Below are 115343 nucleotides of genomic sequence, written 5' to 3'. Positions count from 1 at the left end.
TAACCATGGTCGACTGTTTGGCTCTATTTCTTTGTGCTGTCTGGTAGAGCATGAGTGCGTTTCTGATTTGTCCCTGACGCTGGCGATTGCCAGAGAAGTCGGCAACTCTTTGCTGACTGATAGCCTGCTGGCCGAATCTAACCGCCATCTGAATCAGATGTACGGACTGCTGGAAAGCATGGATGATGGCGTGATGGCGTGGAACGAGCAGGGCGTTCTGCAATTTCTTAATGCCCGTGCCGCTTTGCTTTTACATCTGGATGCACAGGCCAGCCAGGGTAAAAACATTAATGACTTGCTCAATCTGCCCATGCTGCTGCGCCGGGCGATAAAACATGCCCGCGGCCTGAATCACGTCGAAGTCACCTTTGAAAGTCAGCATCAGTTTGTTGATGCCGTCATTACCCTGAAGCCGATTGTTGAAGAGCAGGGCAACAGCTTTATTCTGCTGCTGCACCCGGTCGAACAAATGCGCCAACTGATGACCAGCCAGCTCGGAAAAGTCAGCCACACCTTTGAACAGATGTCGACGGATGACCCGGAAACCCGTCGGCTGATCCATTTTGGTCGCCAGGCGGCGAGAGGGAGTTTCCCTATTCTGTTGTGTGGTGAAGAGGGAGTGGGTAAAGAGCTATTGAGCCAGGCTATTCACAATGAAAGTGAGCGTGCCAGCGGGCCGTATATCGCCGTGAACTGCCAACTGTATGCCAACAGCGTGCTGGGGCAGGATTTTATGGGCAGTGCGCCAACCGATGATGAAAACGGTCGGCTGAGCCGCCTTGAACTGGCGAACGGCGGTACGCTGTTTCTGGAAAAAATTGAGTATCTGGCACCAGAGTTGCAATCCGCGTTGTTGCAGGTTATCAAGCAGGGCGTATTGACCCGCCTTGATGCCCGCCGCCTGATCCCGGTAGATGTCAAAGTGATTGCTACTACCACGGTTGATCTCGCCAACCTGGTGGAGCAAAACCGCTTTAGCCGCCAACTGTATTACGCGTTACACTCCTTTGAAATTGTTATTCCACCGCTGCGGGCACGGCGTAACAGCATTCCGGCGCTGATTCATACACGCTTAAATAGCCTGAAAAAACGCTTTTCATCCAGCCTGAAGCTGGACGATGACGCGCTGGCGCAACTGGTGGCCTACTCGTGGCCGGGCAATGATTTTGAACTCAACAGCATTATCGAAAATATCGCCATTAGTAGCGACAATGGCCATATTCGCCTGAGTAATCTGCCGGATTATCTGTTTGCCGAACGTCCGGGTCTGGAAGCAGCATCTTCACTGCTGCCAGCCAGCCTGACGTTTACCGCCATCGAAAAAGAGGCGATTATCCATGCCGCCCGCGTCACCAGCGGACGTGTGCAGGAAATGTCGCAACTGTTGAATATTGGCCGCACCACCTTGTGGCGCAAGATGAAGCAGTACGACATCGATGCCAGCCAGTTTAAGCGCAAACATCTGGAGTAGTTTCTTCGATTCTGGCCATCGAAAACAGCGCATCTGACAGACGATTGATGTAAAGCTTAAGCTCATCACGCAGCGTCAACGTTCTGCCCATGGTGATGAGGAGTCGCTCCAGCCGACGCGCCAGCGTGCGCGCAACGTGTAGCTGTGCCGATGCGAGGTTTTTCCCCGGAATAACAAACTCTTTTAGCGGACCGCTTTGCGTCATATTGCGATCAATAAGCTGCTCCAGCGCCTGAATATCCTCGGGACTAATCGTCTGCGTTAAGCGAGCAAGACCCTTCTCATCGCTGGCAAGTTCCGCGCCGAGCACAAACAGCGTCTTCTGGATGGTATGTAAATCCTGGCGAAGCTCTGTCAGGCGCGTGCTGGCGTAGCAGACGCCAAGCTGGGAAATCAGTTCGTCCACGGTGCCATAGGCATTCACGCGGATATCGTCTTTGTCGATACGGCTGCCGCCAAACAGCGCGGTTGTGCCCTTATCACCAGTGCGGGTATAGATACGGTACATTTATGTTATCTCGCTGAAAGGAAGCACTTTGACCAGTTGACCGGCATTGGCACCAAGCGTGCGGATCTGCGCCATTCCGGCGGCGATATGACCACGGATCAGCGCCCGATCCTCGGGCAACTGGGCGTGGGTTATAGCAATATCACCCGTGGCGTTAAGACCAAGACCGACACGCAGCGTGGAGCTTTTGGCCGCAAGTTTGCTCAATGCCAGTGCGCAGTCATGCTCGTCGCAACAGATTGCCCGGCAAGGGACGCCTTGCTCTTCCAGTCCCCAGCACAGCTCATCAAGCACGCGAGTATCCTGCCAGCGTGAGTGATAAAACAGATGTACGCCCGGTGATGAAAGTGACATTGCGCCCCCTGTACTATCAGAATGCCTGACGGAAGATCTCGGCAATTTCTTTCTCGTTCCCTTTGCGCGGGTTAGAGAAGGCGTTGCCGTCCTTCAGCGCCATTTCCGCCATGTACGGGAAATCGGCTTCTTTGACACCCAGATCGCGCAGATGCTGCGGAATGCCGATGTCAGCAGAGAGACGAGCAATGGCGTGAATGGCCAGCTCAGCGGCATCCATGGTTGACAGCCCGTCGGTGTTCTCGCCCATAAACTCAGCGATATCGGCAAATTTTTCCGGGTTAGCGATGAGGTTATAACGGGCTACGTGTGGCAGCAATACCGCATTTGCCACGCCGTGCGGCATGTCGTACAGACCACCGAGCTGGTGTGCCATCGCATGAACATAGCCGAGATTGGCGTTGTTGAAGGCCATACCCGCCAGCAGCGAAGCATAGGCCATATTTTCACGGGCTTTCAGGTTGCTGCCCAGCGCCACAGCCTGACGTAAATTACGCGCGATCAGGCGGATCGCCTGGATAGCGGCGGCATCGGTGACCGGGTTGGCATCTTTGGAAATATAGGCTTCCACGGCGTGGGTCAGGGCGTCCATCCCGGTGGCGGCGGTCAGCGGGGCGGGTTTACCGAGCATCAGCAGCGGGTCATTAATGGAAACCGACGGCAGGTTACGCCAGCTGACGATCACGAATTTCACTTTGGTTTTGGTATTGGTCAGCACGCAGTGGCGGGTGACTTCGCTGGCCGTACCGGCAGTGGTATTCACCGCGACAATCGGCGGCAGCGGGTTGGTCAGGGTTTCAATCCCGGCATAGCTGTAGAGATCGCCTTCGTGCGTGGCTGCGATACCGATACCTTTACCGCAGTCATGCGGGCTACCGCCGCCGACAGTAACGATGATATCGCACTGCTCTTTACGAAAGACCTCCAGACCGTCGCGCACGTTGGTATCTTTAGGGTTCGGCTCTACGCCGTCAAATACGACCACCTCAATCCCGGCTTCACGCAGATGTGCCAGCGTTTTATCTACCGCACCGTCTTTTATCGCCCGCAGACCTTTATCGGTGACCAGCAGCGCTTTTTTACCGCCTAATAGTTTGCAACGTTCGCCGACAACGGAAATAGCATTGGGGCCAAAGAAGTTCACATTTGGCACTAGGTAATCAAACATACGATAGCTCATAATATACCTTCTTAGATTTAAATTATAATTCAGAGAAACAATTCAGTGCGGTTTCTGCTAATAATCTGTCTTGTTCCACGGTGCCGCCGCTAACGCCGACGGCACCAATTAATTGACCGTCAAATACAACAGGTAAACCGCCACCAAAAATAACGATTCGCTGTTGATTGGTGAGCTGTAAACCATATAGAGAAGCACCTGGTTGTACTGCATCGGTAATTTCATGGGTGCCCTGCCGCAGACAGCAGGCGGTCCAGGCTTTATTGAGAGAAATATCACAACTGGTGACAAACGCCTCGTCCATGCGCTGCATCAGTAGCGTGTTTCCGCCGTGGTCGACCACGGAAAAGACCACCGGAACGTTGATTTCAATCGCTTTTGCCTCGACGGCAGTCGCCATTTTCTTTGCGGCCGCCAGCGTAATGGTGGCGATTTGTTGGCTCTTATTCACAGTATCTCCTGACAAGGTTGTAGGGCTGAGGTCGCAAAAAATATCGCGCTACAGCTATTTTTTCTCATTGGGTTTTCTGTATTTTCTCGCGACGCGTTATTAAGTCAATAGTGTGGATTTTTCTAAAATATTAATTTAATTCCCTGCGTTCGGCATTTGTTGATAATGATCATTTAAGCGCGTCACAATTCTTTATGGATATTCCTGTTGACCGTTTCAATATGAAACGCTGACATTTAAATATGTATCAAATTGGAACGTAATTAATTTTATTTTTTTATCGGCCTGCTCATTTAAAGTTCGGCTATTGCTGATAAAGGCGATTGCTGGGGGGATAGAGCACCAGCGATACAGCCTGGCGTCCCTATTCTTTATCTTTTGAGTCTATAAACTATGAGAAGATCAAAACGATTCGAAGTTCTTGCGAAGCGCCCTGTAAATCAGGATGGGCTTATTGGCGAATGGCCGGAAGAAGGTCTGATCGCCATGGAAAGTCCCTACGATCCAGCCTCTTCTGTGAAGGTGGAAAAGGGTCGTATCGTTGAACTGGACGGCAAGCGCCGCGCCGAGTTCGACATGATTGACCGCTTTATTGCCGACTACGCGATAAACGTGGCTGAAACCGAGCGTGCCATGCAGCTCGACGCACTGGAGATCGCCAGAATGCTGGTGGATATCCACGTCAGTCGCGAAGAGATCATTGCCATTACCACCGCTATTACCCCGGCGAAAGCGGTGGAGGTGATGGCGAAAATGAACGTGGTAGAGATGATGATGGCGCTGCAAAAAATGCGCGCCCGACGCACCCCCTCTAACCAGTGCCACGTGACCAACCTGAAAGATAATCCGGTGCAGATTGCCGCCGATGCCGCTGAAGCGGGGATTCGTGGTTTTTCCGAGCAGGAAACGACGGTCGGGATTGCCCGCTATGCGCCGTTTAACGCCCTTGCGCTGTTGGTCGGTTCTCAGTGTGGTCGCCCTGGCGTACTGACACAATGTTCTGTTGAAGAGGCTACTGAGCTGGAGCTGGGAATGCGTGGGTTAACCAGCTACGCCGAAACGGTGTCGGTCTACGGAACGGAATCGGTATTCACTGACGGCGACGATACGCCATGGTCAAAAGCGTTTCTCGCCTCGGCCTATGCGTCCCGCGGCCTGAAGATGCGCTACACCTCCGGTACCGGTTCGGAAGCCTTGATGGGCTATTCCGAAAGTAAATCGATGCTGTATCTGGAGTCGCGCTGCATTTTTATCACCAAAGGCGCGGGTGTACAGGGGCTGCAAAACGGCGCGGTTAGCTGTATCGGGATGACGGGCGCAGTGCCGTCGGGGATCCGCGCGGTACTGGCTGAAAACCTGATTGCGTCGATGCTCGACCTTGAAGTGGCCTCGGCTAATGACCAGACCTTCTCACACTCCGATATTCGCCGTACCGCCCGCACCCTGATGCAGATGCTGCCCGGCACCGACTTTATCTTCTCTGGCTATAGCGCCGTCCCCAATTACGACAACATGTTTGCCGGTTCTAACTTCGATGCTGAAGACTTCGATGATTACAACATACTGCAACGTGACCTGATGGTTGACGGCGGCCTGCGCCCGGTAACCGAAGAAGAAACCATCGCTATCCGTAACAAGGCGGCGCGGGCTATCCAGGCGGTATTCCGCGAACTGGGCCTGCCGACTATCAGTGATGAGGAAGTGGAGGCTGCCACCTACGCTCACGGCAGCAAAGACATGCCTGCGCGCAATGTGGTGGAAGATCTGGCGGCAGTGGAAGAGATGATGAAGCGCAACATTACCGGGCTGGATATCGTCGGGGCGCTAAGCGGTAGCGGATTTGAAGATATCGCCAGCAATATTCTCAATATGTTGAGACAGCGCGTGACCGGTGATTACCTGCAAACATCGGCCATTCTGGATCGTCAGTTCGACGTGGTCAGCGCCGTGAATGACATCAATGATTATCAGGGACCCGGCACCGGCTATCGCATCAGTGCCGAACGCTGGGCAGAAATTAAAAATATTGCGGGCGTGGTTCAGCCCAGCTCGATTGAATAAGGCGGTACACCGTGGAATGCACAACTGAACGTAAGCCCGTTTTTACCTTGCAGGTCAGTGAAGGCGAGGCGGCAAAAGCAGACGATCGCGCTGATGAAGTGGTGATTGGCGTCGGGCCGGCCTTTGGCAAGCACCAGCATAAAACCCTGATTGATATGCCGCACAACGCGATTCTGAAAGAGCTGGTGGCAGGGATTGAAGAAGAGGGGCTGCATGCGCGAGTGGTGAGAATTCTGCGCACCTCTGATGTCTCTTTTATGGCGTGGGATGCGGCGAACCTCAGTGGCTCCGGCATCGGGATTGGTATTCAGTCAAAGGGAACCACAGTTATTCATCAGCGTGATTTACTGCCCCTGAGTAACCTTGAACTCTTCTCTCAGGCCCCGCTGCTGACGCTGGAAACCTATCGCCAGATTGGAAAGAACGCTGCGCGCTATGCACGCAAAGAGTCGCCCTCGCCGGTTCCGGTGGTCAATGACCAGATGGTGCGCCCCAAATTTATGGCCAAAGCCGCGCTGTTTCACATTAAAGAAACCAAGCATGTGGTGCAGGATGCTGCGCCTGTCACGCTGCATATTGCATTAGTAAGGGAATGACAATGAACGACAACATCATGACCGCGCAGGATTATCCTTTAGCTACCCGCTGCCCGGAGAAAATCCTGACCCCCACCGGGAAACCGCTAACCGATATCACCCTTGAGAATGTGCTGGCGGGACATGTAGGGCCGCAGGATGTGCGTATTTCTCAGCAAACGCTGGAGTATCAGGCGCAGATTGCCGAACAGATGCAACGTCACGCCGTGGCGCGCAACTTCCGCCGCGCGGCCGAACTGATTGCCATCCCGGATACCCGCATTCTGGAAATCTACAACGCGCTACGTCCGTTTCGCTCTTCATTCGCGGAGCTACAGGCGATCGCTGATGAGCTGGAACATACCTGGCACGCGACGGTGAACGCCGGATTTGTGCGTGAGTCGGCAGAGGTGTATCAGCAGAGAAACAAGCTGCGTAAAGGCAGCCAGTGACGGAGGGAATATGCCGTTAATCGCAGGGATTGATATCGGCAACGCCACCACGGAAGTGGCGTTGGCGCAGCATGACCGGTTTATCGCCAGCGGGATTGTCGCGACCACGGGCATGAAAGGAACGCGGGACAATATTGCCGGGGTGGTCGCTTCCCTGCAGCAGGCGCTGGAAAAAACGCCATGGTCGCTTAAAGATGTGGCGAAAATCTGTATCAATGAAGCCGCTCCGGTGATTGGCGATGTGGCGATGGAAACCATCACGGAAACCATCATTACCGAATCAACGATGATAGGGCATAACCCACAAACGCCCGGCGGCGTTGGCGTGGGAATGGGAACCACCATTGCTGTGGAGAAGCTGGCGGCATTGAGTGAGGATCGATTTGCTCAGGGCTGGATCCCATTGGTGGGTGAGGCAATGGATTTTCTCGAGGCAGTTTGGCTCATCAATGAGGCACTGGATCGCGGAATCAACGTGGTGGCGGCGATCCTGAAAAAAGATGATGGCGTGTTGGTGAATAATCGCCTGCGTCGGCCAATGCCGGTGGTTGATGAAGTCACCCTGCTGGAGAAGGTGCCGGAAGGCGTGCTGGCGGCGGTGGAAGTGGCGGCCGCGGGACAGGTGGTGCGGGTGCTGTCGAATCCTTACGGTATCGCTACCTTCTTTGCCCTGACGCCGGAGGAAACACAAACCATCGTCCCTATTGCCAGAGCGCTGATTGGTAACCGCTCCGCCGTGGTGCTGAAAACCCCGCAGGGCGATGTGCAATCAAGAGTGATCCCGGCGGGTAAGATCTTTATCCGTGGTGAAAAGCGTGGCGGTGAAGCCGACGTAGCGCAAGGTGCGCAGGCCATTATGCAGGCGATGAACGCCTGCGCGCCCGTGCGAGATATTGGTGGGGAAGCTGGTACGCACGCAGGCGGCATGCTGGAGCGAGTGCGTAAGGTGATGGCCTCGCTGACTGGGCATGATATGAACGCGGTGCATATTCAGGATCTGTTGGCGGTTGATACGTTTATTCCGCGCAAGGTGCAGGGCGGCATCGCCGGGGAGTGTTCGATGGAAAATGCTGTCGGCATTGCGGCGATGGTGAAATCCGATCGTTTACAAATGCAGGCTATTGCCAGCGAGTTGAGCGCGCGATTAAACACCTCCGTTGAAGTAGGAGGGGTAGAGGCCAATATGGCCGTGACAGGTGCGTTAACGACGCCTGGATGTGCTGCACCGCTGGCGATCCTCGATTTAGGCGCAGGTTCCACTGATGCAGCCATCATCAATAGCGAAGGGACAGTAAAGGCGGTACATCTGGCCGGTGCGGGTAATATGGTCAGCCTGTTGATTCAGACGGAGCTGGGTCTGAGCGATCCGTTTCTGGCCGAGGAAATAAAAAAATACCCGCTGGCGAAAGTAGAGAGCCTGTTCAGTATTCGTCATGAGAACGGTGCGGTGGAGTTTTTCCGCGAACCGCTCAGCCCATCAGTATTCGCCAAAGTGGTGTATCTGAAAGGTGGCGAGCTGATCCCGGTAGATAACCAGACTTCGCTGGAAAAAATTCGTCTGGTGCGACGTCAGGCCAAAGAGAAGGTTTTTGTGACCAACTGCCTGCGTGCATTGCGCCAGGTGTCTCCCGGCGGATCCATTCGCGATATCTCTTTCGTGGTGCTGGTGGGCGGTTCCTCGTTGGATTTCGAAATCCCACAGATGATTACCGACGCGCTGGCACATTACGGGGTTGTCGCCGGACAGGGCAACATTCGTGGTACCGAAGGGCCGCGTAATGCGGTGGCGACCGGGCTGGTTTTGGCCGGAATGGCGAATTAATTGTGCAGAAAACAGCCGCCGCAAGCGTTTAGCTGCGGGGTAAATCAAATAAAGGCAACGTTCTCTTTGATATCCCGGCGGAGTTGGGTACATAGTATAAATGTGTCTCTCACGTGGTTAATTTTAAGGATAAGAGCATGCCAACAGCAATTGAGAAAGCATTGGATTTTATTGGTGGTATGAACACTTCGGCGTCAGTACCCCATTCAATGGATGAAAGTACCGCTAAGGGAATCCTAAAGTATTTGCATGACTTAGGTGTGCCAGCGAGTCCGGAAGTTGTAATGGCACGGGGTGAGCAGGAGGGATGGAATCCTGAGTTCACGAAAAAAGTAGCCGGATGGGCAGAAAAAGTCGCCTCCGGTAACCGTATCCTTATCAAGAATCCAGAGTATTTTTCGACCTATATGCAGGAGCAGCTCAAAGAACTCGTGTGAGCTGACTATCGAATAAAACGCTAACGGACGTTTCCATCCTCGGGATGGCAGCGTCCAAAAGCGCTGCCACAATTCTGATTAATCCCGATTACCATCCTGGTGCGTTTAAAACGCGTGGCTAACTCTGTATCTTAAAAATAACCACGTTTTTATTATCTGGTTAACCTCTGACGATCTCCATTTCATAAAATACGCCATTTCGTTTTGTCCCTCTGGGCACAATAAAAATATGAACATAATCAGGTCAGCGGTGCCTGCGGAATTGTTGTGATCGCAGCGCAACCTACTCTGGGCGGCGTCTGCTCACCAACACGAAGTGTGTTTTTATACTTTCCCGACTGGAATCATCGTTTTTTCATGAATGTGTCACTATAGCTAAAAGCCTCAATGACGAATATCTCATTATTCAGCCATTCGTTACCCCAGGAATATATCTATGTCTGCTAAAACGCTGTATGAAAAATTAGTTGAATCGCATACCGTTCGGGAACTTGATAACGAAGGGCATGTTTTACTTTATATCGATCGTTCGATACTCAATGAATATACCAGTCCACAAGCATTTAGCGGGTTAAGGGAACAGGGACGGCCGGTGCGGCATCCGGAAGCCTTTCTGCTGAATGTTGATCATGTTAATCCCACCCGGCCGCAGCGCGATATGCTGATGACGGATCCCGGCGGTCAGTTACAGGTTGATTATTTTCGGGAAAATGCCGCTGATTTTGGTATCACGTTATTTGATGTGCTGGACCCACGGCAAGGGATAGAACATGTCGTTGCCCACGAGCAAGGGCTGGTCATGCCCGGAATGGTGATTGCGGCTGGCGACAGCCATACCACCACTTACGGTGCGTTTGGCGCTCTGGGATTTGGTATCGGTACGTCGGAAATCGAACACCTGCTGGCGACTCAGACGCTGGTCTATCGCAAGCTGAAAACCCTGCGTGTCAGCGTTAAGGGTGAATTGCCTTTTGGTTGTTCTGCAAAAGATATCGTTCTTGAATTACTCGAACGTACTGGCGCAGATGGTGCGACAGGATATGCCATCGAATTCGACGGTGAAACAATCAGTGCCCTGAGTGTTGAGGGGCGAATGACGCTTTGCAATATGGCCGTGGAGGCAGGAGCTCGCGGTGCGATTATTGCGCCGGATGAAAAGGTTTTTGACTATATCCACGGGAAGCCGCAAATGCCCGCAGGTGAACTCTGGCAACAGGCATTGCAGGAGTGGTCGCAGTTAAGTAGTGATGCTGATGCGGTTTTTGATAAGACCGTGACGATCGACTGTCTCGATCTTGAACCTAAAGTGACCTGGGGGATCAGCCCGGATCAAACCTGTGCGATCACCGGCCATGTCCCATCCCCGGAACACGAAACGCATCCACTTAAACGCCTCGCGCTTGAGAAAGCTCTCCAGTATATGGATCTGCTGCCCGGTACGCCGGTGAGTGACCTTCGTATTTCGCACGCTTTTATTGGCTCATGCACGAATGGCCGTATTGAAGATCTGCGGGCCGTCGCGAAAGTCGTGGCAGGACGCAAAATTGCCAGCCATGTGCGCGGGATTATTGTGTCCGGTTCAACGCAGGTCCGGTGCCAGGCGGAAGACGAGGGGCTGGCGAAAATCTTTATTGATGCTGGTTTTGAATGGCGTCAGTCGGGTTGCTCAATGTGCCTTGCGATGAACGAGGACGTACTGGCAGCAGGCGATCGCTGCGCATCGGGTACGAACCGTAATTTCCCTGGGCGGCAAGGCGCAGGGGCAAGAACGCATTTAATGAGCCCGGCGATGGTCGCGGCAGCAGCGGTAGCAGGGCATCTGGTCGATGTTCGGACATTACTTCAGGCGGGGGAATGAGATGGATACGTTTAAGCAAATTAGCGGGCGAATTGCGCCAATGCTGGAACCGAATATCGACACCGATGTGATTATGCCTAAACAGTTCCTGAAAGGGATCGATCGTCAGGGGTTGAATAAAGGGGTGTTTTTCGATCGCCGTTTCCTGGGCAATGGTCAGCCTAATCCCGATTTTATTCTCAATATGCCGGGCTGGCAGGACGCGACGTTTTTGCTGGTCGGCCCCAACTTTGGCTGCGGATCGAGCCGCGAACATGCCGTTTGGGGATTAAAACAGTTGGGCATCCGGGCGCTGTTAGGTTCCACTTTCGCCGGGATTTTTGATGACAACTGCCAGCGCAACGGGATCCTGACAATCTCTTTGGATGACGCGTCTCTGGCTCGTCTGGCACAGTTAGCTGCGAAGGCTGACAGCAATCTGATCACGGTTTCTCTTGAACGCTGCGAGATTGTGACAGCAGATGAAACACTTCCTTTTGTCATTAGTGAACTCAAACGAGAGATGTTGGCCGCTGGCGAAGATGCGATTGCCTGGACACTGCAATATCTGCCAGAGATCGTAAATTTTGAGGCGCAGCATTACGCGCGGCGCCCATGGTTAAAGTGTCCGGCATCCGCACGTGGCTAAGAAAAGAGATGGCGATGAAACGGGGGCAATGTCGGGCAAGCAAAGAAGGCAGGAGACAGTGATGAGTACAGTTATTGAATGCGGCGCTTCTCCGTTCATTCCTGGGTTTGCATTAAAGGATGTACGGCTGCCAAATGGTTTAACAATCCGGGTCGCCATCGGAGGAAACGGTTCACCGTTAGTGCTCTTACATGGCCATCCGCAGAACCACATCACATGGCGTAAAGTCGCGCCGGAATTGGTGAAAAGCCACACGGTGATTTTGCCGGATTTACGGGGCTATGGAGACAGCGACAAACCGGCGAGTGACCCGGCGCATCGTACCTATTCAAAGCGTATGATGGCGCAGGATATTGTCATGCTGATGGAGATTCTGGGTTATCCGCGGTTCGCTTTTGTCGGGCATGACCGTGGAGGACGGGTGGGACATCGGCTGGCCCTTGATTATCCTGACAGTGTGACGTGTTGCACGTTCATCGACATAGCCCCGACAGCCACAATGTACGCGTTAACCAATAAGGCGTTTGCCACGCGCTATTTTTGGTGGTTTTTCCTGATCCAACCTTTTCCATTACCGGAAACAATGATCGCGCACGATCCGGCATTTTTTCTGCGCAAGCATATTGCCGGTCAGTTAAAAACTGCGGGGGCGACATCAGAAGATGCGTTCAATGAATACCTGCGCTGTTACCAGAATCCAGAGATGATCCATGCGGTCTGCGAAGATTATCGTGCCGCAGCATCGATTGATCTTGAAGACGATGCTGCGGATGCGTCTGCGCGTATTGAGTGTCCATTACTGTTGCTGTGGGGGGCTCAGGGCACGGTAGGGCAGTTGTATGATGTGGTGGATACCTGGAGAGAAAAAGCGACGCACGTGCAGGGAGAAGCTTTGCCTTGCGGGCATTCTCCGCAGGAGGAGATCCCAGAGATCTTCACGCAGAAACTGCAGTCATTTTTGCGATCGGTGTTATAACATTGTCATTTTCCGTCATCTCGCTGCGATGTTATGAAAACGACGCCTGTAGGTAAAAAGCATCGCCAGCCCCTTGAGGGCTGGCCTTCTGTTGAAGATCTTTTCGTTTTTGTCACCGTTGCCCGCAACGGTGGATTTGCCCGGGCAGCGCTGGAGCTAGGGCTATCCCCCTCCTATATCAGCAAACGCATCGCTATCCTTGAAAAATGCCTCAACGTCCGGCTTTTTTTCCGTAATAACAGAGTGATGCGTCTCACACCGGAAGGCGAAAATGCGCTGGATGGGGCGATGCAGGTCGTCAGTGAAATGGATGGCTTTGTCAGTCGTCTGGATAATCAACGAGGCGTGCTGGCAGGTAATATCACCCTCAACTGCTCATTTGGTTTTGGGCAACAATATGTCGCAGAGGCGCTGTCGTCATTTATGATCGCCTACCCTGATATCACGGTAAAACTCACGCTAACGGATCGTGAAGTGGATCTTGTGGAGGAGGGCGTCGATATTGAGATTCGCGTTGGGGATGACATCAATGAATGGTATATCGCACGGCAGTTGGCCACTAATCGCCGGATCCTTTGTGCTTCCCCTGAGTATCTCGAACGCCACGGTAAACCAGAGTCTGTTAGTGCACTTGTGCAACATGATTGCCTGATGATTCAGGAAAAAAACTCGGCATTTGGCAACTGGATATTAACGGATGGCAGGCAGCAGACACATTGCCGACTAAACGGTTTTCATTCTTCCAACAGCGGCAGCGTGGTGCTCATTTGGGCACTGAAAGGTCATGGCATTACATTGCGGTCGGAATGGGATGTTGCGCAGTATATTGCACGCGGTGAGCTGGTTCACGTGCTACCCCAGTGGTATCAGGAAGCGAATATCTGGGCCGTATATACCCGGCGTTCATCAAGCTCTGATCGTATCAAAACCTGCATCGATTTCCTCACTGAATATCTTGCACAATGCTTGCCTGGCGGCAAAGCACCGGACGTGTTGTGAGCAATAGGCGCCAACTGTAGTGGCGCCGGGTGCTCTTACTTACGTCTACTGTTGGGTGTTCTTTTTGCCAGCACCCAGTGGCTTTTAGGACTTTGCGTTGGTGGTGCGGTTTTGTTGTCTGCGATAGTGGCAAAGTTATCTTTTACCCCACCGCGTGGCCCGACCTCCACATAGATACCTCCGTTGTTACCGGAGTTCTCACCTGGTTTTAGAGTCATATTTTACCTCCTGATTTTTGGGTGACGATTATCGGAGGTTGAGGGGAGGATTAACATGGGCCAGATGGCATTGGCTGAAATGCATAAACACTGGGGGTAACTTATGGGAGGTATAATCGGTACTAAAAAGGACCTGCGATTTCTCGCAAGTCCTTGAAATTTGGTGGCCCCTGCTGGACTTGAACCAGCGACCAAGCGATTATGAGTCCCAAACCTGAAACTTTAAAAACAATAGTTTACTTTTATTTCAATGCGTTACATATTTGAATAATGCGGAATACGTAAGCATAGTAGATAGTTTTGCTGCCATTTTACTGCCAATTTTTATAGGCTTGTTAGCAATTTTATTGCATAACATTTTGATATATGTTAATTGTTTTTTTCGATTCCTTACTAAAAAACAACATACAGCACAGTTAAAATGAATAGTTTAAATGAAATAATTAAATCTCAAATTAACATCAAGATTGAATTTTTTGATGAAACCCATAAAAAATCACTTTGTAATAAAAGAAAATACCCATCCGATGTAGTGGAACGTATGAAAAAATTAGTATCAGATGGTCTTGTTGTGGATGGACATGATTTTTTAGAATATTATTTGTTTCACAACAAGCGTTATGGGATTGAAAAAGAAGATTTCATTGAAATGATTCCTTCTAAGTCAAATGAACTTAGAATGCATTTCGATATTAAAAATAATCAACTATTCAAATTAAGAAATATTGCTCTAGATAAAACGATAACTGAGCATATAGGTGAGTCAGTTGGTATGCTGGCAATCTCTCATTGTTTTAATATACAAAGTGCAGACTGGAGTTTTATACCGGAAAGTAATAAACAAAAAACCCTTGATTGCAGTCTTGCGATATCGGATACTGGATTGATTGAGTTAGAGGCAAAAGGCACATCTGCTGTTGATATAAATTTATCTGCCCCTAGTAATAGTATTTTTGAAAAAAAGAAAAACAAAAAATCTGCAAAAGGGAAATATTACTATGGTTCGATTACCACGATAGACACTTCTAATCTAACATGCTACCTTCTCGATCCGCCAGGTAATGATGGAAATTTTGATTTAAAACGTTTGAGAGTGACTAACCGACTTTCATATTACTATGAGATTCTTCGTGTCATAGCTCCATCATCAGAATTAATTGATATTTTGATGGATCGAATTGAGTCTATTCGTGAATTTAAATATGATTTAGAGTCCTTGGAGAAACTCAAGCCAAAAAATAGACCCCGCTTCAATTATGCCTCAGGCAATGAGCCGACATTTTTCTTTCGTTCGTACTACCATGATAGCAAGGAAATGAAAATTGGAGGCCGTTTTTTTTATCTCCAAGAGGGGTTGTCACTTTTCATTGGGGTGGAAAATAACCTATTAAATAAAATAGTTAATCAGAATGTCGATCATTTATTGTCTGTTGATGATGAATTGTCATCTATTGAAATTAACGAGTTAGTTAATAGAACTGCTATTCAAACAACCACTCGAGATGGACAACGAATTAAAGTAGAAGATAAGCTATTTTTCGGCTCTAGCCAATTAAAAATGAGTGGGAGAGTCTATATAAAGAATGGGCTCGCATTAGGTGTTATATCATATAAGTGAAAATATGAAGAAGTTGTTGTCAAAGGATTGAGGTATTTTGCTTCTGTTAAATGTTCTGGATCGAAATGAGCATACCTCATTGTGACCTTAATATCCGTGTGTCCTAAGATGCGCTGCAGAACAATAATGTTGCCCCCGCGCATCATAAAGTGGCTTGCAAACGTATGTCGTAATACGTGTGACAACTGCCCGTCAGGTAGTTCTATCCCCGCTCGCTTAATAGCCCCACGAAACGCAGAATAGCACCCCTTAAAGACTGGTTTCGAAGTTCTTACTTTTGGAAGTGTTTCGTAAAGTTCATCACTGATTGGAACGGCGCGGTTCTTCTTGCCCTTGGTTTTGATATAGGTGATTTTGCCGGGGCTGATTTTGTAAGTATCCCGCATAATCGTGCCATTCATATTTAGAGATCCTCCGACATAATCAATCTGCCAACGAAGGAGAACGCTATGCGTAAAGCCCGTTTTACTGAGCACCAAATCATCGCCGTGATTAAGTCGGTTGAAGCCGGACGAACCGTTAAAGATATCTGCCGGGAGTCCGGTATCTCTGAAGCCACCTACTACAACTGGAAGTCCAGATACGGTGGCATGGAGGCTTCTGATATTAAAAAGATCAAGGATCTTGAGGATGAGAACCGACGCCTCAAAAAGATGTTTGCCGACCTGAGTCTTGAGAACCGGGCGCTGAAAGAGGTTATCGAAAAAAGCTTTAAAACCAGCCTTTAAGCGTGAGCTGGTCACTCATCTGATAACGACATTCGGACTCAGTGTTCGCCAGGCCTGTCGGAGTCTGAACCTGAGCAGAACGGTTTACCATTACCGTCCGGATACCACGCGTGACGAACCCGTTATTGTCGCGTTGCAGGCAGTGGCAGAGCGATACCCACGGTACGGTTTCCCAAAACTTTTCCAGGTTCTACGGCGGTAGGGATACCCGTGGGATCACAAAAGGATCCATCGTATTTATTGTCTGCTGAAGCTGAATTTTCGCCGTAAAGGCAAACAACGGTTGCCGGTGCGTAATCCCTCGCCACTGGCCACACCGGAAGCGCTGAACCAGAGCTGGTCTGTCGATTTTATGCCTGATGCCTGATGCCTGATCTGTGGCCGTCATTTCGCACGTTCAATGTCGTTGATGACTTTAACCGTGAGGCGTTGTCGATTGAAATCGATCTGAATCTGCCAGCTCTGCGCGTGGTCCGTGTACTCGACAGGAGCGCGGCAAATCGCGGTTATCCGGTCATGCTACGCATGGATAATGGTCCGGAATTTATCTCACTTGCACTGGCTGAATGGGCAGAGCAACATGCAGTAAAACTGGAATTTATTCAGCCGGGTAAGCCGACGCAGAACGCTTTTATTGAGCGCTTTAACCGAACATACCGTACAGAAATACTCGATTTTTATCTTTTCAGAACGCTGAATGAAGTGCGGGAAATCACGGAAAGATGGGTGTCAGAATATAACTGTGAACGCCCTCATGAATCACTGAACAATATGACGCTAGAGGAGTACCGACAGCACCATTATTTAGCCGGGATCTCGAAAAATGCATGGAACTAAAACGGGTCTATTTACAGGATATGGGATACGATAGTTTTGTTTTTATCGAAAAGTTTTCGCTGGATACGCTTTAGGCTTGAGATGCTATAAAATGCGCACACGAATTTTTCCAAATTTAAATGTGCGCAATAAGTAGTTAAATCTTATCGTCAATAGAGATTAGAGAGTCTTTTAGCTGTTCGAAAAGTTTTTCATAAATTATTTCGTAGTCGCAGTTTTCCTCATCAATATTTAATCTTTTGTTTATGCTTTTTAGTTGTTCTGATTTACTTTGTTCTGATTGTAAGTGACATACCATTATTCTAAAGTCATATAGCACGAAGAATGGACACATTATTTTATCAGCATCATCCATCTTAAGGTATTCCTTTAACCATAATGAATAAAGTTTAAGACCCTTAAGATTCTTTATGTCAATTTTATTTTCTAGTTTTGATATGCTTGATTTGAAAAGTTCAACGTTCAGGGATTCAATGAAAATTCTATTGAGGGACTCTATTATTGGACTTATATGCTTATCTTCCCAATAAACTGGCTTATCTAAGTTGCTTATAATATTAGATATTTCACCCTCTAGTTTGTTCATTGGGTGGCCGTGCTTAAAGTTTGCTTTATCTGATATGTTTTTTCTTAGTTCGAAAACCTCATTCTCAATACTAGGGTCAGACCACTTGACATCTATTTGCGCGTTGTAAAACTCCGAATGTATAGAATGATCACTTTCAACGTTTTCTGATAGTAAGTAGTATTTTTCCTTTTCTGGAAGTTTGTCAATATCCCCTAGCCACATTATGACTTTCTTATTTTTGTTAATTCCAAAACTGATGATCCATTCATCATTTTTACTAGTTATGTTTCCGTACGTTGAGGAAAAGAGATCGAGTATGTAGTCCGGCGATTGTGAATATTTATTAAGGACTGAGATATCAAAGAAAACAGGAGTGAGGAATCCATCATTCCATTCTCTGTACAATCCCGGTATGAACTCATAATCAATAGAGGAATATGAAAAATTGAAACCTTCACAAAATTTATATCTTTTATCTTTTCTGTCTTCGCGTGGAGCAATATAAATAGTTCTCTCATCTCCATTCAAGGATTCTTTCACATGATAGTGGATGATCATTTTACTTTTAGTTGGGAAGTAAATGTCTCCACTCTCCTGTTCTTTCAATAAAGGCAATCCTGAGCATCTTACAGTCACATCAAGTAGTTCAGTCTTTATCTCTTCAAATGAAAGTTCAAGTGGTAAGCCATCATCTGTAAAATAAGATTGATAATCAAAGTTGCATAAACCTACAATCATGTAATCCCCCAAAAGAAATGTGATTATATTAAAAATGTAGCTAAAATCGCTATAAACCCTTATCGCAAATTTGCCACAGAATCGTTCTGTAAATCGCACGTGCTCAAAAAATGGCCAGAACGTCAGTCCGAAATCAACACCATAATGGAAACATGGAAATAGCTAAACAGCAACATACGCAAAAAAGGTAATTCATCGTTTTCTATCGCCAGTAGACTCATGCGCCCTTCTCAACAACAGCATCTACGAATGAATATTACTTGATACTTCGCACAAGTATCCTATAGGTATCCTAGAAATGAAAAAGGACTTACATTTTCACGTAAGTCCTTGAAATTTGGTGGCCCCTGCTGGACTTGAACCAGCGACCAAGCGATTATGAGTCGCCTGCTCTAACCACTGAGCTAAGGGGCCTTGGCGGTGGATTATAAAGTAACTCCGCGTTGCAATCCAGACATAAGCGTACGGATGCTGTTTTTATAAACAATGTATTTTCAGTCCGTTATACTTGTTCCTCTGATGTATTGTTCGGAGTAATTATGGTTAAGGACATACTGGCACCGGGGCTGCGGGTGGTGTTTTGCGGCATCAATCCGGGGTTATCTTCCGCAGGTACAGGATTCCCCTTTGCACACCCCGCTAATCGCTTCTGGAAGGTTATCCATCAGGCGGGGTTTACCGATCGCCAGCTTAAACCTGAAGAGGCACAGCATCTGCTGGACTTCCGCTGCGGCGTGACTAAGTTTGTCGACAGACCAACGGTGCAAGCCAATGAGGTAAAGCTACAAGAGATGCGTAGCGGCGGTCGTCTGCTTATTGAGAAAATAGAAGAGTATCAGCCAGCCGCGCTCGCTATCCTCGGGAAGCAGGCATTTGAGCAGGGGCTTAGCCAGCGTGGGGCGCAGTGGGGAAAACAGACGCTGACCATTGGCGCGACGCAAATATGGGTATTGCCGAATCCCAGCGGGTTAAGCCGGATCACGCTGGATAAACTGGTAGAGGCGTATCGGGAAGTGAATGTGGCGTTGAAGGCGCGCGGCCTGTAACTGCCGGAGCCTTAGGCTCCGGCGTCACTGTCAGAACTCGAAGCGTGCGCCCATGTTGTAGCGGCGTCCTTCCACGATGGAAGACTGGTTATAGGACGTTTTGTAGATTGGGTTCACGTCGAACAGGTTATAAACCCCCGCCATCAATGTGATGCTCTTGTTGAGATGGTAGCGTGCCCCTAAATCGACCAGCGCATAGGCGTCGGTTGACGTTGATTTGCCGATGTCAGGCGTATTGCTGCGCCAGCTGGCTTTGCTCCACAGTTCAAGATCGTTAAGTGCATTCCATGTCAGAGACAGGTTGGCCATGCTCGTCGGGAACTCGTTCAGTGCCTCTCCCTTGTACTGACCGCTCTTTTGCTCGCTGTGGGTATAGGTGTAGTTCGCGTTCGCTTTCAGCGCGGTAGTGACCTGCCAGTCGCCGTTCAGCTCCAGGCCATAGATTTCCGCGTCACTGACGTTGAAATACTGCGAGACTTCTTCCGCTTCATACCCGTTGTAAATGCACTTCTGCGTGGCCGTTGCGGTACAGATGGTGTAGTCGCTGATCTTGTCCTTGAATTTGGTGAAGAACACGGTTGCATCCAGTGCCAGTGTGTCCTGTTGCCAGTAGACGCCCAGCTCGGTGTTGACGCTCTGCTCAGGTTTCAGGTCATCGTTGCCGATCCCAATGAAAGAATACGGATACGAACCGTAGACGCTGGTGAAACCTTCATTGTTCTCACGCAGGTCCGGTTTTTTATAGCCCGCCGATACGCCGCCCTTCAGCGCCCAGCTTTCGTCAATCGTCCAGTTACCGTAGAGTTTTGGCGTGACGTGGTAGCCAAAGTAGCTGTCGTGATCGAGACGCGCCGAGGTGGTGAGGGTGAAGTCCGGAACCATCATCCAGGCATCTTCCGCGAAGATGGCCCAGCCGTCACGGGTGATCTTGCTGACAGGCGTTATGCCCGGCACTTCTTTGTTTTCGATGCCGAAAGTGTCGTCCAGCTCATTACGGGTGAAGTTGATCCCCAGCGTCAGCTTGTGGTCGCCCAGCGTAAAGGTGTTCGCGCTGTTGGCTTCATAGTTTTTCTGCTTAATGAACTGCGAACTCATGCCCGGCACACGATACTCGGTTTTAGCGTTTTCGTAGCTGATGAAGTTCTTCACTTCCAGCAGATCGTCGCCGTACCAGGCATGCTGCGCAAGTGAAGCGGCATCGCGGTCAAAGTCCCATTGCCAGGCTTTATCATTGTGTGATTTTACCTGATGCCCTTTGACGACGTTCAAATCCCACAGTTGGGTGTCGGTCGGCGACATGTTGATGGTGGCATCCAGATTGCCAGCCTGGTGCTTCACAAAGCGCTCATCGGAGATGCTGTCGTCATCACGGCGATCAAGATAATCCGCCGCTACGCTCACTCCGAGCTTGCTGGGGATAATTGGCCCCATCAGGAAGACATTGGTCTGGTTGGTGTTACCGTACTCGCTCTTCTCTTGCAGGAAGTAGTTATCTTCCAGCACACCTGTCCATTTATCGAGGTTGTAGCCTTTTTTGGTGATGACGTTGACCACGCCGCCGATGGAGTCAGAGCCATACAGTGAGGACATCGGTCCGCGAATCACCTCGATTCGCTCGATAGCAGCAAGCGGCGGTAAAAAGGCAGCCTCTGTCCCGATATGGTGTCCGTAAGGACGCGATTCGCGGGTGCCTTGTTTGATGCCGTTGACCATGTAGGAGGTATAGGTCGAGTCCATGCCGCGCATCTGCACATCGCCTGTGGCAAGGCTACCGTTGCCATTACCCACCAATACGCCGGGCATCTCGCGAAGGGCTTCGGTGACGTTCTGGTTAGAGCGGGTGTTCAGTTCTTTCTCGCCGACGACGGAGATGGTCGCCGGTGCCTCACGGCGTTCCTGTGCGAAACCGGTGGCGGTGACCACCAGTTGATCTTCATTATCTGGTGTGGTTTCTTCGGCGAAAACGGTCGCCGGGAGGCTGGCAAGGGCGAGCGAAATCGCCAGCGCGGTACGAGTCTGGTTAATCACAACGCATTCCTCAGAACTGGGTTAAATCGAGCTTGAGTACATAGTCAGCCTTGTTGGCTTTTTCATCCTGCTTCACGCTAACGAAGAGCGTTTTGCTGTCAGGAGAAAGCACCATGCTGTTTGGCATTGCTGCCGTTTTGATGGTGTGCTTCAGGCTGTAAGTGTTGGCATCGATAACGCTAATCTGACGGGCATTGCGATGGGTAACATACACTTCGTTGCGGGCAGGGTTATAGACCGCAGCGATGGAGTTTGGCGTGGGAACGCGGTGAACAATTTTACCGCTGCCCAGTTGGACTACCAGCACGTCGGCGGTGTTGGTATCGGCGATAAATCCGACGCCTTTGGCCGTGTTCAACGCGATGTTCAGGAAGTAATGCTTCGGCTCGGAGGGGTCAACCTTCACACGCGACAGAACCTGCGACGTTTTGCCATCCAGGGTAACCAGTTCGCCTTTGCCAGTGACGGCGTAAACTTTATCGCCAGCTTCATCAACGGCGAAACCGACCGGATCCATCCCTTTGAGGGCGTGTAATAGTTTCTGGTTATACGTGTCGACAACCCACAGCACACCTTTATTTTCACTGCCAATACCGGAGACATACAGACGGTGGTGCTTCTTGTCGAGCACCACTTCACGAACGTGGGCTTTATTTTCTTCGTCTGCAAGCTGAAGCATTTTCACTTCTTTATGGGTACGGGTATCCAGCAGGGTCAGTGAGCCATCCAGCGCATTACCTAGCCAGAGAATGTGGTTAGGTTCATCCAGTGAGACCGCAAAAGGACGGCGTTCGGTGGCGATCCGCTCATCGACTTTTAATGATTCAGTTGAAAACAGGAACACTTCACCGGCGGTTTTATCTTTGTCGAAAGAGGGGGCAGAGGCTGCATAGATAGCCTGTTGTCCGGCGTCATAAGCCAGTTCGTAAACGCCATGACCAAGCGTCTGAGAGGCGAACTGATCCTCAGTAAAGTCTTTTGCCAGGGCTGAACCGGCATAAAGTGCCAGTGAAATCGCAAGCGCGCAGAGGGACTGATTTTTTAATGTTTTTAAATTCATGTCATTTTTCTTTACAGTTGTTTACGAAAAGAAAAATGATAATGAAAATAAATATCATTTACAATTGCATGTATAGGCGATGCCCCCTACCAATTTTTGTACACTGCGGAAAATCCCAAAAAAAAGCTCCCCGGAGGGAGCTTCTTAATAACAGAAACGATTAATCGTCGAGGAAGCTACGCAGTACTTCTGAGCGGCTCGGGTGGCGCAGTTTACGCAGTGCTTTCGCTTCGATCTGACGGATACGTTCACGGGTAACGTCGAACTGTTTACCCACTTCTTCCAGCGTGTGGTCGGTGTTCATGTCGATACCGAAACGCATACGCAGAACTTTCGCTTCACGGGCGGTCAGGCCAGCCAGAACGTCGTGCGTTGCGGCACGCAGGCTCTCGGTGGTCGCAGAGTCCAGTGGCAGCTCGAGGGTGGTATCCTCGATGAAATCACCCAGATGCGAATCTTCATCGTCGCCGATCGGCGTTTCCATGGAGATAGGCTCTTTCGCGATCTTCAGCACTTTACGGATCTTGTCTTCTGGCATCAGCATGCGTTCAGCCAGTTCTTCCGGCGTCGGCTCGCGGCCCATCTCTTGCAGCATCTGACGGGAGATACGGTTGAGCTTGTTGATAGTCTCAATCATATGTACCGGGATACGGATGGTGCGCGCCTGATCCGCGATCGAACGGGTGATCGCCTGACGGATCCACCAGGTTGCATAGGTGGAGAACTTGTAACCACGACGGTATTCAAACTTATCAACCGCTTTCATCAGGCCGATGTTACCTTCCTGAATCAGATCCAGGAACTGCAGGCCACGGTTGGTGTATTTTTTAGCGATAGAGATAACCAGACGTAAGTTCGCTTCAACCATCTCTTTTTTCGCACGGCGGGCTTTCGCTTCACCGATGGACATGCGACGGTTGATATCTTTAACCTGCTCGATGGTCAGGCCGGTTTCTTCTTCAATCTGCTGCAGTTTCTGCAGGCCGCGGTGAACGTCATCTGCCACATCGTGCAGTTTTTCAGACCACGGCTTGTTCATCGCGATTGCCGCGTTGAACCAGGTTTCGCTGGTTTCGTTGCCAGTAAACAGGGTGATGAAGTTTTTCTTCGGCATTTTGCACTGCTCAACGCAGAGCTTCATGATCAGACGTTCCTGAGTACGCACGCGGTCCATCATGACGCGCATGCTGTTTACCAGGTAGTCGAACTGCTTCGGCACCAGACGGAACTGTTTGAACACTTCGGACAGCTTCTGAATTTCTTCCTGCGCGGCAGCATGGCTGCGGCCTTTCGCTTTGATGGTGTCGCGAGTGATTTCGTACTGAGTACGCAGTTCACCGAATTTTTCACGCGCTAACTCAGGGTCGATGCTGTTGTCGTCATCGCTGCTGTCGTCGTCGCCATCTTCTTCATCTTCGTCTTCATCGTCATCCATCTCTTCCTGAGAGAGTTCAGAACCGACGTGCGTCGCCGTTGGCGCCATGTCTTCTTCCGCGTTCGGATCGACAAAGCCGGTGATCAGATCGGAAAGACGTGCTTCTTCAGCTTCAACGCGATCGTACTGCTCAAGCAGGTAGGTGATAGCTTCCGGGTATTCGGCAACGGAGCATTGAACCTGGTTAATCCCGTCTTCGATGCGTTTAGCGATGTCGATTTCGCCTTCGCGGGTTAACAGTTCAACGGTACCCATTTCGCGCATGTACATGCGGACCGGGTCAGTTGTACGGCCGATTTCGGACTCAACGCTGGACAGAACCTGGGCAGCCGCTTCTTCCGCGTCTTCATCGGTGCTGTTGGAGGTTTCAGCAAGCAGCAGATCATCGGCATCAGGTGCTTCTTCCATCACCTGAATACCCATGTCATTGATCATTTGGATGATGTCTTCGATTTGATCTGAATCGACGATATCTTCCGGCAGATGGTCATTGACCTCGGCATAGGTCAGATAGCCTTGCTCCTTACCACGTTGGACAAGAAGCTTCAGCTGTGACTGCGGGTTTTGCTCCATAAGACGGTATCCACACTTAATTCGTTTGATTGGTGTTGGGCGGTAAAACCGCCAACGGCAAAACGAGGGCATACTTATATTTTGCCGCTGCCTCTCCGTGCGGCTGTCGGGGGCTTCCCGATCGATATTCGGCAGTTAAGCCGTTAAATACTTCATCCTTCACGTTGTCTCTGCGTTAGCTGAGTTCGTTTACTTGCTGCCTTGATACAACGCGAGTGATTTTGTCTTTCTCTTATTTCCTGGCCAGTTCCTGGTTCAGCGTCCAGAGTTCCCGGCGTTCTTCGCTGCTTAAACCGTGTGTGCGCTCACGAGCTATCAACTCTTCCTGGCGCAGTTCAAGCATCGAATCAAACATATGGTTGAGTGAGTCGGTGAAGGTTTTTTCCGCGATATCTTTATCTGCTATATCGTCCCACATCGACAGTTTTTCAAGGGTCGCAGCATCATTTGTGCCACGGTAGTGTTCTAAAAGTTGCCCGGTGGTCAGACCTGGCTGAGCCAGACAAGTGTTGACCAGTTCTCTGAATAAGCCAAGTCCAGGCAGCTTATTGCTATCCAGTGCGCCTAACGGTGGAACCAGCGGGGCAAGCTCCGGGTTCTGCACCAGCAACCCTATAAGTATACGCATGGTCGTACGTTTTAGCTGTGGAACAGGGCGGGAAGCCCCATTTTCTGCCAGTTTTGGCATTAAACGTTCAAGCTGGCTGTCATCCAGAATGCCGAGCTTGTTTCCCAACTCCTGTCGCAGGTAAATGCGCAACGTTTCGCCTGGTACCTGAGTAATCAGTGGTAATGCCAGCGTGCTGAGCTGTGCGCGTCCATCTGGGGTACTCAAATCCACCTGCGGCAACAGGCTGTTAAATAAAAACGCAGAGAGCGGCAGCGCCTGCTCCATCCGGGCTTCAAAGGCCTCTTTCCCTTCTTTGCGCACCAGCGTATCGGGATCTTCGCCGTCAGGTAAAAACATAAAGCGTAGCTGGCGTCCGTCTGTCATATAGGGCAGTGCGGTTTCCAGCGCGCGCCATGCTGCGTCGCGCCCGGCGCGGTCGCCGTCGTAACAGCAAATTACGTTGTTCGTCGCGCGGAACAACAGCTGAATGTGATCTGCGGTGGTGGATGTCCCAAGGGATGCCACGGCGTAGTTAATGCCGTATTGCGCCAGCGCCACCACATCCATATAGCCTTCTACCACTAACAGGCGCTGCGGATCGGCGTTATCCTGCTGGGCTTCATAAAGGCCATACAGCTGGCGACCTTTATGGAAAATATCGGTTTCCGGGGAGTTCAGATACTTCGGCAGGGCATCGCCCAGCACGCGTCCACCAAAACCAATGACCCGACCACGTTTGTCGCGGATGGGGAACATCACCCGTTCGCGAAAGCGATCGTAACTGCGTCCCTGATCGTTGGTAACCAACATCCCCGCATCGACCAGCGATTTGCGATTCTCAGCATTACCGCCAAACCGTTTCAGGACGTTGTCCCAGCCGGGGGGCGCAAAACCAATAGCAAAACGGGTGATAACGTCGCTACTTAATCCTCGCTTTTCCAGGTACTGGCGCGCAGGGGTAGCGGCGGGCTGCATCAAAGACTGTTGATAAAAAGTGTTCAGGCCGTCCATCAATTGATAAAGGCTTTGCCGTTGATGGCGCTCTATCTGACTGGGGCCACTGCCTGCTTCATAGGGCACTTCAAGGTTGTGCATTGCGGCCAGTTCTTCGACGGTTTCCACAAACTCGAGCTTGTCGTAGTTCATGAGAAAGTCGACGGCGTTGCCGTGCGCGCCACACCCAAAGCAGTGATAAAACTGTTTTTCACCGTTTACGGTGAAAGAGGGGGTTTTTTCGTTATGGAACGGACAGCACGCGTGATAATTTTTGCCCTGCTTTTTCAGCTTTACCCGCGCGTCGATGAGATCGACGATGTCGGTTCTTGCCAGCAGGTCATTGATAAATACGCGTGGAATTCGTCCAGCCATATGCCCCTTTTATACACTTCATCCTTCAGCCTGCCTCTGTGTTGGCTGCGCTCGCTCACCCCTGTCACTTACTTATGTAAGCTCCGGGGCTTCACTCACTTGCCGCCTTGATGCATACTGAATGATTTTGTGTATATGCCAATGCATAAACGAAAATAAGCCGCGCATTCCTTCCGGAAGCACGGCCTTACAACTACAACTCAGTCTGAATTGAGAGCTTTGGCTCTCAATAGATTAGTACAGACGAGTGCGGCGTGCGTTTTCGCGAGCCAGTTTCTTCGCGTGACGTTTCACAGCAGAAGCTTTAGCGCGCTTACGTTCGGTAGTCGGTTTTTCATAGAACTCACGACGACGAACTTCCGCCAGAACACCTGCTTTTTCGCATGAACGCTTGAAGCGACGCAGTGCTACGTCGAACGGCTCGTTTTCACGTACTTTAATTACCGGCATGTAACTCTCACCTTTAATAAATTCGGTTTGCCGCTGGCATCAACGCCAGCTTATTTCAAAATGGTGCGGAATTTTACTGCAATTGCTGCTGCTTTGTAAAGCACCGACGCGATTTTGAAAGGGACTTTTATAAGGACAAGGAGTATACACGAGCGGAACTCCTGGGGCGAACAAAGTTTTACATCAACCCGCATTGGTCCTACACTGCGCGGTAATAGAGCGAGGTAAAACAAGTCATGCGTGTACTGGGTATTGAAACATCCTGCGATGAAACCGGCATCGCCATTTACGACGATGAAAAAGGTCTTTTAGCCAACCAATTGTATAGTCAGGTGAAATTACACGCTGACTACGGCGGCGTAGTGCCAGAACTGGCCTCGCGCGATCACGTACGTAAAACCGTACCGCTGATCCAGGCCGCGCTGAAAGAGGCGGGACTGACAGCCAAAGAGATTGACGCGGTAGCCTATACCGCAGGTCCTGGTCTGGTTGGCGCGCTGCTGGTTGGCGCGACCGTAGGACGTTCGCTGGCGTTCGCCTGGGGCGTACCGGCAATTCCTGTGCACCATATGGAAGGGCATCTGCTGGCGCCGATGCTGGAAGAGAATCCCCCTGCTTTCCCGTTCGTCGCGCTGCTGGTTTCCGGCGGTCACACGCAGCTTATCAGCGTCAACGGTATCGGTCAGTATGAATTACTCGGCGAATCGATTGATGATGCTGCTGGCGAAGCGTTCGACAAAACCGCCAAGCTGCTGGGGCTGGATTACCCTGGCGGCCCAATGCTGTCAAAGCTGGCCTCGCAAGGCGTTGAAAAACGCTTTGTCTTCCCGCGCCCGATGACCGACCGTCCGGGGCTGGATTTCAGCTTCTCCGGGCTGAAAACCTTTGCCGCGAATACCATTCGTAATAACGAAAATGACGATCAAACGCGCGCAGATATCGCCCGAGCCTTTGAAGATGCGGTAGTTGATACGCTGATGATCAAGTGTAAACGTGCGCTGGATCAAACCGGTTTTAAACGTCTGGTGATGGCGGGGGGCGTGAGCGCTAACCGTACACTACGCGCAAAACTGGCCGAGATGATGCGAAAACGTCGTGGCGAAGTATTTTACGCGCGTCCGGAATTTTGTACCGACAACGGGGCGATGATCGCCTACGCGGGCATGGTGCGTTTTAAAGCAGGCGCAACGGCGGATCTTGGCGTAACCGTGCGCCCACGCTGGCCGCTGGCGGAATTACCGGCGGCGTGATTTTTTGCCCGGTGGCGCAATGTTACCGGGCAATACGCTATATCCGCAGCATTCCTTTCTCTTCCAGAAACGCGATAATTTTTTCCAGACCCTCTCCGGATTTTAAATTACTGAACGTCCACGGACGCTCGCCGCGCATACGCAGGGTATCGCGTTCCATCACCTCCAGCGAGGCGCCGACGTAAGGGGCCAGATCGGTTTTATTGATAACCAGAAAATCGGATTTAGTGATCCCCGGGCCTCCCTTACGCGGGATCTTCTCGCCTTCGGCAACGTCGATCACATAGATTGTCAGATCCGCTAATTCCGGACTGAAGGTGGCGCTTAGGTTATCGCCACCGCTTTCCACAAAAATCAGATCCAGATTGCCGAATTTCTCGCTCAGCGCCTCTACGGCAGCCAGATTCATCGACGCATCTTCGCGGATGGCGGTATGCGGGCAGCCGCCAGTTTCCACACCGACGATCCTGTCTGGCTCCAGGGCGCCCGCCTCGGTGAGAATACGCTGATCTTCTTTGGTGTAGATATCGTTAGTCACTACCGCCAGTTGATAGCTGCTGCGCATGGATTTGCATAACGCTTCCAGCAGCGCCGTTTTGCCGGAACCGACCGGGCCGCCAACGCCCACACGCAGGGGATGCTTGTAGTTACTCATTTTTTCTCCTCAGGAGCGGAATAATCGGGAATATTGCGTTTCATGCCGGGCAGACGCGATAGCGGCCAACGGCGTTGCGGAGCCGAGACTGGCGTCAGGCGTCGCCAGCGCCTGTGCCAGGCCCTGCGCATAGCGATCGCAGAGCGCAATAATCAAACGCTGGGCCGCCTGTTGTCCAAAAGGAACCAGCTTGACGCCAGCCATCACAGCGCTCTCAATCCAGCTGTAGCCGAGGCTTAACGCCAGTTCGGTCAGGGGAATTCTCCAGCGCACGCCCAGCCAGGCCATGCCGCAGAGTTGGCTGTCGGCGAAGAGGGGGCGCCACTCTCGCGAGCAATCCGCCTCCCAGTCGGTGACCAGCCGCGTAAACGCCGCGCCCCGGCTGCGTTCTTCATCCCGCAGTTCGCGGGTTTCGCGACAGGCCAACAGGTAAGTGGTCCAGCGGCGCGCGGCAGCGAGATCGTCCTGCTCGCAGGCGTGATACAGCCTCGCCAGCAGCGGTAGGTCGACGGTAAAAAAGTTCTGCTCCATCTGTTGAATTTGCCAGGCAGAGAAGTCATCGACGCTTTTCACCCAGCCGATTTCCACCGCCCACTCCAGACCCTGGGACCAGGTAAACGACCCCACCGGGAGAGCGCTGCTGGCGAGCTGCATCAGACGCAGCTGTTGGGTGTTATGCATCAGTGCGCATGGCCGTGATGATGCCCGTGTGATTCACTGGCATAAGCGCCTGCTTCCGGTTCAAACGGTAGTTGAGCGAACGTCACCTCGAGGTTGAACTGGCGCAGCATGGCGTCCAGCACGTGATCGTGGTGGTAGCGCAGCTCATCGGGCAGGATTTGCAGCGGAACGTGGCGATTACCGAGGTGGTAACAGGCTTTGGCGAGCAGGAAAGGATCGGCGCAGCGCACCACGGAAACCGACTCCGGCGCGGCGATCACTTCAATCACTTCGCTGCCATCGTCGGTGGTCAGCAGGTCGCCACCGCGCAGCAGCAAACCGCGCGGTAGCATTAGCCCGGCTTCGCGACCGTCGTTCAGCGCCACTCTGGCACGACTTTTTACCCGCATATCAATGGGTAGCGTGACGCTTGCGGTGACGCGGTGGGCGTGGTCCAGGCGTTGGGTCAGGTAGATCATCGTCACTCCTCAAAACAGAAAATAGCGTTGCGCCATCGGCAAAACGTTTGCCGGTTCGCTGGTAATCAGTTCGCCATCAATACGCACCTCGTAGGTCTGAGCATCGACGGTGATATTGGGTTGCAGGTTGTTGTGGATCATGTCGGCCTTTTTCACTGTTCTGCAGCCTTTGACCACGGCGATAGCGCTTTGCAGGTTGAGCTGCTGCACGATGTTTTGCGCGTCAGCGGCTTGCGAAATAAAGGTCAGCCGGGTGTGATGCCGCGCTGCGCCAAGTGCGCCGAACATCATGCGGTAATGCACCGGCTGCGGGGTGGGAATCGAGGCATTGATGTCGCCCATCGGCGCACAGACGATCATCCCGCCTTTAACGATCGTCGCCGGTTTTACGCCAAAGAATGCCGGTGACCACAGCACCAGATCGGCCAGTTTGCCAGGCTCAACGGAGCCGACTTCATGGGCGATACCGTGGGTTAGCGCCGGATTGATGGTGTATTTGGCGACGTAGCGTTTAATGCGCAGGTTGTCGTTGTCACCGGTTTCTTCTGCCAATGGGCCACGCTGAACCTTCATGCGGTGCGCCACCTGCCAGGTGCGCAGGATCACTTCGCCCACGCGCCCCATTGCCTGTGAATCGGACGAGGTCAGGGAAAAGGCGCCAATGTCATGCAGCACATCTTCGGCAGCGATCGTTTCCCGGCGAATGCGTGATTCGGCAAAGGCCACGTCTTCGGCGATATCCGGATCGAGATGGTGGCAAACCATCAGCATGTCGAGATGCTCGTCGATGGTGTTGATGGTATAGGGCAGCGTCGGGTTCGTAGAGGAGGGCAGGATATTCGGATGCGCGCAGGCGGTGATGATATCCGGTGCATGACCGCCGCCCGCGCCTTCGGTGTGAAAAGTATGAATGGTGCGATCGCCAATCGCCGCCAGCGTATCTTCCACGAAACCGGACTCATTGAGCGTGTCGCTGTGCAGCGCGACCTGGATGTCCATCTCGTCGGCCACGGTCAGTGCGCAGTCGATGGCGGCAGGCGTGGCGCCCCAGTCTTCATGGATTTTCAGGCCAATGGCGCCCGCGCTGATTTGCTCGCGCAAGGCGTCAGGATTTGAGCCGTTACCTTTGCCCAGTAAACCGATGTTAACCGGTAACGTGTCTGCCGCCTGCAGCATGCGAGCGATGTACCACGGACCCGGCGTACAGGTGGTGGCGTGCGTTCCCGCGGCCGGACCGGTGCCGCCGCCGATCATCGTCGTCACGCCGGAAACCAGCGCCTCTTGCGCCTGCTGTGGGCAGATCCAGTGAATATGCGTATCCACGCCGCCCGCGGTGACGATCTTGCCTTCCCCGGCGATGACTTCAGTTCCCACGCCTATCGGGATCGTAACGTTGGGCTGAATATCGGGATTACCTGCCTTGCCGATGGCGAAGATCCTGCCGGCTTTGATACCGATATCCGCTTTCACGATCCCCCAGTGATCGACGATCAGCGCGTTGGTTATTACCAGATCCACACATGCATCGGCGCGCATTTGCCCCTGGCCCATGCCGTCGCGGATCACTTTTCCGCCGCCGAATTTGACCTCTTCGCCGTAGGTGGTGAAGTCTTTTTCTACCTCGATCCACAGGTCGGTATCCGCCAGACGCACTTTATCGCCGGTGGTTGGGCCAAACATGTCGGCGTACGCCTGCCGGGAAGTTTCACTCATTATCTGCCTCCAGCGCGCCCATTACTTCGCTGCGAAAACCCACGATCCTTTGTGCGCCAGCAACGCGCACCAGTTCTACTTCGCGTTTTTGTCCTGGCTCAAAACGCACCGCTGTGCCCGCAGCAATGTTCAGACGAAAGCCGCGTGCGGCCAGCCTGTCAAAGCGCAGCGCCGGGTTCACTTCGAAAAAGTGATAGTGCGATCCCACCTGGATGGGCCTGTCGCCATGATTTTCCACCACGATCGTGCAGATCTCCCGCCCCTGATTAAGCGCGATATTGCCTTTTGCGATCTGATATTCACCTGGGATCATTGCCGCTCCTTAGACGATCGGGTTGTGGACGGTGACCAGCTTCGATCCGTCCGGAAATGTGGCTTCAACCTGAATATCCGGGATCATTTCCGGTACGCCTTCCATCACCTGATCGCGACGCAGCACGTGACGCCCGTCCTCCATCAGCGCGGCCACAGTTTGCCCGTCGCGCGCCCCTTCCATGATGAAAGCGCTAATCAGCGCCACCGATTCCGGGTAGTTCAGCTTCAGCCCGCGGGCCAGGCGACGTTCTGCCACCAGCGCGGCGGTAAACAGCAACAACTTGTCTTTTTCTCTGGGAGTCAGTTCCATAAGGATTCTCTTAGGTTTGCCAGATTCGCGGTAGCACAGGCGCTTTGTGTGTCAGCAACGGGCGTAGGAATTGCCAGATGTCACGCATAACGCGCTGTACAATCAGGTTGTCGTCGGCAAGAAAGCGGATTGTTAGCAGCGAGTCATTAAGCGTTGCCCCGGCGTAATCGCCAAGCGGTGTAAGCCGCTCGCGCGTGCCCTCCAGCATGTGTTCGCTGGCCGGATAACACAGCAACGTGCCGACCCAGGGATGATGCGCAACGCCACTCAGCTCTCCCTCCTGCAACTGCAAGCGTTCTATCAACAGCGGCTGGTCATCTCGCCACACTTCCAGACGGTTTTGCAGCACGCCGTGGCTGAAGGTCTCTTGCATAACCGGTCGCCCAAGACACAACAGATCCCAGGCCAGCAAACGACTCTCTGATGCGATGTGAAATACAGACTGAATAACAGCGTTGGCACCGGGAAAGAGGATTGTATCCTGCGGCAGCCACTCCAGCGTGGCGTGCGAGGCGAGGGTAAAGTGCTGGCGCAGCAACGCTTGTGGCCCTCGGCTGCGATAAAACTTGCCCGCGCCGGGCTGGGTGATTAACGCATGGCTGTTTTCGTCGAGTGTGACGGCAATATGAAGCTCATCTCCGCCAACGATCCCCGCAGGTGGATGCAGCAAATAGAGGTGACAGACCTCCTCTTCCGGGTAAAACGGACGCTGAACCGTCAATGGACCATGATGACGCGCCGAGGCGAGCACCGTTTTGTGCCCGGTGCGGGTAAAATGCAGATCCAGTTCGGCCTGCCAGCCCCGTGTGAGTGTCTCGTGCGCAACCGTGTCCAGAGCGTTTCCCTTATCAGCATGAGGGTGTTTGCATACAAAAAAGTATGCCTCAGCGCATCGGGAAAAGGGTCATATGAGAAGCTTATGGAAAAAGGGGCGACAATACGCCGCCCCAATGGGGTTTACAGTAACACGAGGGGCATCCAGACCAGACCGGTGATCACCAGTAGCACGAGGAAAATCAGGCCAAAAATAGCGCCGAGCCGCCAGTAATCCACCGTAGGCAAATAGCCGCTGCCGTAGTAGATAGGGCTGGGACCGGTGGCGTATGGGGTCAGAATGCTGCCCAGGCCAATGGCGGCGCCGACCATCAGGCAGAAGACCGGTAATGGGATTTCCGGCATCGCCAGCGCGGCGGCAATCATCATCGGCGCGAGGGCAGAGGTATACGCCGTGGCGCTGGCAAAGAAGTATCGCAGCAGGTAGAACACCACGATCAGCGCTACCATCACCATCACCGGCGAATAGCCACTCAGCCCGTTTGCCAGCAGCTTGCCGAACCAGGAGATAAAGCCGGTGTTGTTCAGTCCGGTGGCGAGCGTTATCAGCGAGGCCAGCCAGAAAAAGACGTTCCACGCGGCTTTATTACTGACGATGTCATCCCAGTTGATGATGCGCAAAACCAGCATCAACGCCACTACGCTGTATCCGACCATCGCCGCGTCAATAAAATCGCCGCCGAAAATCCACAACACCAGTGCGCCGACCATCAGCACCAGCATCTTTTTCTCGCGGGCGCAGAGTGGTCCCATCGCTTTTAGCTCTGTATCCGCCCAGCGTGGAACCTGATCGCCGGATTTCAGTACCGGTGGATACAACACATATGCCAGCCACGGCACGATCAGCACCAGCAAAATGCTCAGTGGCAGCATGCCTAAGAACCAGTCGCCCCAGCTCAGCGCCGTGTGGGACGCGCCTTTCATCAGGCCGATCAACAGCAGGTTCGGTGCCATCGCCGTTAAGAAAATAGCGCTGGTAACGCAGTCAGCGACAATGCCCATCCACATGATGTACGAGCCAATGGAGCGTGAACTGGCGCTATTGGGTTGTGAATTATACAGCGGCGGCAGGTTGCAGATAATCGGGTAGATTATTCCGGCTCCGCGCGCGGAGTTGGAAGGCGTGACGGGAGCGAGGATCAGCTCTGAGAACATCACCGCATAGCCGAGAAACAGCGTCCGGTGTCCCATCTTTTTCACCAGCATCAGCGCGATTCGCCGACCAAGGCCGGTTTTTTCATAGCCGGTACCAAACATAAAGGCCGCGAAGATCAGCCAGATAACCGAGTTTGAGAATCCAGATACCGCCCACGACAGCGATTTGGCGGTAAATTTAAAACCGTCCTGCGCGAGTTGCTCCGGGCTGAACAGCAGCCACGGTGAAAGGACGGCGATGATCGAAATTCCAATCATCGCCACCACTGCGCCCGGTACAGGTTCCAGAATAAGCCCGACAATCACACCGGTAAAGACGGCAAAATAGAGCCAGGTATGACTCTCAAGACCGGTGGGGACGGGCAGAACAGCAATAATGGCGATGACCACCAGCGGAGCCAGGTATCGCCACCAACCAGCTAAAGGTGCCATTGTTGTATCCCTGCGAAGAGGGAGAGGCGTTACGCCCCTCCGGGAGGGTTATTTGATGTAGTGCACGTGCTCGCAGATTTCATCGACGATAGGATCGCGACGTTCAGCGAACAGCTTTTTGTTTTCGGCAATCAGGTTATTGCCGTGGGTATCGATGGAAACGATCAGCGGGCCGAACTCTTTTACCCTGCATACCCACAGAGATTCCGGCATGCCGAGTTCAGTCCAGTGTACCTCTTCAATTTCTTCAACCTGAGTTGCCGCCACGACCGCACAGCCAGCCGGGAAGATGACGTGCAGCGCTTTGAACTGCTTGCAGCCTTCTTCCGTCAGCGGTCCCATGCCGCCTTTGCCGACCACCAGCTTGACGCCCGTCTGCTCGATAAAGTCTTTCTCAAACGCTTCCATACGCATGCTGGTGGTTGGGCCGACGGAGACCATCTCCCATTTTTCACCGTTCTTACGGACGATCGGGCCCGCATGGAAAATGGCTTTGCCGTTCAGGTCATAAGGAATCGGGCGCTTCAGTTCGATCAGGCGGCGGTGGCAAACGTCACGGCAGGTCACCAGCGTGCCGCTCAGGTAAATGACATCGCCAACGCGAATGTCTGCCAGATCTTCGGCTTTGATCGGGGTTGTGAGGATCTTTTTCATAACGCGCTCCGGGTGTGAGACAGGTTTTCGAAGGAGAGATCGGCATGAACCAACAGCGTGCCGCGACGATGCGCCCAGCAGCCGGTAGAGACGGCAACGCCGATAGTCGACGGGTGGCGCGCGGCGGATTCGATATGCACGCCCATCACTGAGCTATTCCCGGTCAACCCTTGCGGCCCGATGCCCAGACGGTTAAGCCCTTCTTCCAGGCGCAGTTCCAGTTCTGCCGCTTTTGGGTTTGGATGGCGTGATCCGATTGGGCGCAGCACCGCTTTACGCGAAAGCACGGCAGCGGTTTCTACGGAGGTGGCAATACCTACGCCCACCAGCACCGGCGGACAGGCGTTGACTGCCAGCGTGGAGATATTTTCGAAGACAAATTTCACCACGCCTTCGTAGCCTTCAGAAGGCATTAACACTTTCGAGCGCCCCGGCAGCGTACAGCCGCCGCCTGCCATGTAGACTTCGATTTCCGCGTCATCGTTATCAGGGATGATGTCCCAGGTGACCCACGGCACACCGGTGCCGGTATTTTTTCCGGTATTCACTTCGTCAAAAATCTCAACCGCGTTATGGCGCAGCGGCGCTTTTACCGTGGCATCTTCAACGGCCTGTTTCAGAATACTTTGCAGTTCGCCGAGGTGTGGAAAACGGGAACCGACCTTCACAAAAAACATGATTTCACCGGTGTCCTGACAGGCCGGACGATTCAGGTCGATAGCTTTCTGCATGTTGTCAAACATGGTGTGGTAGATGATTTTACCCATCTTTGATGTTTCGCCTTCACGCAGTTGCTTTAATTTATCCACAACATCGTCAGGCATGCGGGTAGAAATCATGGCGGTAAAGTCGGCGACAATGTTCGTCAGCGTAGTTATCGCTTGTTGGTTATTTTGATTGCTCATCTTATTAACTCCAGTTCTTTTATTTGTCTGGAAATAAATTCTCCGCCACAAACTACCACTAAAAATGTGGTTTTATATTATTTGGCACTGTGAATATCTAATTAACAGTTCGTGAATGATGTCCAGATAAGGCAATAAAAATTGCGCCAGGGCAGGGTTTAATACGTATGGGAGAATTACACTGCGGTTAACCACATTACGGATTACCGATCATGCTGAACACGTATCCCCTGGCGAAAGACCTGCAGGTGCTGGTTGAAATTGTTCATAGCGGCAGCTTTAGCGCCGCCGCCGCAACGCTGGGCCAGACGCCAGCGTTTGTGACGAAGCGCATTCAGATCCTTGAGTCCACACTAGGGGCTACGTTGCTAAGCCGCTCGGCGCGCGGCGTGGCGCTAACGGAGAGTGGTCAACGTTGCTATGAACACGCGCAGGCGATCCTCGCAGGTTATCAACATCTGGTCGATGACGTTACGCAACTCAAAACGCGTCCGGCAGGGATGATTCGTATCGGCTGTAGCTTTGGTTTTGGGCGTAGTTATATTGCACCGGCAATTACCGAATTGATGCACAGCTATCCTGAATTACAGGTACATTTTGAACTTTACGATCGGCAAATTGATTTGGCGCAGGATAATATCGATTTGGATATTCGTATCAATGATGAAATTCCTGATTATTATATTGCTCATTTGTTAACGAAAAATAAAAGGATATTATGCGCAGCCCCGGCGTATTTACAAAAATACGGTGAGCCGATGACGTTACAGGAATTAATTCGACATGATTGTCTGGTCACCAAAGAACGGGATATGACTCACGGGGTGTGGGAACTGGATAACGGCCAGGAGAAAAAGTCGGTTAAGGTGGCGGGACATCTTTCTTCTAACAGCGGTGAGATTGTGCTGCAGTGGGCGCTGCAGGGAAAAGGGATCATGCTGCGTTCTGAATGGGACGTACAACCGTTTCTGGCTAGCGGTGAACTGGTGCGGGTGCTACCGGACTATGCGCAAAGCGCCAATATCTGGGCGGTTTATCAGGAGCCGCTGTATCGCAGCGTGAAGCTTCGCGTGTGCGTGGAGTTTCTGGCGACGTGGTGTCAGAACCGATTAGGCAAACCGGTGGAGGGGTATCACATCCCCGAGGCCGGATAAGACGCCGACGCGTCGCTATCCGACAATAAAATCACTCGGGATCTTTTTCGCGTTTTTTCTTCAGCTTGGTCCAGATCTTCGGCTCCTGACGACGCCACAGACGCTGAATGTTGTCATGGTGACGAAGCAGAATTAAGCACGACAACATGGACACCGGGAAAGTGAACTGGGGATTGAACCACCAGACGTAAAAAGGGGCGATCAGCGCACTGACGATAGCGCCTAACGACGAATAGCCGCTTAACAGGACGGTTAGTAGCCAGGTTCCGGCCATCACGCCGGTTAAGTCCCAGCCAATCGGCGCAATTGCGCCAAAGGCGGTGGCAACGCCTTTTCCACCTTTAAAGCCGAAAAATACCGGCCAAATGTGTCCCAGACAGGCGGCGATTGCGATCAATCCCAGCCAGAAGGGGCTGACGCCTAGCGCATAGGCACCCCAGACGGGTAACATACCTTTCAGGACGTCGAAAATCAGTACCGCGACGGCGGCTCCCTTGCCACCGATGCGCAGCACGTTTGTCGCGCCTGGATTCCCAGAGCCGCTGTCGCGCGGGTCCGGCAATCCAGCAAGGCGGCATACCAGAATAGCACTGGAAATTGAGCCACAGAGGTACGCGAAGATAATCATTCCAGGCGCGATTGCACTCATAAGCTGTTCCGTTTTGAAAATGTCGTGTAAAACGCTACTTCTGTGGATAATACGCATATTTCGCCGGAAGTGGTATCCGGGTTAGCCAAAAAGCAGGCAGGTCGTGATGGATATTGTATTTATAGAGCAACTTTCTGTAATCACCACTATTGGTGTTTACGACTGGGAACAAACGATCGAACAACAGTTGGTGTTCGATATCGAAATGGCGTGGGATAACCGCAAAGCGGCGAAAAGCGATGATGTGGCTGATTGCCTGAGCTATGCTGATATTGCTCAAACGGTTGTTAACCATGTGGAAGGCGGGCGTTTTGCGCTGGTAGAACGTGTGGCGGAAGAGGTGGCGGATTTGCTACTTAACCGCTTTAATTCTCCGTGGGTGCGCATCAAGCTGAGCAAACCTGGTGCGGTGGCCCGTGCGGCAAACGTCGGGGTCGTTATTGAGCGTGGCAATAATCTGAAAGAAAATAATTAATTTAATAATTTCTAAATCAAACGGGTATAAAAGAGTCCTGACGTCGGCTCTTTTTTGCCGTGTTTTTTCTCTTTCGTTAGGGGTTTATTGATGAGTGATATGCACTCGCTGCTGGTGGCGGCAATTTTGGGTGTGGTCGAAGGGCTGACGGAGTTCCTACCCGTTTCCAGTACCGGCCATATGATAATTGTTGGCCACTTGTTAGGTTTTGAGGGCGATACCGCAAAAACGTTTGAAGTCGTGATCCAACTGGGTTCCATTCTGGCGGTAGTGGTGATGTTCTGGCGACGTCTGTTTGGTTTAATTGGCATTCACTTTGGCAAGGCCCCGCATGAAGGTACTGGTAAAGGTCGGCTGACGCTGGGGCATATCCTGTTGGGGATGATTCCAGCCGTTGTCCTGGGGCTGGTCTTCCACGACACCATCAAGTCACTGTTTAATCCGATCAACGTGATGTATGCGCTGGTGGTGGGGGGCGTGCTGCTGATTGTCGCAGAGTGCCTGAAACCGAAAGAGCCGCGCGCGCCGGGTCTGGATGATATGACATATCGCCAGGCGTTTATGATTGGCTGTTTTCAGTGTCTCGCGCTGTGGCCGGGTTTTTCTCGCTCAGGAGCGACGATTTCTGGCGGTATGCTGATGGGCGTGAGCCGTTACGCGGCCTCTGAATTCTCTTTCCTGCTGGCGGTGCCGATGATGATGGGCGCGACGGCGCTGGATCTCTACAAGAGCTGGTCGTTCCTTAGCGCATCAGATATCCCAATGTTTGCCGTCGGCTTTGTGACCGCGTTTATTGTGGCGCTGGTGGCGATCAAAACCTTCCTGCAGCTGATTAAGCGTATCTCGTTCATTCCGTTTGCGATTTACCGCTTTGTTGTGGCGGCTGCCGTCTATGTGGTTTTTTTCTGATCGCCACTAAATGCCGGATGGCGCTGCGCTTATCCGGCCTGCGGGCGCAATATGTAGGCCGGATAAGGCATTTATGCCGCCATTCGGCAACGCCAGTTTAATGGGCAGGTTTCGGGCACCGCTTCTCCTTCCAGTTGGCCACCGCCGCGATGCGGCGTCGGGTCAGTTCTTCACGAATTGCCTGACCTTTGAATCCCGCTTCCACGACATCTTTCGTGGGTACCGCCTGCGCAACCTGCCAGGCTTCGCGCAACAGCCTGCCTTGCGGGTAATCCGCCGCTTCAAAACCGGTTCGCCCACGCACGTCGGCCTCACTGGTCAGGGCGATTTGCTCCACGCGCTGCGGTTTGCGCCACGCATCGATGGAATCAAACAGCTTAACGATGGTTTTCGGTTGCAGGATCGGGAAGGTATGAATCAGGTCGTGGAACTCGGCTACCAGTTTGGCTAAGTCGCGGATGTCATTCGGCACGCGCAGGCGCTGACACAGTTGCTCGACCAGCTTAACGCCCGCCGGACCGTGGCCGTGGTGGCGCGGCCATAGCGCTTTAGGCGTTAATGCTTTACCGAGATCGTGACACAGCGTGGCGAAACGTACGTCGACCTCCGGACTTAACATGGCTGCCATCGACAGCGTCATCAGCGTGTGAATACCGGTATCAATTTCCGGATGCCACTGCGCGGGCGCGGGAACGCCGAACAGAGCATCTACTTCCGGGAACAGCACGCGCAGTGCGCCGCAGTCGCGCAGAACCTGAAAAAATACCTGTGGGTTGCGGGTGGTTAAGGCGCTTTCTGTCTCTTTCCACACGCGTTCTGGCGTCAGGTGTTCCAGCTCTCCAGCGGCGGCCATGTTGCGCATCAGCGTCATGGTTTCGTCAGCGATACGAAAGCCGAGGTGCGCATAGCGGGCAGCAAAGCGCGCCACGCGCAGCACGCGCAGCGGATCTTCGCTAAAGGCCGGGGAAACATGACGCAGCAGGCGGTTTTCCAGATCGTCGCGTCCGTTATACGGGTCGATAATCTCCCCGTTGTCATCGCGGGCCATTGCGTTGATGGTCAGGTCGCGCCGCTGAAGATCGGCTTCCAGCGTCACATCTGGCGCGGCATAACAGGTGAATCCGGTGTAACCTGAGCCCGATTTTCGTTCGGTGCGCGCCAGCGCATACTCTTCCCGGGAGTGTGGGTGGAGAAACACGGGGAAATCGCGGCCTACCTGCTGATAGCCCGCGTCAAGCATCTCCTGCGGCGTGGCACCGACAACGACCCAATCTTTATCTTTAATCGGTAGCCCTAATAACGCATCCCGAACAGCACCACCGACCAGATAAATCTTCACGCCACTTTCCTTTTGAAAAAAACATCCCTTAATCATATGTCAGTGTGGCGGAGAAGGCGATTCAGTTCATCCAGCGATCTTTGCGTTTACGGCTTGGGATCATGTGCGGCAGAACCAGACCGAGCAGCAGACCAAGACCCAGCACGCCGCCGCCATACATAAACCATTGCATGATGATAGTACGCTGTTTGTCATCAAGCTGAAGGTTGGCTGCGCTTACCTTCTTTTGCGCCACGATAAGCTCGTTCTTCAGCTTCTGGTTTTCTTCTTTCAACCCGTCGATCACGCTGTCGCTTTGCGATACTTTTTGCTGCATATCGGCGGTACGCTGATTCCATGTGGTATCGATATTATTGAGCTTATCGGTCAGTGTTTTAACCTGGTTTTCCAGATCGGGTACACGGGTACGCAGGCTTGGCGTACTGTTCAGCTCTTTCAGTGGGATCCAGGCGGTACGTCCGGTGCTGTCTTTCACCTGGGCGTAGTTGGTGTTGGCATCGGTCTGTAATAGCGTGACTTCCTCGCCGGCGTTAACCGTACCCACGAGGCGATAATTATCTCCCGGACCGCTGCGGACCCAGGTGTTCAGTTCGTCAGAGACATAGCGCTTCTCTTCGGCATGAGAGACTGCAGTGGCGCTAAGTGCGAGTAAAGTTAATCCAATCAGGCGTAATTTTGGCATCAGGCTGTCGTTATTGTCATAGAAAGTGGAACGATAGTAGTGGCATCAGTGTCTCTACGCAAAGCATTCGACATCAATCGGAATCATCTGTGTCCTTTTTGCCACCACCCGAAACTTTTACGCCCGTCAAATTGCTCGTTGCATGGCAATTTGGCGCAAAATACTATCTACTGACCATAAAGAACGAACTTAGTTCGCAGTCAGTTTTCTCAACTGTGACATAACCCATAAGTACAAGACCATGGCCCAGGAAATCGAATTAAAATTTATCGTTAATAGTGACGCTGTAGATGCGCTGCGTGAACGTCTGAATACGCTGGGGGGAGAGCATCATGCGCCCAGCCAGTTGCTGAATATTTACTACGAAACGCCGGATGCGTGGTTGCGTGGTCACGATATGGGGCTGCGTATTCGCGGTGAAAACGGTCATTACGAAATGACCATGAAAATTGCCGGACGCGTGACGGGCGGACTGCACCAGCGGCCGGAATATAACGTTGCACTAAACGCGCCTGAGCTGGATCTCACCTTGTTCCCAACGGAAGTCTGGCCCGATGGCGAGCTGCCCGCTGAACTTGCTTCTCAAGTGCAGCCGTTGTTCAGCACTGATTTTTACCGTGAGAAATGGTTGGTTGATGTTGATGGCAGCCGGATTGAAATGGCCCTCGATCTGGGGGAAGTGAAAGCGGGCGAGTTTGCAGAACCTATCTGTGAGCTTGAACTTGAACTGCTAAGCGGCGATACCCGTGCGGTACTGAAGCTGGCAAACCAGCTGGTTTCGCAAACCGGTTTACGCCAGGGCAGTTTGAGCAAAGCAGCGCGCGGTTATCATCTGGCTCAGGGGAATGCGCCGCGCGAACTCAAACCGACGCGGATTTTGAAGGTTCCGGCGAAGGCGAGCATTGAGCAGGGGCTGGAAGCGGCGCTGGAGCTGGCATTATCACAGTGGCTGTATCACGAAGAGCTGTGGGTACGCGGCGTGAAAGGGGCGAAAGCCGAGGTGCTGGCGGCAATGGGTCTGGTGCGTCACATTCTGATGTTGTTTGGCGGTAATGTGCCACGAAAAGCGAGCGCTCACTTACGTGAGTTGCTGACCCAATCGGAAGCGATCATTGCGTCGGACGTTTCTGCTATTTCGGCGGTTTACAGCACCCAAACGGCAATGGCCAAACTGGCGTTAACCGAATGGCTGGTGACCAAAGGGTGGCAGCCATTCCTGGATGCGAAGGCGCAGGGCAAAATTGCCGACTCCTTTAAGCGTTTCTCGGATACGCATCTCTCACGCCATGCCGCTGAACTGAAAACCACTTTCGCTCAGCCGTTGGGCGATAAGTACGTCGATCAGCTACCGCGCCTGACGCGCAACATTGATAGCATGCTGATGCTGGCGGGATACTACGACGAAAATGTTGCATCGGAATGGATCGCCAACTGGCAGGGCTTACGTCGGGCTATTGTGGCCAACCAATATATTGAAATTGAACACTTCCGCAACGAAGCGATCGCGCTGGAACCGTTCTGGCTGCACAGCGGAAAACGATAATCAGGGTTGAGGCCGGGATGCCTGATGGCGCTGCGCTTATCAGGCCTACGAGGCCATACCATGAGCCTCAATACGCAAAGGATGTCCCATACATGAAGCAGCTCTCTTCACCGTTACAGCAGTACTGGCCGACCGTTGTTGAGCGGCTGCCAGCAGCAATCTCTGAACCCTCGCTAAGCGTGCAGGCGAAGTCAGTGCTTACATTCAGTGATTTTGTCCGCGACAGCATGATTGCCCATCCCGAATGGCTGGTTGAGCTGGAAAGTGCGCCACCCCAGGCGGATGAATGGCAACACTATGCCGAGTGGTTGCAGCAAGCATTGGTTGACGTCGGCGATGAAAACACGCTGATGCGCGAGCTGCGCCTGTTTCGCCGCCGTATCATGGTGCGTATCGCCTGGGCGCAGACGCTGTCGCTGGTGACGGAAGAAAGTATTTTGCAGCAGTTAAGCCATCTGGCAGAAACGCTGATTGTCGCCGCACGCGACTGGTTGTATGACGCCTGCTGTCGTGAGTGGGGTACGCCGTGTAATCCTGAAGGTGTTGCGCAGCCGCTGCTGATTTTAGGTATGGGAAAACTCGGCGGCGGCGAGCTGAATTTCTCCTCCGATATCGACCTGATTTTTGCCTGGCCGGAGCACGGCAGCACGCAGGGCGGGCGTCGCGAGCTGGATAACGCGCAGTTCTTTACTCGCATGGGCCAGCGGCTCATCAAGGTACTGGATCAGCCCACAATGGATGGTTTTGTCTATCGGGTGGACATGCGTTTACGCCCGTTTGGCGACAGCGGCCCTCTGGTGCTGAGCTTCTCCGCGCTGGAGGATTATTACCAGGAGCAAGGGCGCGACTGGGAACGCTATGCGATGGTTAAAGCCCGCATTATGGGCGATGCCGACGGCACATACGTCAGCGAGCTTCGTGCCATGCTGCGGCCTTTTGTCTTCCGTCGCTATATTGATTTCAGCGTGATCCAGTCGCTGCGTAACATGAAAGGGATGATTGCGCGTGAAGTGCGCCGTCGTGGCCTGAAAGACAACATTAAGCTGGGGGCGGGCGGCATTCGTGAAATCGAATTTATCGTGCAGGTATTCCAGCTTATTCGCGGTGGGCGGGAGCCGTCGCTGCAATCCCGCTCGCTGTTACCCACGCTCAGTGCCATCAATGAATTACACCTGCTGTCTGATACCGACGCGGAACAACTGCGCGCAGCCTATCTCTATTTACGCCGCCTGGAAAACCTGCTGCAAAGCATCAATGATGAACAGACCCAAACGCTGCCGGGCGATGAACTGAATCGCGCGCGACTGGCGTGGGGGATGAACGTTGATGACTGGCAGCAATTAACCGATGTACTGGCCAATCATATGGACAACGTACGCCGGGTATTTAACGAGCTGATTGGCGATGACGAGGCCGAAACCCAGGAAGAGTCGCTCTCAGAACAGTGGCGCGAACTGTGGCAGGACGCATTACAGGAAGATGATACCACGCCGGTGCTGACGCATCTGGCAGATGACGATCGCCGGCGCGTGCTGTCTCTGATTGCCGATTTCCGCAAAGAGCTGGATAAACGCACCATTGGCCCGCGAGGACGTCAGGTGCTGGATCATTTAATGCCGCATCTGTTGAGCGATGTCTGTACGCGTGACGACGCCTCAATACCGCTGTCGCGCATCACACCGCTGCTGGTGGGCATTGTGACCCGCACGACCTATCTGGAGCTGCTGAGTGAATTCCCGGGAGCGCTTAAGCACCTGATTTCGCTCTGTGCCGCCTCGCCGATGATTGCCAGCCAGCTGGCGCGGTATCCGCTGTTGCTCGATGAACTGCTGGATCCGAACACCCTGTATCAACCCACCGCGACGGATGCCTACCGCGATGAGCTGCGCCAGTATTTGCTGCGCGTACCGGAAGATGACGAAGAACAGCAACTGGAGGCACTGCGCCAGTTTAAACAAACGCAGCTTTTGCGAATTGCGGCGGCTGATATTGCCGGTACGCTGCCAGTGATGAAAGTGAGCGATCACTTAACCTGGCTGGCGGAAGCGATTATCGATGCGGTAGTCCAGCAGGCGTGGACGCAGATGGTTGCTCGCTACGGGCAGCCAACGCATCTTGGTGAACGTGAGGGGCGCGGTTTTGCCGTCGTCGGCTATGGCAAACTGGGCGGCTGGGAACTGGGCTACAGTTCGGATCTCGATTTGATCTTCCTGCATGATTGTCCGATGGACGTGATGACGGACGGTGAACGTGAGATTGACGGGCGACAGTTCTATCTGCGTCTGTCGCAGCGCATTATGCACCTTTTCAGCACCCGCACCTCGTCCGGTATTTTGTACGAAGTGGATGCGCGGCTGCGTCCATCCGGCGCGGCGGGAATGCTGGTGACATCAACCGACGCTTTCGCCGATTACCAGCGCAACGAAGCCTGGACATGGGAGCATCAGGCGCTGGTGCGTGCTCGCGTGGTATACGGCGACCCGCAGTTGACCTCTCAGTTTGATACGATTCGTCGCGATATCATGACCCTCGTCCGTGATGGGAAAACCTTGCAGACCGACGTGCGTGAAATGCGTGAGAAAATGCGCGCCCATTTGGGCAATAAGCATCGGGATCGTTTTGATATTAAAGCGGATGAGGGTGGCATTACCGATATTGAGTTTATTACGCAATATCTGGTGCTGCGCTATGCGCATGAAAAACCGAAGCTGACGCGCTGGTCGGATAATGTGCGCATTCTGGAATTACTGGCGCAAAACGACATTATGGACGAGCAGGAAGCGCTGGCGCTTACCCGTGCTTATACGACGTTGCGTGATGAACTTCACCATCTTGCGTTGCAGGAACTTCCGGGCCATGTAGCGGCGGAACACTTCAGCGCTGAACGTACGCTGGTGCGTGACAGCTGGCAGAAGTGGCTGGTTGCCGAGTGAAGTGTGCTATTATCGCGCGCAAATTTTAAGACCCTCAGAGAATCTCTCAGGAGACAGGAATGAAAGTAACGCTGCCAGAGTTTGAACGTGCAGGAGTCATGGTTGTCGGTGATGTGATGCTGGATCGCTACTGGTACGGCCCTACCAGCCGTATTTCACCTGAAGCGCCGGTTCCGGTGGTGAAGGTCGATACCATCGAAGAACGTCCCGGTGGCGCAGCAAACGTGGCGATGAACATTGCCTCTCTGGGCGCAAATTCTCGTCTGGTGGGTTTGACTGGTATCGACGACGCGGCGCGTGCGCTGAGCAAAACGCTGGCGGATGTGAACGTAAAATGCGACTTCGTTTCCGTGCCGACGCATCCGACAATCACCAAACTACGCGTACTTTCCCGTAACCAGCAGTTGATTCGCCTGGATTTCGAAGAAGGTTTTGAAGGCGTAGATCCGCAACCGCTGCACGAGCGTATTAATCAGGCGCTGGGTTCTATCGGCGCTCTGGTGCTCTCTGACTACGCCAAAGGCGCGTTGGCAAGCGTGCAGCAAATGATTGCTCTGGCGCGTAAGGCTGGCGTGCCGGTGCTTATCGATCCGAAAGGGACCGATTTTGAACGTTACCGCGGCGCAACGCTGCTAACGCCGAACCTGTCTGAGTTTGAAGCGGTCGCCGGTAAATGCAAAAGCGAAGATGAACTGGTTGAGCGCGGCATGAAAGTGATTGCTGATTTCGACCTTTCCGCACTGCTGATTACCCGTTCAGAACAGGGGATGACGTTGCTGCAACCGGGCAAATCGCCACTGCATATGCCGACGCAGGCGCAGGAAGTGTATGACGTGACCGGTGCGGGCGATACGGTAATCGGTGTGCTGGCGGCGACGCTGGCGGCGGGTAATTCGCTGGAAGAGGCGTGCTATTTTGCTAACGCTGCAGCCGGTGTCGTGGTCGGTAAACTGGGAACCTCCACCGTTTCTCCGATTGAACTGGAAAACGCCGTGCGTGGTCGGGCTGATACTGGTTTTGGCGTGATGAGCGAATCTGAGCTGAAACAGGCCGTCGCCAGCGCCCGCAAGCGCGGTGAGAAAGTGGTGATGACTAACGGCGTGTTCGACATCCTGCATGCGGGCCATGTCTCCTATCTGGCAAATGCGCGCAAGCTGGGCGATCGCCTGATCGTGGCGGTAAACAGCGATGCGTCGACCAAACGTCTGAAAGGCGAAACGCGTCCGGTCAACCCGCTGGAACAGCGCATGATCGTGTTGGGCGCGCTGGAATCCGTCGACTGGGTGGTCTCTTTTGAAGAGGATACGCCGCAGCGTCTGATCGCTGGCATCCTGCCGGATCTGCTGGTCAAAGGCGGCGACTATAAGCCAGAAGATATTGCGGGCAGCAAAGAGGTATGGGCCAACGGCGGAGAAGTGTTGGTGCTGAACTTCGAAGATGGCTGCTCAACGACCAATATCATCAAGAAGATCCAGAAAGACAGCGATAAATAACAAATGCTGGAAACGGGTCAAACTTTTCGTTTCTGTGCGTTTCCCGCTGTTGACGCTGCTGTTTTTTCGACCTAAAGTAAAGGAATAAGGGTGAGAGGGGATTTCTCCCCCCTCTGATTGACTGTTAGTAAGCGTGGAAACTTAACAGTAACAGCACAACCAGTATGATGACTCGCTTCATCATAACCCTTTCCTTATTAAAGCCCCTTCCTTCTTCGAGAGGGGCTTTCTCGTTGCAGCCCTTGCTGACCAAGCGATTGTTAGTGAGCGACCTGACAGGCGCAAGGGCTTTCTCCCGCAGGTTTTTTATTGCTGGAGCATCCACGCAAAACGGCACGCCAGAATAAAAAATCCCCGGCTTTATGGGCCAGGGACGGGGGACATAAGGCAGAAGTCGTTATTCTTCTTTTATCGTTGTCTGATGGTTAACGTCGACTGTTGTCGTGGCGTTTAACGGAGTGGTAAGCGCATTTAGCGAACCGCCGGACAAACCAATTTCATTTAACAGTGAGTCAATCAGCGGCGCTTGTGTACGATAGGCAAGGGCGGCTGATAATGCCTGCTCAGCCAAATTTCCACCGCTTACGTTACCTGCGTTCACTTCACCGACGGCGCCACCACGATTCAGGCCATCAACCTGGATAATCTTGATTCCGTCGATAGACTTCATTGGCTCAACGGATTTCTCAATAACCGCTGGCAGAGACTGCAGCAGAGCCAGCTTAAATTTCAGGCTGGTCTGTTCGTCGGAAAGCACGTTGATGGCATCGTTGAGTGCACGCTGGGCTTCGGCTTCTGCGAGACCTTTTTTGCGCGTCGCTTCGGCCAGTTCAACAATTGCCGCCGCCTGCAATTCTGCGGCTTCTTTTTCGGCTTTTGCCCGCACGGTCAGTTCAACTGCCTGGGTTTCTGCATCCTGCGCCGCGGCGATCAGCGCGACCTGTTTGGCACGATCCGCTTCCGCGGTCTGGCGGGTGGTTTCTACGTTCTGCTGGGCGCGAACCGCTTCGGCCAGGGCATCGTTAGCTCGCGCTTCAGCCTGAGACTGTTGCTCGGACTTGGCAGCAATGGCGATGGACTTGGTTTGGTTGGCTATCTCCGTTGCCTGCTGCTGTTCGATCTCTTTGATACGAACTTCACGCTCGGCCTCGACTTTTCTGGATCGCACCGCCTGCTCGCGCTCGATTTCTGTTTCCTGAATCTGGCGTTCGGCAAGGATACGCGTCTGTTCAGCTTCACGATGACGTTCGGCTTCGAAGGCGGCGATTTTGGCGTTTTGCTCGGCCGTGCGGGTTTTCACCTGCTGCTCCTGCTCGAGCGTCATGAAGGCTTCCTGCTGTTCGATCTCCAGCTTGCGCGACAGCGCATCACGGTTTTTCTCACGTACCGCAACTTCAACGTCCTGTTCGACTTCGTTACGTTCGCGGCGACGGCGTTCTGTTTCCTGGGTCAGCTTGGTCAGACCCTCGGCATCAAAGGCGTTATTCGGGTTGAAATGGACTTTTTCGGTCTGGTTAAAGTTGGTGAGTGAAACGCTCTCCAGTTCCAGGCCGTTTTTGGACAGGTCTTCCGCGACGGTATTTTGTACGCCCTGAACGAAGTTTTCACGCGTATCCTGCAGTTCATGCATGGTCATCTGCGACGCAGTGGCACGCAGGGCATCGACAAACTTATCTTCTATTAGCACACGTAAATCCTCTGGTGACAGCGTCCGCTGCCCCAGGGTCTGTGCGGCGGTAGCAATCCCTTCAACAGACGGTTTTACACGCACGAAAAAGGCGACGACGACATCCACACGCATACGGTCTTTAGTGATGAGGCTGTCGACAGTCGAACGGCTCACCTCAAGTTTGAGGGTGTTCATGTTGATAGGAATAATTTCGTGGAAAATGGGCATGACAATTGCGCCACCGCTCATCACCACCTTTTGCCCGCCAAGTCCGGTACGTACAAACGCCTGTTCAGCTGACGCGCGGCGATACAGGCGGGCAAAGATAATCCCGATAATTAATAAGACGACCACAGCCACAATAGCGGTAAACATCCATGAAGGTAACATGCCAAAAACATCATCCATTGTGTTATTCCCTTAAAGTAAAAATTACAAAACATTTGGCCAGGGGTTTAGCTCGGCCAGGTAACGCGTTGCGGAGAGTCGGCAGATAATCAGCACCTTGTCTCCTTTTTTGAATTCTTTGCCTGCTTCAGGCTCTAGTAGCACATAGTGGGTCTGCCCGAACTTATCGGTAAATTTCCCTTCGCATGGGGTTCCGGCACTTGCGGAATGTCCGGTAATAATCGCCATGCTGCCGATAAACTCATCTTCTGCGAGAGCGGTGGTTTCATCCCGTGGTAGCCAGGGAGCAATGATTTTTCCGCTGTAATGCACGGCGAAGACGGCAAGAATAAAACTCAGCGGCGCGAGCAGCAGGTTGCTGAGCGGAGCTTGCCACAGTGTGACCGAACCATGTTGAAGAAGGATGCCGAAGAGTCCAAAGAAGCCAGCGAGTAAGCACAGCACGATCAGTGCGGGAATACGTCCGATATTCAAATAGTGCAGCGCTTGTCCAATATTGCCTGAAGTCAGGGCATCGTAGTGATCGAGATGCGCATCCAGTGCGCCCGAAAGGAAGTGCCCGAAAACAAGAGAGATGACTTCCAGTAAGCCAATCAGCAGGACAAATGAAATAGCAAACAGGTAGGGTCCGTTATAATCCGTGAATAAAACCAACTTTCTTCCTCCTGCGACCGCGTTCCCTGATAGTGTCAAAAGTAATGGTTTCACCTCTTACTTTTACATGACGTTACAATAACATGCGTCCTCCTGGTCTTGAATCTGAAAAGAGGCTCATCCCCCTCTTAGATTTCGTAGGAAACTGTGAGGCTGAAGGTTTTTTTGCGCACAATATGTGCAGAATATCTTCGCATCCAGGGAAATACTGAAATCAGAAAAAGCATATGGCCTTAGCAGATATTCAATAACTGGAGGGTATGCTCATGAACAGCAGTATGTATTCAATGAACAATTTCGATTTCCTGGCCCGAAGTTTTGCCAGGATGCAGGCTGAGGGCCATCCCGTTGATATCCAGGCGATAACTGGGAATATGGATGAAGAACACCGTAGCTGGTTTTGCAAACGCTATGCACTTTACTGCCAGCAGGCGACGGAGGCCAGGAAGCTGGAACTGGAACACTAACAGAGAAACGGGCCTTGCGGCCCGTTGTCGTTTTTACTCTTGCGGATCGACTGATGGGATCGCCGGGGCAGGCTTAACTTCTGCCGTTGTTTCACGCGATTCCAGCTCAGTCAGGCGTTGCTCAAGCAGCGCCAGCTTCTCACGAGTACGCAGCAAAACCTGAGTCTGTACATCAAACTCTTCACGGCTTACCAGATCCAGACGGGTCAGCTGTGACTGAAGCGTTTGACGAATTTTCTTCTCGACGTCTTCGCCAAACTCGCGGATCCCTTTCGGCATCGACTCATGAACCTGACGAGCAATCTGCTCAATTTTTTTCGGGTCAATCATTGTGGTTTCCCTGAACTGGTACGTGTTGCTGCATATTGTAGTGCGAACTGGCACAGGCATAAACCAGAATTGTGTGAAGCTAAGACGAGCAAAGGCGTTGATGAAGGTAATCAATAGCGTTATAGTTAACTCGCTTATTCTCAGGGCGGGGCGAAATTCCCCACCGGCGGTAAATCAACTGATGTTGAAAGCCCGCGAGCGCTTTTCGTGAATGCGAAAAGGTCAGCAGATCCGGTGTAATTCCGGGGCCGACGGTTAGAGTCCGGATGGGAGAGAGTAACGATCCAGTCGGGCATGGACCCGCTCACGTTATTTTTTTGCCGCTTTGACGGCACTCCTAAGACTGCCCTGATTCTGGTAACCATAAATTTAGTGAGGTTTTTTTACCATGAATCAGACGCTACTTTCCTCTTTTGGTACGCCTTTCGAACGTGTTGAACATGCGCTTGCTGCACTGCGTGAAGGACGCGGTGTGATGGTGCTTGACGATGAAGACCGTGAAAACGAAGGTGATATGATTTTCCCGGCAGAAACCATGACCGTTGAACAGATGGCGCTGACCATCCGTCACGGTAGCGGTATTGTTTGCCTGTGCATCACTGAAGACCGACGCAAACAGCTCGATCTGCCGATGATGGTGGAAAATAACACCAGCGCTTATGGTACGGGTTTTACCGTGACCATTGAAGCTGCAGAAGGTGTGACTACCGGTGTTTCCGCAGCAGACCGTGTCACTACAGTTCGCGCGGCGATTAAAGATGGCGCTAAACCTTCCGATCTGAACCGCCCGGGTCACGTTTTCCCGCTGCGTGCTCAGGCTGGTGGTGTGTTAACTCGCGGTGGCCACACCGAAGCCACCATCGATCTGGTGACGCTGGCTGGTTTTAAACCAGCTGGTGTGCTGTGCGAATTGACTAATGATGATGGTACTATGGCGCGTGCGCCACAGTGCATTGAGTTTGCCGGCAAGCACAATATGGCTGTAGTCACTATCGAAGATTTAGTGGCTTATCGTCAGGCGCACGAGCGCAAAGCCAGCTAATAGACTATTACCACGTTAGTTGTGGTAAGCATAAAAAACCGAAGCCGTCTTCCTGGCTTCGGTTTTTTTGTTTCTTGCTCCAATTATTTGGTTCTGGTCAGTTTTAAAGCCCAGGCTCCACTCATTATCACCAGCAGTAGTAAACATAAACCAAAGGCCAGCAAACAGGCCTGTGCCATGTTCATAAAATGCCACGGCGGGAGCAGATACCAGCCTTCAGACTGTTGGTATAGATCGATAAACCACTTTTGCGTACTGCTGAGCGCTACGCCATCGGGAACCACGGGGGCGTCATAGCCGCAATCTCCTGTGGGCTTAAACCACTCCGGAGCCCAGTTTGCCAGCGGCAAATTGAAAGGGAATATCGGATCGGTGGAACATCCCTGGACGCCAAACAGCGAGTCCGGATCCGGGTTATGTACAGCATAATGAATGCCGTTAAGTTTGATGGAGAACTTAATGCCCATGATGCTGCCATAAAATGCCGCGATGCAGCCAATAAGCTTCAGAGCAACATTTTTGGGATTTATTGCCGCGATCAATCCACCGAAAACCATCACAAACATGGCGAAGCGAATGTAGACACACTGCTCGCAGGGAGCCATATAGAGATAGATTTGAAAGAATGAGTGCGCCAGTATTATTAACCCGCCCATCGCGCACGCCATCAGTAGCCACAGAAAGCGCCGTTCCTGCCATCTCACCAGCGTATCAACCGGCGTGGTACGTAAGTCCCGCCAAAATCCTTTTATGAAAGCCATAGCCTGGTCCCTGTTTATTTTGTCGCCAGCTCTCTGACAAGCTCAGCCATGGAGTCAATGGATTTGATACTTTTGGTGTAGATCAGGTATTTACCATTAACGACGTAAGCCGGAACCCCCTGAATTTTGGCGACGTCGTATGCCGCTTTCCATTTCTCCAGCGTTTGCTGAACGGTGGGATCTTGCAGCGCGGCGTCAAAATCTGTCTGGCTCATGTCTGCAGCATCCAGACCTGTTTTAATGAATGCGGCCGGATCTTTACCATCTGACCAGCGCTCTTTCTTGTCGTGGTAAGCAGCGTAATAAGCGAATTTCGCTTTTTTGAACTGCGATTTGGCATCAAATAATGAAATCCCTGCGGCCTGATCTTTAGCAATCATTACTGCAAAAACTTCACTGGCCTGTTTACCATATTCCCCTTTGGTTTCCAGATGAAATGGTGTGAAGGTGACGAGATCGGCCACTTTTTCAGAAACCGGGCCAGTCACGGCTTTATCATATTTGTAACAGAACGGACAGGCGTAGCTAAATACTTTGATTAACGTTTTATCAGCATTCGGAATCGGTTGCTCTAAAACCATATAATCAGTGCCTTCTGTAAAAGCGGAGGCGGCAAACGACGTGGCAAGCGCTGCAGTTAATATCACGCTTTTAAATAATGAAGTAATCCATTTAGATGACATAATTAATCCTTAATCTAACGCGATTATTTAAATATGTGTTGTGGGCGGACCAGTAATGCACGGTAGTGAGTTTGGTTTGGCTTATCTGAAAGGACATCAATCTCAACTTTGACTTCTTTGGTCTTGTAGTCAATTTCATTGATTTTGCCAATGGTTGGTTGCCCAACGTCAAATAAATTAATTGAACCACCAAAGCCAAACATGGTGTCACGGTCTTTCTGATATTCGATAACCGAGGTGATGGGACTATAGAAGTCGTAACCGCGTTCTTTGCCGTATTCCCAGATTTGCTGAACGGTACCTTTTTTCTCGTCGATTTTATATTCGACGAAACGGGAATATTTCATCGTCGGCAATGCTGGTTGTTCGAGCCCACGACCATCGCCGTTGTCAAAGATGGTTAATGTCCCTTTGCTCGAGAGCCATGCGGTGTGCTGTGTATAAGTAAAATCGAAATCGGTGTTTTCGCACTTGCCGTTTTCGTCACATTTTAGCGCGTTGCCTTTACCATCAACCGGTTTTAACAGCTTGCTTGCCAGCGCCTTATTCCAGCCTTTCGACGGAGCGAGGATCCATTTCACCTGTTTATCGCGACCGATTTTAACGACGCCCTGATGGCGGGAAGAGATAATAATGGAGTCATCTTTGGCATCATAGGCAATGGAGTTAACGTGCGCCCAGTTACGACCTGCACCCACCCCGAGGGCGTCACCGTAAGGTGTATCTGGCTCCAGTTTCGCCTGTTGACCGGCATGAGCGAGGTCAACGTTGACGCATACCGCGCCTGCGTCCAGTGCACCCAGAAGCGCATCACGCATCGGATCGAGTATTTTTGTCAGATCCCACACGTCAACCACACGGCCGGACTTGTCTACTTCAATTATCTGATCACGGATGGTTTGCACATGGATGCCATCTTCTTTGCGATAATCGCGTTTGCCCACACGAAGCAGCACGGTGTCGTTGATTGTTTCGATCGATTCATGCGATGCGTCAAGGAATCCGCGCGGTAGCTTATGATCGGCCAGAATCTGCCCCATCATATCGAATTCGTACCAATGCTGACCCTGAACGGCTGTGAAGGTGCCGCGTGGCGTTTCCCGGATACCCATCAAGTAACCGCGCTTATTGATATCCATGTCATGGCCATCGTAGAAGGTATCTTGATCCAGCCACCAACGATATTCACCTTCCGTATCGACGATAAAGGTGAAGGGGGCAATGTCAAAGGGTAATGCCCCGCCCGCAGGACCCGCATCCAGGATGCCGGCATTTTTATCTTTTTCACCATGCCAGTGGAATTCCGCCCCTTGTGCCGTGAAGGTATGGGTATTCACCAGATAGAGACGGTCTTCAAAACCAGGCGCTACCTTAATCACTTTCGTTTGCTGTAAATCGGAAATTGAACGGTTATCCATGTAGTGATTAACGATGGCGGACGTTTGCACCACATAATCATCCTTCATGGCTTTGCCATTTTCTTTATATTCAACGGTGACCTTATTAGCAAACTTTTGATAAAGACCAAAAATAGGCACGCCGTCATAGGTTGCTAACGATTCTTTGCCAACAGTATAAGTAACAGGAACTCCTTTCTCGCCTTTGCCATGAACGGTGACTTTAACATCTGAGATAACGTGACTGTCTAATTCCACTAACGCGGTAAGCGGGGCGTTTCCATAAGGATCAACGACTATTGCGCCCAGTTTCCCTGCGGGTTGGGCGGGTTGAAAACCCGCGGCAAAAGAGTTTCCGACTGTTAATCCAAACGTCAGTGCCAGAGTGCCTGCGAGAAGCGTTTTTCGATATTGTATAAACATGGATATATCTCCTTATATTATCTATAAATATAATTATGCTGAATATATTATGTTTTCATGGTGTCGATAAAATATAAAATGGTGTTACTGATTCAACTATTATGGTGAATATATTAATATTGATAAAATGTATTATTTGCAGAAATTATTTTTTATTATTTCCGATAGTATGAGTGAGATATTCTGAGAACAATATTTATTATTGTGTAGTGTGATCTTGTCGACATTGTTTTATTTTCTATAGCGAGTTTGACTATTGGCTTAGCCGCTGGTTTATATGATCGAAATCATATATTTGTTTCTGGAATATGCCACTATAGGAGTATGTCAGAATAAGCTTGTGTAAAATTTTAACGTTAAATGTTTAATGATGTTAAATGTTAAGGGTAAAAGAATGTTTATTGCCTGGTATTGGATCGTATTAATTGCATTCGTTGCATTGGGTTATTATTGCCATATGAAGCGTTATTGCCGGGCATTCCGGCAAGACAGAGACGCATTGCTCGAGGCGCGAAACAAACTCTTCCGTCGTTCTGGTGAAGATAACAGCGTGATTAAGGAACAGGAATAGTCCTTCACGTTCTGCTATGGATGAGCGGATGCTGTAAATGAGCAGGGTGGCATCCGCCCTCTGGATTATCCGATTCCCATGGACTGGAGGATGACGAGGCTTAACCCCATCACCGACATTCCGAACAGGACCCCATAGCTGGGATTATTATTTGGGTCGATCTCTTTTGCCAGTGGCATCAATTCATCGACTGACAGCGCCACCATAATTCCGGCGACCGCGGCCATAATTGCCGCCATCACCACGGGCGAAATCAAACTGCCCAGAATTAACCATGCCAGTACCCCACCTAATATTTCCGCCATTCCCGAGATCCCGGCCCAGAATATAGCGGTACGTTTGGAGCCCGTGGCTGCATAGACCGGACCTGCAACGGCTAATCCTTCAGGAATATTGTGTAATGCGACGGCAAGCGCGATACCAAAGCCCAGTTCGAGGTTGCTGCTGGCGGTAACAAAAGTTGCAATCCCTTCCGGGAAGTTGTGCAGGCTGATACCCAGAGTTAATAAAATCGCAGTACGCTTAATGGAACCGGGTAACGGTTGTGTGGTTTTTTGGACTAAATCCTGAGGGTGAGCGTGCGGCAGCAAACGATCCAGGCCAAAGTAGCCCAGCAAACCAACGATAAACATCCCGTAACCCAGCACCGGCGACATTCCCTCTGCTGCCAGTGCGGCTGGCAACATTTCCATCAGGGAGATCAGCAACATGATACCTGCGGCAAAACCCAGAGAAAACGCGAGAACGCGGTTAGAGGGTTTTTGTCCCAGCACGCCGAGAAATGCACCGATAAATGTGGCGGCGCCTGCCAGTAAGGTCAGAAGTAAAGGTACTGACATCGACAAATAAAACTCCTTATCAATCTGCTGTTCGGGGCGGATCGTCAAAATAACTGATGATCTTCATCATGGTTATCTGAGTTCTTCATCAACCGAAAAAGCGTATTGTGGTGATATCAAAATGACTCCCTCAGTAAGGATATCATCATGTCTTCAACTCGTATGCCAGCATTGTTTTTGGGACACGGCAGCCCAATGAATGTTCTGGAAGATAACGTTTATACCCGTGCCTGGCAGCAACTGGGGGAAACGTTGCCGCGCCCGAAAGCGATTGTTGTGGTATCGGCACACTGGTTTACACGCGGTACTGGCGTAACCGCGATGGAAGCACCTAAAACTATCCACGATTTTGGTGGTTTCCCGCAGGCACTGTATGACACGCATTATCCGGCCCCGGGCTCGCCAGAACTGGCACAGCATCTGGTTGACTTGCTTGCTCCTGTGCCCGTCGCCTTAGACAAAGAAGCGTGGGGTTTTGACCACGGTTCATGGGGTGTGCTAATCAAGATGTACCCGAACGCAGATATCCCGATGGTGCAGTTGAGTGTCGATAGCACCAAACCTGCGGCGTGGCATTTTGAAATGGGCCGTAAGCTGGCAGCGTTGCGCGATGAAGGCATTATGCTGGTGGCCAGTGGCAACGTAGTGCATAACCTGCGTACAGCACGCTGGCATGGTGAGAATACACCATACCCGTGGGCGACCTCATTTAACGATTATGTTAAAGCCAACCTGACATGGCAGGGACCGGTTGAACAGCACCCGCTGGTTAACTATATGGATCATGAAGGCGGATCGCTGTCGAACCCAACGGCGGATCACTATCTGCCGCTGCTGTATGTCCTCGGCGCGTGGGATGGCAAAGAGCCGGTGACGATTCCTGTTGATGGGATTGAGATGGGTAGCCTGAGTATGTTGTCAGTACAGGTGGGATAAAAACGTAGGCCCGGTAAGCATTAGCGATACCGGGCACAACGAATTACTCGACAAAAATATGCGGATAGAAGCGCGAGAGATCCTGGGTGATCAACGCTCTGTCTTCGCGAATGCCGATCCCGGCAGGTTGATCGTTAATCAGCCAGCTGCCGATCAGCATATAGCTGTCGCCAAACTTCGGTAGCTGATGGAACTGCTGCACGATCATGCCTTCTTCACCGTATGGCCCTTCCACGGCTTCGATCGTTTTACCGTTCTCAATGATGGAAACGTTAGCGCCTTCACGCGAGAAGATCGGTTTCACGACAAACTTATCCATCTGCGGATAGTCGTCTTCGGCGAAGTACGCCGGCAGAAGATTCGGATGGTTCGGGAACATTTCCCACAGCAGCGGTAACAACGCTTTGTTGGAGATAATGCTTTTCCAGGCCGGTTCCAGCCAGCGGACGCCAGCGTCTTCCAGCTTGGTGGAGAACATTTCACGCAGCATAAACTCCCACGGATAGAGCTTGAACAGATTGGCGATCACCTGGTCCTGCAGGTCCGTGAACTGACCTTTTTCACCGAGCCCGATATCCTCGACATAGAGAAATTCAGTGGCAATTTCAGCCTCAGTCGCGCAATCCTGCAAATACTGGATCGTTCCACGATCTTCGACCGTATCGCGACAGCAGGTCAGGTGCAGCAACTGAAAACCGTACTGCTCGCGCAGCGCAGTGAAACGTTCGATCAGTTTTTCCTGCAGGCTGTTGAACTGATCGCTGCCTTCCGGCAGGTTGCCCGCATTAAGCTGATCTTCCAGCCAGATCCACTGGAAAAAGGCGGCTTCGTACAATGAGGTTGGCGTATCGGCGTTGTTTTCTAAAAGCTTAGGTTCACCGCTACCGTCCCACGCCAGATCGAGGCGGGAATAGAGCGACGGTTGCTGTGTCAGCCAGGACTGGCGGACAAAGCCCCAGGTATGCTTCGGAATACGAAACTTGGTCATCAGCTCATCGCTGTTAATGACCTTTTCCACCACTTTGAGGCACATCTGATGCAGCTCTGCGGTGACCTCTTCCAGCTTTTCGACCTGAGCAAGCGTCAGCTTATAGTACGCGTCTTCACACCAGTACGGCTCGCCGTACATGGTGTGAAAGTTGAAACCGTATTCGGTGGCCTTATCGCGCCAGTCCGGGCGCTCAACAATACTGACTCTTTCCATGACGATCAGCCACCCATTGAACGTGTGGTGGTGCCGCTTGCGCTACGCTGCATGGTGCTCTGTTTGGCGACTGACTCACCAAATCCGCCGCGGGTTACGGTAGAGGTGGTAGCAGGTTTCGGCGCCATGGCGGTTTTTGGTACGGTCATGGTGCGGCCCGGCGTTGCTGCGCCGTAGTTTTTGCCGCTGGCGTCAGTATATTTGCCGTATGCAGGGCTGGCCGGGTTTTTCGAGCTGAACAGCGGTTGCTGAGCGCCCATTCCGCCGCCCATCAGTCGGCCCATCATGTAGCCTGCCATCAGCGGCATCCAGAAGCTGCCGCTGCTTTGATTCTGCGCCTGAGCCTGGCCTTCACCGGTCGGTGCCATGCCCGCCTGCGCAGGTGCCTGCTGGCACTGGCCTTCGCCGAATTCAGCAATACAGTCTTCACGCGTGGCGTATTTTGGCGCGGTGCGTTCAGCTTCTTTCAGCGCGTTGTTAAACGCGGTGGTGCATTCGGCGCTTTTACCCGGATTCGCCGCAGAGCAGTCGTCCGCGTTCTGATAAAGCGAAACCGTTTCGTCACTCTTTTCACAGCCCGCGAGCATAAACACTGCGGTAACTGCCAGGGCGACAGGAGTCAGGTGGCGCGCGCTCCAGCTTTTGCGGAACGAGGCATGATGTATCGATTTTGTCCGTTTCATTTTTGTCTTCCAGGACCCAGTGGTAAACACAGTAAATAATGCTCAGGATAGAGGATGACTGGTCGAAATTGAAGCGGGAAGAGGCGAGAATGCGCAGGAAGGGGTAGATCTTTACGTTGCCTTACGTTCAGACGGGGCCGAAGCCCCGTCTACAGCATCAATTACGGAACGGGTTGTTGCCGTTACTGCTGCTGGTTGTACGTGCTGTTGCCGGTTTGACCGCTGGTGCCGCACTGTTGGCAGTATAACCATCTGCTGCGGCGTCTTGCTGGGTGTTTTCCGGCGCAACGGCGTCAGGCGCGGTGGAAATAGGTTTACCCAGCGTATTGTTCAACGCCACCAGATCCTGCTCGTTAAGCGTACCGAGCGCAGACTTGATGTTTAACTGGTTGATCAGATAGGTATAACGCGCATTTGCCAACTGCTGCTTAGCGTTGTACAGCGTGGTAGTAGCATCCAACACGTCCACAATGGTACGTGTACCTACAGAATAGCCGGCTTCCATCGCATCCAGGGAGCTTTGGGCAGAGACAACCGCTTGTTTGTACGCATTAATGCTACTGATAGACGCATTAATGTTGTTGAATGATGAACGAACGGTCTGTACTACGCTGCGGTGCGCGCTTTCCAGTTGCTCACTGGCGCCAACAAAGTTGTACTGCGCTTGTTTCACCTGCGAGTTAACCATCCCGCCCTGGTACAGCGGCAGCGAGAAGTTCAGACCAATTTTATTCTGGCCCTGGTTGCTGTCGTCATACTGAGAGGTGTTAGTTTTAGAACCACTGTAAGAGGTATCAGAAACACCAGTAGAGGCGGTTAAACCCAGCGTCGGCAGATGACCGTCCTGTGCCAGACGAATTTGCTCACGCGCCAGATCCTGGCTTAAACGTGCCTGCAATAACGTCAGATTGCGGTTTTCTGCTTCTTTCAGCAGCGAATTTACCGCCTGCGGTTTGTTGGTTTTAAAGCCATCAACATTCAGCGAAGCCAGTTCCGGGTAGTAATTGCCGGTGACCTGACGCAGCTGTTCAACGGCGTTGTCCAGGTTGTTACGCGCGGTAACTTCATTTGCCAACACGGTATCGTACTGTGAACGGGCGTTCTGTACGTCAGTGATGGCGACCAGGCCAACGTTAAAACGCTGGGTCGTCTGATCCAACTGACGATAAACGGCGTCTTTTTGTGCCTGGGTATAAGAGAGCACGTCAATCGCGTTCAATACGTTAAAATAAGCCGTGGCAGTATTCAGGATCAGCGTTTGCTGATCGGTCTGATACGTTACGTCCTGGATGCCCGCTGATTTTTCTTGCAGCGTCAGGGCACGCCATTTTGACATATCGAACAGAGTCTGAGTCAGGCTTAACGAAGCACTGGTCGCGTTGGAGTTGACGCCATTGGCATCACGAAAGCCATTGCTGTAGGTGTAATCGGCACCTAAGCCCAGTTGCGGCAGTAAAGGACTACGCGCTTCGTTAATTTTTTCGAATGCAGCATCGCGATCGGCGGCGGATTTACGCAATTCCGGGTTGCTCAGGCGTGCTTGCTGATAAACCTGCATCAGGTTTTCTGCCTGGCTCAGAGTACTGAACCCCGACAGGCTCAGGCCGATAAGGATGGGGAGCAATTTCTTCATTTGCATTCCTTGTTGTGAAGCAGTATTTAGCGCTGATCAAATTGTAAAAATAATTGCTGATTCTAGCAGAATCCGCCACTTCAAAAAGTTGGCGTTACGTGCCATACGGCGTTAATTTGCATCAATTTAACACAAGGGCGCTCAAACAGCAGTCAAACGACCTTGAAATTCACATTTTAATCACTATTGGTACCAGGACAGCACAATGCGTAAACCAGACAACTTGCCAATGACATTCACTAAAAATGATGTAGAAATTATTGCACGAGAAACACTATACCGCGGTTTTTTTTCACTGGATCTTTATCGCTTCCGTCATCGCCTGTTTAACGGTGATATGAGCGGTGAAGTGAAGCGTGAAATTTTTGAGCGCGGACACGCGGCAGTCTTGCTACCCTTTGACCCTGAGCGGGATGAAGTTGTGTTGGTCGAACAAATCCGCATCGCGGCCTATGACACCAGCGAAACGCCGTATCTACTGGAAATGGTAGCCGGAATGATTGAAGAAGGCGAAACCGTTGAAGATGTGGCTCGCCGTGAAGCAATGGAAGAAGCCGGACTGGACGTTAAACGTACGAAACCCGTGCTGAGTTATCTGGCAAGCCCTGGCGGCACCAGTGAGCGCCTGTCTATTTTGGTAGGTGAAGTGGACGCTTCGACCGCGAGCGGAATTCACGGTCTGGCGGATGAAAACGAAGATATTCGTGTTCATGTGGTGAGTCGGGAACAGGCTTATCAATGGGTAGAAGAGGGGATAATCGACAACGCGGCTTCTGTCATCGCCTTGCAATGGTTACAGCTGCACTATCAAGCGTTAAAAACTGAGTGGAAAAAATGAAGCGTTACACACCTGACTTCCCTGAAATGATGCGCCTGTGCGAAACCAATTTTTCGCAGTTGCGCCGCCTGTTGCCACGCAATGATGCAGCCGGTGAAACAGTGAGCTATCAGGTTGCAAACGCACAATATCGATTAACGATTGTGGAATCGACCCGATACACTACGCTTGTCGCGATCGAACAGACGGCACCAGCGGTTACCTACTGGAGCCTGCCGTCGCTGACCGTGCGCCTGTATCATGATGCGAGGGTGGCTGAAGTGTGTTCAAGTCAGCAGATCTTTCGCTTCAAAGCGCGGTATGATTATCCAAATAAAAAGTTGCATCAACGCGACGAAAAGCATCAAATTAATCAGTTTTTGGCCGACTGGTTACGGTACTGTTTAGCACATGGAGCGATGGCGATTCCGGTTTATTAGCGTCGTGAAACCTAAGGACACCATTTGGAAAGCCTGTTAACCCTTCCTTTGGCTGGTGAGGCCAGAGTCAGGATCTTACAAATTACAGACACTCACCTGTTTGCCGAAAAGCATGAAACCTTACTGGGTGTGAACACCTGGGATAGCTACCAGTGCGTACTGGATGCCATACATGCAGAGTCGCCAGAGTACGATCTGATCGTTGCGACTGGGGATTTGGCGCAGGATCAATCCGCTGCGGCCTATCAGCATTTTGCTGAGGGCATCGCAAGTTTTCGTGCGCCCTGCGTTTGGTTACCAGGTAATCACGACTTTCAGCCAGCGATGTACAGCGCGCTTCAGGATGCGGGTATTTCCCCCGCCAAACGCATCTTCATCGGTGAACAGTGGCAAATATTGTTGCTCGACAGCCAGGTGTTCGGCGTCCCTCACGGTGAGTTAAGCGAATTTCAGCTTGAATGGCTGGAGCGTAAACTTGCCGATGCGCCTGAACGTAATACTTTGCTGCTTCTACATCACCATCCTCTGCCTGCGGGCTGCAGTTGGCTCGATCAACACAGTCTGCGCAATGCGGCGGAGCTCGACAACGTGCTGGTGAACTATCCGCGCGTGAAGTATCTGCTGTGCGGGCATATTCATCAGGAGCTGGATCTCGACTGGAACGGCCGCCGCCTGCTGGCGACGCCATCGACCTGCGTGCAGTTTAAGCCGCATTGTTCCAACTTCACGTTAGATACCATCAGCCCCGGCTGGCGGACGCTGGAACTCTTTGCCGACGGTACGTTACAGACCCAGGTGTGTCGTCTACAGGGTAATCGGTTCCACCCTGATACCGCTTCAGAAGGCTACTGATGTCTACGCTTCTCTATCTTCATGGATTTAACAGTTCTCCTCGCTCGGCGAAGGCATGTCTGCTAAAAAACTGGCTGGCGGAGCACCATCCGCACGTTGAGATGATTGTACCGCAGTTACCTCCGTATCCAGCCCAGGCGGCAGAGATGCTGGAGTCAATTATCCTTGAGCATGGCGGCGAGTCGCTGGGGATTGTCGGCTCGTCATTAGGAGGCTATTACGCCACCTGGCTGTCGCAATGTTTTATGCTGCCAGCGGTGGTCGTGAACCCTGCCGTGCGGCCTTACGAACTGCTGGTCGACTATCTCGGTCAGAACGAGAACCCCTACACGGGGCAGCAATATGTGCTAGAGTCACGCCATATTTACGATCTTAAAGTCATGCAGATTGACCCGCTGGAAGCGCCGGATTTGATTTGGCTGCTTCAACAAACGGGCGATGAAGTGTTGGACTACCGCCAGGCGGTGGCGTATTACGCCTCCTGCCGTCAGACAGTTATTGAGGGCGGAAACCACGCATTCACGGGCTTCGAAGATTATTTCAACCCGATTGTCGATTTCCTTGGACTGCACAGTTTCTGACGATCAATTCGAATTGCTTATTTAAACCATGACGCAAACTTATAACGCTGATGCCATTGAGGTACTCACTGGGCTTGAGCCGGTACGCCGTCGCCCTGGGATGTACACCGATACGACCCGTCCGAACCATCTTGGACAGGAAGTGATTGATAACAGTGTGGATGAAGCACTGGCTGGCCACGCGAAACGCGTGGATGTGATTTTACATGCCGATCAATCGCTGGAAGTCATTGACGACGGACGCGGTATGCCAGTAGACATTCACCCTGAAGAGGGTGTTCCGGCGGTTGAGCTGATCCTCTGTCGTCTGCACGCGGGCGGCAAGTTCTCCAACAAGAACTACCAGTTCTCCGGGGGGCTGCACGGTGTGGGTATCTCTGTTGTTAACGCCCTGTCCAAACGTGTGGAAGTGAACGTACGCCGCGACGGGCAGGTGTACAACATCGCGTTTGAAAACGGTGACAAAGTGCAGGATCTGCAGGTGGTCGGTACTTGTGGTAAACGCAATACCGGTACCAGCGTACACTTCTGGCCGGATGAAACCTTCTTTGACAGCCCGCGTTTCTCTGTTTCTCGCTTAACGCACGTACTGAAAGCCAAAGCGGTGCTGTGTCCGGGCGTAGAGATCACCTTTAAAGATGAAGTTAACAACAGCGAGCAGCGCTGGTGCTACCAGGACGGCCTGAATGACTACCTGAGCGAAGCCGTAAACGGTCTGCCAACGCTGCCGGAAAAACCGTTTATCGGTAATTTCAGCGGTGAAACAGAAACCGTAGACTGGGCGCTGCTCTGGCTGCCGGAAGGCGGTGAATTACTGACTGAAAGTTATGTCAACCTGATCCCAACCATGCAGGGTGGTACGCATGTTAACGGCCTGCGTCAGGGACTGCTGGACGCGATGCGTGAATTCTGCGAGTACCGTAATATTCTGCCGCGCGGCGTGAAGCTGTCAGCAGAAGATATCTGGGATCGTTGCGCCTATGTGCTGTCGGTAAAAATGCAGGATCCACAGTTTGCCGGACAGACCAAAGAGCGTCTTTCTTCACGTCAGTGTGCGGCATTCGTTTCTGGCGTAGTGAAAGATGCCTTTAGCCTGTGGCTGAACCAGAACGTGCAGTCAGCCGAGCTGCTGGCGGAAATGGCGATTTCCAGCGCACAGCGTCGTTTGCGTGCGGCGAAAAAAGTGGTACGCAAAAAGCTGACCAGCGGTCCGGCGCTACCGGGGAAACTGGCGGACTGTACCGCACAGGATCTCAATCGCACCGAACTGTTCCTCGTCGAAGGTGACTCGGCGGGCGGATCGGCCAAGCAGGCGCGCGATCGTGAATTCCAGGCGATCATGCCGCTCAAAGGTAAGATCCTCAATACCTGGGAGGTCTCTTCTGATGAAGTGCTGGCCTCGCAGGAAGTGCATGATATTTCGGTAGCGATCGGCATCGATCCGGACAGTGATGATCTGAGCCAACTGCGCTATGGCAAGATCTGTATTCTGGCGGATGCGGACTCCGATGGTCTGCACATCGCTACGCTGCTGTGCGCGCTGTTTGTGAAACACTTCCGTACGCTGGTGAAACACGGTCACGTCTATGTGGCGCTGCCGCCGTTGTATCGTATCGATCTCGGCAAAGAGGTGTATTACGCACTAACAGAAGAAGAAAAAGCGGGCGTGCTGGAGCAGTTAAAGCGCAAGAAAGGCAAGCCGAACGTCCAGCGCTTTAAAGGTCTGGGTGAAATGAACCCGATGCAGTTACGTGAAACGACGCTGGACCCCAATACGCGTCGCCTGGTGCAGCTCATCATTGATGATGAGGACGATCAGCGTACGAATGCGGTGATGGATATGCTGCTGGCCAAGAAACGTTCAGAGGATCGTCGTAACTGGTTGCAAGAGAAAGGTGACCTGGCGGATCTCGAAGGCTAATTGCATGTAGAAAAGCCGGAGAGGGGCGTAAAATGCCTTATCCGGCTCTCATCTGACGAAGCGATTATATGCCGGATAGCAAAGCCTCATCCGGCAAATCGACAACCTTAAATACCCGACTCCAGAATACGGATATTCATGTCCAGCACGTCGCCTTTCACGGCTTCGCTGTAGGCTTTCATATGCGGGGTCTGCAAATGCGCTTCAAGGTGCGCAATGCTTTCCCACTGTTCAACCATCACGATTGAGTCTGGCGCTGTGGTCTGAAAACTCACACCTGCTGCATGATCGACCATTGGCGCATAGCCGTGGCAGCCTTCTTCTTTCAGTACGGTCGGAACGATTTTAGCAAACTGATCCAGTACCGCCTGGCGGTGATGTTGACCTGGACGTGTACGGATTTCTGCAATAACGGTAAGCATGGTTAACTCCTTCTAATTCCAGGTTACCAGTTAACCAAAAATCTCGGTCAGATGCTCGCGATATTCTGCGATATAACGCGGGACGTCCGGCATTTTAATCACGTCATTGGTGATAAAGGTCGGCAGCGCTTCCATTCCCAGGAACTGGTTTGCTTTATGGAACGGGAGATAGACGCCATCAACACCAACGCCATGGAAGAACTGGTCTTTTTCAGTGAAGGCTTCCATTGGCGCGTTCCAGGTCAGGGACAGCATGTATTTTTTGCCCTGAATCAGCCCGCCTGAGCCGTATTTTTTAGAGGCATCTGAACGTGTACGACCATCGCTGGCATACAGCGTACCGTGACCTTCGGTAAACACATCATCGATGTATTTTTTCACGGTCCACGGTGCACCCATCCACCAGCCCGGCATTTGCCAGATAACCACATCGGCCCAGACAAAATTCTGCACTTCTGTTTTTACGTCATAATCGCTGTCCGCGCGTACGACTTTAACATCATGCCCGAGGTCGCGCAGGATACCGTCCGCGACCTCGGTCAGGGTGTCGTTTAACTGACCGTTAGAGTGGCCGAATTTTTTCGCACCATTGATAATCAGAATGTTGCTCATTTTGTGTCCTCAAGGAAATACGTTTGAGGACGATTTTACCCCCACGGGTGGTGCGGTGAAATTAGCAAAATGTGCAAAGTCTTTTGCATTACTAGCAATAATGCGGTCTTTACCAGCTGATTTTGACCTCAAACCCGCCTTGCGGAGCATTACCAAACGAGGCAGACATCCCGTGTAAAGTCGCTATACGACGAACGATCGACAGGCCCAGACCACTACCGGTAACACTTTGTCCCGGCGGACGATAAAAGCGTTCACCGATGTGCGTCAGGATTTCCGGCGCAACGCCAGGCCCGTTATCTTTGACGCTGAAATTGCGGGTATTGAGCGTCACTTCCACAATGCTCCCCCGCGGGCTGTAGCGAATCGCATTATCCAGCAGATTACGGACCATCAGGCTGAGTAACAGCGGTTGTCCCGTGTGCGTGATGTGATGCGCGTTAATCTGCAACCGCACATCGATGTGCGCCTGCTGTGCCGGATGGTAGATATCCATCACCGCGGATTGCAGAAGCTCCTCCAGCGAGATTTCCGCCACATCCTGAAGATTGTCGAGGGAGTCGAGGCGCGAAAGCGTCAGGAGCTGATCAACCAGTCGGGTAGCGCGGTCAATTCCCGTCTGCATCTGCATTAACGCTTTTTGTCGTGCCTGCGGATCATCGTCGGACAACTGCGCGACTTCGGTCTGTACCTTCAGTGCCGTCAACGGACTGCGCAGTTCATGGGCGGCATCAGAGGTAAAGCGCCGTTCGCGAACCATCATCGAATGTGTGCGGATAAACAGTTGATTGAGCGAATCAACCAGTGGGCGAACCTCGCCAGGAATACCTTTCAGGCTCAGTGGTTCTTCAGATTCCGGATCCCGCACACGTAAAGCCTGCGCCAGCTTTTTTAGCGGCTTAAGTTCAAGGCTTAACAGGACAATCAGGATCAGCAGCATCAGCGGCAGGGCGACCAGCCACGGCACCAATTGGGCCGTCACGATCGCCAGGGCCATATCTTCGCGATATTCCCACTCCTGACCGACCACGATCCGGTACTTTTTATCCGCTGAAGTTAGCCAGATAAAGCGCCATTTATCGTTATCACCGTTCAGATAACCATCGTCAAACCCTTCCCGACGATAGCTATAGGGAATGTACTGACCATTGTCACCATCATGAAGAACCATTTTTCCATCCGGCGTGTAGACCGCAAAGGTCAGTACATCGTCGTCAATATGGCCATGTTTGAACTTTTTCGGTGTCTGCGCGATGCGCTCAGAAGCTTTTAGTTCATCAAGATCCAGCGTGACCAGCCGTTTGGCAAACAGCATCAGCTGCGTGTCAAACATCTCATCCACGTTATCGGTGGTTTGTTTCCAGGCGACAAAACTGGAAATCAACCAGGTTACCAAAACCAAAATGATAAATATAAGCGTAAGTCTGATGCGCAGACTCAGGCGTTGTGTGAGTTTCATGCGTCACCCAGGGTGTAGCCAATGCCATGTACCGTGCGGATAAAGTCGCTGCCGAGCTTACGGCGCAAGTGATGGACGTGGACCTCCACCGCATTACTGGAGACGTTTTCATCCCAGTTATACAGTTTTTCTTCAATCAGCTTGCGGGGCAGGACGCGCCCTTTGTTACGCATCAGCAGTTCCAGCAGCGCGAACTCTTTTGGCTTAAGCGATAACGGCTCACCCGCGAACGTGGCGACCAGCGCGCCGGGATTAAGCGAAACCTGACCATGGCGCAGTTCGCTGGTGGCCTGGCCGCTGGCGCGGCGTACCAATGCTTCCAGTCGGGCGGCAACTTCGATCAGCGCAAAGGGTTTACACAGATAGTCATCCGCGCCCAGGCGTAGACCTTCCACGCGTTCTGTCAGCGCGTCACGAGCGGTAAGAATCAGCACCGGCTCCTGCTTCCCGTTGGCTCGCCATTCGCGCAGGATATCGCGCCCGTCTATGCCTGGCAGCGTCAGGTCGAGGATCACCGCATCATAAGGGGCGCTGTACAGTGCTTCTTTCCCCTGGCGACCCTCGGTAAACCAGTCGATGCTGAAACCCATTTTACTCAGACCTGTTTTCAGGCCGTCGCCAATCAGCGTGTCATCTTCTACCAGTAAAATACGCATATGTTCTTCCCTGCGGTCGCTCTCATTACCGTCAAGTAAACCTGTGGCTACAGCCTCTGTACAGTAAAAAAAGTATCTTTTTTTGCCTTAAGAACTTGTTAAGGATTAACTTATTTAATAGTCGTAAACCAACATGAAAGGGAGACATGACGATGAAAAAATTAGCTGCAATGGTTGCCGTAATGGCACTGTGTTCCGCACCTGTTCTGGCAGCGCAGCAGGGCGGCTTCTCTGGACCGACGACGACAACACAAAGCCAAAATGGCGGCTTTGTTGGCCCAAACGGTAGCAGCACGACGGTAGAAAGCGCCAAATCGCTGCGTGATGACACCTGGGTTACCCTGCGCGGGAACATCGTTGAGCGTATTTCCGACGACCTGTATGTGTTTAAAGATGCAACCGGCACAGTGAACGTAGATATCGACCACAAACGCTGGAACGGCGTGACCGTCACGCCGCAGGATGTGGTTGAAATCCAGGGTGAAGTGGATAAAGACTGGAACTCCGTTGAAATCGACGTGAAACAGATTACCAAAGTTGCCAAATAATCCCCATCAGGGCCGCAGTCGCGGCCCTTTTCTTTGTGACTCAACACGCCAGATAGGGTAGTATCTGCGGCAATATTGCCCTTCAATAGACGGGTATAAGTTGAGGAACCACGATTAATGAGCGATATGGCAGAGCGCCTTGCGCTGCATGAATTCACGGAAAACGCCTATCTGAACTACTCCATGTACGTCATCATGGACAGGGCGTTACCGTTTATTGGTGATGGTCTGAAACCTGTTCAGCGTCGCATCGTTTACGCGATGTCCGAACTGGGGCTGAATGCCAGCGCCAAATTTAAAAAATCCGCCCGTACCGTCGGTGACGTATTGGGCAAATACCATCCGCACGGCGACAGCGCCTGCTATGAAGCGATGGTGCTGATGGCCCAGCCCTTCTCTTACCGTTACCCGCTGGTTGACGGGCAGGGGAACTGGGGGGCACCAGACGATCCGAAATCCTTCGCGGCGATGCGTTACACGGAATCCCGCCTGTCTAAATATGCGGAAGTCCTGCTGGGTGAACTCGGTCAGGGCACGTCGGACTGGGTGCCGAACTTCGACGGCACCATGCAGGAGCCGAAGATGCTGCCTGCGCGTCTGCCGAATATCCTGCTAAACGGCACGACCGGAATTGCCGTGGGTATGGCGACGGATATTCCACCGCATAACTTGCGTGAAGTGGCCAAAGCGGCAATTACGCTGATTGAGCAGCCGAAAACGACGCTGGATCAACTGCTGGATATCGTACAGGGGCCGGATTATCCGACCGAAGCAGAAATCATTACCTCGCGTGCGGAGATTCGTAAGATTTACGAAAACGGACGCGGTTCCGTACGTATGCGTGCGGTATGGACGAAAGAAGACGGCGCGGTGGTGATTTCCGCGCTGCCGCATCAGGTTTCCGGGGCTAAAGTGCTGGAGCAGATCGCCGCTCAGATGCGCAATAAAAAGCTGCCGATGGTCGATGACCTGCGCGACGAATCGGATCACGAAAACCCGACTCGTCTGGTGATTGTCCCGCGGTCGAATCGCGTAGATATGGAACAGGTGATGAACCATCTGTTTGCTACTACCGATCTGGAAAAAAGCTATCGCATTAACCTGAACATGATTGGCCTCGACGGTCGTCCGGCGGTGAAAAACCTGCTGGAGATCCTCACCGAGTGGCTGACGTTCCGCCGCGATACCGTGCGCCGTCGCCTGAACTATCGCCTGGAGAAAGTACTCAAACGCCTGCACATTCTTGAAGGTTTGCTGATAGCGTTCCTCAATATTGACGAAGTAATCGAAATTATTCGTCATGAAGATGAACCTAAACCCGAGCTGATGTCGCGGTTTGGTATTTCAGAAACTCAGGCGGAGGCCATTCTTGAGCTGAAATTACGCCACCTTGCCAAACTGGAAGAGATGAAAATCCGCGGTGAGCAGGACGAACTGGCGAAAGAGCGCGATCAACTGCAGGGCATTCTGGCCTCTGAACGCAAAATGAGTAACCTGCTGAAGAAAGAACTGCAGGCTGATGCGGATGCCTATGGTGACGATCGCCGTTCTCCACTGCGGGAGCGTGAAGAAGCGAAGGCGATGAGCGAGCATGACATGCTGCCGTCTGAGCCGGTGACCATTGTGCTGTCCCAGAGTGGCTGGGTGCGTAGCGCGAAAGGCCACGACATCGATGCGCCAGGTTTAAGCTACAAAGCGGGCGACAGCTTTAAGTCGGCTGTGAAGGGTAAGAGCAACCAACCGGTGGTGTTCGTTGACTCAACCGGGCGTAGTTATGCTATCGACCCAATTACGCTGCCGTCGGCGCGTGGTCAGGGTGAGCCGTTGACCGGGAAGCTCACGCTGCCACCGGGCGCGACGGTTGAGCATATGCTGATGGAAGGCGACGATCAGAAGCTGCTGATGGCATCTGATGCCGGTTACGGTTTTGTCTGCACCTTCAATGACCTGGTCGCGCGTAACCGTGCGGGCAAGGCATTGATTACGCTACCGGAAAACGCGCATGTTATGCCGCCGGTGGTGATTGAAGATGAAACCGATATGCTGCTGGCGATTACCCATGCGGGCCGCATGTTGATGTTCCCGGTGAGCGATTTGCCGCAGTTGTCGAAAGGCAAAGGGAACAAGATAATCAATATTCCTTCTGCGGAAGCTGCGAAAGGCGAAGATGGTCTGGCACAACTCTACGTGCTGCCGCCGCAAAGCACGCTGACTATCCACGTCGGGAAACGCAAAATTAAACTGCGCCCTGAAGAGCTACAGAAGGTAACCGGCGAGCGTGGTCGTCGCGGTACGCTCATGCGCGGTCTGCAACGCATCGACCGTGTTGAGATTGACTCGCCTCGACGCGCCAGTCACGGCGACAGTGAAGAATAACGCCAGCGTCTGGCTCTCCCTGTTTTCGCACAGGGAGAGCTTGTTTTAAAAATTCCCGTGAAACCGTTGTTTATTCGTGCGTTGCGATTAACAATACGCTTTTCCAGAGAGCCACTCTTAACAATGCCCTAACCTGATGCAGTGTTCGGAATCAGGTGACGTAGAATGCCAGGCTCTTAGGCCTTTAGAGGTTGTTATGCTATATATTTTTCGTTTAATTATTACTGTTATTTACTGCATTTTGGTCTGTATTTTCGGTTGCATATACTGTCTGTTCAGCCCAAGAAATCCAAAACACGTTGCGACGTTCGGCCATATGTTTGGTCGCCTGGCTCCCCTGTATGGCCTGAAGGTCGAGTGTCGCATGCCGCCTGACGCGAAGAACTATGGTAATGCTATCTATATTTGTAACCACCAGAATAACTATGACATGGTTACCGCAGCGAATATCGTTCAGCCACCGACGGTCACAGTAGGTAAAAAAAGCCTGTTGTGGATCCCTTTCTTCGGACAACTGTACTGGCTCACCGGTAATCTGTTGATCGACAGAAATAACCGCGCCAAAGCGCACAGCACCATTGCGGCGGTGGTGAACCACTTTAAAAAGCGTCGTATCTCTATCTGGATGTTCCCTGAAGGAACGCGTAGCCGCGGTCGCGGTCTGCTGCCGTTTAAAACAGGTGCGTTCCATGCGGCAATTGCTGCGGGTGTCCCGGTTATCCCTGTTTGCGTTTCAACGACCTCTAATAAGATCAAATTGAACCGACTCAATAATGGGCTGGCGATTGTAGAGATGCTGCCGCCGGTGGATATCAGTCATTTTGGTAAAGATCAGGTTCGTGAACTGGCAGCGCATTGCCGCACGCTGATGGAACAAAAAATCGCAGAACTCGATAAAGAAGTTGCTGAGCGGGAAGCTGCCGGTAAGGTTTGATTCGCTCATTTCGGGTTTGTTACAGGAAATGATTTCCTGCGTGTTAATCGCCAGTTTTTCATGGAGCTTATATGTCATTCAGTCGGCGTCAGTTCATTCAGGCATCGGGGATCGCACTGTGTGCAGGTGCTGTTCCGCTGAAGGCTAATGCTGCCGGTCAGCAACAACCGCTACCTGTTCCCCCCCTGCTGGAGTCCCGTCGGGGACAGCCGCTATTTATGACGCTGCAACGTGCGCACTGGTCGTTTACGCCGGGCACGCGCGCACCCGTCTGGGGTGTTAACGGGCGCTACCTGGGGCCGACAATCCGCGTCTGGAAAGGTGATGACGTCAAGCTTATCTACAGCAACCGTCTGACAGAAAATGTCTCAATGACCGTTGCCGGATTACAGGTCCCGGGTCCTCTTATGGGGGGGCCGGCGCGTATGATGTCGCCTAATGCGGACTGGGCGCCCGTGCTGCCGATTCGCCAGAGTGCTGCAACCTTGTGGTATCACGCCAACACGCCAAATCGCACTGCCCAGCAGGTCTATAACGGCCTTGCCGGGATGTGGCTGGTTGAAGATGAAGTGAGTAAATCACTGCCGATCCCTAACCACTATGGCGTGGATGATTTTCCAGTCATTATTCAGGATAAGCGTCTGGATAACTTCGGTACGCCAGAATATAGCGAACCGGGCAGTGGGGGGTTTGTGGGGGATACTCTTCTGGTCAACGGGGCGCAAAGTCCGTATGTCGAAGTGTCCCGCGGCTGGGTGCGTTTGCGTTTGCTGAATGCCTCAAATTCGCGTCGTTATTTGCTGAAAATGAGCGATGGTCGTGCGCTGCATGTTATCTCAGGCGATCAGGGGTTTTTACCCGCGCCGGTTTCGGTGAAGCAGCTATCGTTGGCGCCAGGCGAGCGTCGTGAGATTCTGGTCGATATGACCAACGGTGATGAAGTTTCGATTACCTGCGGCGAGGCGGCCAGTATTGTCGACAGGATCCGTGGTTTCTTTGAACCTTCCAGTATCCTGATCTCCACGCTGGTACTGACTCTGCGACCAACCGGCCTTCTGCCGCTGGTAACGGATAGCCTGCCAATGCGTCTGTTACCCACCGAAATTTTGAGCGGCTCGCCGATTCGCAGCCGTGATATTAGCCTTGATGACGATCCCGGAATCAATGGCCAACTGTGGGATGTCAATCGCATGGATATCACGGCGCAGCAGGGATCCTGGGAGCGCTGGACGGTGCGTGCAGATATGCCGCAGTCGTTCCATATTGAAGGCGTCTCTTTCCTGATCCGTAATGTGAATGGCGCGATGCCGTTCCCGGAAGACCGTGGCTGGAAAGATACCGTCTGGGTTGATGGGCAAGTGGAGTTGCTGGTCTATTATGGGCAGCCTTCCTGGGCGCATTTCCCGTTCTACTTCAACAGCCAGACGCTGGAAATGGCAGACCGTGGTTCTATTGGCCAGATGCTGGTGAATCCGGCACCGTAATAGATATTCCTGTGCCGGGTGGCGGCTTCGCCTAACCCGGCCTGGACCGTGCGAAAGCACAGGAACGGTCAGCGTAGCACCAGCAGAGATGAAATTTAACATCCTTACAATACTCCTTCATTTCCCCTGTTGATCCAGCGTATAATCCCCGGCCTTTGATTATTTTTTTACCATTTTTTTGGAAGCATTATGAGCGCAATATCCCTGATCCAACCGGACAGAGACCTTTTCTCCTGGCCGCAGTACTGGGCCGCCTGCTTTGGGCCGGCACCATTTTTGCCGATGTCACGCGACGAAATGGATCAACTTGGCTGGGATAGCTGCGACATCATTCTGGTTACCGGCGATGCGTACGTCGATCACCCGAGCTTCGGCATGGCTATTTGCGGCCGTATGCTGGAAGCGCAGGGCTTTCGCGTGGGGATCATCGCCCAACCGGAGTGGAACAGCAAAGATGACTTTATGCGTCTGGGCAAACCTAACCTGTTCTTCGGCGTAACCGCCGGTAACATGGACTCGATGATCAACCGTTATACCGCCGATCGCCGACTGCGCCATGACGATGCCTATACGCCGGACAACGTGGCGGGTAAACGCCCGGACCGTGCGACGTTGGTTTATACCCAGCGCTGTAAAGAAGCCTGGAAAGATGTGCCGGTTATTCTCGGCGGTATTGAAGCCAGCCTGCGCCGTACTGCGCATTACGATTACTGGTCAGATACCGTACGCCGTTCCGTGCTGGTGGATTCAAAAGCTGACATGCTGATGTTTGGTAACGGCGAACGTCCATTGGTGGAAGTCGCACACCGTCTGGCGATGGGCGAAACCATTGATCAGATCCGCGACGTGCGTAATACCGCGATTATGGTTAAAGAAGCGCTGCCGGGCTGGAGCGGGGTGGATTCCACACGTCTGGATATGCCCGGGAAAATTGACCCTATCCCCCATCCGTATGGCGAAGACTTGCCGTGTGCTGATAACAAACCGGTCGCACCGAAAAAACAAGAAGCGAAAGCGGTAACCGTACAGCCGCCGCGTCCGAAGCCGTGGGAAAAAACCTACGTACTGTTACCGTCTTTCGAGAAAGTTAAGAGCGACAAAGTTCTGTACGCCCATGCGTCGCGTATTCTGCATCACGAAACGAACCCAGGATGCGCGCGTGCACTGATGCAAAAGCATGGCGATCGCTATATTTGGGTTAACCCGCCAGCGATCCCGTTGTCGACTGAAGAAATGGACAGCGTCTTTGCACTGCCGTACAAGCGCGTACCGCATCCGGCGTACGGTAACAGCCGTATTCCCGCCTATGAGATGATCCGTTTCTCGATCAATATCATGCGTGGCTGTTTTGGTGGTTGCTCGTTCTGTTCGATCACCGAGCACGAAGGGCGCATTATCCAGAGCCGTTCCGAAGATTCGATCATCAATGAGATCGAAGCCATTCGCGATACCGTTCCGGGCTTTACCGGCGTGATTTCCGATCTCGGCGGTCCAACTGCAAACATGTATATGCTGCGCTGTAAGTCTCCGCGTGCAGAACAGACCTGTCGTCGTCTGTCCTGCGTTTACCCGGATATCTGCCCGCATATGGATACTAACCACGAACCGACGATTAATCTCTACCGCCGCGCGCGTGATCTGAAAGGCATTAAAAAGATCCTTATCGCATCCGGGGTGCGTTATGACATCGCCGTGGAGGACCCGCGCTATATTAAAGAGTTGGCAACTCACCATGTGGGTGGCTACCTGAAGATTGCGCCGGAGCATACAGAAGAAGGCCCATTGTCGAAGATGATGAAGCCGGGTATGGGCAGCTACGACCGCTTTAAAGAGTTATTCGATACTTACTCTAAACAGGCCGGTAAAGAGCAGTACCTGATCCCCTATTTTATCTCTGCGCACCCGGGTACGCGTGATGAGGATATGGTGAATCTGGCTCTGTGGCTGAAACAGCGTCGTTTCCGTTTGGATCAAGTGCAGAACTTCTACCCATCACCGCTGGCAAACTCTACAACCATGTATTACACCGGGAAAAACCCGTTGGGCAAAATTGGTTATAAGAGTGAAGATGTGGTAGTGCCAAGAGGTGATAAACAGCGCCGTCTGCATAAAGCACTGCTGCGTTACCATGATCCTGCTAACTGGCCGTTAATCCGTCAGGCGCTGGAAGATATGGGGAAAAAGCATCTGATTGGCGGTCGTCGCGAATGTCTGGTTCCGGCCCCGACGCTGGAAGAGATGCGTGAAGCACGTCGTCAGAACCGCCATACCCGTCCGGCACTGACCAAGCATACGCCAGTCGCGCACCAGCGTCAGACACCTGCGGCGAATAAAAAACGCGGGAAAGTCGCGGGGCGCTAATCTGTCTTGCCCGGTAGTGAAATGCTTACCGGGCCAGACAGACCGTAGGCCGGATAAGGTGCTCGCACCGCCATCCGGCAGACATGCTCAGTATTTATGCTTCGCGAATTCTGGCCGCTAATGCGGCCAGTTTTTCATCGTCAGCCCGTTCGTGGTCATGTGACGACAGATACCCTTCATACTGCTCGAAAAATTTAGTCTGCCGGGACTCAATCGGTTTCCAGTGCGTCAAATCACCTGTGCCATGCATAGGGCTGAGCTTACTGTGCACATGATCCACGCCAAACCCTTCGAAAAACATCCCCGTACGACTGACATCCGGGAAAGCCTTATCCAGTTTTTTCGCCACCTTTTGGGTCGCCAGCATCAGGTCTGCCAGCGCCTGTGGCGGCATATCAAATGCATAGCTTGGGTAGTGCTTTTTCGGGATCACCACGGTAAAACCGTCGGTGTTTGGGAAAATCGACAGAAAGGCCAGGTGATGCTCGTCTTCCCAGACTTTATGGCAGGGCGCTTTACCTTCAACAATTTGACAGAAAATACAGGTCATTCCTTTTCTCCGTAGATAAGACGTTTCGTCAGGACGCAGTGAGTTTAGTACAGACCCAGCATCTTCCACCACATCAGCCCTACAGTGATAAAGACGGCTTGATTGAACAGGCTGATGATGAATCCTGTTCGCCACCAGACTCCCGTCGGTACGTACCCGGCACCAAACAGAATCGGCCCGCGAGCGTGAGTGTACTGAGTGAGGGAACAGTACAGGCTGCTGGTGAAGGCCAGCATCAACGCCGTAGGGGCTGCAGGAATATTCAAATGCAGACCGACGCCAAGGAAAACGGCATACAGCGCCGCAATCTGCGCATTACCGCTGGCAAAAAAGTAGTGGGTATAAAAGTACGCGGCGTTGAGCAGCAGCAGGACAACCACCCAACTGGTCCCATGCATAGTACTGCTCAGGCTATCGCCAATCAGGTTGCCAAACCAGGTGGTAAAGCCTAGTTTTTTCAACTGATTTGCCATCATCAATAGTGCGGCAAACCAGATCAGTGTATCCCACGCACCTTTCTCGCTTTTGACATCTTCCCAGCTCAGAACGCCGCTGAGCAGCAAGATGGATAAACCAACAAATGAGGCAGTGGTGGCGTCGACGCCCAGCGTATCACCAAAAATCCACAGTACCAGCAGGACGCCGACGGTCGCCAGCATCAGCCATTCCCCGCGTGACATACGACCCATTTCCGCCAGTTCTTTACGCGCCAGATTAGGGGCATCCGGCGTGTGTTTAATTTCCGGGCGCACAATCCAGTAGACCAGTAATGGAACCAGCAGTAAGGAAACCAGGCAAGGCAGCAGCGCCGCCATAAACCAGCTGCCCCAGGTCAGAGTGACCCCCGCATTGGCCGCCAGCTTCACTGCCAACAGGTTGCCGGTATATCCGGTCATAAAGAGCGCGGCGGTGACGTCGTTGACGTTGCCAATACAGGTGATAAGAAAGGTGCCGATTTTACTGCGGGATTCATCTTCCGGGTTCGAGTGGAAACTGCGCGCCAGGGAGTCGGCAATGGGATAGATGACGCCGCCGCAGCGGGCCGTGTTGCTTGGCATTGCGGGGGAAAGTATCAGGTCCGCAAACGCCAGTCCGTAGGCGAGTCCCAGCGTGCGCTTGCCGAGCAGGCGGATCATCTGCAGCGCAATACGTCGTCCGAGGCCCGTTTTGATAAACCCGCGGGCAATCATAAAGGCGACGACAATCAGCCAGATCAGAGAACTGTTCAGTTCGCTCAGTGCGGTGGTAATAGCGCCGCTGGCGGTTTTATCCCCGGCAGCATAAGCGAGGGCAAAAACGGTAATACCGATAATGCCGACTGCGCCAATGGGCAGAACTTTTGCCACGATAGAAGCAATGGTAGCAACGAAGATAATGGCTGAATGCCAGGCTGGCGCACTTAACCCACTGGGTGGGGTAAGCTGCCAGAGCCCGGCAGAAATAAATAGTATAAGAATCAATGGGAGCCATTTGACGCCTTGCTGTGTTTTTTCCGCCATGGTCACGCACCTATAGATATTTGTGATGTGTTCATTAAATCAATATTATTACTGAATAATTAGTAAGTTATATTGCGTAATGCTGCACGTGGATGTGCCATAAAGACATCAATAGTTGCGCGTTTATTGTTTCTTAATATTTCGACAGGAGAAAAGCCCGACGGGAATGCCGGGCTGGAGAGGAGAGATTAACCGCCGAACTGATCCGGGTCAGGGCCAAGGCGTTTACCTTGATCGAGTTTTGCTATTTCACCGAGTTCATCTTTGTCCAGGCGGAAGTCCCAGACATTGAAGTTCTCGGCGATACGGGCAGGGGTGACGGATTTCGGGATCACCACCAGGCCGCTATCCAGATGCCAGCGAATGACGACCTGCGCCGGTGATTTGCCATATTTTTCAGCGAGGTCGCGAATGATCTTTTGATCAAATACGTCTTTGCCGCCCTGCGCCAGCGGGCTCCAGGATTCGGTCTGGATTTTATGTGTGGCGTTCCAGGCGTGCAGCTGGCGCTGTTGCATCAGTGGATGCAGTTCTATCTGGTTAATCACCGGCGGGACACCTGTTTCATCCATCAGGCGCTGGAGATGATTGATCTGAAAGTTGCACACGCCGATGCTCTTAATCAGCCCCTCTTTTTGCAGGTCGATCATGTTTTCCCACGCTTCAACGTAGTGATCGATCGCCGGAACAGGCCAGTGCATCAGGTAGAGATCGAGGTAATCGAGCTGAAGTTTCTCCATGCTTTCGAGCAACGCTTCCCGTGGGCGTTTCTGATCATCATTCCACAGCTTGGTGGTAATGAATAACTCTTCGCGCGGTACGCCAGCATCGCGTATTGCTTTGCCGACACCTTCTTCGTTTTTGTACGCCGCAGCGGTATCAATTGAGCGATACCCTACTTCCAGCGCTTTATGAATGGCGGTGATGACTTCTTCGTTGCTTGCCTTCCAGACCCCCAGGCCCAGTTGCGGCATGACGTTACCATCCTGTAGTTTGATAATGGTTGGAGTGGTCATAATTCCTCCCCTTAATGACTGTCACCGGAACATACTCCGGTGACATAGGTGTGACTTAAGTCTGGTATAAATAGCCAAAAACGAAAGTCGGAGGTTAAAAAACCTTAGCGGGCAGCTTCGTAAATCCGGCGGCTGACGTCCAGCGTAATGTCCTGATGTTCACCCAGTTTCGTGCCGCCGTGCGCTTGCAGTTTTTCCAGCAGTGCCGGGATGGAGCTGCCATCCAGACCGTAGTCAGACAGGCGAGTCGGTACACCCATTTGTTCGAAGAATTGACGGGTGGCGGCAATCGCGGCATCAATGCGCTGGTCTTCGGAGCCTTCGGTGATATTCCAGATGCGTTCTGCGTATTGCAGCAGTTTGGCACGCTTGGTATCGCGTTTTTCATTCCACAATGCAGGCAGGACGATTGCCAGTGTCTGAGCGTGGTCAAGTCCGTGCATTGCCGTCAGTTCGTGACCCAGCATATGGGTTGCCCAGTCCTGCGGTACGCCTGCGCCGATCAGTCCGTTCAGCGCCTGAGTGGCTGCCCACATGACGTTCGCACGCACATTGTAGTTTTCCGGCTCCTGCAATGCTTTCGGACCGTCTTCTATCAGCGTCAGCAGAATGCCTTCGGCGAAGCGATCCTGAATTTTCCCGTCTACCGGATAAGTCACGTATTGTTCTACGGTATGAACAAAAGCATCTACCACGCCGTTGGCAACCTGACGTGGCGGCAGAGTATAGGTGTAAACCGGATCGAGTACAGCGAATACCGGCTGGACAAACGGGGTCATGAAGGCCAGTTTGTCGCCAGTCGTTTTGCGCGAAATTACCGCGCCAGAGTTAGATTCGGAGCCAGTTGCCGGCAGAGTTAATACGGAGCCCATTGGAACGGCGCTTTGTACGTCGTTACCGCGTGTTTCCAGAATGCGCCATGGGTCAACACCGTCAGCGTAATGTGCTGCTGCGGCGATGAATTTTGTGCCATCCAGAACAGAACCGCCGCCTACCGCCAGCAGGAATGTCACCTTCTCATCACGCACGATTTTTACCGCGTTCATCAGCGTTTCATAAGACGGGTTCGGCTCAATACCGCCAAATTCCAGCACGTCCAGGCCTTTCAGTGCATCCTGAACCTGTGCCAGAACGCCGGTTTTTTTCACGCTACCACCGCCGTAGGTAATCAGTACGCGAGCATCCTGTGGGATTTGGTCGCGCAGTTCTGCAATCGCGCCTTTACCAAACAGAATGCGGGTTGGGGTATGGAGATTAAAGTTGTTCATTGCTCGTTACCTTGTGTGGGTAAAAAAGAGGGTAGGCGAGTGCCTGACTGATGGTGAACATTGTGGTCGTCAGAAGCGTTCCTCTCAATGCTCATTTCTGCCAATGTCTTGCCCATTTCTACAGACTACTGGAGAAAATGGATAAAAGTCCGCACTATACCAGGGTTGCAAATCAATGATGAAATGGTGCCCTATGAACCGTGATGAGATCTGTCTCCTGCTGACAGATAAAATTAAGCAGCTGAAAAATAATGAAAATAAATTAAATGATCTGCTGCCTGATATTCGCTTACTGTACGGCTCTGAACCTGGGGTGCGCACACCAGTGATGTATCAGCCTGGCATTATATTTCTCTTTTCAGGATATAAAATTGGTTATATCAACGAGCGTGTCTTTCGCTATGATGCCAACGAATACTTACTGCTCACAGTACCTTTACCCTTTGAATGTGAAACGTATGCGACACCGGACGTTCCGTTGGCTGGTATCCGCCTGAACGTCGATATCCTGCAATTGCAGGAATTGCTGATGGATATTGGTGAGGATGAGCTGTTCCAGCCTGCAATGGCGGCAAGCGGGATCAATTCGGCGACGCTATCCGATGAAATTCTCTGTGCTGCGGAACGCCTGCTGGATGTGATGGAGCGGCCATTGGATGCACGTATTCTGGGAAAACAGATTATTCGTGAGATCCTCTACCACGTACTGACCGGGCCGCGTGGTGGCGCGTTATTGGCGCTGGTCAGTCGCCAGACGCATTTCAGTTTGATAAGCCGTGTGCTGAAGCGAATTGAAACCAAGTACACCGAAAATCTCAATGTTGAGCAATTGGCGGCAGAGGCCAATATGAGCGTGTCGGCGTTCCATCATAATTTTAAATCGGTGACCAGTACTTCACCGTTGCAGTATCTGAAGAGCTATCGATTGCATAAAGCGCGGATGATGATGATTCATGACGGGATGAAAGCCAGCGCGGCGGCCATGCGCGTAGGTTATGAGAGTGCATCGCAGTTTAGTCGGGAGTTCAAACGTTACTTTGGCGTCACGCCAGGAGAAGATGCAGCCAGAATTCGGATGATGCAGGGGGGGTGATTTCTTGTCGGCCTTAACGCTGCGCGCCATCAACGAAATGCCGGAGTGACTCCGGCATACGGCTAATACTCAGGCGCTACAGTATTTTTTTTTAATCACCACGAACAGCGTTCCCAGCAGACCTGCGGTTAACAGGGCAACAGGCAGGATCATTAAAAAGGTCATCACCTGATCTTCGTGGCGTTTAACAAACGGGATCATGCTGAGCGCATAGCCGAAACTGGTGACCACAGTGACCCACAGCAGCCCGCTCAGCCAGTTAAAAAACTGGAAGCGACGGTTAGGCAGCCCTGAAATCCCCGCCATGGTTGGCAGTAAGGTACGTACAAACGCCAGGAAACGTCCGGCGAGTAGTGCCATCAACCCGTGTTGGTCAAACATACAGGTAGCACGCTGATGATATTTTTCAGGTAATTGTGCCAGCCAGCCTTTTACCGTCCGCGTGTTGCCCAGCCAGCGCCCCTGAATGTAGCTCAGCCAGCAACCGAGACTGGCAGCGGCAGTCAGAATCGCTATGGTAGGTAAAAAACTCATCACGTCCTGAGCAATCAGCGCTCCTGCCAGTAATAGCAGGCTGTCACCGGGCAAAAAGGAGGCGGGCAGCAGGCCATTTTCTAAAAACAGTGTGGCGAACATCACGAAGTACACCACGCTCACGACGTGTGGGTCCGCCAGCGCGGCAAAATCGTGTTGCCAAAGCGCGGAGATAATATCTTGAATGACTACCATGGACTTTCCTGTGGAACAGCGTTTATAAGTGGATTGTACTCCTGAATTGTCCGGGATGCCTTGATCCCGGACGCAACAATTGCAGACTTTTCCACCAGAAGTGTCTGCATATATGTCCATCTGCGGCAATGTTACTCGATTCGGGCAAATCCTGCGGCTAAATCGGCAATCAGATCGTCAACATTCTCTAAACCGATATGCAAACGGATGAGCGTTCCGCTGAAGTCCACTTTGCCTTGCGGACGGATTGCCGCGATATGTTCCGGTTGGTTAGCCAGAATCAGTGATTCAAAACCGCCCCAGGAATAGGCCATGCTGAACAGGCTGAAGTGATCCAGGTACGCAGACAGTTCTTCATTATTTAGCTTCTTATTCAGAACAAATGAGAACAGACCGCTGCTACCGGTAAAGTCGCGTTTCCAGAACTCGTGTCCCTTGCTGCCGGGAAGTGCCGGGTGATTCACGCGGGCAACCTGCGGATGGTCAGCCAGCCACTCGGCGACTTTTAAACTGCTTTCATGGTGTTGGCGCAGGCGAACGCTTAACGTCCGCAATCCACGGCTGGTCATATAGGCGGTATCGGCGTCCAGCATTTGTCCCATCAGATAGGCGTTTTCACGCAGTTGATCCCAGCAACGGGCATTGGATACCGCTGTCCCAACCATGCCGTCAGAATGACCAATCAGATATTTCGTCCCTGCCTGAATTGAGATATCGATACCGAAATCCAGCGCGTTGAACAACACGCCCGCAGCCCAGGTGTTATCAATCATGATGATCGCGTCAGGCACTACGCTTCTGACGGCGGCAACAATGGCTGGAACATCATGAACTTCCATGGTGACAGAACCTGGAGATTCAAGAAAAACGACTTTAGTGTTCGGCTGTATATGCTTCACAATATCCGCGCCAATCAGCGGATCGAACCAGCCGGTTGTCACGCCAAGCTTGCCCAGCACCTTAGTGCAAAAATCCTGGCTGGGTTCATAGGCGGTGTTGGTCATCAGCACATGATCGCCTTGTTCAACAAAGGCAAGGATGGTGTTGGCAACGGCTGCTGCACCGCAGGGGAACAGGGCGCAACCGGCCCCGCCTTCCAGTTCACACATCGCTTCCTGCAGTGAGAAATGCGTCAGCGTGCCGCGACGGCCATAGAAAAGGGCACCGTTTGCGCGGTTATGCGTCGCCTGTTTTTTCGCCTCAACGGTGTCGAATACCAGTGAAGACGCGCGCTGGATCACGCTATTTACCGAACCCAGCGTGTATTTTTTACTACGCCCGGCGTGAACGAGTTTGGTCTCAAGCTGCTTATCTGCCATGTTGTATTACCTATTTTTATACGTCTGGATGTCTAAACTAGCATGAATCTCATCTGCCGCGTCCTGCAGAACAGCCATAAAGTACAAAATATTCTCAAATCGATTTCTGGTGACTTTTTTACTGCGTGAGCGCAAGGAAAAGAAACCAAAGGTGCGGCACTATGTAAATAGTAATGAGAACGACTATCAATTCGACGTCGTTTTGATATGATTACGCTCAGATTTTGTGATTTGCGTCCTGGAGATACAGAGTGGGTAATAATTTGATGCAGACGGACCTTTCCGTCTGGGGTATGTATCAGCACGCCGATATCGTGGTTAAGTGCGTGATGATTGGGCTGATTTTGGCGTCAGTGGTCACCTGGGCTATCTTCTTTAGTAAGAGCCTTGAGTTCTTTACGCAGAAGCGCCGTCTTAAGCGTGAACAGCAAATGCTGGCAGATGCCCGCTCTTTAGATCAGGCAAGTGAGATTGCCGCTGGATTCGATGGCAAAAGCCTGGGCGCTCTGTTGATTAACGAAGCACAGAATGAACTGGAACTGTCAGCAGGCAGTGATGACAACGAAGGGATCAAAGAGCGTACCGGTTTCCGTCTGGAACGTCGCGTTGCCGCCGTTGGCCGTCAGATGGGGCGGGGTAATGGATACCTGGCAACCATCGGGGCTATCTCTCCATTTGTCGGGTTGTTTGGTACAGTATGGGGCATCATGAATAGCTTCATCGGTATCGCACAAACCCAAACCACCAACCTGGCTGTTGTTGCTCCAGGTATTGCAGAAGCACTGTTAGCAACCGCGATCGGTCTGGTCGCGGCAATCCCTGCTGTTGTTATCTACAACATTTTTGCTCGTCAGATCGGCAGCTATAAAGCGATGCTGGGCGATGTCGCGGCGCAGGTACTGTTGCTGCAAAGTCGTGACCTGGACCTGAGTGCAAGCGCGTCTGCACACCCGGTACGTGCTGCGCAGAAATTACGTGTAGGATAATGTTCCATGGCAATGAGCTTTAATGAAAACCTGGACGATAACGGTGAAATGCATGACATCAACGTGACGCCGTTTATCGACGTCATGCTGGTATTGTTGATCATCTTTATGGTGGCAGCGCCACTGGCAACCGTGGATGTGAAGGTCAATCTCCCTGCATCCACCAGTACGCCGCAACCGCGTCCGGAAAAACCGGTTTACCTGTCAGTAAAAGCCGATAACACCATGTTTATTGGTAACGATCAGGTCACCGATGAGACGATGATTAACGAGTTAAACGCGCTAACTGAAGGCAAGAAAGACACCACCATCTTCTTCCGGGCAGATAAAACCGTCGACTACGAAACTATGATGAAGGTTATGGATACGTTGCACCAGGCGGGTTACCTGAAGATTGGTTTGGTCGGTGAAGAGACCGTGAAAGCCAAATAATCCTTGTTGCCGGGCACAGGTTTGACCTTACCCGGCAAGCTTCTCCTGACATCACTCCTCTGCAAGTCTTTTGCCTTATCTGTTCTCGTCCAACGCCACCGTAGTGATTTTTGTGGGCTCATAGTTCCCATCGGATAGCTTGCGGGTCAGGCGCAGTGTGGCAGTTTCACGTGCAAGCAGATGCTGGTATGTGCTTTCCAGACGGGCCATTATTTTGTCCCGCAATTCTGGTTGCTGAGCGATGATGGCCTCGATAGTGGCACCGTAAATCTCTTCTTTGGCTTGCAGTGCGTAGATTTCATGACGATTTTGCCATTTCATCCGCACCAGTGCGGCGGGTATAGAAACCATCTCTTGAGCAAGGCTTTCCAGCGTCGTGTTTTTATTGGCTATCAACACAGACAGATTTTGTTTTAAGACAAACTCATCGCTTTTGTGGTTATCTAAAGCCAAATAAACATTATTATCTTCAACATCTTTCATTTTATTTCTCTTCCAGAGAATAAAAAATAGGATCGTTGGTTTCGCGAGTAATTAAATTAAGCCAAATTTTGTTGCCTTGTTCATTTATCATGGCTGTTTTTTTGGCCAAAATTTTACTTAATTCCTGGGCGTTAATGTCGCCTTCCGCCTGTAATGAATTGAGCAGACGAGTAAATGACTCAATTTTTGCGGCGCGGAAAAGGCGCTCTTTTAAATGACGATCGCACTCTTCAAATAACATATTCCGGGACTGGCCGGTAGCTACGGAGCTAATCAAAATTTCTGATTCGTAATCACTTAGTTTTATCTTTCCCTGAGTCAAATTTTCACTATTTTCTGTGGTATTTGTATTGTCCGGGGTTGCGGATAAATGAAAACGAGAGGGAACAAGATGCTCGGGAAGCATGTTGAAATATCCTTTGCTGCCAATAATATGATGTTTTTAATAAGGTAGGCCGCGTTGACAATAGCATGGGGTAATTTTAAAATCAAAAAAAATGGAGCCCGCTATGAACAGTATATTTTATTCTGTTATTACCCTGCTATTGCTTACCTGCGGGGTACTTTTGCTAATGCGTAGTGCAAATAAAAACCGTTATGCAGAAGATGTTAACGCACAGCGCCAGCCGGAAATGCTAAGTAAAGAAGAGGGAGAAGATCATTTTTCTGCCCTGATGAATTCGATTACTCCGGTATGGTATTGGCGAGTCAATCACGAATATATTGATTTTATCCACTCCACAGTCAAGAGGATGACAATGGTGGAGCTGAATGAAACGCCCGGGCTCTTTGACGCGCAGCGGCGCTGTAGCGATCTTAACTCTGCGGTTTATAAGTATTATGACAATATTAAAAAGCGCTGCCTCAGCGGGGAGAAAGTCCCGCACGCCGATCTGGATGTGCTTAACTTGCGGCAGTGCTTCAGGGAGTTCAGCCTGGAAGCCTATCCTGCACTTGTCGCACTGGTATGGCCGGAATACCAGCGTCCGTTGATTAAAGAGGACGAGGTGTGAGGCGAGATTTACTTGCCACTCTCATCAGCAGGCCATTAAGGCCGGGTAGGACTACACCCGGCGTAATGTTCAGATCGTTATTTGTCTGATGAGGCCTGCCACAGATTGAGCTTGCCGTCCGCGACATGTTTATCAATCTGTGCCAGTTCTTCGGCGCTGAATGTCAGGTTTGCCAGTGCCTGAACGTTCTCTTCCAACTGCTCAGGTCGGCTGGCACCAATTAATACCGATGTGACCCGGTTATCTTTTAGTAGCCAGCTTAACGCCATTTGCGCCATCGACTGCCCACGTTGTTGGGCCATCTCATTGAGCAAACGCAGACTGTTAAGATTTGCTTCCGTCAGCATATTTTCCGTCAGCCCACGGACTTTTTTCCCTTCACGCTGCATGCGGGAACCATCAGGAATACCGTTGAGGTATTTCCCTGTCAGGAGCCCCTGCGCCAACGGGGTGAAGGCAATACAGCCCATCCCGTTGGATTCCAGCGTATCCAGCAATCCGCTGCTGTCTACCCAGCGGTTAAGCAGGTTGTAGGATGGCTGGTGGATAAGCAGCGGAATTTTCCATTCCCGCAGCAGTTCGGCCATCTTCTGCGTGCGCTCTGGCGAATAAGATGAGATACCGACATACAGTGCTTTGCCACTTTGCACAGCATGGGCCAGCGCGGAAGCGGTCTCTTCCATTGGCGTATTTTCATCAACGCGGTGCGAATAGAAGATATCGACGTAGTCGAGACCCATGCGCTTGAGGCTCTGGTCGAGGCTGGCCAGCAGATACTTGCGTGAGCCGCCAGAACCGTAAGGCCCCGGCCACATGTCGTAACCCGCTTTGGTCGAGATGATCAATTCATCACGATATTGTGCAAAATCCTCGCGCAGCAATCGACCAAAATTCTCTTCAGCACTGCCCGGAGGTGGCCCGTAGTTATTGGCTAAATCAAAATGAGTGATCCCTAAATCAAATGCTTTTCGCAGCAGTGCTCGTTGTGAATCCAGAGCGTGAACGTGTCCAAAACTGTGCCATAAACCCAGCGACAGCGCGGGCAGGCGCAAGCCGCTGCGCCCACAGTAGCGATAGAGCATTTGCTCATAACGTTCAGGATTGGCAAACCAGGCCATGAGATCTCCTTAGTGCAGGTGAATTTCAAAACAACGTTTCTATTCTAGCGGGTTCGTGGTGAATATCCCGTTCACCAGGTCACATTGGGATGAAAAACTGGGCAAAAACAGACCGCTGTGCTTTGCTTAAAAAAACATCACTCAGGAGTGCGACCATGCCGCGTCTGACTGCTAAAGACTTTCCGCAGGAGTTACTCGATTACTATGACTATTACGCCCATGGCAAAATTACGAAACGCGAGTTTCTGAATCTGGCGGCGAAATATGCGGTAGGTGGCATGACGGCACTGGCGCTATTCAATTTGCTGAAACCGAACTATGCCCTGGCAACGCAGGTAGAATTTACCGATCCCGATATTCTGGCAGAATACATTACCTATCCATCGCCTGATGGGCATGGTGATGTGCGAGGTTATCTGGTGAAACCCGCGAAGGTGACGGGGAAGGTTCCGGCGGTGGTAGTGGTACATGAGAATCGTGGGCTGAATCCGTATATTGAGGATGTCGCACGGCGGGTGGCGAAGGCGGGTTATATTGCACTGGCACCCGATGGATTAAGTTCACTGGGCGGTTATCCCGGCAATGATGATAAAGGCCGGGAATTACAGCAGCAGGTTGATCCCGTTAAGCTGATGAATGATTTTTTTGCCGCTATTGAGTTTATGCAGCGTTATTCGATGGCGACAGGAAAGGTGGGGATCACCGGATTTTGCTACGGTGGTGGTGTGGCGAATGCAGCGGCTGTTGCTTTCCCTGAACTGGCATGTGCGGTGCCCTTTTATGGTCGTCAGGTTCCTGCTTCTGATGTCCCTAAAATTAATGCGCCTTTATTATTACACTATGCAGAACTAGACACACGAATTAATGAAGGCTGGCCCGCTTATGAAGCTGCACTCAAAGTGAATAAGAAAATCTATCAAGCATATATCTATCCCGGTGTTAATCATGGTTTTCATAACGATTCGACACCCCGTTATGATAAAGCAGCTGCTGATTTAGCCTGGGAACGCACTCTTGCCTGGTTTGATAAATATTTGTTATGAAAAACAACGCATTACTTACAGATTTAGGTTAATTATCTGAATAATAATGCTACCTAATTTCATTAACATTCATATTGATATGACCAGCAGGGATAATAGATAGACTTAAAAAAGTAAAAAAATAAAGAACGTATTATATCTTCTTCATTGCCTGCCGATAACAAGGGGAAGTATCGCCTGATGGCGAATTCCTCATCAATGGCAAGGAAATTATTATGTATTTGCTGAAAAACTTCACTATTCGTATTGTCATGCTGGCGATACTGGGACTTTTTTGCCTGCTCTGGTCGGGCGTGGGTTTATTCAGTCTTCATGCTTTATCAAAAATATCAGAAGGCAACGATATTGACCGTCATCTTGTCAAACAGATGACGGTACTGAGTCAGGGGAACGATCAGTACTTTCGCTTTGTGACACGCCTGAGCCGTGCTGTGGATGTCAAAATTGGTGGTGAAACGCCTGATTTTGCACCTGCCCAGCAATCGCTGGATAATCTGAGCCAAAAGCTCCAGGAGATGAAAACATTGTCTCCAGGACCGATGGACCCGGAAATTTCAGCAGCAGTGCTGGCCAAGTGGCAAGCTTTGCTGGATAAAGGCGTGATACCGCAAATGCAGCTGGCGCAGCAGGGCTCGCTTACGGCGTTTTCGGAACATGCCAGCACGATTACGCCCGCACTGAGCCGTGAATTTGGTGCCAGCGCTGAGCTGTTTAATACCACCGCCGGAAAGAGACTTGATGCGACGCGTATCATGGTAGACGGTAAAACGTCGATCATTCGGACACTGATTATTACTGCCGTTATCCTCGGGATTGCCCTCCTGTTCTTCACCGATCGTTACCTCGTTACCATGATGGTGAAACCTCTCGGTCGCATTCGCTTGCAGTTCCGCCAGATTGCCCAGGGCGATCTCAGCCATCCAATTGAAGATTTTGGGCGTAACTGCGTGGGCCAACTGGTCCCTTTATTGTGCGCAATGCAGGACAGCCTGCGTGAAGCCGTAAGTACGATTCGTTCAGGCAGTGACAACATCTGGCGAGGCGCTACGGAAATTTCTACCGGCAATAACGATCTCTCTTCCCGTACTGAGGAGCAGGCCGCGGCGCTGGAAGAGACCGCTGCCAGCATGGAGCAACTGACCGCTACGGTAAAACTTAACGCCGAAAATGCGCGTGAGGCCAGCCAGCTTGCCGATACCGCAACAGAAACGGCAGGTAAAGGAAGCACCCTGGTTTCTGAAGTGGTCGACACCATGGACGGTATTGCCGCCAGCTCTAAACAGATCGCAGAAATTACCTCTGTCATTAATAGCATTGCTTTCCAGACCAACATTCTGGCGCTCAACGCCGCCGTTGAAGCGGCCAGGGCTGGTGAACAGGGACGTGGTTTTGCCGTGGTAGCAGGGGAAGTACGTAATCTCGCCAGCCGTAGCGCCGGTGCGGCAAAAGAGATTGAGACATTAATCGGTGAATCGTCGCGTCGTGTCGAACAGGGCGCTCGTCTGGTTAAAGAGACGGGATTAACCATGGAAGCGATTCTGCGCGGTGCCACCGAAGTGACCGTTATCATGAAACAAATTGCCTCTGCTTCTGAAGAGCAGAATAAAGGTATCTCGCAGGTTAGTGTTGCGATCACGCAGATGGACAGCGTAACGCAACAGAATGCTGCATTGGTAGAGCAAGTCTCCGCCGCTGCAGTAGCGCTGGAACGGCAAACGGAAGAGCTACAACGCTCGGTGCAACAGTTCCGCCTGTCTGCGAATGATGTGCAATACGCCGCTGCCAATACCGCTTCCCCTTCCACAGAAAGCAGAACCTCTGCAGCACCTAAAACGGACGAGTGGGTGTCCTTTTAATCTGGCACAAAAAAGTGCGTGATACCTCTGGCCTTTGCTTAAAAAATCGCTATATAATTTGTTATATAGCGATTGGAGGTTATGCATGGACAACCATTTTGGAAAGGGCCTGATGGCCGGATTGAACGCCTCAAGTGCGGACAGTGCTCGTTCAGTGGCGAATTTTTGTTCAGATTATAAACGCGGTTTTGTTCTGGGTTTTTCACATCGAATGTTTGAAAAAACGGGTGACCGACAGCTCAGCGCATGGGAAGCGGGGATCCTGACGCGTCGTTACGGGCTGGATAAAGAGATGGTGATGGATTTCTTCAAAGAGAACCAGTCGAGTACAACAATTCGGTTTTTCATGGCCGGCTATCGGCTCGAAGCTTGATCCAAAAGGGGTATTATCTTGCTTTAATTAATTACACTATTGACCTACGCCTTCGTTTTGTTGCTCCGCCGAAGTATTATAATGCACATAACCATATAAAAAGTGTGGTAATGGCGCGCCGATCGCAATATGCAACATGCGAATGGTGCAAAATAAAAGCCAGGTCTTCGCAACGGAATAACAATAAAATGACTGGAGATAATTCTCTCATCAATTCGAACGGCATCAATCGCCGTGATTTCATGAAGCTTTGTGCAGCACTGGCCGCTACTATGGGGCTCAGTAGCAAAGCCGCCGCAGAAATGGCCGAATCAGTTTCTCGTCCTCAGCGCCCGCCGGTTATCTGGATTGGTGCTCAGGAGTGTACGGGTTGTACTGAATCGCTGCTTCGTGCGACACACCCTACAGTGGAAAACCTCGTTCTGGAGACTATCTCTCTTGAATATCATGAGGTGCTCTCTGCCGCCTTTGGCCACCAGGTCGAAGAGAACAAACATAACGCTCTGGAGAAGTACAAAGGGCAATATGTTCTGGTGGTAGATGGTTCTATACCACTAAAAGATAATGGTATTTACTGCATGGTTGCCGGTGAGCCAATTGTGGATCACATCCGCAGAGCGGCCGAAGGTGCAGCAGCTATCATCGCTATCGGCTCTTGTGCCGCATGGGGTGGTGTAGCTGCCGCTGGCGTGAACCCAACGGGTGCAGTCGGCTTGCAAGAAGTTCTGCCAGGCAAAACCATCATCAACATCCCAGGCTGTCCGCCTAACCCGCATAACTTCCTCGCCACGGTCGCGCATATCATCACTTACGGTAAGCCGCCGAAGCTGGATACCAAAAACCGTCCGACATTCGCCTATGGCCGTTTGATTCACGAACACTGCGAACGTCGCCCGCACTTTGATGCCGGTCGTTTTGCTAAAGAGTTCGGCGATGAAGGCCATCGTGAAGGTTGGTGCCTCTATCATCTGGGCTGTAAAGGGCCAGAAACGTACGGCAACTGCTCAACATTGCAATTCTGCGACGTTGGCGGCGTGTGGCCGGTGGCTATTGGTCATCCTTGCTACGGCTGTAACGAAGAAGGCGTCGGTTTCCATAAAGGCATTCACCAACTCGCCCATGTGGAAAACCAAACCCCGCGTTCAGAGAAGCCTGATGTCAACATGAAAGAAGGCGGCAACATTTCAGCTGGGGCTATTGGGCTGCTTGGCGGCGTAGTAGGGCTGGTTGCCGGCGTCAGCGTGATGGCGGTACGTGAACTGGGGCGTCAGCAGAAGAAAGATAACGCTGACTCACGGGGAGAATAACCGTGAACAGACGTAACTTTATTAAAGCAGCCTCCAGCGGGGCATTGCTGTTGGGCGCCGCGCCGTCCATCAGCCATGCGGCTGTAGAAAACCGTCCGCCGATCCCGGGTTCTCTTGGGATGCTCTATGATTCGACGCTGTGCGTAGGCTGCCAGGCCTGCGTCACCAAGTGTCAGGATATCAACTTCCCGGCGCGTAACCCGGAAGGCGAGCAGACCTGGTCGAACAACGACAAATTGTCACCGTACACCAACAACATCATCCAGGTGTGGCGTAGCGGAACAGGCGTTAACAAAGACCAGGAAGAAAATGGTTACGCATACATTAAGAAACAGCGCATGCACTGTGTCGATCCAAACTGCGTCTCCGTTTGCCCGGTCTCCGCACTGAAGAAAGACCCGAAAACCGGCATCGTCCACTATGACAAAGATGTCTGTACTGGCTGCCGTTACTGCATGGTCGCCTGTCCGTACAACGTCCCTAAATACGACTACAACAACCCGTTTGGTGCGCTTCATAAATGTGAACTGTGTAACCAGAAAGGCGTTGAACGTCTGGACAAAGGCGGTTTGCCGGGATGTGTTGAAGTGTGTCCTGCCGGTGCAGTGATTTTTGGTACCCGTGAAGAGCTGATGGCTGAGGCGAAAAAACGTCTCGCACTGAAGCCTGGCAGCGAATACCACTATCCGCGTCAGACAGTGAACGCTGGTGATACTTATTTGCATACGGTACCGAAGTACTATCCGCACCTGTACGGTGAAAAGGAAGGCGGTGGTACGCAGGTTATGGTGCTGACGGGTGTTCCTTACGAGGATTTGGATCTGCCAAAACTGGATGACCTTTCAACCGGTGCGCGTTCCGAACATGTTCAACATTCCCTGTACAAGGGCATGATTTTACCCCTGGCTGCGCTGGCGGGCTTAACCGTGCTGGTTCGTCGTAACACGAAAAACGACCATCACGATGGAGGAGACGATCATGAGTCATGATCCTAAACCGCTGGGCGGAAAAATAATCAGCAAACCGGTCATTATTTTTGGGCCGCTTATCGTCCTGTGTATGCTCCTGATCGTGAAACGTCTGGTCTTCGGATTGGGTTCAGTCTCCGATCTGAACGGCGGTTTCCCGTGGGGCGTATGGATCGCATTTGACCTGTTGATTGGTACTGGCTTTGCGTGCGGCGGTTGGGCGCTGGCGTGGGCGGTGTATGTTTTCAACAGAGGACAATACCATCCACTGGTACGTCCGGCGTTGCTGGCAAGCCTGTTTGGTTACTCGCTGGGTGGTTTGTCGATCACCATTGACGTCGGTCGTTACTGGAACCTGCCGTACTTCTACATTCCGGGTCACTTCAACGTGAACTCGGTACTGTTTGAAACGGCGGTCTGTATGACCATCTATATCGGTATCATGGCGCTGGAATTTGCGCCAGCTCTGTTTGAACGTCTGGGGTGGAAAGTTTCTCTCAAGCGTTTGAATAAAGTGATGTTCTTTATTATTGCCCTCGGCGCGTTGCTGCCGACCATGCACCAGTCTTCAATGGGTTCATTGATGATTTCTGCGGGCTATAAAGTACATCCGCTCTGGCAAGCATATGAAATGTTGCCGCTTTTCTCGGTATTAACCGCCTTTATAATGGGCTTCTCGATCGTCATCTTTGAAGGCTCACTGGTACAAGCGGGTCTGAAAGGTAACGGTCCGGACGAGAAAAGTCTGTTCATTAAGCTGACGAACACCATCAGCGTGCTGCTGGCGATTTTCGTGGTCCTGCGCTTTGGCGAGTTGATCTACCGCGACAAGCTGTCGTATGCGTTTGCAGGCGATCTTTACTCCGTGATGTTCTGGATTGAAGTCGTGCTGATGGTCTTCCCGCTGGTGGTGCTGCGCGTCACTAAGCTGCGCAATGACTCGCGCATGCTGTATCTGTCTGCGCTGAGCGCATTGCTGGGTTGTGCGACATGGCGTCTGTCCTACTCGCTGGTGGCATTCAATCCTGGTGGTGGCTACCACTACTTCCCGACCTGGGAAGAACTGTTGATTTCTATTGGTTTTGTGGCTATTGAGATTTGTGCATACATCGTACTCATTCGTCTACTGCCGATACTTCCTCCTTTAAAACAAAACGATCAAAATCGTCATGAGGCGAGCAAAGCATGAGCCAGAGAATTACTATTGATCCGGTAACCCGTATTGAGGGTCATTTACGCATCGACTGCGAAATCGAAAATGGCGTGGTATCTAAAGCATGGGCTTCCGGTACCATGTGGCGCGGCATGGAAGAGATCGTGAAAAATCGCGATCCGCGCGATGCCTGGATGATTGTGCAGCGTATTTGTGGTGTTTGCACCACAACTCACGCTATCTCTTCTGTTCGTGCAGCTGAAAGCGCGCTGAATATTGATGTTCCGGTAAACGCACAGTACATCCGTAACATCATTCTGGCCGCGCACACCACGCATGACCATATTGTTCACTTCTATCAGCTGTCTGCGCTGGACTGGGTGGATATCACCTCGGCCCTGAAAGCTGACCCAGCGAAAGCATCTGCCATGCTGAACGGCGTGTCCTCCTGGCACCTGAACAGCGCAGAAGAGTTCACCAAGGTTCAGAACAAGATCAAAGACCTTGTTGCCAGCGGTCAGTTAGGTATTTTTGCCAACGGTTGCTGGGGTCACCCGGCAATGCAGCTGCCGCCGGAAGTGAACCTGATTGCGGTCGCCCACTACCTGCAGGCGCTGGAATGCCAGCGTGATGCCAACCGCGTTGTGGCGCTGTTGGGCGGTAAAACACCGCACATCCAGAACCTGGCGGTAGGTGGGGTTGCTAACCCGATTAACCTCGACGGTCTTGGCGTGCTGAACCTTGAACGCCTGATGTACATCAAGTCTTTCATTGATAAGCTGAGCGACTTCGTTGAGCAGGTTTACAAGGTTGATACCGCGGTTATTGCGGCATTCTATCCTGAGTGGCTGGAGCGTGGTCAGGGTGCGGTTAACTATCTGAGCGCGCCGGAATTCCCGACTGACGGTAAAAACGGCAGCTTCCTGTTCCCGGGGGGTTACATTACTAATGAAGATCTGTCGACCTATCGTCCGATCACCTCTCACTCCGATGAGTATCTTATCAAAGGGATTCAGGAGAGTGCGAAACACGCGTGGTACAAAGACGAAGCGCCGCAGGCTCCGTGGGAAGGCACAACGGTTCCTGATTACACCGGTTGGTCAGATGACGGCAAGTACTCCTGGGTTAAAGCGCCGACCTTCTACGGGAAAACGGTTGAAGTGGGTCCGCTGGCTAACATGCTGTGTAAACTGGCGGCCAAACGCGAGTCTACCCATGCCAAGCTGAATGAAATCATCGCGATTTACACCAAGCTGACCGGTAAAACTATCGAAGTGTCGCAGCTGCACTCTACGCTGGGTCGTATTATTGGCCGTACCGTTCACTGCTGTGAACTGCAGAACGTTCTGCAGGATCAGTACAACGCGCTGATCGTGAACATCGGTAAAGGCGACCACACCACCTTCGTGAAACCGGATATCCCGGCAACGGGCGAATTCAAAGGTGTCGGTTTCCTCGAAGCGCCGCGCGGTATGCTGTCTCACTGGATGGTGATTAAAGATGGCATTATCAGCAACTACCAGGCGGTTGTTCCGTCAACCTGGAACTCTGGCCCACGTAACTTTAATGATGAAGTGGGACCGTATGAGCGCTCGCTGGTAGGAACGCCGATTGCCGATCCAAACAAACCGCTGGAAGTGGTTCGTACCATTCACTCCTTCGACCCTTGTATGTCATGTGCGGTGCATGTGGTGGACGTTGACGGGAACGAAGTGGTCTCAGTTAAGGTTCTGTAATGCGGATATTAGTCTTAGGGGTCGGCAATATTTTGCTGACCGACGAAGCCATCGGGGTGCGTATCGTTGAGGCATTAGAGCAACGGTACATCCTGCCAGACTTTGTTGATGTTCTGGACGGTGGTACGGCTGGGATGGAGCTTCTCGGCGATATGGCGAACAGAGATCATCTAATCATTGCTGACGCCATTGTGTCGAAGAAAAACACGCCAGGAACGATGATGGTTCTGCGGGATGAAGAGATCCCGGCGCTGTTTACCAACAAAATCTCACCGCACCAGCTTGGCCTGGCCGACGTTTTGTCGGCCCTGCGTTTCACTGGCGAGTTTCCGAAAAAGCTGACGTTAGTCGGCGTTATTCCGGAATCGCTGGAGCCGCATATCGGGCTAACGCCAACGGTCGAAGCGATGATTGAACCTGCGCTTGAGCAGGTTCTTGCCGCGCTGCGCGAGTCTGGCGTTGAAGCTATTCCACGGGAGAAGGCACATGTCTGAGGAGTTCTTAGGCTTTCAGACAGCCCCGAAGCAGCAAATTCAGGCCGCGTTTGAAGAGGTTGCCCGGCGTTCGATGCACGATCTTTCTTTCCTGCATCCGAATATGCCGGTATATGTCTCTGATTTTACGCTGTTTGAAGGACAGTGGACGGGGTGTGTTATCACACCCTGGATGCTCAGCGCGCTGATTTTCCCTGGGCCGGATCAGGTCTGGCCGGTGCGTAAAGTCAGCGAAAAAATCGGGTTGCGTCTGCCGTATGGCGAAATGACCTTTACCGTGGGTGAACTGGAGGGTGTATCGCAATACCTCTCCTGTTCGCTGATGTCGCCGCTTTCGCACAGCATGTCTGCGCAAGAAGGTGTGCGCCTGACTGACGATTGCGCACGAATGCTGTTATCGCTGCCGGTAAGCGATCCAAATGCGCCGCAGCTCAACCGCCGCGCGCTGCTGCTGGGTCGTCGGAACTGCGAAAATGCATGAGCTGTCCCTTTGTCAGAGCGCGGTTGAGATTGTTCAACAGCAGGCAGAGCAGCACGGTGTCAAACGTGTAACCGGCGTTTGGCTGGAAATTGGCGCGCTCTCCTGCGTTGAAGAGAGCGCCGTGCGTTTCAGTTTCGACATCGTCTGTCAGGGGACGCTGGCCCAGGGTTGTGAGCTGCATATTGATTACAAACCCGCCCAGGCGTGGTGCTGGGATTGCAGTCAGGTCGTAGAGATCACCCAGCATGATGCGCAGTGTCCTCTCTGTCAGGGCGATCGTCTGCGGGTAGATGCGGGCGATTCACTGAAAGTGAAAAGTATTGAAGTCGAATAACCCATAGTTGCTATGGGGCGGAGTCAGATATGTGTATTGGAGTCCCTGGTCAGGTTCTGGCCGTTGGTGAAGATATTCACCAGCTTGCGCAGGTTGAAGTGTGCGGCATCAAGCGTGATGTCAATATTGCCCTGATATGTGAAGGCGAGCCTGCCGAACTGGTCGGGCAATGGGTGCTGGTGCACGTAGGGTTCGCCATGAGCATCATTGATGAAGATGAAGCTAAATTCACATTGGATGCACTTCGCCGCATGGAGTATGACGTCACCAGCGCTTGATTTTATGCCGGATGGCGGCGCAAACGCCTTATCCGGCCTACGCCAGGGCATCTTTGTAGGCCTGATAAGACGCCCCGGCGTCGCCATCAGGCATTTTCGCCCTGACGCTTATCTTCGGTATGGGTATCGAAGTCGCTGGCATCATGGCGTTCATGAAGCTGCTCATTCAGCGGTCCGTTAGTGCGGTTTACAATACGGCCCCGCTTAACTGCCGGACGCGCCGCAATCTCCTTTGCCCAGCGCTGCACGTGCTTGTAGCTTCCAGCATCAAGGAACTCTGCCGCATCATAGACGTTCCCCAATACCACGTTGCCAAACCACGGCCAGACCGCCATATCGGCAATGGTGTATTCATCTCCGGCGACAAACTGATGCTGTGCTAACTGTTTATCCAACACGTCGAGTAAGCGTTTGGCTTCCATGGTGAAGCGGTTGATCGCGTACTCAATCTTCACTGGCGCATAGTTGTAGAAGTGGCCAAAGCCACCGCCAAGGAACGGGGCAGCACCCTGTAGCCAGAATAACCAGTTCAGCGTTTCAGTACGTTTTGCCAAATCCTGCGGCAAGAAATAACCATATTTTTCCGCCAGATAGAGCAGGATTGCGCCAGATTCGAATACGCGAACCGGTGGGTTTTGCGAGTGATCGCGTAGCGCCGGGATCTTCGAGTTCGGATTCACCTCCACAAAGCCGCTGGAAAACTGATCGCCATCGCCGATGCGGATGATCCAGGCATCGTATTCCGCGCCCTTCACGCCCTGCGCCAGCAGCTCCTCCAGCATAATTGTCACTTTCTGCCCGTTTGGCGTACCCAACGAATAGAGCTGCAGCGGATGCTTGCCTACTGGCAGCGTTTTCTCGTGTGTAGCGCCGGAAACAGGGCGATTGATATTGGCGAATGCGCCGCCGTTCGATTTTTCCCACGTCCAGACTTTCGCGGGCTGATAGGTATTGTCTGACATAGTGACCTGCCTTCTGAGTGGTTGTTTGATGCAGTGTAGCAGCCAGGTAGAACTCAATTTAACAGATTGGGACTTTATGCCGTTTTGTGCTGAAAGGGGAAGATAAATCTAACCCGTTCATTGTACCTGGCCCGTACTCCATGAAGAGGAAATCATTGTTACACGGAAATTGCTACCGTATTCACCATCAAAAATTGGCGGTGAATAAGCAGTAATAATGAAAAAGGGTGTTCCAGGAGTAAGCGGTTATCAGGGCCCGGCGGGTGGGTGGGGCGCGGTAAAAGCCGTCACGGCTTCGCTGTTTTCGCAAAAGGCTGTCGCCCGCGACATTATCGCGATGTTTAAAATGAACCAGGTGAAAGGGTTCGACTGTCCGGGCTGTGCATGGCCGGACCCTGGCCATCGGGCACCGATGGAGCTGTGCGAAAATGGCGTTAAGGCGGTTTCCTGGGAGACAACCAACAAGAAAGCGTCACCAGAATTTTTCAGCCGTCACCCGGTTTCCACACTCTGGCATTACAGCGATTATGAGCTGGAAAACATCGGTCGTTTAACGCAGCCGATGAAATACGATGCCGCGTCAGATACCTGGCAGGCGGTGGATTGGGATATCGCCTTCCAGGAAATCGGCGAGCGTCTGCGCAGTTATGATTCAGCCCAGCAGGTTGAGTTTTACACCTCCGGCAGAACGTCAAATGAGGCAGCGTTCCTGTATCAGCTGTTTGCCCGCGAATATGGCAGCAGCAACTTCCCTGATTGCTCAAACATGTGCCACGGACCGACCAGCGCAGGGTTAACGCCGGCCATTGGCCTTGGAAAAGGAACCGTTGAACTTGAGGACTTTGACCACTGCGATCTGGTGATTTGTATCGGGCATAACCCTGGCACTAACCATCCGCGCATGCTGACCACCTTACGCGACGTTGCCAAACGCGGGGCTAAAATTATCTCCATTAATCCGCTGAACGAAAGGGGGCTTGAGCGCTTTAGCTTCCCGCAAAGTCCGAAAGAGATGTTCACCGGTCAGGCGACGGCGCTGAGCCACGACTACTACCAGGTAAAAATGGGCGGTGACGCCTCGCTGCTCAAAGGCATCATGAAGGCGCTGATCGAAATGGATGAGGCACGGATCTTACTGGATCAACAACCGACGCTCGATCATACGTTTATCGATGATCACACTGCCGGATATGCCGCGTTGTATGATGACTTACGCCAGCGTAGCTGGGCGGAACTGGAACAGGACTCAGGCCTGACGCGCAGTCAGATGGAAGATCTGGCGCACAGCTACAGTAAATCCCGCGCTACGATTGTTTGTTACGGCCTGGGCATCACCCAGCATAAAAACGGCACTGAGAACGTCCAGCAACTGGTAAACCTGCTGCTGCTGAAAGGCAATATAGGTAAGCCTGGGGCGGGGATCTGCCCGTTGCGCGGTCACTCTAACGTGCAGGGCGATCGTTCTGTGGGGATCAACGAAGCGGCGTCCGAAGATTTCCTGCAACGCCTTGAGACGTATTTTTCTATCCGTGTTCCGCGCAAACATGGTCGTTCCAGCGTGGAGAGTATTCGGGCCATCGAGAGGGGCGATGCAAAAGCGCTCATCTGCATGGGTGGCAATCTGGCGGTGGCGATGCCACAGCCGCAGCGTACTTTTGCGGCGATGAAAAATCTGGATCTGCAGGTCCATGTGGCGACCAAACTGAACAGATCGCACCTGCTGCTGGCAAAACATAACTATCTGCTCCCCGCGTTGGGTAGAACCGAGCGCGATCTGCAAGCTACGGGCATTCAGTCTGTGACCGTCGAAGACTCAATGTCGATGGTCCACGCGTCCTGTGGCGCGCTGAAGCCGGCTTCCCGCTGGCTAAAATCCGAGCCCGCGATTGTGGCGGGCATGGCGCGCGCAACGCTGCCGCTTTCGCCGATCAACTGGGAAGCGTTAACCGGGGACTACGCTCTGATCCGTGACGCCATTGAAGCCGTGATCCCCGCATTCCACAACTACAACGCACGTATTGCCGAGCCGGGCGGGTTTCGTATGGATACCCCTGCATCGCGCCGTGAATGGCGAACGGTAAATGGCAAAGCCAACTTTATCGTCAGCCATCAGCGGGCGGTAGAGCGGGAAAATCAGCCTGCTGATGCGCTGGTTCTGGCGACGCTACGTAGCCACGATCAGTACAACACCACGATTTATGGTATGAACGATCGCTATCGCGGCATTACCGGTCGTCGGGATGTGGTGTTTTTAAGCGCCGAAGAAGCGATGAGCCGCGGTCTGAGCCAGGGTGATGTGGTCAACGTTCAGGCGCTGGACGACAACGGTCAGTCCTGCGCGGATCGCATCATGTACGGTTTAACGGTGGTGATTTACAACATGGCGGCGGGCTCAATTGGCGCGTATCTACCTGAAGCCAATGTCCTGCTGTCGCTGGACGCGGTGGACACACAAAGTTTGACTCCGGCGTATAAAAGCGTGCCGGTAATCCTTACCCAGGTGTAGTTCCTGTTGTGAATTTTTCGCCTCTGAGCGCCAGTCGCTGCGTTGAGGTGTATGATGATGTCGACCTCTGTCCGGTTAGTGTCGCAGAGCAGGCAATCAGAGCGAAAAATTCACGCCAACCTGCTCAGGCTGTATTGTTTTGAGGTAAGGTGCATGAGCAAAGGAACGACCAGTCAGGATGCCCCATTCGGGACATTATTGGGCTACGCCCCAGGTGGCGTAGCAATCTACTCTTCAGATTACAGCTCCCTCGACCCACGGGACTACGACGATGATGCGGCATTTCGCAGCTATATCGACGACGAATACATGGGCCACAAATGGCAGTGCGTAGAGTTTGCACGCCGCTTTCTGTTCCTTAACTATGGCGTGGTCTTCACCGATGTAGGCATGGCCTGGGAGATCTTCTCCTTACGCTTCCTGCGTGAAGTGGTGAATGACAATATCCTGCCGTTACAGGCATTTCCCAATGGTTCACCCCGCGCACCGGTAGCAGGCGCGTTGCTTATCTGGCAAAAAGGTGGCGAATTTAAAGATACCGGCCATGTGGCGGTCGTCACCCAGTTGCTGGAAAACAAAATCCGTATTGCCGAACAGAACGTGCTCCATACGCCGCTGCCTCCCGGACAGCAGTGGACCCGCGAGCTGGAGATGGTGGTTGAAAACGGTTGCTACACCCTGCGGGATACCTTTGACGACACCACCATCCTTGGCTGGATGATCCAGACCGAGGATACTCGTTACAGCCTGCCGCAGCCGGAGATCGCTAATGACTCGCTGAAAATTGGCGGCGCGCGACTGGAAGATTACGGGCAGTTTGACGGTAAATGGCTGGATGAACAGGATCCGCTGCAAAAAGCCTACGTGCTGGCGAATGGGCATGTGATTAATCAGGATCCGCATCAGTACTTCACCATTACCGAGAGTGCCGAGCAGGAGCTGATCAAAGCCACCAACGAGTTACACCTGATGTACCTGCACGCGACCGACAAGGTGCTGAAAGACGACAACCTGCTGGCGCTGTTCGATATCCCGAAAATCCTCTGGCCGCGTCTGCGCCTTTCCTGGCAGCGTCGTCGGCATCATATGATTACGGGTCGTATGGATTTCTGTATGGATGAACGCGGACTGAAGGTGTACGAGTACAACGCCGATTCCGCATCCTGCCATACCGAAGCCGGGTTGATACTCGAAAGATGGGCTGAGCGGGGCTACACAGGGCAGGGACACAACCCGGCTGAAGGGTTGATCAACGAACTGGCGGGGGCCTGGAAGCACAGCCGCGCGCGTCCTTTTGTCCACATCATGCAGGACAAGGATATCGAAGAAAACTACCACGCGCAGTTTATGCAGCAGGCGCTGCGTCAGGCCGGGTTTGACAGCAAAATTCTGCGTGGCCTCGATGAGCTACGCTGGGATGACGCCGGTCAACTGATTGACGGTGACGGTCGCCTGGTGAACTGCGTCTGGAAAACCTGGGCGTGGGAAACCGCGATTGAGCAGGTGCGAGAGGTCAGCGAAACGGAGTACGCCGCGGTGCCAATTCGTACCGGGCATACCAATCAGGAAGTACGTTTAATCGACGTGCTGTTGCGCCCGGAAGTGCTGGTGTTCGAACCTCTGTGGACGGTGATCCCTGGCAACAAAGCGATATTGCCGATCCTCTGGCAGCTTTTCCCGCATCACCGCTATCTGCTTGATACCGATTTCACTGTTAATGAAGAGTTGGCGCAAACCGGTTATGCGGTGAAACCTATTGCAGGACGTTGTGGCAGCAACATCGATCTGGTGAGTCATCAGGAAGAGCTACTGGATAAAACCAGCGGTAAGTTTGCCGAGCAGAAGAACATTTATCAGCAGCTTTGGTGTCTGCCGAAGGTTGCCGGTAAATATATTCAGGTTTGTACGTTCACCGTAGGTGGTAACTACGGCGGGACCTGCCTGCGCGGTGATGAGTCGCTAGTGATTAAAAAAGAGAGTGATATCGAGCCGTTGATTGTGGTGCAGAAAGCGTAATCTTTCTGCGTGCTCAGGAATGAGGTGCGAAAAGCCGAAGTATATCTTCGGCTTTTTTTTATTTATAGTTTAATTGATTTCGATTATGTTTTAATAAATGATGTGGTCTATATATATAATTATAGATATTCCCCTTATTAATACTTGCATAATAAAAATACATTTATTCAGTGAATGTATTTAACATTATTTAATTCCTGTTGTTTGTATTAGATAAAGAGCTTCTTGATCTCTATTTTAAATAAATAATACTGATGTATTATTTGGTTGAACAGTGATATTGATCATGTTTTCTATTAGAGAATATATCGGATTACATCGCCACACTAATTATAATCATTAATTGTCATTAACAGTCATTGTTGACTGCCCACAGAAATGACGTTGTATGAAACTCGTTGAGCGATTGGAAAATGCTCCGTCAGGAAATGCAAAATATCGGCAGGAATCGCCGGTCTGAGAGGGATGTATGGGTGACAGTTTTCAGAATGAAGTGCCGACGGCACGCGTTAATATCAAGTTAGATTTACATACCGGAGGCGTTCAGAAAAAGGTTGAATTGCCGTTAAAACTTTTGACCGTGGGTGATTTCAGTAATGGTAGAGAACAACGAACTCTATCAGAACGCGAAAAGGTTGATATTAATAAGAATAATTTCAACGATGTGTTAGCTAAGTTCTCACCAGTCGTTAATCTGAGTGTTAAAAATACGTTAGCTGGTGATGGTAGAAAAGACGATATTAATCTTACCTTTAAAAATATCCACGATTTTGAACCCGAGCAGGTAGCCAGGAATATCCCACAATTACGCGTTCTGTTAGCTATGCGTAACTTACTTCGTGACCTGAAATCTAACTTACTCGATAACGCTGCTTTTCGTCGCGAGCTGGAAACCATCCTTAAGGATCCAGCCCTGAGTCAGGAACTGCGTGATGAACTGGCAACCATGATGCCAGAAGAGATTTAACGCTATACAGGGTTTCCTCCGCTTAATTGGCAGGAATAGTAAAGGATCATAAAAGGAATATGTTGATGTCTGTTCAGGAACATACCTCTTCAGTCGCGGCCACTACGACCAGTGAACGCAGCGTTTATCAATCCCTCTTTGACAAAATTAATCTTTCCCCGGTTTCGGCATTAAAAAATGTTGATGCGTGGCAGAGTGATGAAGCGCTTTCTGATGCCGCTCCGGCTGAACGCGTGACCGCCGCTATTCAGGTTCTGGTCTCATGTCTGGCGGATGCCGCACAGCCAGTAGAGCGCCTGGATAAAACGCTGCTTGATGAACAAATTGCTCGCCTTGATAAGCAGATTAGCGATCAGGTAAATGAAGTCATGCATCATGCTGAGTTTCAGAAGCAAGAATCGCTCTGGCGCGGTTTACATTCGATGATCACCGGCATCGATTTTCGTCGAAATGTCCGGGTAGAAATGATGGATATCAGCAAGGATGCGTTACGTGATGATTTTGACGACGCGCCGGAACTTATCCAGAGCGGGTTATACCGCCATGTTTATATTGAAGAATATGATCAGCCAGGCGGCGAACCCATTGCGGCAATGATTTCAGCATACGAATTTGATAACAGCCCGCAGGATATTGCACTGCTGCGCAATATTTCTGGCGTCTCGGCAGCCTGTCATATGCCGTTTATTGGTGCCGTGGGGCCGAAATTCTTCCTGAAAGAAAATATGGAAGACGTCGCGGCCATAAAAGATATCAATGATTATTTCGAACGTGCTGAATACATCAAGTGGAAAGCATTTCGTGATAGCGATGATTCACGCTACATCGGGCTGACTATGCCGCGTGTGCTGGGTCGCCTGCCGTACGGCCCTGATACGGTGCCGGTACGCAGTTTTAACTATGTTGAAGAAGTTAAGGGGCCGGATCACGAAAAATATCTGTGGACCAGCGCCTCTTTCTCTTTCGCTGTCAACATGGTGAAAAGTTTTATCAAGAATGGCTGGTGCGTCCAGATCCGTGGGCCGCAGGCGGGCGGCGCAGTTAAAGATTTGCCTATCCATTTGTACGATCTGGGTACGGGTAATCAGGTGAAGATTCCATCTGAGGTGATGATTCCGGAAACCCGCGAGTTTGAATTCGCTAACCTCGGCTTTATTCCGCTTTCATATTATAAGAATCGTGATTACGCCTGCTTCTTCTCTGCTAACTCGGCTCAAAAACCTGCGCAGTTTGATACTCCGGAAGCGACGGCTAACAGCCGGATTAACTCACGTCTGCCGTATATCTTCCTGCTTTCTCGCATCGCTCACTACCTGAAAATCTTGCAGCGGGAAAATATTGGCACGACCAAAGATCGCCGTTTGCTTGAGCTTGAACTTAACAACTGGCTGCGCAGTCTGGTAACCGAAATGACCGATCCTGGCGACGACTTGCAGGCATCACACCCGCTGCGTGATGGGCGTGTCGTGGTGGAGGATATTGAGGATAACCCCGGTTTCTTCCGTGTACGCCTGTATGCCATTCCGCATTTCCAGGTTGAAGGTATGGACGTCAGTCTGTCGTTAGTTTCACAAATGCCGAAGTCGAAATCTTAACGACGCAGCGCACAGGAGGTGCGATGAAGATCTATCGTCCGTTATGGAGCGAGGGGGCCTTTCTGGCTCCCCAACAGTTTCAGCAACAGACACGTTGGGATGCTTATGTCGCTGACGTTGTTGCTCACATGTCACTTTCATCACCGTGGGGCGTCATCAGTGCGGAGTTTGATGAAAGTGCGCTAACGGTTTCCCGTTTGAATCCCGTTAATCTGGTGGTGCGCTTTCCTGACGGTACGTTAGTGGATACAGGTATTTCAGATAACCTGCCTCCGGCGTGTGATTTATCGCATCTTACTGGTTACAGCAGCGTTGATATCGTGCTGGCGTTGCCGCTGCTTTCAGCTAATGGCGGCAATCTTTCATCAGGCAACGGCGTTAGCCGTCCGTGTCGCTGGCAGCAGGAATGGCTACCAGTGCAGGATCTCGCAGGCCAGGAACGGACTGATATGGCGGTATTGCGGCATGCTATTACCCTCCGGTATGCCCATGACGATAACAGCGCTTATCTGACCTGTCCGGTAGCTTGCCTTATTCGTAATGCTCAGGGGCAATGGGAGCTGGGACGCGATTTTTTACCACCCTCGCTTTCACTCTCAGCGAGCCCCTCATTAATCAATTCGCTCGGTGATTTAGTACACCGTATCCAGGCGCGTTGCCGTCGCCTGATGGCCTTGCGCCGTGAAAGTAACGAACGAATGGCGGATTTTGCGGTAGCAGACGTTTCATTGTTTTGGCTGCTAAATGCACTTAATAGCTCGGAGCCTGTTCTGAAAGAAATGCTGCAAAATCCGGGCCGTCACCCCGAGCTTTTGTGGCGTGAATTGGCGCGGTTAGCCGGCAGCCTGCTGACCTTTTCATTAGACAATGATGTCAGTGTTGTACCTCCATACCAGCACGCAAATCCGCAGCAGGTATTCCCGCCACTGTTTGCACTGCTGGTGGAACTACTGGAAGCCAGCCTGCCATCTCGCGTTGTCGCGATTGAACTGACGCAGGAGCGACAGTTCTGGTATGGCGCTCTGTCGGATGCCCGACTGCGTGAAGGCGCTGATTTTTATCTGTCCGTTCGTTCGGCTCTTCCAGCGCATGTCCTCCTGACGCAGTTTCCACAGCTGTGTAAAGCAGGGAGTCGGGCTGATGTGTCGGATGTCGTCAATGTGGCACTTAGCGGCATTCCATTAAAACCGCTGACGCATGTACCCGCAGCCATCCCACTACGACTGGAAAATCAATATTTTGCTCTTGAGATTAATCATCCAACCGCCCAGTCCATGCTGGACGCCAGTAATTGCGCTTTCTATGTGCCGGGAACGTTGGGAGAGATTCAACTTGAGCTATTTGCAGTATTAAGGGATTGAAATAAATGAATAAGGATATTGATCAGGTGTTCTGGCCAACCTGGCTTGCTGTAAGCCAATTACGCGATGGGTCGGAAGTCGACGATGGGGCTGCTTTCTATCGCCGGGCCTGCCAATGGATTGATTCTGCACGTGAGGCCTTACGTGACATGGGATACAGCGAACACAGCGTTGAGCACATGCTCTATACGCAATGTGCATTACTGGATGAAAGCGTGTTGAACCGCAACCGCCAGGATAGCGGTTATATCACCTGGCTTGCGACACCTTTACAGGCTCGCTATTTCAACACCACCAATGCCGGGGAAGAACTTTGGGAGCGCATCCGTACCGTACTGCGCGAGCCCGTTCCTGATACCGCCGTATTAACCTGCTTTTATCGCGCAATCACGCTCGGTTTTGTTGGGCGTTATCGTGAGCAAGGAGACGAGCGTCGTGAAGATGTTCTTGAAGCGCTGACGACTCAGGCAATGCCTTTTAAGTTAAAGCACGATGCGCCAGTCATCATGCGGGCTTCCGGATTCTCTGGCGGTAAGCGCCGCTGGTGGCTGGCATGGCTTGTCGGCGCACTGGCGTTGGGTGCTTTATGGCTCACATTTTCTCATGTCTTACAAGGGCAGATTGCTCAGCTTATCGGGCAGGGTTAAGACATGGCTCAGTTGCGAGGGAGCGTGAACTATGTACTGGCGACCGTGCTGGCTTTATTGCTGGTCTGGGGATTCAGTCCGTTAAGTATGGGTGTTCGCAGTGGTCTTACCGTCTTTATTTTACTGCTTTCCATTCCAGGGATCGTTTATGGCTGGCGTCAATATGGTCGGTTGACGTCTGCTCATTCTGCTCATGACGTTCCGCTCCCTCCAGAGAGTTTCAGTGGACCTGTTGTGCTGGTATGTGGCGATACTGCCCCCTTGTTTGCCGGACGCGGCGATTCCTGCGAGAGTTCACAGGGCTGGTATTTATCTGTTCAATCCCCAGAGCATTACAGTGCTCTGGTTCGTCAGATAGCTGTGCAGCGTCCGGGGCTTCTTATGCGCGTTTCCGTGATGCTGGCATTGATCCCGGAACGGCATAATGATGAAGACGCGCTTAAGCACATACTGCTCAGTTGGCGGCGGGTGGTGACCCAGAGTCGGCGTTGGTTATCAGGTATACCGCCGTTTTGGCTGTGTTGTTGGCTGAATTCTCCTCAGTGCAATGAGACTGTGCGTTGGTTTATTCGCACCCCTCAGGATACTGAAGTGCAGTCGGCTACAGGATTAGATGATTTTGTTCCTTTCTCATCGCAAGAGCACTCGGCTCGCCATTCTCATCTTACACATGCAGTGTGGTTAGATACTTTACTGGGTTGGCTGAAGAAGGTACAAGGCGACGCCGAGCGCCACGCTCCGCCTCTTTTTTCTGCTTTACGGGTTGTGTGTTTCACCTCATTAGCGGCCTGTGAAAATAACCTGTGGCAGCGGCATATCACAGCGCAAACAACACTTTCCCCTGCGACGTCAGCAGTTTCCGAGCTGCTGCCTTTTCCTGATTTAGCACTGCCTTTTTTATCCCGCCGCCGGGCGCTGACAGCATTTCAACGAACGGTGGGTATAAGTGGTCTGCTATGCGGTATTTTTGTCGGACTGGCGATGGCATGCAGCTTTATCAATAACCAGCATCTCATCAGGATTACAAACGATCATCTGACGCTATACCGCCATCTTAGCGGCAATCCTATCGAGCCAAAGATTCAGGCTCAGGATCAACTTCGTCGGGATGCGCAGCGGCTTGATCGCTGGTATCAGCGCGGCGAACCCCTTTCTCTTTCAATGGGATTGTACCAGGGGATGAGATTGATCCCACCTTTGCAGGCCGCAATCAGCGACTGGTTGCCACCTGAAAAACCAAAAGCGACCTCCCCGCAAACCGTGCGTCTTGACAGCATGTCGCTGTTTGATACGGGCAAATGGGCGCTAAAAGCGGGTTCAACAAAAGTACTCATTCGAGCTTTGGTCAATATCAAAGCCAGGCCCGGTTGGCTGATAGTCATCGCCGGGCATACCGATGATGTGGGTGACGATAAATCTAATCAGCAGCTCTCTCTCAAACGTGCGGAATCTGTTCGCGACTGGATGCGTGATACCGGTGACGTCGCAGAGAGTTGCTTTGCCGTTCAGGGTTACGGTGAATCACATCCCTACAAAACCAACGATACGCTGGAGGGTCGGGCTGCCAACCGCCGTGTAGAGATCAGTCTGGTTCCGCAGGTTGATGCCTGTCGGGTGCCGGGCATGAGGGAACCGTCACCGCAAGATGGTGACGCATTAGCGAAGTAAAAATGGAGAAAGAGTTATGGCAATTCCAGTCTACCTTTGGCTGAAAGATGACGGCGGTGCGGATATTAAAGGCTCTGTTGACGTGAAAGACCGTGTGGGCAGTATCGAAGTAGTGGCTCAGGAACATAACCTGTACATCCCTACCGATAACAACACCGGTAAGTTGACCGGGACGCGCATCCATACCCCATTCCTTTTCACTAAGGAAATCGATGCCTCCAGCCCGTATCTGTACAAGGCTGTAACGACCGGTCAGACCCTGCGCCAGGCAGAGTTCAAATGGTATCGCATTAATGATGCGGGTCAGGAAGTGGAATACTTCAACACCACTCTGCACAACGTGAAAGTGGTGAAAGTAAATCCTGTGATGTACGACATCAAGGATCCGGCTAAAGAGAAGCACAACCACCTGGAGCAGATTGAACTGCGCTACGAGAAGATCGTCTGGACGTATAAGGATGGCAACATTATCCATTCTGACGCCTGGAACGAGCGTACCACCGCGTAATGCACTAACGGATGAGGATTTCCTCATCCGTTTTTTTATGCCCTCTGCTGAGCGTCCGGAGTGGGGGGTTAAGCAGAGAGTATCAACGTCACTTATTACCTTATGGGCATTGGATTACGGCCACGGGCGGTAGCGTGCCTGAATACAGGGAGTCAGGAACCAAATGGAACACCAGTCAGCAGTGTTATTACGTCGTCTCAATCCCTACTGTGCTCAGGCGCTTGAAGCGGCTGCATCGTTATGCCAGACGCGCGCGCATGCAGAAATCACGCCTGAACACTGGTTACTGAAGTTGCTTGAGCAGGGGGAGGGCGATATTACCGTCATCGCTCGTCGCTATGAATGGGATATCGACAATCTCTGGCAGTCGCTGCTGGCGCATCTGGATGTTCAGCCTCGTTCCGTGAAAAGCCGCCCACAGTTGTCTGATGCGCTTCTTTCTTTAATGCAACAAGCATGGCTATGCGCCGCAACGGATGAAAATTCTCAAATTCGGGGTGTGCACTTGCTGATGGCGCTGGTAGGCAAGCCGTCATTGCTGAAGTGCGACGGGCTGTGGCCTCTCCTTAGCGCCGGACATACTCAACTGGAACGACTCCTGCCGCTATTAAATGTCCAGTCGGATGAGCGGCCCGAAAGACAGCAGGAGGCCGCTCTGGCGCAGGTTTCTCCTGATGATGAACCGCATCCTGGCCTGGCTCAGTCGATGTTGTCGCCAGCATTACAAGGGGTGCTCGATAAATTTACGCAGGACGTTACCGCAAAAGCGCGTGCCGGCAATATCGACCCGGTATTTGGTCGCGATAATGAAATTCGTCAAATGGTGGATGTGCTGTCCCGTCGGCGAAAAAACAATCCCATTCTGGTTGGGGAACCCGGCGTCGGCAAGACCGCTCTGGTGGAGGGGCTGGCGCTGCGTATTGCGGAAGGTAACGTGCCGGATAGCCTGAAAGCGGTGACACTACGCACGCTGGATCTTGGGCTGCTTCAAGCGGGGGCTGGAGTGAAAGGTGAGTTTGAGCAGCGGTTGAAAAATATCATTGATGCCGTTCAACAATCACCAATACCGATTTTGCTCTTTATCGATGAAGCACACACCATCATTGGGGCCGGTAATCAGGCGGGAGGCGCAGACGCAGCCAACCTGCTAAAACCCGCTCTGGCCAGAGGAGAATTACGAACCATTGCGGCGACCACATGGAGCGAATATAAACAGTATTTTGAGCGTGATGCTGCGCTGGAGCGGCGTTTTCAGATGGTGAAAGTGGATGAGCCGGATGATGACACTGCCTGTTTAATGCTGCGCGGTCTGAAATCACGCTATGCGGAACACCATGGCGTTCACATCACCGACGACGCGGTTAAAACCGCCGTTACGCTCTCTCGCCGCTACCTTGCCGGGCGGCAATTACCCGACAAAGCCGTCGACCTGCTGGACACCGCAGGTGCAAGAGTGCGGATGAGCCTTGATACCGTTCCGGAACCACTGACGCGTTTGAGGTCGGAGATCACCGCGCTTGAAATTGAAAAGCAGGCGTTGCTTGCCGATCTCGCGCTAGGAAATGGTCAGCATGGTGAAAGGCTGGCGAGCATTGAACAGCATGAAAATCGTCTGCTTGTCGAGTTAGATGAACGCGAAACCCAGTACGGTCAGGAATTAGCGCTCACTGAGCAACTGCTGGCCAGCCGCCGTGATATTTCCCGTCAGGCGGAGACGGTTGAATTGCAGCAGCAGCTTAGTGTGCTTCAGCAGGGTCATCCTTTACTGTTTCCGGATGTAGACGCGCGCACTGTCGCAACGGTGATTGCCGACTGGACCGGTATACCGTTGTCTTCACTAATGAAGGACTCCCAGGCAGACTTGCTGACGCTTGAAACTCAGATGGGAAAACGCGTTGTCGGGCAGGATTATGCGCTTAATGCCATCGTGCAACGACTGCGCGCATCAAAAACGGGTCTTACGCCGGAAAACGGCCCGCAGGGTGTGTTTCTGCTTACCGGACCAAGCGGTACCGGGAAAACGGAGACGGCGCTGGCGCTGGCCGAGATTCTGTTTGGCGGTGAAAAATCGCTGATCACCATTAATCTGTCTGAATATCAGGAGCCGCACACCGTGAGCCAGCTCAAGGGCTCGCCTCCGGGATACGTGGGTTATGGTCAGGGAGGGATCCTGACCGAAGCCGTGCGAAAGCGCCCCTATAGCGTGGTACTGCTGGATGAAGTCGAAAAAGCGCATCGCGACGTCATGAACCTGTTTTATCAGGTATTTGACCGTGGCTTCATGCGTGACGGCGAAGGTCGTGAAATTGATTTTCGCAATACCGTTATTTTGATGACCTCCAATCTTGGTGGTGATTCCGTAATGCAGCTGCTGGAAGAACAGCCAGAAGCGACAGAGTCCGATCTGCATGAATTGCTGCGTCCACTTTTACGCGAACATTTCCAGCCGGCGCTGCTGGCACGCTTCCAGACCATCATCTATCACCCGCTCAGTGAACCAGCGCTACGCACAATTGTTCAGATGAAGCTGGAGCAGGTCAGCCAGCGTCTATTACGCCACTACGGCATCACCACGACGATATCCGATAGCCTTTCTGACGCCCTGACAGCCGCTTGCCTGCTACCGGATACGGGGGCGAGGAATATCGACAGTCTGCTGAACCAACAAATCTTGCCAGTGCTCAGTCAGCAGTTGTTAACATATCTTTCCCGGCAGCAAAAACCTCTGCAACTTACTTTAAGTTGGCGTGATGAAGAGGGAATTGAACTGATATTTGATAGCAAGTGAAAAATAAAACCCAGTGAAAAGACTAGCGCTGGGTTTTATTTTGTATCGGGATATGCGTTGCGCTAAAGGACTAAATATGGATGGTGCTAAAGATCTTGCAAAAGATATGCTCGAAGCTATTAATGTTGATGATTCTGGATTTATTGCTGCTTTGGTAAAAGGGCTTATATCATTTCCTGTTAGTATGGGGTATTTGGCCTATGATTTTATGGACACAGAACATCGCAGAGCGAATCAAGATGACAAATACAGGTTTGCCAGACTTATTAATAAGGTGGGATTTAATAAGGATCTGGTAGGTCAGGTTGTTGGAGTTTTTATTGATGATTTTTCTTCTCGACTGGATGTTGCTTTAATGGCAGAAAAAATAGCTGGAAATAGTGTTGGAAGGATGATTTTCTCAGAGCTAACTGGCGTTAAAATTGGGGCTGTTATTTCTAATCGGCTAGTCACGGCATTTTTTTCAGGTGCTGCTATAGGCTCGCTTCTTACGCTGGGAGCGGAAGTATCCAGAGCAATCTATACATCTCGCTATCTGGCTGCAAGGAGTCCAGGTCATTATCAAAAATTGAAGGATATGGGGGACCTGGATCTGCTTTATTTTCTGATAGAAGATCTTGTTTCACCTTTTGAAAAAGCAATTGAATTTCACAATGCAAATTTAGTTTTTTTTAATGAGGTTTGCCAATGTTTTCTGGACGGCTTGGGAAGTTTAGAGAAATAGCCAGATATTTAATGTATTATTTTTCATATCTGGCTGGTAATATCTTATGTATGTTTGGTATTGCCTTTTCTATTTGGTTCTTCTTTATTTCTGACGATGGATTTAGATATTTATGGGGCGCGGGAGGTTTTTTATTGATTGTTTTTGGGTATTTTATGATGAAATTTGGCTGGCCTCACGTACGTAGTAATTGGGATGATTATCTGTGATTTTTATTTAATGGAAAACTGTTTTATTCAGTTTTTATTATGGTTTATAAACGCGTAATTATAGTTTATTAAACGGAGTTAACGCTATGAATATGGAAATAGCATCAGGGCCCACGCTTAACCGCTACAGTTTATCGGTTTCTTCATGCCCGCATGAACTGGATGTGGAACGTTTTGAGGGGCTGGAGCAGTTAAGCGTCCGTTACCATTATTCAGTCCGTTTTACCTGCAGCGCTTCAGAGCTGACTGCCGGTATGTTCCTGAACCAGCCGGCTTTGCTGACCATGAAAGGCGGGGAATTACTGCATGCCCTGCCCGTGAAATTCGTCCACGGCGTGGTGACCCATTTCCGGCGTCTGACGGGGTCTCGCGACCAGGTCAGCCATGAAATCATCATTGAGCCTTATTTCTCCCTGCTGGATAAACAGTTCCGCACGCACCGTTTCTTCATAAACAAATCGGTCCCGGAAGTGGTGAGTGAAATCCTGCAGGAGCACGCCCTGCATGGCTGGGAGTATGAATTCACGCTGACACAGAGTTATCCGAAGCGTGAACAGATAAATCAGTATCAGGAGAGCGACCTGGCGTTTATTGAGCGTCTGCTGGCGGAAGTGGGGATATTTTACTTCTTCACGCTGCAGCCGGACACCCGGACGGAAGTGGTGCATTTTGCAGACCAGCAGAGCGCCTATGAGTTTGATAAACGGCTGGCGCTGAACAGCCCGTCAGGAATGAGCGACAGCGGGGCGGACTCCGTCTGGGGACTGAACATTCTGCACCAGGTGGCACCGGCGGGAGTGACGACAAAAGACTATAACCACCGCGAAGCGCAGAAAGTGCTGCAGTCGGCGAGGGCGGATATCACCGGCGGCGAAGGCGAGGAAATGCGCTATGGCGAGGTGTATCACTACAAACCGCGCCATCTTGAAACCGGGGATGCATTCGATCCGGCGGCGGAAACCGGGAACTTCTGGGCGCGACTGGACCACGAGCGTTTTCTGGCGGAGCAGACGCTGATAACGGGTTTCAGCACGGATGCGGGGTTACGTCCGGGACAGGTGTTGACGATAACCGACAACAGCGTGCCGTCGACGCTGCCGGGCGTGCTGCAG

General features: G+C 52.0%; 108 protein-coding genes, 1 tRNA gene, 3 pseudogenes and 1 riboswitch (1 of these 113 running past the window's edge). Of the genes and pseudogenes, 61 read left to right on the top strand and 51 right to left on the bottom strand.

What is annotated here, in order from left to right; all coding sequences use genetic code 11:
- Nucleotides 1–1471, top strand: the 3' portion of a protein-coding gene (dhaR, locus tag FDX24_RS01890) for a dihydroxyacetone kinase operon transcriptional regulator DhaR (RefSeq protein WP_048213505.1). 455 nt of this gene lie to the left of the window's left edge; 1471 of the gene's 1926 nt are visible here — the last part of the coding sequence; its start codon lies beyond the left edge, outside the window; the stop codon is at nt 1469–1471.
- Here the strand turns inward: dhaR and FDX24_RS01885 are convergent.
- From FDX24_RS01885 to FDX24_RS01870, 4 genes are read right to left on the bottom strand one after another with little or no spacing between them, the layout of a single operon-like run.
- Nucleotides 1449–1979, bottom strand: coding sequence for a cob(I)yrinic acid a,c-diamide adenosyltransferase (locus tag FDX24_RS01885; protein ID WP_137363742.1), 531 nt, complete (start codon nt 1977–1979; stop codon nt 1449–1451). The genes dhaR and FDX24_RS01885 overlap by 23 nt on opposite strands.
- On the bottom strand, nt 1980–2333 hold the full coding sequence (locus tag FDX24_RS01880; protein ID WP_137363741.1) for a glycerol dehydratase reactivase beta/small subunit family protein: 354 nt from the start codon (nt 2331–2333) through the stop codon (nt 1980–1982).
- Nucleotides 2334–2349: 16 nt separating this feature from the next.
- Nucleotides 2350–3513 carry a 1,3-propanediol dehydrogenase gene (dhaT, locus tag FDX24_RS01875; RefSeq protein ID WP_048213323.1) on the bottom strand — a complete coding sequence of 388 codons (1164 nt, stop codon included), beginning with the start codon at nt 3511–3513 and terminating at the stop codon, nt 2350–2352.
- Nucleotides 3514–3535: 22 nt separating this feature from the next.
- On the bottom strand, nt 3536–3964 hold the full coding sequence (locus tag FDX24_RS01870) for a heme-binding protein (protein WP_061068649.1): 429 nt from the start codon (nt 3962–3964) through the stop codon (nt 3536–3538).
- A gap of 393 nt (nt 3965–4357) precedes the next feature.
- On the opposite strand from FDX24_RS01870, the gene FDX24_RS01865 reads away from it, so the two are divergent.
- The 9 genes from FDX24_RS01865 (at nt 4358) to FDX24_RS01825 (ending at nt 13772) form a co-directional block, all read left to right on the top strand.
- Nucleotides 4358–6025 carry a propanediol/glycerol family dehydratase large subunit gene (locus FDX24_RS01865; RefSeq protein ID WP_061068648.1) on the top strand — a complete coding sequence of 556 codons (1668 nt, stop codon included), beginning with the start codon at nt 4358–4360 and terminating at the stop codon, nt 6023–6025.
- 11 nt (nt 6026–6036) lie between these two features.
- Complete coding sequence (locus tag FDX24_RS01860) at nt 6037–6621, top strand: propanediol/glycerol family dehydratase medium subunit (RefSeq protein WP_040230555.1); 585 nt, start codon at nt 6037–6039, stop codon at nt 6619–6621.
- Nucleotides 6622–6623: 2 nt separating this feature from the next.
- Nucleotides 6624–7052, top strand: a complete 429-nt coding sequence (locus tag FDX24_RS01855; RefSeq protein WP_005131409.1) for a glycerol dehydratase small subunit DhaB3 — start codon at nt 6624–6626, stop codon at nt 7050–7052.
- Nucleotides 7053–7062: 10 nt separating this feature from the next.
- Nucleotides 7063–8874: a diol dehydratase reactivase subunit alpha gene (locus FDX24_RS01850; protein WP_137363740.1), complete on the top strand. Its 1812-nt coding sequence runs from the start codon at nt 7063–7065 to the stop codon at nt 8872–8874.
- A 113-nt stretch (nt 8875–8987) separates the two neighbouring features.
- Nucleotides 8988–9311, top strand: a complete 324-nt coding sequence (locus tag FDX24_RS01845) for a DUF1889 family protein (protein ID WP_001573898.1) — start codon at nt 8988–8990, stop codon at nt 9309–9311.
- 436 nt (nt 9312–9747) lie between these two features.
- Nucleotides 9748–11169, top strand: a complete 1422-nt coding sequence (leuC, locus tag FDX24_RS01840; protein ID WP_137363739.1) for a 3-isopropylmalate dehydratase large subunit — start codon at nt 9748–9750, stop codon at nt 11167–11169.
- Between the two features lies 1 nt (nt 11170).
- Nucleotides 11171–11797 (top strand): 3-isopropylmalate dehydratase small subunit, encoded by a 627-nt coding sequence (gene leuD, locus FDX24_RS01835; protein WP_137363738.1) that lies wholly within the window; start codon nt 11171–11173, stop codon nt 11795–11797.
- A 61-nt stretch (nt 11798–11858) separates the two neighbouring features.
- The gene (locus FDX24_RS01830; RefSeq protein WP_137363737.1) at nt 11859–12773 is read left to right on the top strand and encodes an alpha/beta fold hydrolase; all 915 of its coding nucleotides are present in this window, start codon (nt 11859–11861) and stop codon (nt 12771–12773) included.
- Nucleotides 12774–12806: 33 nt separating this feature from the next.
- Nucleotides 12807–13772, top strand: a complete 966-nt coding sequence (locus FDX24_RS01825) for a LysR family transcriptional regulator (protein ID WP_137363736.1) — start codon at nt 12807–12809, stop codon at nt 13770–13772.
- On the opposite strand, the pseudogene FDX24_RS01820 reads toward FDX24_RS01825, so the two are convergent.
- A pseudogene (locus FDX24_RS01820) lies at nt 13717–13990 on the bottom strand (cytoplasmic protein). The gene FDX24_RS01825 and the pseudogene FDX24_RS01820 overlap by 56 nt on opposite strands.
- 421 nt (nt 13991–14411) lie before the next feature.
- Here FDX24_RS01820 and FDX24_RS01815 point away from each other — a divergent pair.
- On the top strand, nt 14412–15608 hold the full coding sequence (locus tag FDX24_RS01815) for a hypothetical protein (RefSeq protein WP_137363735.1): 1197 nt from the start codon (nt 14412–14414) through the stop codon (nt 15606–15608).
- On the opposite strand, the pseudogene FDX24_RS01810 reads toward FDX24_RS01815, so the two are convergent.
- A pseudogene (locus FDX24_RS01810) lies at nt 15563–15979 on the bottom strand (tyrosine-type recombinase/integrase); the annotation flags it as partial. The gene FDX24_RS01815 and the pseudogene FDX24_RS01810 sit on opposite strands and share 46 nt — an antisense overlap.
- Nucleotides 15980–16057: 78 nt before the next feature.
- Here FDX24_RS01810 and FDX24_RS01805 point away from each other — a divergent pair.
- A pseudogene (locus tag FDX24_RS01805) lies at nt 16058–17173 on the top strand (IS3 family transposase).
- A gap of 136 nt (nt 17174–17309) precedes the next feature.
- On the opposite strand, the gene FDX24_RS01800 reads toward FDX24_RS01805, so the two are convergent.
- Nucleotides 17310–18479 (bottom strand): hypothetical protein, encoded by a 1170-nt coding sequence (locus tag FDX24_RS01800; RefSeq protein WP_137363734.1) that lies wholly within the window; start codon nt 18477–18479, stop codon nt 17310–17312.
- 338 nt (nt 18480–18817) lie between these two features.
- Nucleotides 18818–18893: transfer RNA gene (locus tag FDX24_RS01795), tRNA-Ile, on the bottom strand.
- 125 nt (nt 18894–19018) lie between these two features.
- Here FDX24_RS01795 and mug point away from each other — a divergent pair.
- Entirely contained in the window at nt 19019–19525 is a 507-nt protein-coding gene (mug, locus tag FDX24_RS01790) for a G/U mismatch-specific DNA glycosylase (protein ID WP_048218614.1), read from the top strand.
- A 30-nt stretch (nt 19526–19555) separates the two neighbouring features.
- Here mug and FDX24_RS01785 read toward each other — a convergent pair whose 3' ends face one another.
- Both FDX24_RS01785 and FDX24_RS01780 read right to left on the bottom strand, forming a co-directional pair.
- A complete protein-coding gene (locus FDX24_RS01785; RefSeq protein WP_106875579.1) occupies nt 19556–21553 on the bottom strand; it encodes a TonB-dependent receptor domain-containing protein in 1998 nt (665 codons plus the stop codon).
- A 10-nt stretch (nt 21554–21563) separates the two neighbouring features.
- A complete protein-coding gene (locus tag FDX24_RS01780; RefSeq protein WP_048218613.1) occupies nt 21564–22613 on the bottom strand; it encodes a YncE family protein in 1050 nt (349 codons plus the stop codon).
- Between FDX24_RS01780 and FDX24_RS23780 the strand changes: the two genes are divergently transcribed.
- Nucleotides 22598–22777 carry a hypothetical protein gene (locus FDX24_RS23780; RefSeq protein ID WP_108361461.1) on the top strand — a complete coding sequence of 60 codons (180 nt, stop codon included), beginning with the start codon at nt 22598–22600 and terminating at the stop codon, nt 22775–22777. The genes FDX24_RS01780 and FDX24_RS23780 overlap by 16 nt on opposite strands.
- Here the strand turns inward: FDX24_RS23780 and rpoD are convergent.
- From rpoD to rpsU, 3 genes are all read right to left on the bottom strand, one after another.
- Nucleotides 22774–24621 carry an RNA polymerase sigma factor RpoD gene (rpoD, locus tag FDX24_RS01770; RefSeq protein WP_003024699.1) on the bottom strand — a complete coding sequence of 616 codons (1848 nt, stop codon included), beginning with the start codon at nt 24619–24621 and terminating at the stop codon, nt 22774–22776. The two genes, FDX24_RS23780 and rpoD, sit on opposite strands and share 4 nt — an antisense overlap.
- Nucleotides 24622–24853: 232 nt before the next feature.
- Nucleotides 24854–26599, bottom strand: a complete 1746-nt coding sequence (dnaG, locus tag FDX24_RS01765) for a DNA primase (RefSeq protein WP_048213264.1) — start codon at nt 26597–26599, stop codon at nt 24854–24856.
- Nucleotides 26600–26833: 234 nt separating this feature from the next.
- Entirely contained in the window at nt 26834–27049 is a 216-nt protein-coding gene (gene rpsU / locus FDX24_RS01760; RefSeq protein WP_001144069.1) for a 30S ribosomal protein S21, read from the bottom strand.
- Between the two features lie 236 nt (nt 27050–27285).
- Here rpsU and tsaD point away from each other — a divergent pair, with 236 nt between their 5' ends.
- Nucleotides 27286–28299 (top strand): tRNA (adenosine(37)-N6)-threonylcarbamoyltransferase complex transferase subunit TsaD, encoded by a 1014-nt coding sequence (tsaD, locus tag FDX24_RS01755; protein ID WP_115642819.1) that lies wholly within the window; start codon nt 27286–27288, stop codon nt 28297–28299.
- Nucleotides 28300–28336: 37 nt separating this feature from the next.
- Here tsaD and ureG read toward each other — a convergent pair whose 3' ends face one another.
- The 10 genes from ureG to ttdA form a co-directional block, all read right to left on the bottom strand.
- Nucleotides 28337–28954 (bottom strand): urease accessory protein UreG, encoded by a 618-nt coding sequence (ureG, locus tag FDX24_RS01750; RefSeq protein ID WP_115642820.1) that lies wholly within the window; start codon nt 28952–28954, stop codon nt 28337–28339.
- 9 nt (nt 28955–28963) lie between these two features.
- Nucleotides 28964–29635 (bottom strand): urease accessory protein UreF, encoded by a 672-nt coding sequence (locus FDX24_RS01745; RefSeq protein ID WP_137363733.1) that lies wholly within the window; start codon nt 29633–29635, stop codon nt 28964–28966.
- On the bottom strand, nt 29635–30093 hold the full coding sequence (gene ureE, locus FDX24_RS01740) for an urease accessory protein UreE (RefSeq protein ID WP_003024684.1): 459 nt from the start codon (nt 30091–30093) through the stop codon (nt 29635–29637). Before ureE ends, FDX24_RS01745 begins: the two co-directional genes overlap by 1 nt.
- Nucleotides 30094–30102: 9 nt before the next feature.
- Entirely contained in the window at nt 30103–31806 is a 1704-nt protein-coding gene (gene ureC / locus FDX24_RS01735; RefSeq protein WP_137363732.1) for an urease subunit alpha, read from the bottom strand.
- Nucleotides 31799–32119 (bottom strand): urease subunit beta, encoded by a 321-nt coding sequence (locus tag FDX24_RS01730; RefSeq protein ID WP_115601441.1) that lies wholly within the window; start codon nt 32117–32119, stop codon nt 31799–31801. The genes ureC and FDX24_RS01730 overlap by 8 nt, the downstream gene beginning before the upstream one ends.
- Before the next feature lie 9 nt (nt 32120–32128).
- Nucleotides 32129–32431, bottom strand: coding sequence for an urease subunit gamma (locus FDX24_RS01725; RefSeq protein WP_003024678.1), 303 nt, complete (start codon nt 32429–32431; stop codon nt 32129–32131).
- Between the two features lie 10 nt (nt 32432–32441).
- The gene (locus FDX24_RS01720; RefSeq protein WP_197081319.1) at nt 32442–33266 is read right to left on the bottom strand and encodes an urease accessory protein UreD; all 825 of its coding nucleotides are present in this window, start codon (nt 33264–33266) and stop codon (nt 32442–32444) included.
- Between the two features lie 122 nt (nt 33267–33388).
- A complete protein-coding gene (locus FDX24_RS01715; RefSeq protein WP_115642824.1) occupies nt 33389–34852 on the bottom strand; it encodes an anion permease in 1464 nt (487 codons plus the stop codon).
- Nucleotides 34853–34900: 48 nt separating this feature from the next.
- A complete protein-coding gene (gene ttdB / locus FDX24_RS01710; protein WP_115601445.1) occupies nt 34901–35506 on the bottom strand; it encodes a L(+)-tartrate dehydratase subunit beta in 606 nt (201 codons plus the stop codon).
- Nucleotides 35503–36411 carry a L(+)-tartrate dehydratase subunit alpha gene (ttdA, locus tag FDX24_RS01705; protein ID WP_048213258.1) on the bottom strand — a complete coding sequence of 303 codons (909 nt, stop codon included), beginning with the start codon at nt 36409–36411 and terminating at the stop codon, nt 35503–35505. Before ttdA ends, ttdB begins: the two co-directional genes overlap by 4 nt.
- 212 nt (nt 36412–36623) lie before the next feature.
- Here ttdA and FDX24_RS01700 point away from each other — a divergent pair, with 212 nt between their 5' ends.
- On the top strand, nt 36624–37565 hold the full coding sequence (locus tag FDX24_RS01700; protein ID WP_137363731.1) for a LysR family transcriptional regulator: 942 nt from the start codon (nt 36624–36626) through the stop codon (nt 37563–37565).
- Between the two features lie 31 nt (nt 37566–37596).
- Here FDX24_RS01700 and plsY read toward each other — a convergent pair whose 3' ends face one another.
- Complete coding sequence (gene plsY, locus FDX24_RS01695; protein WP_003024662.1) at nt 37597–38214, bottom strand: glycerol-3-phosphate 1-O-acyltransferase PlsY; 618 nt, start codon at nt 38212–38214, stop codon at nt 37597–37599.
- A gap of 106 nt (nt 38215–38320) precedes the next feature.
- Here plsY and folB point away from each other — a divergent pair, with 106 nt between their 5' ends.
- Together folB and bacA are read left to right on the top strand one after the other, a co-directional pair.
- Nucleotides 38321–38689: a bifunctional dihydroneopterin aldolase/7,8-dihydroneopterin epimerase gene (gene folB, locus FDX24_RS01690; protein WP_115601448.1), complete on the top strand. Its 369-nt coding sequence runs from the start codon at nt 38321–38323 to the stop codon at nt 38687–38689.
- A gap of 90 nt (nt 38690–38779) precedes the next feature.
- The gene (gene bacA / locus FDX24_RS01685; protein WP_048213256.1) at nt 38780–39598 is read left to right on the top strand and encodes an undecaprenyl-diphosphate phosphatase; all 819 of its coding nucleotides are present in this window, start codon (nt 38780–38782) and stop codon (nt 39596–39598) included.
- A 97-nt stretch (nt 39599–39695) separates the two neighbouring features.
- On the opposite strand, the gene FDX24_RS01680 is transcribed toward bacA, so the two are convergent.
- Together FDX24_RS01680 and FDX24_RS01675 are read right to left on the bottom strand one after the other, a co-directional pair.
- Nucleotides 39696–40937 (bottom strand): multifunctional CCA addition/repair protein, encoded by a 1242-nt coding sequence (locus FDX24_RS01680; protein ID WP_137363730.1) that lies wholly within the window; start codon nt 40935–40937, stop codon nt 39696–39698.
- A 61-nt stretch (nt 40938–40998) separates the two neighbouring features.
- The gene (locus tag FDX24_RS01675; protein WP_048213254.1) at nt 40999–41619 is read right to left on the bottom strand and encodes a TIGR04211 family SH3 domain-containing protein; all 621 of its coding nucleotides are present in this window, start codon (nt 41617–41619) and stop codon (nt 40999–41001) included.
- A gap of 241 nt (nt 41620–41860) precedes the next feature.
- Here FDX24_RS01675 and FDX24_RS01670 point away from each other — a divergent pair, with 241 nt between their 5' ends.
- The 3 genes from FDX24_RS01670 to hldE all read left to right on the top strand — a co-directional run bounded on the left by FDX24_RS01670 (nt 41861) and on the right by hldE (nt 47588).
- A complete protein-coding gene (locus tag FDX24_RS01670; RefSeq protein WP_137363729.1) occupies nt 41861–43162 on the top strand; it encodes an inorganic triphosphatase in 1302 nt (433 codons plus the stop codon).
- Nucleotides 43163–43254: 92 nt separating this feature from the next.
- Nucleotides 43255–46095 carry a bifunctional [glutamate--ammonia ligase]-adenylyl-L-tyrosine phosphorylase/[glutamate--ammonia-ligase] adenylyltransferase gene (gene glnE, locus FDX24_RS01665; protein ID WP_137363728.1) on the top strand — a complete coding sequence of 947 codons (2841 nt, stop codon included), beginning with the start codon at nt 43255–43257 and terminating at the stop codon, nt 46093–46095.
- A gap of 59 nt (nt 46096–46154) precedes the next feature.
- Nucleotides 46155–47588: a bifunctional D-glycero-beta-D-manno-heptose-7-phosphate kinase/D-glycero-beta-D-manno-heptose 1-phosphate adenylyltransferase HldE gene (gene hldE, locus FDX24_RS01660; RefSeq protein WP_048213251.1), complete on the top strand. Its 1434-nt coding sequence runs from the start codon at nt 46155–46157 to the stop codon at nt 47586–47588.
- A 124-nt stretch (nt 47589–47712) separates the two neighbouring features.
- Here the strand turns inward: hldE and FDX24_RS23515 are convergent, their stop codons facing one another.
- The 3 genes from FDX24_RS23515 to FDX24_RS01645 form a co-directional block, all read right to left on the bottom strand.
- A complete protein-coding gene (locus FDX24_RS23515; protein WP_137346154.1) occupies nt 47713–47772 on the bottom strand; it encodes a type I toxin-antitoxin system Ibs family toxin in 60 nt (19 codons plus the stop codon).
- A 213-nt stretch (nt 47773–47985) separates the two neighbouring features.
- Complete coding sequence (locus FDX24_RS01650) at nt 47986–49665, bottom strand: flotillin family protein (protein WP_048213250.1); 1680 nt, start codon at nt 49663–49665, stop codon at nt 47986–47988.
- Nucleotides 49666–49689: 24 nt separating this feature from the next.
- A complete protein-coding gene (locus FDX24_RS01645) occupies nt 49690–50319 on the bottom strand; it encodes an OB-fold-containig protein (RefSeq protein WP_115601456.1) in 630 nt (209 codons plus the stop codon).
- Between the two features lie 260 nt (nt 50320–50579).
- Here FDX24_RS01645 and glgS point away from each other — a divergent pair, with 260 nt between their 5' ends.
- Nucleotides 50580–50786 carry a cell surface composition regulator GlgS gene (glgS, locus tag FDX24_RS01640; protein WP_086523459.1) on the top strand — a complete coding sequence of 69 codons (207 nt, stop codon included), beginning with the start codon at nt 50580–50582 and terminating at the stop codon, nt 50784–50786.
- 33 nt (nt 50787–50819) lie between these two features.
- Here the strand turns inward: glgS and ubiK are convergent, their stop codons facing one another.
- On the bottom strand, nt 50820–51116 hold the full coding sequence (ubiK, locus tag FDX24_RS01635; RefSeq protein ID WP_048213247.1) for a ubiquinone biosynthesis accessory factor UbiK: 297 nt from the start codon (nt 51114–51116) through the stop codon (nt 50820–50822).
- A 132-nt stretch (nt 51117–51248) separates the two neighbouring features.
- Nucleotides 51249–51398, top strand: a riboswitch (FMN riboswitch).
- A gap of 106 nt (nt 51399–51504) precedes the next feature.
- On the opposite strand from ubiK, the gene ribB reads away from it, so the two are divergent.
- Entirely contained in the window at nt 51505–52158 is a 654-nt protein-coding gene (gene ribB / locus FDX24_RS01630) for a 3,4-dihydroxy-2-butanone-4-phosphate synthase (protein ID WP_048213246.1), read from the top strand.
- Nucleotides 52159–52241: 83 nt separating this feature from the next.
- Here ribB and dsbI read toward each other — a convergent pair whose 3' ends face one another.
- The 3 genes from dsbI to FDX24_RS01615 are packed head-to-tail and all read right to left on the bottom strand — an operon-like array spanning nt 52242 to nt 55422.
- A complete protein-coding gene (dsbI, locus tag FDX24_RS01625; RefSeq protein WP_048213245.1) occupies nt 52242–52919 on the bottom strand; it encodes a protein-disulfide oxidoreductase DsbI in 678 nt (225 codons plus the stop codon).
- Nucleotides 52920–52933: 14 nt separating this feature from the next.
- Complete coding sequence (locus FDX24_RS01620; protein ID WP_137363726.1) at nt 52934–53602, bottom strand: thiol:disulfide interchange protein DsbA/DsbL; 669 nt, start codon at nt 53600–53602, stop codon at nt 52934–52936.
- Between the two features lie 23 nt (nt 53603–53625).
- A complete protein-coding gene (locus FDX24_RS01615) occupies nt 53626–55422 on the bottom strand; it encodes an aryl-sulfate sulfotransferase (protein ID WP_116360744.1) in 1797 nt (598 codons plus the stop codon).
- A 394-nt stretch (nt 55423–55816) separates the two neighbouring features.
- Between FDX24_RS01615 and FDX24_RS23380 the strand changes: the two genes are divergently transcribed.
- Nucleotides 55817–55993 (top strand): hypothetical protein, encoded by a 177-nt coding sequence (locus FDX24_RS23380; protein ID WP_071887388.1) that lies wholly within the window; start codon nt 55817–55819, stop codon nt 55991–55993.
- A gap of 65 nt (nt 55994–56058) precedes the next feature.
- Here the strand turns inward: FDX24_RS23380 and zupT are convergent, their stop codons facing one another.
- The gene (gene zupT / locus FDX24_RS01610; protein WP_137363725.1) at nt 56059–56832 is read right to left on the bottom strand and encodes a zinc transporter ZupT; all 774 of its coding nucleotides are present in this window, start codon (nt 56830–56832) and stop codon (nt 56059–56061) included.
- Between the two features lie 147 nt (nt 56833–56979).
- Between zupT and ygiD the strand changes: the two genes are divergently transcribed.
- Complete coding sequence (gene ygiD, locus FDX24_RS01605; RefSeq protein ID WP_105242194.1) at nt 56980–57768, top strand: 4,5-DOPA dioxygenase extradiol; 789 nt, start codon at nt 56980–56982, stop codon at nt 57766–57768.
- 43 nt (nt 57769–57811) lie between these two features.
- On the opposite strand, the gene FDX24_RS01600 is transcribed toward ygiD, so the two are convergent.
- The 3 genes from FDX24_RS01600 to tolC all read right to left on the bottom strand — a co-directional run bounded on the left by FDX24_RS01600 (nt 57812) and on the right by tolC (nt 61294).
- Nucleotides 57812–58972: a glutathionylspermidine synthase family protein gene (locus tag FDX24_RS01600; RefSeq protein WP_137363724.1), complete on the bottom strand. Its 1161-nt coding sequence runs from the start codon at nt 58970–58972 to the stop codon at nt 57812–57814.
- 5 nt (nt 58973–58977) lie between these two features.
- A complete protein-coding gene (locus FDX24_RS01595; RefSeq protein ID WP_003024591.1) occupies nt 58978–59655 on the bottom strand; it encodes a DUF1190 family protein in 678 nt (225 codons plus the stop codon).
- A 157-nt stretch (nt 59656–59812) separates the two neighbouring features.
- Nucleotides 59813–61294, bottom strand: coding sequence for an outer membrane channel protein TolC (tolC, locus tag FDX24_RS01590; RefSeq protein ID WP_086523458.1), 1482 nt, complete (start codon nt 61292–61294; stop codon nt 59813–59815).
- 199 nt (nt 61295–61493) lie between these two features.
- Between tolC and nudF the strand changes: the two genes are divergently transcribed.
- The 5 genes from nudF to parE are packed head-to-tail and all read left to right on the top strand — an operon-like array spanning nt 61494 to nt 65899.
- On the top strand, nt 61494–62126 hold the full coding sequence (gene nudF / locus FDX24_RS01585) for an ADP-ribose diphosphatase (protein WP_137363723.1): 633 nt from the start codon (nt 61494–61496) through the stop codon (nt 62124–62126).
- The gene (locus FDX24_RS01580; protein WP_005123087.1) at nt 62123–62545 is read left to right on the top strand and encodes a DUF1249 family protein; all 423 of its coding nucleotides are present in this window, start codon (nt 62123–62125) and stop codon (nt 62543–62545) included. The genes nudF and FDX24_RS01580 overlap by 4 nt, the downstream gene beginning before the upstream one ends.
- Before the next feature lie 24 nt (nt 62546–62569).
- Nucleotides 62570–63397 (top strand): 3',5'-cyclic-AMP phosphodiesterase, encoded by an 828-nt coding sequence (gene cpdA / locus FDX24_RS01575; protein WP_048213238.1) that lies wholly within the window; start codon nt 62570–62572, stop codon nt 63395–63397.
- Nucleotides 63397–63978 carry an esterase YqiA gene (gene yqiA / locus FDX24_RS01570; protein WP_003024575.1) on the top strand — a complete coding sequence of 194 codons (582 nt, stop codon included), beginning with the start codon at nt 63397–63399 and terminating at the stop codon, nt 63976–63978. The genes cpdA and yqiA overlap by 1 nt, the downstream gene beginning before the upstream one ends.
- A gap of 28 nt (nt 63979–64006) precedes the next feature.
- Entirely contained in the window at nt 64007–65899 is a 1893-nt protein-coding gene (gene parE / locus FDX24_RS01565) for a DNA topoisomerase IV subunit B (RefSeq protein WP_040233967.1), read from the top strand.
- 107 nt (nt 65900–66006) lie between these two features.
- Here parE and FDX24_RS01560 read toward each other — a convergent pair whose 3' ends face one another.
- The 4 genes from FDX24_RS01560 to qseB form a co-directional block, all read right to left on the bottom strand.
- Entirely contained in the window at nt 66007–66321 is a 315-nt protein-coding gene (locus FDX24_RS01560) for a putative quinol monooxygenase (RefSeq protein WP_003024557.1), read from the bottom strand.
- A 30-nt stretch (nt 66322–66351) separates the two neighbouring features.
- The gene (locus FDX24_RS01555; RefSeq protein ID WP_048213236.1) at nt 66352–66933 is read right to left on the bottom strand and encodes an NAD(P)H-dependent oxidoreductase; all 582 of its coding nucleotides are present in this window, start codon (nt 66931–66933) and stop codon (nt 66352–66354) included.
- 109 nt (nt 66934–67042) lie between these two features.
- On the bottom strand, nt 67043–68392 hold the full coding sequence (gene qseC / locus FDX24_RS01550) for a quorum sensing histidine kinase QseC (RefSeq protein ID WP_115601459.1): 1350 nt from the start codon (nt 68390–68392) through the stop codon (nt 67043–67045).
- Nucleotides 68389–69048, bottom strand: coding sequence for a quorum sensing response regulator transcription factor QseB (qseB, locus tag FDX24_RS01545; RefSeq protein WP_137363722.1), 660 nt, complete (start codon nt 69046–69048; stop codon nt 68389–68391). Before qseB ends, qseC begins: the two co-directional genes overlap by 4 nt.
- A 152-nt stretch (nt 69049–69200) precedes the next feature.
- Here qseB and FDX24_RS01540 point away from each other — a divergent pair, with 152 nt between their 5' ends.
- The 5 genes from FDX24_RS01540 to FDX24_RS01520 all read left to right on the top strand — a co-directional run bounded on the left by FDX24_RS01540 (nt 69201) and on the right by FDX24_RS01520 (nt 76751).
- Nucleotides 69201–69596 carry a YgiW/YdeI family stress tolerance OB fold protein gene (locus FDX24_RS01540; protein WP_005123105.1) on the top strand — a complete coding sequence of 132 codons (396 nt, stop codon included), beginning with the start codon at nt 69201–69203 and terminating at the stop codon, nt 69594–69596.
- A gap of 117 nt (nt 69597–69713) precedes the next feature.
- A complete protein-coding gene (gene parC / locus FDX24_RS01535; RefSeq protein ID WP_101742476.1) occupies nt 69714–71972 on the top strand; it encodes a DNA topoisomerase IV subunit A in 2259 nt (752 codons plus the stop codon).
- A gap of 196 nt (nt 71973–72168) precedes the next feature.
- The gene (plsC, locus tag FDX24_RS01530; RefSeq protein WP_040233973.1) at nt 72169–72906 is read left to right on the top strand and encodes a 1-acylglycerol-3-phosphate O-acyltransferase; all 738 of its coding nucleotides are present in this window, start codon (nt 72169–72171) and stop codon (nt 72904–72906) included.
- Between the two features lie 71 nt (nt 72907–72977).
- Nucleotides 72978–74390, top strand: coding sequence for a cell division protein FtsP (ftsP, locus tag FDX24_RS01525; RefSeq protein ID WP_005123112.1), 1413 nt, complete (start codon nt 72978–72980; stop codon nt 74388–74390).
- A gap of 189 nt (nt 74391–74579) precedes the next feature.
- On the top strand, nt 74580–76751 hold the full coding sequence (locus tag FDX24_RS01520; protein ID WP_040233974.1) for a YgiQ family radical SAM protein: 2172 nt from the start codon (nt 74580–74582) through the stop codon (nt 76749–76751).
- 94 nt (nt 76752–76845) lie between these two features.
- Here the strand turns inward: FDX24_RS01520 and FDX24_RS01515 are convergent, their stop codons facing one another.
- The 4 genes from FDX24_RS01515 to yqhD form a co-directional block, all read right to left on the bottom strand.
- Nucleotides 76846–77301, bottom strand: coding sequence for an HIT family protein (locus FDX24_RS01515; protein WP_048213232.1), 456 nt, complete (start codon nt 77299–77301; stop codon nt 76846–76848).
- 44 nt (nt 77302–77345) lie between these two features.
- Complete coding sequence (locus FDX24_RS01510) at nt 77346–78800, bottom strand: DASS family sodium-coupled anion symporter (protein WP_048213231.1); 1455 nt, start codon at nt 78798–78800, stop codon at nt 77346–77348.
- Between the two features lie 188 nt (nt 78801–78988).
- A complete protein-coding gene (dkgA, locus tag FDX24_RS01505) occupies nt 78989–79816 on the bottom strand; it encodes a 2,5-didehydrogluconate reductase DkgA (protein ID WP_048213230.1) in 828 nt (275 codons plus the stop codon).
- 104 nt (nt 79817–79920) lie between these two features.
- A complete protein-coding gene (gene yqhD, locus FDX24_RS01500; protein ID WP_048213229.1) occupies nt 79921–81084 on the bottom strand; it encodes an alcohol dehydrogenase in 1164 nt (387 codons plus the stop codon).
- Nucleotides 81085–81277: 193 nt separating this feature from the next.
- Between yqhD and FDX24_RS01495 the strand changes: the two genes are divergently transcribed.
- On the top strand, nt 81278–82177 hold the full coding sequence (locus FDX24_RS01495) for an AraC family transcriptional regulator (protein WP_048213228.1): 900 nt from the start codon (nt 81278–81280) through the stop codon (nt 82175–82177).
- A gap of 69 nt (nt 82178–82246) precedes the next feature.
- Here the strand turns inward: FDX24_RS01495 and yghB are convergent, their stop codons facing one another.
- Nucleotides 82247–82906: a DedA family general envelope maintenance protein YghB gene (yghB, locus tag FDX24_RS01490; RefSeq protein ID WP_048213227.1), complete on the bottom strand. Its 660-nt coding sequence runs from the start codon at nt 82904–82906 to the stop codon at nt 82247–82249.
- Between the two features lie 131 nt (nt 82907–83037).
- Nucleotides 83038–84225, bottom strand: coding sequence for a cystathionine beta-lyase (metC, locus tag FDX24_RS01485; RefSeq protein ID WP_061068595.1), 1188 nt, complete (start codon nt 84223–84225; stop codon nt 83038–83040).
- A gap of 251 nt (nt 84226–84476) precedes the next feature.
- Here metC and exbB point away from each other — a divergent pair, with 251 nt between their 5' ends.
- Together exbB and exbD are read left to right on the top strand one after the other, a co-directional pair.
- Entirely contained in the window at nt 84477–85211 is a 735-nt protein-coding gene (gene exbB, locus FDX24_RS01480) for a tol-pal system-associated acyl-CoA thioesterase (RefSeq protein WP_048213225.1), read from the top strand.
- Between the two features lie 6 nt (nt 85212–85217).
- Complete coding sequence (gene exbD / locus FDX24_RS01475) at nt 85218–85643, top strand: TonB system transport protein ExbD (protein ID WP_048213224.1); 426 nt, start codon at nt 85218–85220, stop codon at nt 85641–85643.
- Between the two features lie 75 nt (nt 85644–85718).
- Here exbD and FDX24_RS01470 read toward each other — a convergent pair whose 3' ends face one another.
- Nucleotides 85719–86126: a hypothetical protein gene (locus FDX24_RS01470; protein ID WP_048213223.1), complete on the bottom strand. Its 408-nt coding sequence runs from the start codon at nt 86124–86126 to the stop codon at nt 85719–85721.
- A gap of 1 nt (nt 86127) precedes the next feature.
- Nucleotides 86128–86532 (bottom strand): hypothetical protein, encoded by a 405-nt coding sequence (locus FDX24_RS01465; RefSeq protein WP_137363721.1) that lies wholly within the window; start codon nt 86530–86532, stop codon nt 86128–86130.
- Nucleotides 86533–86635: 103 nt separating this feature from the next.
- Here FDX24_RS01465 and FDX24_RS01460 point away from each other — a divergent pair, with 103 nt between their 5' ends.
- Complete coding sequence (locus FDX24_RS01460; RefSeq protein ID WP_319026329.1) at nt 86636–87139, top strand: ESA_00282 family adhesion-associated protein; 504 nt, start codon at nt 86636–86638, stop codon at nt 87137–87139.
- Between the two features lie 77 nt (nt 87140–87216).
- Here FDX24_RS01460 and FDX24_RS01455 read toward each other — a convergent pair whose 3' ends face one another.
- Nucleotides 87217–88257: an aldo/keto reductase gene (locus FDX24_RS01455; RefSeq protein ID WP_005123138.1), complete on the bottom strand. Its 1041-nt coding sequence runs from the start codon at nt 88255–88257 to the stop codon at nt 87217–87219.
- Between the two features lie 155 nt (nt 88258–88412).
- Between FDX24_RS01455 and yghX the strand changes: the two genes are divergently transcribed.
- The 11 genes from yghX to hybG all read left to right on the top strand — a co-directional run bounded on the left by yghX (nt 88413) and on the right by hybG (nt 98280).
- Nucleotides 88413–89300 carry a YghX family hydrolase gene (gene yghX, locus FDX24_RS01450; protein ID WP_048213220.1) on the top strand — a complete coding sequence of 296 codons (888 nt, stop codon included), beginning with the start codon at nt 88413–88415 and terminating at the stop codon, nt 89298–89300.
- 215 nt (nt 89301–89515) lie between these two features.
- The gene (locus tag FDX24_RS01445; protein WP_115642838.1) at nt 89516–91156 is read left to right on the top strand and encodes a methyl-accepting chemotaxis protein; all 1641 of its coding nucleotides are present in this window, start codon (nt 89516–89518) and stop codon (nt 91154–91156) included.
- A gap of 85 nt (nt 91157–91241) precedes the next feature.
- The gene (locus tag FDX24_RS01440) at nt 91242–91529 is read left to right on the top strand and encodes a DUF2623 family protein (protein WP_048213218.1); all 288 of its coding nucleotides are present in this window, start codon (nt 91242–91244) and stop codon (nt 91527–91529) included.
- A 188-nt stretch (nt 91530–91717) separates the two neighbouring features.
- Nucleotides 91718–92836, top strand: coding sequence for a hydrogenase 2 small subunit (gene hybO, locus FDX24_RS01435; protein ID WP_016154493.1), 1119 nt, complete (start codon nt 91718–91720; stop codon nt 92834–92836).
- A 2-nt stretch (nt 92837–92838) separates the two neighbouring features.
- Nucleotides 92839–93825 carry a hydrogenase 2 operon protein HybA gene (gene hybA, locus FDX24_RS01430; protein WP_137363720.1) on the top strand — a complete coding sequence of 329 codons (987 nt, stop codon included), beginning with the start codon at nt 92839–92841 and terminating at the stop codon, nt 93823–93825.
- Nucleotides 93815–94993: a Ni/Fe-hydrogenase cytochrome b subunit gene (hybB, locus tag FDX24_RS01425; RefSeq protein WP_006688074.1), complete on the top strand. Its 1179-nt coding sequence runs from the start codon at nt 93815–93817 to the stop codon at nt 94991–94993. Before hybA ends, hybB begins: the two co-directional genes overlap by 11 nt.
- Nucleotides 94990–96693, top strand: a complete 1704-nt coding sequence (gene hybC / locus FDX24_RS01420) for a hydrogenase 2 large subunit (RefSeq protein ID WP_003024476.1) — start codon at nt 94990–94992, stop codon at nt 96691–96693. Before hybB ends, hybC begins: the two co-directional genes overlap by 4 nt.
- Nucleotides 96693–97187, top strand: a complete 495-nt coding sequence (locus FDX24_RS01415; protein ID WP_061068591.1) for a HyaD/HybD family hydrogenase maturation endopeptidase — start codon at nt 96693–96695, stop codon at nt 97185–97187. The genes hybC and FDX24_RS01415 overlap by 1 nt, the downstream gene beginning before the upstream one ends.
- Entirely contained in the window at nt 97180–97668 is a 489-nt protein-coding gene (gene hybE, locus FDX24_RS01410) for a hydrogenase-2 assembly chaperone (RefSeq protein ID WP_005123148.1), read from the top strand. Before FDX24_RS01415 ends, hybE begins: the two co-directional genes overlap by 8 nt.
- Nucleotides 97661–98002 (top strand): hydrogenase maturation nickel metallochaperone HypA, encoded by a 342-nt coding sequence (gene hypA, locus FDX24_RS01405; protein WP_003828349.1) that lies wholly within the window; start codon nt 97661–97663, stop codon nt 98000–98002. The genes hybE and hypA overlap by 8 nt, the downstream gene beginning before the upstream one ends.
- A gap of 29 nt (nt 98003–98031) precedes the next feature.
- The gene (gene hybG, locus FDX24_RS01400) at nt 98032–98280 is read left to right on the top strand and encodes a hydrogenase maturation factor HybG (RefSeq protein WP_048213216.1); all 249 of its coding nucleotides are present in this window, start codon (nt 98032–98034) and stop codon (nt 98278–98280) included.
- An 86-nt stretch (nt 98281–98366) separates the two neighbouring features.
- On the opposite strand, the gene yghU is transcribed toward hybG, so the two are convergent.
- Nucleotides 98367–99242, bottom strand: a complete 876-nt coding sequence (yghU, locus tag FDX24_RS01395) for a glutathione-dependent disulfide-bond oxidoreductase (RefSeq protein WP_137363719.1) — start codon at nt 99240–99242, stop codon at nt 98367–98369.
- Nucleotides 99243–99459: 217 nt separating this feature from the next.
- Here yghU and FDX24_RS01390 point away from each other — a divergent pair, with 217 nt between their 5' ends.
- The 11 genes from FDX24_RS01390 to FDX24_RS01335 all read left to right on the top strand — a co-directional run.
- Nucleotides 99460–101748: an FdhF/YdeP family oxidoreductase gene (locus FDX24_RS01390; RefSeq protein WP_137363718.1), complete on the top strand. Its 2289-nt coding sequence runs from the start codon at nt 99460–99462 to the stop codon at nt 101746–101748.
- A gap of 153 nt (nt 101749–101901) precedes the next feature.
- Nucleotides 101902–103764, top strand: a complete 1863-nt coding sequence (gss, locus tag FDX24_RS01385; RefSeq protein ID WP_137363717.1) for a bifunctional glutathionylspermidine amidase/synthase — start codon at nt 101902–101904, stop codon at nt 103762–103764.
- Nucleotides 103765–104233: 469 nt separating this feature from the next.
- Entirely contained in the window at nt 104234–104731 is a 498-nt protein-coding gene (tssB, locus tag FDX24_RS01380; protein WP_137363716.1) for a type VI secretion system contractile sheath small subunit, read from the top strand.
- A 65-nt stretch (nt 104732–104796) separates the two neighbouring features.
- Entirely contained in the window at nt 104797–106326 is a 1530-nt protein-coding gene (gene tssC / locus FDX24_RS01375; RefSeq protein WP_061068586.1) for a type VI secretion system contractile sheath large subunit, read from the top strand.
- A 23-nt stretch (nt 106327–106349) separates the two neighbouring features.
- Nucleotides 106350–107687, top strand: coding sequence for a type VI secretion system baseplate subunit TssK (gene tssK / locus FDX24_RS01370; RefSeq protein ID WP_137363715.1), 1338 nt, complete (start codon nt 106350–106352; stop codon nt 107685–107687).
- Between the two features lie 5 nt (nt 107688–107692).
- Nucleotides 107693–108334 carry a type VI secretion system protein TssL, short form gene (gene tssL, locus FDX24_RS01365; protein WP_048213209.1) on the top strand — a complete coding sequence of 214 codons (642 nt, stop codon included), beginning with the start codon at nt 107693–107695 and terminating at the stop codon, nt 108332–108334.
- 3 nt (nt 108335–108337) lie between these two features.
- Nucleotides 108338–110002: an OmpA family protein gene (locus FDX24_RS01360; protein ID WP_137363714.1), complete on the top strand. Its 1665-nt coding sequence runs from the start codon at nt 108338–108340 to the stop codon at nt 110000–110002.
- Nucleotides 110003–110018: 16 nt separating this feature from the next.
- Nucleotides 110019–110510 (top strand): type VI secretion system tube protein TssD, encoded by a 492-nt coding sequence (gene tssD / locus FDX24_RS01355; protein ID WP_003024437.1) that lies wholly within the window; start codon nt 110019–110021, stop codon nt 110508–110510.
- A gap of 163 nt (nt 110511–110673) precedes the next feature.
- Nucleotides 110674–113298: a type VI secretion system ATPase TssH gene (gene tssH / locus FDX24_RS01350; protein ID WP_137363713.1), complete on the top strand. Its 2625-nt coding sequence runs from the start codon at nt 110674–110676 to the stop codon at nt 113296–113298.
- A 76-nt stretch (nt 113299–113374) separates the two neighbouring features.
- Nucleotides 113375–114022: a hypothetical protein gene (locus FDX24_RS01345; RefSeq protein ID WP_137363712.1), complete on the top strand. Its 648-nt coding sequence runs from the start codon at nt 113375–113377 to the stop codon at nt 114020–114022.
- Nucleotides 114023–114317: 295 nt separating this feature from the next.
- Nucleotides 114318–115343 (top strand): type VI secretion system Vgr family protein (locus FDX24_RS01335; protein WP_137363711.1); only part of this gene is annotated, 1026 nt, incomplete at its 3' end.

Origin of the sequence: Citrobacter sp. wls716 (genome assembly GCF_005280975.1) — a bacterium.
In the GTDB taxonomy this organism is placed as follows: domain Bacteria; phylum Pseudomonadota; class Gammaproteobacteria; order Enterobacterales; family Enterobacteriaceae; genus Citrobacter; species Citrobacter youngae.
Note: the sequence above shows the minus strand (reverse complement) of the source record. Positions and strands in the feature narration are given on the sequence as shown.

Excerpts from the sequence above, each read along its gene's own strand:
- FDX24_RS01360 (WP_137363714.1), top strand. The coding sequence starts at position 108,338 with ATGGCTCAGTTGCGAGGGAGCGTGAACTATGTACTGGCGACCGTGCTG.
- hybB (WP_006688074.1), top strand. The coding sequence starts at position 93,815 with ATGAGTCATGATCCTAAACCGCTGGGCGGAAAAATAATCAGCAAACCG.
- folB (WP_115601448.1), top strand. The coding sequence starts at position 38,321 with ATGGATATTGTATTTATAGAGCAACTTTCTGTAATCACCACTATTGGT.
- FDX24_RS01725 (WP_003024678.1), bottom strand. The coding sequence starts at position 32,431 with ATGGAACTGACTCCCAGAGAAAAAGACAAGTTGTTGCTGTTTACCGCC.
- bacA (WP_048213256.1), top strand. The coding sequence starts at position 38,780 with ATGAGTGATATGCACTCGCTGCTGGTGGCGGCAATTTTGGGTGTGGTC.
- ubiK (WP_048213247.1), bottom strand. The coding sequence starts at position 51,116 with ATGATTGACCCGAAAAAAATTGAGCAGATTGCTCGTCAGGTTCATGAG.
- FDX24_RS01515 (WP_048213232.1), bottom strand. The coding sequence starts at position 77,301 with ATGACCTGTATTTTCTGTCAAATTGTTGAAGGTAAAGCGCCCTGCCAT.
- FDX24_RS01440 (WP_048213218.1), top strand. The coding sequence starts at position 91,242 with ATGGACAACCATTTTGGAAAGGGCCTGATGGCCGGATTGAACGCCTCA.
- leuC (WP_137363739.1), top strand. The coding sequence starts at position 9,748 with ATGTCTGCTAAAACGCTGTATGAAAAATTAGTTGAATCGCATACCGTT.
- plsC (WP_040233973.1), top strand. The coding sequence starts at position 72,169 with ATGCTATATATTTTTCGTTTAATTATTACTGTTATTTACTGCATTTTG.
- FDX24_RS01855 (WP_005131409.1), top strand. The coding sequence starts at position 6,624 with ATGAACGACAACATCATGACCGCGCAGGATTATCCTTTAGCTACCCGC.
- dsbI (WP_048213245.1), bottom strand. The coding sequence starts at position 52,919 with ATGGCTTTCATAAAAGGATTTTGGCGGGACTTACGTACCACGCCGGTT.
- yghU (WP_137363719.1), bottom strand. The coding sequence starts at position 99,242 with ATGTCAGACAATACCTATCAGCCCGCGAAAGTCTGGACGTGGGAAAAA.
- hldE (WP_048213251.1), top strand. The coding sequence starts at position 46,155 with ATGAAAGTAACGCTGCCAGAGTTTGAACGTGCAGGAGTCATGGTTGTC.
- qseB (WP_137363722.1), bottom strand. The coding sequence starts at position 69,048 with ATGCGTATTTTACTGGTAGAAGATGACACGCTGATTGGCGACGGCCTG.
- FDX24_RS01465 (WP_137363721.1), bottom strand. The coding sequence starts at position 86,532 with ATGCTTCCCGAGCATCTTGTTCCCTCTCGTTTTCATTTATCCGCAACC.
- FDX24_RS01470 (WP_048213223.1), bottom strand. The coding sequence starts at position 86,126 with ATGAAAGATGTTGAAGATAATAATGTTTATTTGGCTTTAGATAACCAC.
- FDX24_RS01460 (WP_319026329.1), top strand. The coding sequence starts at position 86,636 with ATGAACAGTATATTTTATTCTGTTATTACCCTGCTATTGCTTACCTGC.
- glgS (WP_086523459.1), top strand. The coding sequence starts at position 50,580 with ATGCTCATGAACAGCAGTATGTATTCAATGAACAATTTCGATTTCCTG.
- exbD (WP_048213224.1), top strand. The coding sequence starts at position 85,218 with ATGGCAATGAGCTTTAATGAAAACCTGGACGATAACGGTGAAATGCAT.
- FDX24_RS01885 (WP_137363742.1), bottom strand. The coding sequence starts at position 1,979 with ATGTACCGTATCTATACCCGCACTGGTGATAAGGGCACAACCGCGCTG.
- FDX24_RS01850 (WP_137363740.1), top strand. The coding sequence starts at position 7,063 with ATGCCGTTAATCGCAGGGATTGATATCGGCAACGCCACCACGGAAGTG.
- leuD (WP_137363738.1), top strand. The coding sequence starts at position 11,171 with ATGGATACGTTTAAGCAAATTAGCGGGCGAATTGCGCCAATGCTGGAA.
- FDX24_RS01390 (WP_137363718.1), top strand. The coding sequence starts at position 99,460 with ATGAAAAAGGGTGTTCCAGGAGTAAGCGGTTATCAGGGCCCGGCGGGT.
- FDX24_RS01555 (WP_048213236.1), bottom strand. The coding sequence starts at position 66,933 with ATGAGCAACATTCTGATTATCAATGGTGCGAAAAAATTCGGCCACTCT.
- FDX24_RS01780 (WP_048218613.1), bottom strand. The coding sequence starts at position 22,613 with ATGAATTTAAAAACATTAAAAAATCAGTCCCTCTGCGCGCTTGCGATT.
- hybO (WP_016154493.1), top strand. The coding sequence starts at position 91,718 with ATGACTGGAGATAATTCTCTCATCAATTCGAACGGCATCAATCGCCGT.
- glnE (WP_137363728.1), top strand. The coding sequence starts at position 43,255 with ATGAAGCAGCTCTCTTCACCGTTACAGCAGTACTGGCCGACCGTTGTT.
- tssC (WP_061068586.1), top strand. The coding sequence starts at position 104,797 with ATGTCTGTTCAGGAACATACCTCTTCAGTCGCGGCCACTACGACCAGT.
- hypA (WP_003828349.1), top strand. The coding sequence starts at position 97,661 with ATGCATGAGCTGTCCCTTTGTCAGAGCGCGGTTGAGATTGTTCAACAG.
- FDX24_RS01650 (WP_048213250.1), bottom strand. The coding sequence starts at position 49,665 with ATGGATGATGTTTTTGGCATGTTACCTTCATGGATGTTTACCGCTATT.
- tssB (WP_137363716.1), top strand. The coding sequence starts at position 104,234 with ATGGGTGACAGTTTTCAGAATGAAGTGCCGACGGCACGCGTTAATATC.
- FDX24_RS01600 (WP_137363724.1), bottom strand. The coding sequence starts at position 58,972 with ATGGAAAGAGTCAGTATTGTTGAGCGCCCGGACTGGCGCGATAAGGCC.
- nudF (WP_137363723.1), top strand. The coding sequence starts at position 61,494 with ATGCGTAAACCAGACAACTTGCCAATGACATTCACTAAAAATGATGTA.
- gss (WP_137363717.1), top strand. The coding sequence starts at position 101,902 with ATGAGCAAAGGAACGACCAGTCAGGATGCCCCATTCGGGACATTATTG.
- FDX24_RS01675 (WP_048213254.1), bottom strand. The coding sequence starts at position 41,619 with ATGCCAAAATTACGCCTGATTGGATTAACTTTACTCGCACTTAGCGCC.
- FDX24_RS01560 (WP_003024557.1), bottom strand. The coding sequence starts at position 66,321 with ATGCTTACCGTTATTGCAGAAATCCGTACACGTCCAGGTCAACATCAC.
- hybG (WP_048213216.1), top strand. The coding sequence starts at position 98,032 with ATGTGTATTGGAGTCCCTGGTCAGGTTCTGGCCGTTGGTGAAGATATT.
- FDX24_RS01595 (WP_003024591.1), bottom strand. The coding sequence starts at position 59,655 with ATGAAACGGACAAAATCGATACATCATGCCTCGTTCCGCAAAAGCTGG.
- yqhD (WP_048213229.1), bottom strand. The coding sequence starts at position 81,084 with ATGAACAACTTTAATCTCCATACCCCAACCCGCATTCTGTTTGGTAAA.
- hybE (WP_005123148.1), top strand. The coding sequence starts at position 97,180 with ATGTCTGAGGAGTTCTTAGGCTTTCAGACAGCCCCGAAGCAGCAAATT.
- FDX24_RS01700 (WP_137363731.1), top strand. The coding sequence starts at position 36,624 with ATGCTGAACACGTATCCCCTGGCGAAAGACCTGCAGGTGCTGGTTGAA.
- ureE (WP_003024684.1), bottom strand. The coding sequence starts at position 30,093 with ATGATCTACCTGACCCAACGCCTGGACCACGCCCACCGCGTCACCGCA.
- FDX24_RS01615 (WP_116360744.1), bottom strand. The coding sequence starts at position 55,422 with ATGTTTATACAATATCGAAAAACGCTTCTCGCAGGCACTCTGGCACTG.
- FDX24_RS01455 (WP_005123138.1), bottom strand. The coding sequence starts at position 88,257 with ATGGCCTGGTTTGCCAATCCTGAACGTTATGAGCAAATGCTCTATCGC.
- FDX24_RS01715 (WP_115642824.1), bottom strand. The coding sequence starts at position 34,852 with ATGGCACCTTTAGCTGGTTGGTGGCGATACCTGGCTCCGCTGGTGGTC.
- ygiD (WP_105242194.1), top strand. The coding sequence starts at position 56,980 with ATGTCTTCAACTCGTATGCCAGCATTGTTTTTGGGACACGGCAGCCCA.
- dnaG (WP_048213264.1), bottom strand. The coding sequence starts at position 26,599 with ATGGCTGGACGAATTCCACGCGTATTTATCAATGACCTGCTGGCAAGA.
- qseC (WP_115601459.1), bottom strand. The coding sequence starts at position 68,392 with ATGAAACTCACACAACGCCTGAGTCTGCGCATCAGACTTACGCTTATA.
- tolC (WP_086523458.1), bottom strand. The coding sequence starts at position 61,294 with ATGCAAATGAAGAAATTGCTCCCCATCCTTATCGGCCTGAGCCTGTCG.
- yghX (WP_048213220.1), top strand. The coding sequence starts at position 88,413 with ATGCCGCGTCTGACTGCTAAAGACTTTCCGCAGGAGTTACTCGATTAC.
- FDX24_RS01540 (WP_005123105.1), top strand. The coding sequence starts at position 69,201 with ATGAAAAAATTAGCTGCAATGGTTGCCGTAATGGCACTGTGTTCCGCA.
- dkgA (WP_048213230.1), bottom strand. The coding sequence starts at position 79,816 with ATGACCACTCCAACCATTATCAAACTACAGGATGGTAACGTCATGCCG.
- tssD (WP_003024437.1), top strand. The coding sequence starts at position 110,019 with ATGGCAATTCCAGTCTACCTTTGGCTGAAAGATGACGGCGGTGCGGAT.
- parC (WP_101742476.1), top strand. The coding sequence starts at position 69,714 with ATGAGCGATATGGCAGAGCGCCTTGCGCTGCATGAATTCACGGAAAAC.
- metC (WP_061068595.1), bottom strand. The coding sequence starts at position 84,225 with ATGGCAGATAAGCAGCTTGAGACCAAACTCGTTCACGCCGGGCGTAGT.
- ribB (WP_048213246.1), top strand. The coding sequence starts at position 51,505 with ATGAATCAGACGCTACTTTCCTCTTTTGGTACGCCTTTCGAACGTGTT.
- FDX24_RS23780 (WP_108361461.1), top strand. The coding sequence starts at position 22,598 with ATGTTTTTAAATTCATGTCATTTTTCTTTACAGTTGTTTACGAAAAGA.
- ttdB (WP_115601445.1), bottom strand. The coding sequence starts at position 35,506 with ATGAAAAAGATCCTCACAACCCCGATCAAAGCCGAAGATCTGGCAGAC.
- FDX24_RS01670 (WP_137363729.1), top strand. The coding sequence starts at position 41,861 with ATGGCCCAGGAAATCGAATTAAAATTTATCGTTAATAGTGACGCTGTA.
- ftsP (WP_005123112.1), top strand. The coding sequence starts at position 72,978 with ATGTCATTCAGTCGGCGTCAGTTCATTCAGGCATCGGGGATCGCACTG.
- FDX24_RS01815 (WP_137363735.1), top strand. The coding sequence starts at position 14,412 with ATGAATAGTTTAAATGAAATAATTAAATCTCAAATTAACATCAAGATT.
- FDX24_RS01865 (WP_061068648.1), top strand. The coding sequence starts at position 4,358 with ATGAGAAGATCAAAACGATTCGAAGTTCTTGCGAAGCGCCCTGTAAAT.
- FDX24_RS01730 (WP_115601441.1), bottom strand. The coding sequence starts at position 32,119 with ATGATCCCAGGTGAATATCAGATCGCAAAAGGCAATATCGCGCTTAAT.
- rpoD (WP_003024699.1), bottom strand. The coding sequence starts at position 24,621 with ATGGAGCAAAACCCGCAGTCACAGCTGAAGCTTCTTGTCCAACGTGGT.
- FDX24_RS01880 (WP_137363741.1), bottom strand. The coding sequence starts at position 2,333 with ATGTCACTTTCATCACCGGGCGTACATCTGTTTTATCACTCACGCTGG.
- ureC (WP_137363732.1), bottom strand. The coding sequence starts at position 31,806 with ATGAGTGAAACTTCCCGGCAGGCGTACGCCGACATGTTTGGCCCAACC.
- mug (WP_048218614.1), top strand. The coding sequence starts at position 19,019 with ATGGTTAAGGACATACTGGCACCGGGGCTGCGGGTGGTGTTTTGCGGC.
- zupT (WP_137363725.1), bottom strand. The coding sequence starts at position 56,832 with ATGTCAGTACCTTTACTTCTGACCTTACTGGCAGGCGCCGCCACATTT.
- plsY (WP_003024662.1), bottom strand. The coding sequence starts at position 38,214 with ATGAGTGCAATCGCGCCTGGAATGATTATCTTCGCGTACCTCTGTGGC.
- FDX24_RS01510 (WP_048213231.1), bottom strand. The coding sequence starts at position 78,800 with ATGGCGGAAAAAACACAGCAAGGCGTCAAATGGCTCCCATTGATTCTT.
- FDX24_RS01345 (WP_137363712.1), top strand. The coding sequence starts at position 113,375 with ATGGATGGTGCTAAAGATCTTGCAAAAGATATGCTCGAAGCTATTAAT.
- ttdA (WP_048213258.1), bottom strand. The coding sequence starts at position 36,411 with ATGAGCAATCAAAATAACCAACAAGCGATAACTACGCTGACGAACATT.
- tssK (WP_137363715.1), top strand. The coding sequence starts at position 106,350 with ATGAAGATCTATCGTCCGTTATGGAGCGAGGGGGCCTTTCTGGCTCCC.
- ureG (WP_115642820.1), bottom strand. The coding sequence starts at position 28,954 with ATGAGTAACTACAAGCATCCCCTGCGTGTGGGCGTTGGCGGCCCGGTC.
- tssL (WP_048213209.1), top strand. The coding sequence starts at position 107,693 with ATGAATAAGGATATTGATCAGGTGTTCTGGCCAACCTGGCTTGCTGTA.
- FDX24_RS01745 (WP_137363733.1), bottom strand. The coding sequence starts at position 29,635 with ATGCATAACACCCAACAGCTGCGTCTGATGCAGCTCGCCAGCAGCGCT.
- FDX24_RS01830 (WP_137363737.1), top strand. The coding sequence starts at position 11,859 with ATGAGTACAGTTATTGAATGCGGCGCTTCTCCGTTCATTCCTGGGTTT.
- hybC (WP_003024476.1), top strand. The coding sequence starts at position 94,990 with ATGAGCCAGAGAATTACTATTGATCCGGTAACCCGTATTGAGGGTCAT.
- tssH (WP_137363713.1), top strand. The coding sequence starts at position 110,674 with ATGGAACACCAGTCAGCAGTGTTATTACGTCGTCTCAATCCCTACTGT.
- dhaT (WP_048213323.1), bottom strand. The coding sequence starts at position 3,513 with ATGAGCTATCGTATGTTTGATTACCTAGTGCCAAATGTGAACTTCTTT.
- FDX24_RS01580 (WP_005123087.1), top strand. The coding sequence starts at position 62,123 with ATGAAGCGTTACACACCTGACTTCCCTGAAATGATGCGCCTGTGCGAA.
- parE (WP_040233967.1), top strand. The coding sequence starts at position 64,007 with ATGACGCAAACTTATAACGCTGATGCCATTGAGGTACTCACTGGGCTT.
- FDX24_RS01495 (WP_048213228.1), top strand. The coding sequence starts at position 81,278 with ATGAACCGTGATGAGATCTGTCTCCTGCTGACAGATAAAATTAAGCAG.
- FDX24_RS01520 (WP_040233974.1), top strand. The coding sequence starts at position 74,580 with ATGAGCGCAATATCCCTGATCCAACCGGACAGAGACCTTTTCTCCTGG.
- FDX24_RS01800 (WP_137363734.1), bottom strand. The coding sequence starts at position 18,479 with ATGATTGTAGGTTTATGCAACTTTGATTATCAATCTTATTTTACAGAT.
- FDX24_RS01825 (WP_137363736.1), top strand. The coding sequence starts at position 12,807 with ATGAAAACGACGCCTGTAGGTAAAAAGCATCGCCAGCCCCTTGAGGGC.
- FDX24_RS23380 (WP_071887388.1), top strand. The coding sequence starts at position 55,817 with ATGTTTATTGCCTGGTATTGGATCGTATTAATTGCATTCGTTGCATTG.
- tsaD (WP_115642819.1), top strand. The coding sequence starts at position 27,286 with ATGCGTGTACTGGGTATTGAAACATCCTGCGATGAAACCGGCATCGCC.
- FDX24_RS01415 (WP_061068591.1), top strand. The coding sequence starts at position 96,693 with ATGCGGATATTAGTCTTAGGGGTCGGCAATATTTTGCTGACCGACGAA.
- yghB (WP_048213227.1), bottom strand. The coding sequence starts at position 82,906 with ATGGTAGTCATTCAAGATATTATCTCCGCGCTTTGGCAACACGATTTT.
- rpsU (WP_001144069.1), bottom strand. The coding sequence starts at position 27,049 with ATGCCGGTAATTAAAGTACGTGAAAACGAGCCGTTCGACGTAGCACTG.
- FDX24_RS01620 (WP_137363726.1), bottom strand. The coding sequence starts at position 53,602 with ATGTCATCTAAATGGATTACTTCATTATTTAAAAGCGTGATATTAACT.
- FDX24_RS01445 (WP_115642838.1), top strand. The coding sequence starts at position 89,516 with ATGTATTTGCTGAAAAACTTCACTATTCGTATTGTCATGCTGGCGATA.
- yqiA (WP_003024575.1), top strand. The coding sequence starts at position 63,397 with ATGTCTACGCTTCTCTATCTTCATGGATTTAACAGTTCTCCTCGCTCG.